Source organism: Bdellovibrio sp. ArHS (genome assembly GCF_000786105.1).
Classification (GTDB): Bacteria; Bdellovibrionota; Bdellovibrionia; order Bdellovibrionales; family Bdellovibrionaceae; genus Bdellovibrio.
The window spans coordinates 1-111,024 of the sequence record NZ_JTEV01000020.1; the positions used below are offsets into that span (position 1 = coordinate 1).

Genomic DNA, 111,024 nt, shown 5'->3' on the forward strand with positions numbered 1-111,024 from the left:
TAACGGGAATAACGGGAATAACGGGAATAACGGGAATAACGGAAACAACGGCCATAAAGGGAACCACGGTACAACCACTTACGGTCCAACTGTAACCACGACGGCAGGCCCTGACACTACGGTCACAACAACAGCCGGTCCTGATACAACTACTTATGGCCCAGACACCACGGTCACCACGACATCGGGTGAACCGACAGTGACGACGACGGCAGGTGATGATACCACCTCCACAACGACGGCGGGCGACGACACAAGTTCGACGACCTCTTCAGCGTCAACAACAGGAACGACCGGTTTTGATGAAGAAGAAGAAAACGAGTTGAAGGCCAAGTTGAAACCTCTTTTCCACTTGAGTTTTGACTATGGTTCTTACATCGTGAACTTGACTCCGCACTTCAGAGATGTGCAGCCGAAATCAATTGTAAAATACGACTATCGCCCTAGCTCAGACACTTTGATCTATGGAGATTACACTGACGGTTTCCAAAAAACAGTCTATGGCTCTATTGAGGTCGGTATTGGTGCGCAAGTACGATTCTGGTTCGACAATGCTTCGGGACTTCGTCAGCACTTCTGGGGTTACGTCGGCGTATTACCTATTGTCGGTAAGCAGACTGAGTCTGTTCGCTATGTCAGCACGCTCGACCGCGCTTATGCAATGGGTGGACGTTGGCAGGTGCCTAAAGAGGCGTCAGATCTTGACGCTTGGGATACGGGCGACAGTATTACGTACCTAGGAAGCGGGGGACTTATCTTCTCTGCAGGTGCAGGATTCGGCCCTGTTGGCGCAGGAGTTGCGAAACTTGCGAGTGGTACTTGGGAAACCTATGTTGAGAAAGTGGACTCGGAAAAAGTTTACGTGAAGATCACTCGCGGTAAATTGAACAGCTTCTCGATGTTTACAAATGTGGCAATCCTGACTTTGAGTGTGAATGACTTCAAGTATTCTGACGACGGATTCTCATTCCTATTCGATATGACGACAGAAACAGGTCGAAAAGCTTACGAAGACGTGATTCGCGGAAACGTGTTGGCGTCAGAAAACTTTGCGACGAATCCGCCGGCGAACTTGGTCGAACGTGCCCCTGTTCTTAAAGTGGAGACATTCAGAACAGTTTCCACAGGACGTGTGGCAAGCAAATCACTTTCTATTCCAATTATCTGGAATAAAACATACAGTGAAGGACGCGTGAACTCATTCACGACTTCAGACTTGCACATTGATCGTAACACCGCTCAAGTTCACTACGGTATCTACTCAGATTCAGAAGATTCTCGTTTCTGGTTCAAACACAAAGAAACAGACTTCATGTTCTATGGTGCTAAATATGCCGTGGAAAACTGGGATACAAAAGAGCGCATGGAAAGCATGTTCGGTACATACTCTTATGCCTTCCGTCATGAAAGTTCTAATGGAGCTCGCTTGCGCAAAGGGATTTACGACCTTGTCAAAAAGACAGGTTTAAATATCCTGATGGTCGGTGTTCCTGATCGTGATCTTGGATATAGTGGTGTTGAATTCAACGTCAACTTCAGTGAAGAGAACACAATGAGATTGATGGCTGCCGCACAAAGTATGACTCAAGATCAATTCATCGATTTATCGACGGATCAGATCTATGACTACTTCCGCACAAACGGCGACCCGTATGACTACTGCATGATTGATGCAAGCGGTCCGGGTTCTTGTGTAACTCGTACTAGCAAACGCACTGCCGGCGCAGCCAGCAAGATGTATTTCGCCTTGAAAGCTATGTCGAAATATATGAACTCGGATGCAAAAGCTTTTGCCGCCGCTTACGGTAAGTTCGGTGAAGGCATGGCGGAAAACTTGTTCACATTCCGTACAGCGATGAAGTTGGCGGGTTCGGGCGCTACCATTGACTACTTGGTTGAAGGTACGCACACCAGCATGTACTTCCGTGAATGGGTTGTGGACGATAAAGGACGTTGGGTTCCAGCGATGGCATCGCCTAAATACAAAGGCCTGCCATTCAGCCCAGCCTCTCGTCACTCACGAGTGCGTGGCATGATCATTGGAAATTCTGATGCGGCAAAACTGCCACATATGACTCCGGTGACATTCTAAAAAACTCACAAAAAAGGCTTGTGAATCTAAGGCCGTTGGTGAAAACCAGCGGCCTTTATTTTTTCTTCTGTGTTATGCTATGGCGATGATCGACTCTTGTGGGCTCTATGTTCAGGCTGATGGAAGTAACGGGGACTCGGCGCATCGGACGGGGCTTGTGTGTTCTTTATTAGCTCTTCTGGGAAGACGGTCTGAGGCCGAGGCTTTAGGTCGCCTCCTCATTCAAAATTTTCAGGTTTTACCCGGGGTCTATCGGCGATCTCCCTATGGTGATCTTTGGGACACCCATCCGCGCTGTTTTAGTCGTGATCAAGCCAGTCGATTGATTTTGGCGTTGGCGCTTTTGGGGTGGAAAAGCGAGATTCGAAAATGGCTTAGGGCCATGGGGCGAAGGGGCTTCTTTCATCAGAACAATCTCGATGAAAAAAAATTACGCTTTAAATTTCCCGATGTGATGGGGTTGGGGGAGTGGTCTAACGTGATTCGCGGGCTGAGCTGGTGGTGGCTTTACCCTTTGTTAGTCATTTTGGATTTGAACTATCTGGGAATGGTCTTTCTAAGAAAGCCCTGGGATGGCGTCAGTCTTTATGTTCCTGATCTTAAATATGCCTTGCAGAAATATTGGACGCCGACCGCGTGGCTGGCCAACAGGCTCAATGAGACGACTCCCTGGTTGGAGGAGGCTTTAAATAATCACTCTTCTCGGAATAACGGTTGCGAGGAACTGTGCGGTTTATTTATCGCCTTGAAGGAGCTGAAATAGGGCTTTCCGCCCTTGGATTCTTTCAAGTCATCCTATTTATTAAGCAAACTTCAAAATTATCGGGTAACTCAGAGGGTCTGTTATTGACGTTTATAGCCAGAAATGGTTCGATTGTCTTTCGCGTGCCCCGGTGGCGAAATTGGTAGACGCACAGGACTTAAAATCCTGGGCTTCCTTTACAGGGGCGTGCCGGTTCAATTCCGGCCCGGGGCACCACTTCCTCTTCTTTTGCTTCAGACAGTCCTCGCTCGGACTACTTCACTTAATTAAGTTAGTTTTTTGGCTCGATGAATTTGTTTTGCCTTCGTGGTGTCTACTGAGGCCTGCGGAACTCGCAAAAGAAGAGGAAGTGGTGCTTGGTGTTTTGGACTTGCTGGCCCCTTTGGGGCTCGCTTTTTAGTGGGATTCGATAGTTAACTTTGGAAGCTCACAAGTGGATAATGATTTATTTCTTTACCGCGTTCGTATCGTTAAGAAACTTGAAGCACCCCGGGGGCGGCTTCTCACGTAACTGTTGATAAGTTCAAAAACCCCCAAAAAGGTTCTCTAATTCGAGGATATGAATTTTAAAAATTTAGGCGATCTTGTTCACTCGCTGCCTTCCTCAGTGATTCAGGTCTCTTTCTACTACCAGCCTTAATTTATCTAAGTTATTCTTATAATAAAGAGGGCCCATGCACAAAAAACTCATTCTACTATCGACAGCGATAATAGTGATGGCATTGCCAGCAATCGGTGATGATTGTTTAGACTGGTTCAAAGGCACTGGAATTAAGCCTGCAAAAGACATTTGCTTAGTTGATTGCTCCATTGCTCCCGTGGACATGGGAGATTTCATGTGCAGAGATAGGTGCGATGAGTTTTGCAAAGTATCTCAGGCAAAAGAAACATTATTTAAATTATCCGATCTTTATCCAGGTTTAACTTCAGCAGAAAGAGCCTTAGCTGCTGAGGATCCTGCTAAGGCACTTGGCGCATATCGCCTTTCATGGAAGGCCGAAGAACTTTGTCATAATTTATACGCTAAAAGTAAAACAAATGATGCAAGTGATGCCTGCCGACATTTCATATGGGCAGGACTTCTTACAAATTCCTATGGAAAAGATTATGCTCTTAAAATCTTAAATGCACATGAACAAGATCTCTTGCAGCCGAAAGAGAGTTTGCCATGGACAACGCCAACAATAGGCTTGGTATATTACGTTCTGAAACTCTCATAAAAAACAAAAACTTCTCCGACGAATCCATTTTAGAATCCTTCAAAGAAGCTTTAAAGAAATCAGAGCTCGCCAAACTAAAGGAGTAAGTGTGAAAAAATATATCTATATACCTTTACTGGTTATGACCTTATGTGGGATCGCTTTTGCCAGCGTAAAGCATTTCTGGCGCGGCGAAACTATGAGCTTAAAACAAGCCGAAAAAAGATGGGGGTCAGAAAGTTTTGATGCCCAAAAGTTTAAATCTTCTGCGACCAATGATCGCTCAAAAATGGTGGTTTCCATAATTAAAACCAAAGCCCTCGTTGGCAAAAACAGATTAGAAATCAGAGAAATGTTGGGCTCGCAGGATGGATATTATTTTACCGATATGTACCCGGCCTACATTGTCTTTGAGGACCCTAAGTCAAATGGCGAAACATGGCAGATCGTGGGACTTCTTGATAAAGATTATAAAGTTAAAGAGGTTATTATTCATAAGAACTGTTGTGATAAGTAGAGCCGTAGTGAGTGTTTTAGCTGGCTTGAATTTGTCCAACATAGTGACTCTCGCAGGTCTACGGAGCTTGCAAAAGAGGACTGGTGCCTGGGTTGGGATCGTGGTTTTTTAGGAGAGTTGTTGTTCCATTTGTTGGAAGTCTTTGGGGAGTGGGCATTCTATTTTTATGGAGATTTTTGTGAATGGGTGGATGAACTCTAGGCTGAGGGCGTGCAGCATCAGTCTGGGGGCGGTGGGGTTTTTTGGGGCGGGGTAGATGTCGTCGCCGAAAATTCCTAAACCTTGTTCGGCCAGGTGGACGCGAATTTGGTGCATTCGTCCTGACTGAGGTTGGGCTTCGATCAAATGGCCTTTTTTGAAGGTCTTGAGTTTGCGAAATAGTGTGTGGGCTTTGTCGCCGCCGGAATGCACGGACTTCATTTTTATTTTCTTTAAGACGGGATCGCGGACTTCCGTGAGATGGTTTTTTATCTCCCACTGATCGGGACATTTTTTGGGAGCAGTCAGGCAGAGGTAGGTCTTCTGAATGAGGTGCTTTTTAAACATCTCGGCCAGGGGTTCGTTGGCGATTTTATTCTTTGTGAAAATCATCACACCGGAAGTGTCGCGGTCTAAACGGTGGTGCAGGCCTAAGTAAAAGTCGGTGCCGCGTTCATCTTTGAGTTGTTTTTTTAAACTTGTGAAGAAGTCGGGGCGGCGTTTATCGACGGTCGGCTGGGACGGCAGCCCGGCTGGTTTTTCAGCTGCGAGGAAGTAGTCGTCCTCGAAGAGAATATTATAGATCATCTTTTATTGATCATACAGAACTCGATATTATCCTGAATGTGCTGGCGTTGCTCATCGAGTTGTTCTTTGGTCAGACGGAAATCTGCAGGCCGACAGCCATAGTTCGTAAAGATTTCGTGAATGGCCTGAACTTCATTGGCATTCATGTTTAATCGCCAAATGAACTTCACGGTCAACCAGTCTTTAATGTACTGGCAGCGGTATTGGAGATTTGGTGGCATGTACCCTTCAGGGCCACGGTCGCCCTTCGACATGTTTTCGCGGGCACCAGCGGGAATCAAATGATTCTGGTAACCCATGTAATTAGCGTACAGGCAGCGCGTTTTATAATCCCATCTATAGGCCCCGGAAACATAGGCGTTCTTTAGAGGAACCATGTGATCAATTTGAATTTGTCGAGAAGACGTGACTTGCTCGCCCGTGTACGGATCATCCCACAGGCCATCTTCTACGACGCAATTTCTTTCGTTTCTATAAGTGACATCCTGAAGGCTGTCGCGAACCAGAACCTTCGCGCGGGTATTCATGCAGGTGTCATCCGTAGGATCGTTGATCCAGCGGCCGAAGTGGAGTTTGCGAATATAACCCTCTTCCGGTGTGGGGCGATCCTCACTGTGCAGAGTCCATTGTAGAAGGCTATAAATGAGCTTTTTTGCCGCCATCATAATGAATTGATGAGGCCCTAACTCTTCAGTCAGTTGAGAGAAGTCCCTTGAATCGTAAGCCGCTTTTGTGCCGCCGCCGAGCTCAGAGGTTTTTTCATTTATTGTGTAGTATTCGCGAAAAACGGCTTGTGGTTTTGTGGCGGAGCTGGAGGCTTGCGCGTAGGGAACCGTGGACTCTGCTTTGGCTGTAAACGCCAAAAACATTGTCAGTAATAATGTTCCCCTAGTGAAATTCATCGGGCCCCCTCCGCGAATCGGATTTATTAAGCCCCAGTTCGCAGACAGATTCAACAAAACAATGTGTTAGGGTTTTGTTGAAATTACACACTGTGCATCAAGTCCCATATAAGAGGAGGATTTGCATCTTTTTCGTGCAAAATTACGGAGATTTTAAGCCTCAAAGCGGCATTTTCATGAAGAATCTATACGGTCGGTGGAGATTTGTTTGTTCTTGTACACACAAAACATTTGGTTCAAGCTTAAGAATGAACAACATAGGAGTACTTCAATGAATCTTAAAATGATCTTGTTATCTTCCGCTGTGGCTATGATGTTGGGCGCTTGCGCTCACACAAAATCTCATCACCACGGAGACTGCGCTTGTGGTCGCAAAGCCGAAGCCAAAAAAGAGTGCGCTGGCTCTGAATGTCCTTTGGATAAAAAGTGTGACGACTGTAAAAAAGGCGAAGCTGCACCTGCTAAATAGGTTTTTGTTCAGTTGAAATCATATAAAAACCCTTGGAATTCCAAGGGTTTTTTGTTTTCACCAGTCTGTCAGTAAAGCCCTTTCAATCATTTGATTAAATCATTTGATTTAAACCGAGGGATTCATTACCTTTAATTTCCATGAATCTCATCAAAGATGTCGCAGCTGACGAGCTGGGTCCTCGTCAAAAAATCATGGAAGCCGCTACGGTGCTCTTCGCTAACGAAGGTTTGCACGGCACCAGCACACGCGACATCGCCCGAGAATCCGGACTTAATTTAAGTTTGATCAGCTATTATTTTGGCGGCAAAGAAGGCCTTTATAAGACGGTGATCCAAGAATTCGTGCAAAAAATTTTCCTGCAAATTGATAGTGTCGTAAACGACTTTGAACAACAGGAAGTTTCCGAAAAAACTTTGCGCAAGGCCATTGTGTCTTTGGTGAATGCCATTATTGATATGCGGGCAGCGAACCCTTTGATGGCAAAAATCATGACGCGTGAAAAGCTTTCGGGAATGCCATTTTCCCGGGAAATTCACGAAAGCATGATGATCAGCTCGGGGGAAAAAATTGAAACCATTATTTTAAAAGGACAAAGAGCGGGGATCGTCAATAAGAAGGTCAATCCGCGTTTCTTCATTGTCTGTCTTGTTGAGGGTATTTTGGGCTATTTTAATATGCTCGATTGCAAGTGCTCGTGGAATGATGGGCTTTACGAAATGCCCGAGCAGCGCCAACAATTTATTGATCAGATTTCGATGATTTTCTTAGAAGGGATTTTTAAATGAAAAAGGGAGCCGTCGTAGGTTTACTGCTGTGTCTGTGGCAACCGCAAACTTTTGCAATGAATCTGCAAGAGTATTTGAAAACAGTCGAGACCAAACACAAAGGTCTGCAATCTTATCAATCCAGCCAAGAGGCGGCCCAAGATCGCCGCGAAGCCGCGGATATGGAATTGGTTCCGCAACTGACTGCTGGCGTCGGATATCTAAGTGACAAGAGTCCGCTAGGTCAGTTCGCGCAATTGGGAGGAACTCAAACAACAGCGAAGGATTTGCGTCTGGGCCTAGGAAAGAAGTTTTCCACGGGAACTTCTGTTGCCATCTCTGCGACCGCCAGTGAAATTGAAAACGAAGGCACGTTGTTGAACCCGATGTTTGGTAAGTTCTCTTATGGCTCGTTGGGAGTGTCCCTTAATCAATCCTTGTGGCGAGATTCCTTCGGACGCGCAACCCGTTTGCGTTGGCAGCGCCAGGATGCCGCTACCGAGGCTGAAGTGGGACGCTATGACTTGCAGAAAAAGGTCCTGCTCGTCGAAGCAGAGGCCGCTTATTGGGATTATATCTATCAGACGGAAAATCTAAAAATCGGCCGGGCTTCTTTGGAGCGGGCTAAGCGCATCGAAAGCTGGACGCGTCGTCGCGTGAATGACGGGATCAGTGATCGTGCGGATCTGCTTTCCACGCAGGCTTTGGTGGCCGCTCGCCAGTTGACGTTGATTTCTGCGGAAGATGACTTGGCGGCAGCCAAAAGAAAAATCCGCGACTTTTTGGAGCTGACGGATGCCGAGGCATTTCCTGAAATTACCGGCGACATTGCGCAAAAACGTTCTTTGAACTCAATGGTGGATGGCAAAGACGGTAAGGTGGTGGCTCTGGACGCATATTTGGCTTCGTTGAATGCCAAAGCTATGTCTTTAGTCGCTCGCGAGACCGAGGACGCCTACAGACCCGATCTTGTGTTGTCGGGTGCATACAATACAAATAATTTTCAGCCGAACAAAGGTATTTCTGATGCCACGGGTAAGTGGACAGACACGGATTTACCGACATGGAAGGCCGGTTTAAATCTGGTTTATCTTTTCGACACGGATGTAAAAACATCGGCGCAGTCGGCGGCTCGCAAAGAGGCTTTAGCAGCCAAGCTGCAAAGTGAAAGAAAGATGCTGGATAGTGAAAGCTCTTGGATCGAATTGAATCGCCGTTATGTTGAGATGACAAAACGCGTGGACTCGGCAACGCAAATTTCTTCATTGCAGATGCAGGCGGCAAAAGCCCAGGCGGATCTTTTCAATAAGGGTCGTTCTATCACCGCGAACGTGATCACGGCCGAGCAAGACGCCGAAGAAGCCGAACTGGCGTTGACGAAATTGAAATCAGAACAAAGAAAAATGGAGGCTCAAGGACGTTTATTTATCGTCGTTGAGGAGAAATAAGAATGAACTTACCTAGTTTATCCATTCGCAGGCCCATCTTTATTTCCTGTATCGTCATCTTGATGCTGATTCTGGGGGCGTTTTCTTTAAAACGCATGCCTGTGGATATGTTTCCGGATGTGACGTTCCCGGTTCTTTTCGTACAAGTAACTTATCCGGGGGCCTCGCCTCTGGATTTGGAAAAGCAAGTTTCGAAATTGATCGAAGATGAGGTGGGGAGTATTTCCGGTCTTAAGACTTTGACTTCGAACAATCTGGACGGTGTGGCCATTGTCGTTCTGGAGTTCCAGTTAGGCACGGATATCAAAGAAGTAGAGCAAGAGGTGAGGAACCGCCTGGGTAATATTCGTCGGGATTTACCTGCGGATATTTATGAGCCGGTAATTCGCCGTTTTGACCCCGCCGATCAGCCGATTGTGGTCTTGGCGGTGACGTCGGATCTTCCTGAAGGTCAGGCTTTCGATTTGGCGAATGAGATTATCAAACCTCAGTTTGAGCGTCTGAAGGACGTAGGACAAGTGGATATCTTCGGTGGTCGGAAGCAGGAAATTCACGTTATCGTGGATAAGAACAAGCTTCAGGAGCGTAAGATTTCCATGCTGCAGGTATCTCAGCGTATCCTAGATACTTCAAAAGACACACCGATCGGAAAAATCGAAAATCCTCAAAGTGAAACAACCCTGAGAACTTCGGGCGAGTTTGACGCTTTAAAACAGATTGCCGAAGTGAACGTGAACTTTATCGGTTCTGACCGCGCAGTGCTGGTTCAGGATATCGGTAAGGTCGTGCGCAGTTTGGAAGACCAAAAAACTATTGGTCGCATCAAAGGCCGTTCAGCGCTTTTGATGAATATCTATAAGCAGCGGGGAGCAAACACCGTCGCTGTTGCCGAAAACGTGAACAAAAATATTGCCAAGATCAATGCGCTCTTAAAAGAACGCAAGATCAGCGGCGAGGTGTCTTTGGTTCGCGACACTTCTCGTCCTATTCAGTTGAATGTGTATGACGTTAAAGAATCGATCATTATTGGTATCATTCTTTGTGTGATCGTTGTGTTCTTCTTCTTGGGGTCCGCGCGCTCCACTTTCATCACGGCGATGGCCTTGCCGAACTCCCTTTTGGGAGGCTTTGTTATCATGTATGCCATGGGCTTTACGATCAACTTGATGACGTTGCTAGCGCTTTCATTGGCGGTGGGATTATTGATTGATGATGCCATCGTGGTCCGGGAAAACATCTTCCGTCACTTGGAAATGGGCAAGAAACCAAAAGACGCCGCTCTGGATGGAACCAAAGAAGTGGCTATGGCCGTGATTGCAACTACACTTGTGGTGATTGCCGTATTCGGTCCGATTTCATTCTTACAAGGGATTGTAGGACAATTTTTTAAGCAGTTCGGTTTGACGGTCGTCTTCACGATGCTGATTTCTCTGTTTGACGCGTTCACCGTGGCGCCGATGCTTTCAGCCTATATGGCGCATCCCAACGAGCATCATAAAGGAACAGGTCTTATTGGACGAATGTTGGCTGGCTTTGACCGCTTTCAAACTCGGCTTGAGGATATCTATGAAAAAGGTCTGAAGTACACGCTGGCGAATCCTAAAAAGATCCTGTTGGCGGGGACGTTGATTTTCTTCGGGTCCCTGGTCTCTATCGCCTTCATTCCTAAAACCTTCCTGCCTTCGCCGGATAACGGCGAGTTTAACGTGAATATCGAGATGCCAGTCGGATCTTCTTTGATGGCGACGAGTGCTTTCACGGAAAAAGTCGAAAAGATTTTTGAGAATGATGCCGCAGTCGATATGGTTTTAACGGTGGTTGGTAATACCAATAATGAATCCAATAAAGCCATGTTGTTTGTGCGTCTGGTAGAGCGAAAAAAGCGTTCTATGTCGACGACGGACTACAAGGAAGAAGTGCGTAAAAAGCTTACGCAGTTTAACAAGGAAGCCATTGTTTCGTTGGGCGATATCGATGCCGTGAACTCGGGGCAAAAGCCTTTGAACGTGAATATTCAAGGGGAAAACCTGGAAGATCTGAATGCTTACGCCGTGAAGTTGGTGGAGCGCATGAAGAAGATCCCGGGCCTTGTGGATGTGGATACAAACTTCCGTTCAGGAAAACCGGAATTCCATGTGGTCTTTGATCGCGCTAAATCTGAAGCTCTGGGTGTGTCGACCGTGACGGCCGGTGCAGAACTTCGTAATCGCACCGAAGGAAATGAACAGGCGATCTTCCGTGAAAACGGTATCGACTATAAAATCCGAGTGCGTTTTGAAGAGGTGTTCCGCGATTTAAGAACGCAGTTTTCGACAACTCTAGTGCCGAATTCGAACTTTAACATGATCCCTCTTTCACGCATCGCTAAGGGTGAAGAGACTTTCGGTTATTCTCAGATTAATCGTCAGAACAAAGGCCGTTACATTCAGATTTCAGGAAACTTGGCCAAGGGCGGGGCTCTGGGGACCATTTCCGCTGAAATCGAAAAAATCATCAAAACCGAACTGCCACCACCTCCGGGCGTTGATTATAAATTCCAAGGACAGGCGGATGACTTTAAAGAGCTGATTGAAAACATGCTTCTGGCAATTTTCTTGGGTGTGACCTTCATCTATCTTGTTCTGGCAAGTTTGTATGAAAGTTTCATCACGCCGTTTTCAATTCTTCTGGCGTTGCCTTTGGCAATGACCGGCGCATTCTTGGCACTTTTGATTTTCGGCAAGACGATCGATATCTTCTCGTTGATTGGTATTGTTCTTCTTTTAGGGGTCGTGGCTAAGAACTCGATCTTGCTAGTCGACTATACGAATCAGTTGATTCACGAAGGTCTTGAGCGTAACACGGCTTTGCTAAAAGCATGTCGCACGCGTCTTCGTCCGATCCTGATGACGTCATTGGCTTTGATTGCCGGGATGATTCCTATCGCGATTGGTCTGAACGAGGCCTCTGCGATGCGAACCTCTATGGGGATTGCGATTATCGGTGGTCTGGTCAGTTCGACGTTGCTGACACTTCTTATTGTGCCAGCGGCTTTCGGATTCATTGAGGATTTCAAAATGTGGTTCCGCCACAAGCTGGCGAAACTGACGGGATATCAAGGTTCGTAGACGCCACGGAAGCTGCGGATATCCTGCAGCTTCTTCGTAAAAGCAGTCCAGTCGTCACTTTCGGCGATGGGCTGCCAGATGGATTCCAACTCATCTATCAACAAAGAACAGGCCTGACTTCCCAAGAAGTAAGGATGCTGTTCTTTTTCAATTGATTCAGTCTCGAAGGCTTCCAGCATTGCTCGCAAGTTTTTAAAAGACTCTTTTTTATAAAGATTTTTGAGCGGTGATCTTGCAAGGCGTTCTTCCGAGCCGCCTGAATGCAAATCAAACAAGGTCTGTTCGAACAAAGCTTTTTCCTGATCCATGAACTGAAATAAATTTGCGACTAGCTCAGAGTTAAGCTCGGCAGCGCCTTGAGGATCTAAAAGAGGATTTTTTAAGTTCAGTCGTCGCAAAAGTCTTTGATGGACATGGAAGTTGAAGACATCCGCATAATCTTCCAAAACATCTTCAATAGGAAGCTCCGGATAGGCCACGCGCAAAGAGCTGCCAAGTTGATACAGGCTCCATAAGACACTTGCGGGTTGACGGCCGTAACAATACAGGCCTGATTGATCGAAATAGGCCGCCGTGAAGGACGGATCATAGTGAGGGAGAAAACGATAAGGACCGTAATCGAAGCTTTCACCTGTGATATTCATGTTGTCCGTGTTTAACACGCCATGAACAAATCCTGCCATCATCCAGGAGGCGCAAGTTTCCGCCAGAGCATGGGAAACGGCTTTTAGAAACGCCGCCGCCAGCTCTGCGCCCGCATGAGATTGTAAATCGGGGTAATAGTGTCGCACGCAGTAGTGCAGCAGTTTGCTGATATTGTCCTTTTGTTGAAGATAGGCCAGTCGCTGAAAAGTTCCAATGCGGATATGGCTGTGGCTCATGCGCACCAAAACTCCGGAACGGGTGGGGGACGGTTCATCTTGTCGGTCTAGGCTTTCACCGGTTTCAAAAACAGAAAAGGTTTTGCTCGTGTTCACGCCATAGGATTCCAGCAATTCGGTGGCCAAGATTTCGCGAAAGGCGCCCTTGAGAGTTAAGCGTCCGTCTCCGTTGCGAGAGTAGGGCGTTTGGCCACTGCCCTTGGTGCCCAAGTCGTAAAGTTTGTTTCCCGCAAAAACCTGCGCAAACAGAAAGCCCCGGCCATCACCCAGTTGAGGATTGTAAACTTGGAATTGATGGCCGTGATAGCGCAAGGCCAGCGGTTTTTTGATATTGTCAGGCAAAGCATCAAAGGACCAAAAATGCTTTTTCCACTGTACATCGTCGAGCTGATCCAAACCCAGAATGCGTGCGGCCTGCTGGTTGCGATATCTTAAAATTCCCTGGGGAAAGGCGGCCGCCTGAACCTCGTCATAAAAATCAGGGCCTAGCTCATAAATCGGGGGAGTTTGCGTCACTGACATGTACCTTCTTCATCTTTCTAAATTGAAATGCCCCGCATGGCAGATCCAGTTGACAGTAACTTGCATTTAGGTCAAAAGTAAATGACCAAAGGCGGTCTGAAGTGGATGAACAAATCACCCTTGATAAATCTATAAAAATTGATTCGTGTTGTGAAGTAGATCACTCTCAGCATGCATCATTTGAAGAAAAAACAGATCGCTGGGATAAGCTGGGAATCTTTCTTTCAAGTCTTTGTGCCCTTCACTGTTTAGTCACACCCTTGTTAGTCCTGTCTTTGCCGGTTTTAGGCGAGTTCTTTCACCAGGAATGGGTGCATTTGGTCATGGCTTTATTTGTCGTGCCTGTTGGTCTTTTTGCTTTTTGGTCTGGTTATAAGCACCACCAGCAAGGCAAGGTCTTTGCTTTGGGGGTTTTGGGGCTTGCGATGGTGGGTGGGGCTTCCTTGGTGCCGCATGAGTGGGTGGAAATCCACGAGCATGATGTGGTGACGATTCTAGGAAGTATCTTTTTGATCACGGCCCATATTCTCAACCGCCGCGCCTGCCTTTGTCATAAGCACTAAAAGTCCATCCTGGATTCTCGAGCCTCCTCGACCTCTGTCAACTGAAGGCGCGACCTTCTTAAGAGTGTGCAACATTATGTGGCGCACGGCGCATAGGTGTTGAAAACCAAATGAAAGCTAATATGATTGGATATTGCAAACCCCAATCGGAGGCAACATGATCGAGAACAAAATGAATCGTCGCGGTTTCTTTTCAACACTTATTAAAGTCACAGGTGTCGCAGTCATTGCACCTACAGTTTTGAATTCTGTTTTCTCTTCTGCAGCTCAGGCTCAGAAAAAACGTGGTGGCGCAGCTCCAGCCGCAGGTGGCGGTATGCCGATGCTAGATCCAAATGATTCTGTCGCTAAGGCAGTTAAATACGTCGAGGACTACAGAAAAGCTCCTGAAGCCAAAGGCAACCACTGTGCGACTTGCTCATTCTATGCGAAAAAAGAAACGAAAAATGGTAAAGAAGCCGGCACTTGCACTATCTTCGCAGGTAAACTTGTTTACGGAGAAGCATGGTGTGCTTCTTGGAATAAAAAAGCTTAGTTTTTAGCTGAAAGATTCCTAAATAAAAAAGGCCGACAATGTCGGCCTTTTTTATTTTTGCAAGAGCTTCTTAGGCTTTCACGGTATCGCGAAGCGCTCGGCGCAGAATTTTGCCGACGTTGGTTTTTGGAAGTTCGGTTCTGAATTCAACCAAACGGGGAGTTTTATAACCGGTCAGGCTTTTGCGAGCATGGGCGATCACTTCCTCTGCGGTAAGATTCGGATCTTTTTTCACGACGACTGCTTTGACGATTTCGCCCGAATGTTCATCAGGAACCCCGATCGCCGCCACTTCCAACACTCCGGGATGTGACGCAATCGCCTCTTCCACTTCATTCGGATAAACGTTGAAGCCGGAAACCAAAATCATGTCTTTCTTGCGGTCGACGATTTTAAAGAAACCTTGCTCATCCACGGTGGCGACATCGCCTGTACGTAGCCAGCCGTCGTTAAGAACTTTTTCAGTCTCTTCAGGTTTGTTCCAATATCCCGCCATCACTTGCGGGCCTTTGCAGCACAGCTCACCAGGTTCGCCCATGGCGACTTCCTGATCGTCATCATTTAAAAGCTTGATGTCCGTGCTAGGGAAGGGAAGACCGATGGTGCCGACCCTGTCTGTGCCGTCAATAGGGTTGCAGCACACAACCGGTGAAGCTTCTGTTAAGCCGTATCCTTCGACAATCACGGACTTGGTCAGTTCCATCCATTTTTCCGCTACGGCTTTTTGTAAAGTCATGGCGCCCGCGACACTGATTTTTACCTTTGAAAAATCAATCGTTGTGAACGCGGGATTATTCATCAAAGCGTTGAACAAGGTGTTAACACCGGCCAAGACGGTGAAAGGACTTTTTTTCATTTCTTTGATGAAGGCCGGGATGTCACGAGGATTTGTGATCAGGATGTTTTCCGCGCCATAACGCAGAAGTCCCAAACAGTTCAGAGTCAAAGCGAAGATGTGATACAGAGGAAGAGCGGCAACGGCGATCTCTTCGCCTTCGCGCAACTTCGGTTTCATCCAGTCACGGATTTGCAGAACGTTGGCAAGTACGTTGCGGTGAAGAAGCATCGCTCCTTTAGCCACACCTGTGGTGCCACCGGTGTACTGAAGGAAAGCGATGTCATCCAATGTTGTCGCGACTCTTTGAGAAGGTTTCATGGCCCCTAGTTCCAGCGCCTGGCGGAAGGTGTAAGCCTGAGGCAGATTGTAAGCGGGCACCATTTTTTTAATATACTTCACAACCGAGTTAACCAGAATTCTTTTGGGCGCCGGAAACATGTCGCCGATCTCGGTCACAACAACACTTTCAATCTGCGTGTCTCTCAGAATCTGTTCAAGTTGGCTTGCGTAGTTTGCAAGAATAACGACCGCCTTCGCCCCAGAGTCCTTGAACTGATGTTGCATTTCTTTTGCTGTGTAGAGAGGGTTTGTATTCACAATGGTAAGACCAGAGCGTAACGCGGCAAAAGCGATGACTGGAAATTGCAGAACATTGGGCATTTGAATGGCGATGCGATCGCCTTTTTTTAACTTCAATTCATTTTGCAGGAATGAAGCGAAAATCTGCACTTGGCGATCGAGTTCGGAAAAGGTGAGGCTGACTCCCATGTTGGTGAAAGCTTTCTTTTGGGAAAACAGGCGAATGGACTCTTCGTAAAGATCGAAAAGAGACGAATACTTCGTCACGTCGACTTCCGTAGAGACTTCTTTAGGGTAGTTTTTAAGCCAGATCTTTTCCATCTTTCCTCCAAGTTGCTAACAAGTCATTTCAAAACATCCAGAGTTTCCGCGGAGGTTTGACTCTGCAGGTTTTGAACTAACTTGTTTAAATGTGATCTTTCAAAGGATAGAGTAAAGATTCGAGATGGGTAAAGTAAATTCTTGTTTTCACTCGGCCTATTTGCAAAACTTAAATCATGCGCCTGGTTCGCTCATTGGCCCTTGGGGTCCTTTTTTTGGGTCTGGTTTCTTGTTTTTCCCGAGAGGAAAAGCCCGTCGCTGTAGTGCCTGCTGTTTCGGCTCCTCCGCAGAGAATGAAACCTACCAAAGTCGAAGAGACGAAGGATAAAAGCGTCCACGTATTTGCGCGTTATTTCGAGCAGGCAGACGCGATTCATCGGGAAGCTTGGTGGGTCCTCAACGATGAGCGCCGCCCGGTTGGTAAGTCGCCCTTTGGAAAGGTTCAAAGGGCTCTCTTGTCCTCACAAAACATCAAACTTTCAAATAAGTCCCTTTTCAGTTGCGACCGTTATTTAGTCCAGCGCGACGTTTTAGGTTTGAATGGTTTTCCCCAGAAGGCCGAAATTTTTGAAAAGTGCAGCGAGAAAGCACCGGCAAAGCGCATCGCCCAATTCTCAGCCCCGCATGACAAAGAGATTCAAGTCACTTTCTATCCGGAAAATCTGCAAGAAATTTTAGGAATTGGCTCGGCCATCTTAAACAAACCTATTCAATGCACCTTGCGTGGCAATGATAAAGAGCAACTGATTTCTTTGCACTGCAAGGAGTGGGCTCAGGATCGCAGCAAAGAGCAAATGGTGCGTCTGGATGTCTATGACTACCAAAAAGAAGGCCGCGATTTGATCAAGCTGCGAGGCAAGGTTTTCGAGAATCTTCGCGATATTCGAAAAATTGTCGCTGATATACCTATGGCAGGTAAGATTGAAGTCACCGAGACCGAGCTCTATGCCCCACCTGTAGAACCCACTCCCGTTCCTACACCGACGCCTTCGCCAGCGAAGACGCCCGTTAAGGCAGAACGTCCTGCCAATGCGCCCCCGCTAGAGCTTCCGCCGGAGGGAGAAGAGCCGGTGCATGTTCAAGAAAATGGCGAGCCCGTGGCGGACCCGCAAGAGCCAGCGGCGTTAACGCCGTTGCCCGGATCGCCAGAGCAACCGGTCTTCGCAGTTCCGGCAGCGCGAGAGGTGGTGGACCCGGACGTCATGATGCAAAGAGAAGTGCATCAACAGGGCGGGCCTGTTATGGATGTAGAACCTCATCCTGAAAACCCGACAGAGTCGGAAAATGTGGAAGGTGTAGAGCCTCAAGGAGTGCCCCATGGCCGCTAAAGTTCAAATGGGAAAAAAAGTTCCCAATTTTAAAATTCCTTCTTCCAACGGAGAAGTACTATCCTTTTCCAGTTTGAAAGGAAAAAAAGTTGTCCTTTATTTTTATCCGAAAGACAGCACACCAGGTTGCACGACTGAGGGCATTGAATTTAATGAACTTTTGCCTCAGTTTAAAAAACAAAATGCCGTTGTTTTTGGTGTTTCCCGCGACAGCTTAAAGTCACATGATAAGTTTATCTGTAAATACGATTTTAAGTTCGATCTTCTTTCTGATGAAAATGAAGAGATCTGTCAGCTTTTTGATGTGATCAAAGAAAAGAACATGTACGGAAAAAAAGTCATGGGAATTGAGCGCAGCACTTTTGTGATCGACGAAGAACAAAAATTGGTCGGTGAATTTCGCAAGATCAAGGCGCAAGGTCACGCGGCTGAAATGTTAAAGTTTATTAAAGAACTGTAAACGGATTCAGCCATAAATACATAAAAAGAGGCGATGGTTTCGCCTCTTTTTTTATTTCTTAATAATGAAAGTTCATTCGGTCCGCCATGGATTGCGGCAGTGGTGGAACTTTTGAACGAGGAATAAAGAAGGTTGTAAGATTGAAGAAGTCGCCGAAGATCTTGTGCTTCGCCGTCGCGTCTGCCAGATATTTATGTCCCGTAGATCCGCCAGTTCCGATTTTTTGTCCCAGCATTCGCATCGCCATTAAAGCGTGACGATAGCGCCAGGTTGTCATGGTCTCGTCAATATCCAACAGGGCCCGAATGATGCGGAAAGGAGTCTGCAGGGCGGGTTGATCGCGATAAATCTGTATCAATAAAGCAGCATGCATTCCTTTGTAGCTCAGGCGGAATTGGCCTTCTTTGCGAAGCTGCTCAAAGGCCGTTTCGTCAAACAAAGCATCAAAGCTTTTGAGCGCGGCTTGCAAGCCTTCCAGATTTTTCTTTTTGTCTTCTTCGCTCAGGCGAGTGTTGTTTTTTACCGTTTCCATGTCTTCCTGAAACATGGTTGCAACCGCTTGTTTATAAGAATCCCAAAAGTTGAAGTTTTCCCCTTGAAGAAAGGGTGTTCTTTCCAGCCATTTTTCGACGGCATCGTATAAAGAAGGTTGGCTTAAAACATTCTGCATTTCGGCCTGTTGCGATTCATTCAAGGATTTGTAAAACGGGGCCTGATTGTAAGAAAGACGGTCGTCCATACGCAGGCCCAGCTTGGTCTCTAAAAGGCGCCATTGGAAGCTTTGAAAGCCTGAAGCCGGGTACAGCATGTCGCGGAAATCCAGAAAATCCAAAGGCGTCATGGTTTCCAGAATGTCGACGTGGCCGATGATCATTTTCAAGATAGCGACGGATCTTTCCAGACGGGCACTCATAAGTCCCATATCGGTTTCAGCGACTTTGGATTTTTTGAAAATTTCCAAGACGGAATCCAATTCAAAAAGCACCTGTTTGAACCACAATTCATAAGCTTGGTGAGTGATGATGAAAAGCATTTCATCGTGTGCGGGCTTCCCGTACTCTTCACTTTTGCGGTGTTGAGAGGACAAAAGAGGATCCAGACCTAAATAGCCATGATAGTGCACCGGTGGGTATTTCATTTCGCAAGCTCCTTTAAAAGTTCTACAAAACCGTCGATATCTTCTTTTTGCGTATCCCAGGACGTCATCCAACGACATTCAAACGTGTTTTCGTCCCACACGTAGAAGAAATACTTTTCGCGCAGGGGTTTGACCCAAGTGCTGGGGATCGTCGCAAAGACCGCATTACTTTGGGGGATCTCGCGCACCCGAACTTGGGGGATGTTACGAACGGACTCGTAGAGATACAAGGCCATATTGTACGAGTGCTCGGCAATATCTTTCCACAAGTTGTCGTTGAGATAAGTCTGAAACTGACAGGCGATGAAGCGTGTCTTTGAGGGCAGTTGCATGCTTTGTTTGCGCAGATACTTGAAGTCTTGCGCTAGATCCTTGTTGAGGAACACGACCGCTTCACCCATCATCAGGCCATTTTTTGTGCCGCCGAAAGAAACCACGTCCACACCTAAATCTGTCGTGAATTCTTTAAAGGATTTATTTAAATAAGCGGCAGCATTGGCAATGCGCGCCCCATCCATATGGACGTAGAGTTTTTTATTTTTTGCCCACGCAATTAAAACTCGCAGTTCATCCAGGCTGTAGGTGGTACCTAATTCCGTAGGCTGAGTAATACTAAGTACCTGCGCTTGCGAAAAATGTTGATCCCCGCGACGAATGAAAGCCTTGTCTAAATTTTCGACTTTCATCTTTCCATTTTCTGTCGGAATCGGAATCAGCTTGGCGCCGGTCAGCAGTTCCGGAGCCCCGCACTCATCCACATTGATGTGCGACACATCGGCACATAAGACAGAGTGATAGGGCCGAGTCAGCGCGCGCAGAGCTGTGACGTTGGCGGCTGTGCCATTGAAAACGAAAAAAACTTGGCTGTCTTTTCCGAAATGCTGACGGAAGCTGTTGTTGGCCTGCTCGGTCCACTCGTCAGTTCCATAAGAAGGGGCGTGCTCGGAATTAGCTTTTATTAAAGATTCAAAAATCCGCGGATGAATGCCGGCGTGGTTATCACTGCCAAAACCGCGTTTCATAAGTTACGCCTTTTGCAGAGTCGCAAAAATAAAATTATGAATTAACAACGCTGCTAGTTTGCTAGTCCGGTTGTCCTGATCCAAAGGGGGAGAGACTTCGTAAATGCCGATGCCACAGACTTGAAACTCGCGGATCAAATAAAGAAAGCTCTCTAAAAAATCTTTCGTGAAAAGCCCTGTGGTCCAAGACTGACTGCATCCCGGCGCTTCATTGGACGTGAAGGCGTCGATGTCGATGCTTAGAAAGACTTTCTTTTTCTCTTTGCCTTTCATAAAGCTTTGCAGAACAGGTTGCAGGCCTTGTTGATTAATTTGGTCCAACGTGAAAACGGCGGCCCCTTTGTCCTGAGCCCAGCGAATGTGTGCCTGGCTGTTGCATTGATTTTGAATGCCGACTTCCGCAAAGTCTACGTGTCCGGAGAACTCAGAAAGTACACGATGAAAAGGGGTGCCAGAGTTGAAGCCTTTATCTGTCGGGCGCACATCCATATGAGCGTCGAAATTAATCAGAACGGCATTGTCTTTATGAGCATCCAGAAAGCCGGCGCCGTCGCAGTAGCCATAGTCGTGACCACCGCCCAACGAAATCCACGGTTTGTTGTTTTCAGCTAAAAAGCGGGTTGTTTGGCGGGCTTTTTCATGGCGTTCGGCCAAGGGTTTTTCCTTGTCGACCAGGTCACCCAAATCGAGAATTTTTGGCAGGCGAGAACTGCTCAGGTGAGGAGTCATTTTATAAAGGTAGGAGCGCACCAGAGTCGGCGCGACCTGCGCCCCTGGACGGCCACCATTTAAAGCAATGCCTTCATCATCCGGATATCCCAGAATGGCAAAATCATAGTCTAATGAGGAAATCTCTTGCAGTGGGCCTTTGGGGAAAAGCTGGACGCATTCGCCAAGACGTGGATCTTCTTTATCATTTTTCGTGAAAAGAAGATGTTTGTCGATGGAATGGAACCAGCTCATTATTTCAGTTTACCCCATTTGGAAAGGCGTAGGGTTTTGACGATATCGCCATTTTCAGAATCATAGATTCTCATCGTCGCATTGTTCTTGTTGAAAAAGATCGTCGCAAACAAGGTGCTGGTGCTATCAGAAAGGAAAAGAACCCACTCTTTCCCATCAGAAGGTGTCAGGCTATAACGGTAAGTGATCGGATCTATCTGAGACAAATCTTTTCCGTTTTGGAAATCCTTCATGTTGATCGGATAAAAGCTGAGCGAATTAAAATCACTGACGGTGATGATGCCTTCTTGAGTGTACCAGTAGCCAAGAAGTTTTTTAAGCCCAACGTAGTCAACGCTTTCAATGCTGGCAATGCAGGTCTCAGTATCAAGCAGACCCGACGCCGTTAAAGTGTCGCCAGTGGAAAGCTTGCGCACGCTCATTGCCGCATCTTCAGATTTAGTTTCAACAGTGAATACCTTGCATTTTTGATCTGTGTTTACAGATAAGTAAACACCCGTGGAATCTCGATAGACAGTTCCACCGATAGGTTGAACTGCAAGAGCCAAAGAGGTGGCAGCAAGGCTGAGGACGAAAAGCAAAAATCTCATGCCCCACCTTGTTTCATGGCTCGAAAACTCGGTCAATAGTATTCCGACTCCAGTTATTGACCAGTTGAGTCAAATGCCTATTTGAAAAGCAATTTTCAGGATTTAGGCGGGCGGAAAACTTGCCCCTATGATCTTAGACACATAAGATAATATTAATGTCTAAAGAAACCACACCTGAGATTCTTAGTTTCCCCTTGCGCGGTGAATGGCCGAAGGACGAAATTCTGTTCATTCGGGATGTGGATGTTGTGGGGGTGGGGGCCGTTCGTCGCCATCAATTAGAGGAATTGCAGAAAGTAAAAAAGCTTATTCTGCAAACTTACGAAAACCGTATCCCTTCCTCTGTTCATTCAATTTATCAAGCTGAACTTTTAAGAACTTTGCAATGGCTTCGTCCGCTGAAAACGGAAGCGGGGACTGCATTTGATTTTCTTAAAGAACAAGAAGCTCTTTTTTCGCGACTGTTCCCCTTAACCAAGCAGAGCCTGGGGATGACAGCGGCTCGGGTGTGCAAGAATTATCTGGAAGAGATGGAGTGGAGCAGTTGGCTGTTGCAGGATCACTGGCGCTATTTTGTCGGCTTCCTGAAACAGAAATTTCCGGAGCAAAAAGAATTGGGCGAGGTCGCGCATTGGGAGTGGGTGCAAGCTTGGATTGAAATTCAGCCCTTCGAGCTGAGTGGCATGGAACCTGGCGTGATTGCGGTGAATCCCAGTCTGCAAACGGTGACGCTGACGCAATTTAATTCCGTCTTACAGCGCGATTCTGGTGTTTATGCTTTTGTCTTTAGCGCGTCGCAGAGTGTGGTGCGTGAAAGGCGCCTTGATATTTATGAGGCTCAGCTTATTGATCTTTTGCACGAGGACCGAAAGTTTTCCCGCGCTCAGCTGGTGCAGATGGCGTCCCTCAGTGCGGTGTCTCCGCCGCTATCGCCCCAAGAATGGGAAACAAAAGTCTCTGCTCTTGCCGATAGCGACGTTATCATACTTTGATAGTCTATAAGCCTCGCAAAATATCATTCAACATCTGCAAGTGTTGAAGCGGATGTTTGCCCACGTGGTCGATCATCAATTTTTTAGCAGCTTCGGCCTTGGGAACGCCTTCAAAAGTGATCAGGCGATCCATGGCATTCGCGGAAGAGACGATGACCGCCAACGGGTCCATCTCTTTTTCGCGCATTCCTTTGGGGCCTGCGCCGTTAATGGTTTCTTCATGTTGCGCGATGATATTAATCACCGTTTGATCGAAGTGCTTCTTGTCCTGAACTTTCTGAGCACCTTCCGTCGGGTGTCGATTCCAAAGATTTTTATCTTCGGCACTCATTTTATCCAAAGGCTGATTCAGGTTCAGAGGCGAGTTGTGATGGCCATAATCATGCAACAAAGCTCCTAAGGTTAGAAGCTGCGTCTTTTTGGGGTCGTTGACGCCTAGCTTTTGTGCCAAAGCAATGGAAAGCGTAGATACCGTCACACCGTGATGGGCAATGTTTTTATCCGTGTTTTCCATGTTCATGATCGTTTGGGTTGCATGGGCATTGCTCATAATGAAATTGACATACTTGCCGGCGGCGTCCTTGGCGTAATTATAAGATTCCACGTTGTCGGGATTTTCAAAAACCTCTTCCGTGTTGCTCTGTTGTGAGCCCTGAATGATCTCCGCCCGGGTTTGAATGTCTTTATTAGAGGAATTGTCATAAGCCATCTCAATATTTTTTTGCAGATAGCTGCGATAAGAGATTTCTTCGTCGGTTAAAATGTACATTTTACGAAGCTTCTTGTCCTTGAGTCGCTGCAGACGGTCCCCTTCGAAGCTGTCACCACGACGAAGGTAGAGAATCATCTTGTCATTGATTTTAACGTAAGCGTTGAAATCGATCTTTTGATCACCGCGCAGGGTGCTTACGCGAATAGAAACATAATCCATTGCCTCTGTATCCTTCGATTGTTATCGTGAGTTGATGTCGATTGATAAAGAAATTGTAGAAGATTTTGTTGGCGAGTCAAAGACCTTGATTGAAGAGTTGTTAGACCTTCTCGAAAGTATTGAAGGTGACTTTTCGCAAGTGACAAAACTGGCCGATTACGGAAACAACGTGGACCGCATCATGGGTGGGGCAAAGAGTTTGGCGATGATGGTACCTTCAGATCATCCGCTGCACATGATTTCTGACTATGCCGCGCTTTGCAAAGCAGTCGGCTATAAGGCTTCGCAAATCACCGACAACGAACAGTTTTTCGATGTCTGCGTGGCGCTGTTGTTGGACGCCACAGAAACTCTGGAAACTCTTCTAGAGAATATTTTTGAAGACGGAAAAACGGTGCGGGAAAAAATCCCACCGGCTTTCATCGAGCGCCTGCGTTGGGTGTCTAATCAGTTCAGCGAAGAATATTCTATGAGCGTAGGCACGGGCATGGCGGAAAAGAAACTAAAACAGACAGAAATCGACGATCTTTTAAAGAAACTAGGTCTTTGATTCGAGGATCACTTCAATCTTCAATTGGAAGTTAAACAACTCAGAGTCCAGGCGGCCAGTTCCCCCAGTTTTTCATGGGCTAAAAGTTCACTCACTTCAGGCTTCAGTTGCGCCAGTTTGCGATTGGCAGCCACGATCAGGGCATTTCTTTTTAAACCAAAAGAACCCGCTCGAGCCAGCGGCGTTCCCAGAAAATCTTTCGTCAGTTTTTTTCCAGAGCTGGTTAAAATATAACGTAAATCCTCAATGAGAGCCTCGGTTTGCGAGGCGTCCAAATTCAAACTGGTTTCGATCTGCAATTCTCCTTTGAAAACCTTTTGATTCCAGGGGCAAACAGTTTGGCAAAGGTCGCAGCCGAAGAACCAGTCGCCGATTTTTTCCCGCAGTTCGGGAGCCGGCACCTGGCGCGACTCGATCGTCAGATAGGAAATGCATTTTCGCGCATCCATCTTGCGCGGCTCAAGAAGAGCCTGAGTGGGGCAGATGTCGATGCAGCGGCGGCATTTGCCACAAAAATCCGGCAAGGGTTCGATGGCGGTTTTTAGGGCGAGAGATGTGTATATTTCCCCGATAAAAAACAAGCTGCCTTTTTTAGGGTGAATCAGGCAGGTATTTTTGCCGACCCAACCCAGGCCCGCTCGTTGGGCTAAATCTCTTTCTAAAACGGGACTGCTGTCGGTGAACGGTAAAAATTCTTCATCAGGAAAAACCTCCTGAAGTTTTTTGCACAGTTCGGCCATGCGGGCCTTGAACCAAAAATGATAATCCATTCCTTGCGCATACAGACTGACCCGAGCTTGGCGCAACGGGAAGTCCGTTTTCTTTTCGGGGTGAGGGTAATAGGGAATGGCAAAGACCAGGGCACTGCGGGCTCGGGGCCATTTCGTGGTGGGGATTTCTTTGATCGGAGCATGATCTTCAAGGTATTTCATGTCGCCATGAAGACCCTCTTTCAGCCATTCCAGATAATAGTCAAAACTTAAAGGTTTGCTTAAAGACGTGAAGCCGAAATGGGAAAATCCCAATTCTTGCAACGTTCCTTCAATTAGCGAGGTCATCTCCTGTGGCGTCACGAACAAACTCTTTCTTTCAAGGGCTTCTTTCCTTTACACTATCCCAATGTCGCAAGTTCAGCTTCAGTTGGAATCTCATCCCCATTGGCCCGCAGTGAATGCAATTTATCACAAGTTGCAGTCGGCTGGCTACAAAGCCTTTTTGGCGGGTGGCTGTGTTCGGGACGCTCTTTTGGGGGTTCCGGCCAATGATTTGGATGTGGCCACGAATGCGACTCCGGATCAAATCGAAGTTCTTTTTGATAAAACCGTGAATGTGGGAAAGGCCTTCGGGGTGATGCGAGTGCTTGTCGCTGGGGCTGACATTGAGGTCGCGACCTTCCGTACTGACGGCGATTACGGGGATGGGCGTCGTCCTGATTATGTGCAATTTTCTTCGCCTCAAGAAGACGCGCAACGCCGGGATTTTACCGTCAACGCACTTTTTTATGATTTAGTAGCCCAGAAAGTTTTGGACTTTGTCGAGGGTGAAAAAGATTTGCGGCTACGAGTGATCCGCACGGTCGGCGATGCGGAAAAACGTTTTCAAGAAGATCATTTAAGATTGCTTCGTGCGGCTCGATTTGTGGCGCAACTGGATTTTTCTTTGGATTCAAAGACCTCAGCGGCCATTGAAAAAATGGCGCCTCTTGTGAAAACTGTCAGTGGTGAGCGTTTGCGGGATGAGATGGGGAAGCTGCTAAAATCCCCAGCCGCCAGCAAGGGATTGCAAATCATGCAAACCACGGGACTCTTGCAAGAACTCTTTCCCTTCAGGTTGCGGGACAACTCTTGGGTGCATAACTACGAAGCCAAAGACGCCTGGCAATTGTTAGCTCTTTTTCTGCGTAAAGCCCCGCGCGAAGATTTAGGCCGAGCTATTCAGCTTTTGCGTCTTTCTGTTAAGGAACAACGAGCTATTCAAAAAGCCTGGGAACTGTGGCAAAGCCCAGAGTTGTTTTTTAAAAGAAGACGAGGTGAGCAGCTGCAATCCTTGGTCGAACCCGGGAATTTATTTGCTTTAAAAGTTTTATTGACCGAGCAGAAGTTGGCCGAAGAAATTCAAAGCCTTTTGAATGATTGGGGGGCTTGGAACTTTACGTTGCCGAAACCCTTTCTTAATGGGGAAGATTTGTTAGGAAAGCTTTCTGGAAAACATATCGGACTGTGTTTGGCCGAAGCTTTTAATGAACAACTTGAGCGCCAGTTGGAGTCCCGTGACAAGGCTTTGCTCTGGCTACAGAACTATTTGCAACGAAACGCTAAAGGATAATCATGGACAGTGTTTATGTGCCAAGTACCATTCGCCGTTTGATCGCGCATGCGATTGATCAAGTCGTGCGGTTGATTTTCTATATTCCCTTTTTAAAGCCGTTCTTTTTATTGATTTTTACCGACGATCAGGTGCCGGTCTCTTTCTTTACTCTGGCTCTTTTGTTTCTTATTCCGGCGATCTATGAATTTATTTTTTTAGTAGTCATGCAGGCGACCCCGGGTAAGTGGTTCATGGGTTTGAAGGTCGTGCCTTTTTCCAATCCGAAAGAAGCTTTGGATTGGCGCCAGTGTGTGCTTCGTCCTTTGACCGAGCGCCTGACATTCTTTTTTTCCTGGGCCCTTTATGCGCTCGCGTTTTTCCGCTACGATCGCACGCATTTGGCGGATTGGGTGGCCGAGACCCGCGTGGTGCAATTTAAGCCCCGCGTGACTCGCGCTCAGATTCGTTGGATAACGGGAAGTCTTTTGGTGTTCCTTTATGTCTATGAGGGGTTGGTGTCCTCTGCCGCCGTTTTGCGCGTGATGGATTGGCAGAATAAGCGGGTAGATCTGCGCGATATCGTCGCTACTGAATACATGGAAGACATGACCGACTATATGCCCGAGCCCGAGGAATAGTTAGCCTTTAAATTTTTTGAAAATCGATGTGGTCATTAATAAATCCAGGTCGCCGTTGCCACTCAGAGCGTTTTCTTTGAGCTGGGCAATTGCCTGGAGTGGAGTCGTCCCCTGGCGATTCTCCAGGAGCGAAGTCATCTCGTGAAAACGATAGGCCAATGCCATCAGTTTTCCGAAGTCTGAAATGTCTTCGGCTTTGAGTTTTTTGGGGAAGCCAGTGCCGGCACTGTTTTCGCGGTGCTGGCCAATAGCCTCTGAAATTTCTTGAGGCAAAGGAACTTTTTTTGCCTTCACCATATTCACCGAACGTTCGGGATAAAAGCGATAGGCTTGAAGTTCTTCGTCAGAGTAGGCTTTCACAGGTTTGTCGCCAACAGTGGGGGGCAGTTGCGACAGGCCGATATTATGCAATAGACCGGCGATGGCGGCGCTTTCTCTTTTTTCCACCGACCAACCCAGCAGTTGAGCGAAATAAGCAGCATAGGCCGATAGGCAGATACAGTCATGATAAAGGGTTCTGTTGTTCCCCGTAAAACGAAAGATTTCGTCGAAGATCGCCGAGGCTTCGAGATCTTTCGTCAGTTCGAAATCCGCGATGATGGCTCGGCATCTTTCAAGAATCATTTTGCCTTCAGAATAATCTGTCGGCGCGCCATTTAAAAATTGCGCCATGATTTCATAAATAGCTCTTTTTGAGCGATGAAACTTTTCTGTCATTGACACTGGAAAGGGGACATTGCGCAAGCTCATGACCGTGCGGGCATATTCAAAGAACGCCTTCATCTGGGTCTTTTTAATATACATTTGCTGTTTTAGAGCTTTGAATTTTTCCAGGTGTTTTTCGTCGACCACATCTCCCGCGCGGCGCATGCAGACAGAGCGATGGTTGGCGGGAAGGTGGACGTAAACGTCGAAATTAATATTCACGTCCGCTTCCATGTCGCGCAAATCCACCGGCATCAAAGAGGTGATGGGGATGTTTTCGCCGTCCATTTCGACCGGGGCTAGGCGCAAAATAACGTCGGAAATAAACTCGCGGTCAAAATTGATGTGCATGATTTCATCGGCGCCATTCTTTTTGACGATATTGAAATCCAAAGGTGCCGCAGATGAATGCAAAACAATCACCTGGCTGTCAGGGTAATTCATTTTTGTGGATTGCACCCACTCATTGGTTTTTGCAGTGCCATCTTGTCCATCGATCAACGCCAAGACGGGTGTGAAGGTGTCGGAGGTGGTCTCTAAGGCTTCATCAATACTGCGAAAGTGTTTGAGCTGGTAAGGGTAGTAACCTTTCAGGATTGTTTTTACTGTTTCCCAGAAGGAGTCGCGGGGACTCCCTATGAGAACATCAACAGTAGAACCTGAATTGGGTTTCATTATTGAACCGTTATCTCCACATAGAATGTAGAGCCGTTGGTGAGGTTAAAAGGAATCACCAGGGTCGCGCCTTTGTCAGCGTGACTGATTTTAAAGTCTCCGGAGATGACCGTCGGAATCGCCATTTCGAAGTTGTATCCCAACTGGTTCAACGTCGTCTTCGCCGATCCATAAATCATGTTCGTCATCTCACCGACAGCGTCAGACACTTCGCCGTTAATCGCCGTGTACTTTTCGCCCAGCATGTTTTCCAGGATGTGGAAGATGCTGTCTTTGCCGTAAGAGATAAGAAGCGTTCCTTTAAGAGGAGGAGCGACCATGCCCACCATACCTGCAATTTCACCTTTCAATACGAACTGGGGTTCGATGAAGGGTTTGCCAGGAGTGGCGTCTGTTTGGGCCATGGTTTTTAGAGTTTTAATAACCCCATCCACAAACGCATTGATAAGACGTTTGTCGAAAAGGGGATTGAGTGTTTCCACTTTGGGTGCTGCCGACATTTAATTCTCCAACTCTTAGGAAGCTTTCGCTTGTGAAGAAGGGTTGTGTTTCGCCCAAACGCGTTCCATCTTGCCTTTAAGAGTCGCTGAGTTGAAAGGTTTTACAACGTAATCAGACACGCCTGCTTTGGCAGCTTCCAGGATGTGCTTTTGTTCAGACTCTGCGGTGACTAGCATGAAGGGGGTCGACTTAAAGCGAGGATCTGCTTTGCAGGCCTTCAAAAGGTCGATGCCTTGCATACCTGGCATATTCCAGTCAGAGATAATGAAGCCATAAGGCTGTCCCGCATCATTTGCGGCCTGGATCATTGGCAGGGCTGTTTTACCATCGTCGGCTTCCTCGACGTTTGTGTAACCTAGCTCATTTAGCACTTTTTTAATGATTTTTCGCATAGTTGCGAAGTCATCGACGACCAAAAACTTTGTATTTGTGGGAAACATAATATCTCCTGAAAAGGTGAAACCCTGTAAAATCACCATACATATCGGTCTAGTTTTTTAAAACTAGAGTCCAAACCTATTGCGAATTCTAAAATTTGTTGTCAGACTTTATTACAGGTGGTCGTGCTACTTTTTGGACATGAGTCCTGGGTAGCGTAAAAGGTTTAGACGGATTTAAAAACAATTTAGCGGGAGGGAGCAAGGATGCTCAGAGATGTCCTCATTCAAAAAGGTCTTTCAAACAGAGAGGCAGAAGTTGCTGAACTTGTTTCAAAGGGCTTGTCCAACAAGGAAGTTGCGAATCAGCTTTTTGTTACTGAAAAAACAGTAAAATTTCACCTCACAAACATTTATAAAAAAATGAATGTTAAGTCTCGTGCACAGTTGATCGTATGGTGCTTACCTCACCTTGGTTTTGTTGAGAGCGAAGTTCGCGCTGAAAGCAATAACCAAAGTGCAGCTGCAGCGACTGCATTCAATAACAATGCAACTCAAACGATCCCAGCAGGATCTGCGACAGTTGCAGGTACTACAACTCTTCCAGGTGGCGGATTGAACCGTGGTGGTAATTCCGACATCGGTATGGGTGGAATCTAATCTTAATTGATTAGGATTTCAAAGAGCGCAGGGGGTAAGGACGTTTGTCTGGACCGACCTGCGCTTTGTTTTTTTTCAGAAGGGAACTTTGCTTTGAAAAATGCCAAACCCGTTTCCGCTTCACAAGTCATCATGACTCAACTCGTTTTACCTCAACATACAAATTCTTTAGGGACTATCTTTGGTGGTACGATCATGTCTTGGATCGACATCGCTGCAGCAATCGCAGCGCAAAGACATTCTAATAAAGAAGTTGTGACCGCCAGTATTGATCGCCTGGATTTTGTTGCGCCCGTCTATAAAGGCTGGGTTGTGAATTTGAAAGCAAGTGTCAACTACACCTCAAGAACCTCTATGGAGGTGGGCGTGCGGGTGGATGCGGAAAATCCCAAAACGGGCGAAACCTTTCACACAGCTTCGGCCTATTGCACTTTCGTGGCGTTGGGTTCAAATGGCAAGCCGACGGAAATTCCGGCTCTGACCTTAGAGACAGACGAAGATCGCCGCCGTTTCGAGGCCGCTCAAAGCCGTCGTGAGTATCGCTTAAAGCAAAAGGTGAACTAATTTTTCGAATTCTTGCAAAGAACGTCAATCCAGCGCAAGGCTTCTTGCGCTGTTTTTGTTTGCGGAGAGCTCTCGGGACGTCCCAGGCTGTCGCCCGTAAGAACGAATTGTCTTTTTAGGTCGCACTCTTTTGCACGTACAGATTTTTTATTGAGCAATTCAAAGGCGGGCTCCAGGGTGCTAAAAAGCAGCGAGACTTCTTTTTCGTCAGTCTTTGCTTCCGCCGGATTTTCCTTTTCGTACTGATCCAGTGAGGCTTGAAAAGAGCTCTGTAAGTTCTTTAAATATTTTTGTTTTTCCGTGAAATTGGCAGCTGCAGTGGCCTTTTTTAGAAGCGCCTCTGACTCGGCATAAAAATCCGCGGTGCTTTTGTTTTTTGCAAAAGCAGAGAATGACAGAGTCCAAGTCAGCAGAAGGATTATTCGACGCATGTGTTGCCTTTCTTGTCATGATTGCTGTAGGGCTCTTCTTTGAGATGGCCTAACAGCTCAAGCATCTTTTCTTCTGTCTGATTGACATAGCCACTGTTTTTTAAAATTTTAGTTTTCACATCTTCGGGATTGGATTTGTCGGAAAGTCGGAAGTTCCTGAGCATTGCCAAAGACTGCGCCGGGCCTCCGGGGCCGTAGGCGACCAAAGTGAAATAGTTCAACAGATCGTTGTTCTTGGCCATCACAGGAGAGCGTTTTTCCATGGCAGGGCGAATGACGTCGTCTCGCATATAAACGTAGTAACCCAGGGCATAGATAAGGTTGCGAGCAAGGCCTTCACCAGGACTGACCCACGTGCAGTAGTTTTTCGGTGAGCCTGGCAACGGTGGCGCCGTTTCATCTTCGTTTTTTAGGATTTCGGCAAACGGGGCGCAGGACGGATTTGAACTATTTAAAACACCTTCAAGAATATGTTTGGCATTTCCTTCGTGCAGAGTTTTGCCTTTTTTCCAGCCGGCGATTTCTTTGACCGGATCAGAAGTGAGTTGACCAATACCCACGCCGCCGCTGTAGGCGACAAAAAAATTGAAGGCCGTTTCATTGTTGATCTTTTTCAGAATAAAGCGGCTGTCGATGGGGTCGCGACCGGTCGACATGCAATTGATGGCTTTATTTAAGGCGAACTGAAGGAAGTTAACCACCTTTTGATTTAAACAAGGAGCTGAGGCGCCGGAGTTTTCGAAAGCTTCTTTTTTTGTTCCATTGCAGGTGTAACCTGTATTGCCGACGTCTCTTTGCAGGGAAGCCTCAATGCAAGAGCGTTTGATCTTTTGCGTCTTGGTGGCTTCCGCCACGACTTGTTGTATCTGATTGGTTAGTGCTTCCACCTGACCAGGTTTGGCGCTGGCGCAACGAGCGCAATAGCCGGCCATACTCGCGTTCGGAAAACCGTTGGTGCTCGCCAGATAGTCTAAAGTGAGAGGGTCCTTGGCCTTTTCAAAGGCGTTATTGATAGTCTGGCTTTGTGCCCCTTTAATTCCTTGTTTATCATTGATGCACGCTTGCTGGGCAAAGGTCTTGCCAGTAAAGAAAATCATCATGAAGAGGAAATAGAAGAAAGGTCTCACCTTGGCCTTATCGGTGAGACTCCCTGAATATTAAGAAAAAAGTGAGGCGACGCAAAGGCTCTTGGTCTAGGCGTTGGCTCTATTTGCTCCGGGAGTTTCTCCGTAAAAAAAAGCCAAGCCTATTTTACCAGGTATTCCTTCCAGCGGTTCAGGAGTGAAGGAGTCAGTTGCGTGTAACAAACCGTTCCCTCGGTTGCGGTCTCTTTACGAGTGATCTGAGCTTCGCGTCCCAAATCAAAGATCTTGTATTCCTCTGAGCGAGGGAAGTACAGCTGCACATCTGTTTGCATCTCGCTGACAGTTTGGGCCATCAATTTTTTCAGTTGTTCAATGCCTTGACCTGTCAGTGCGCTGACGAAAACACGAGGGTAGTGTTTTACTCTAAACTGTCGCTCTAAAGGGGCGACATCGCACTTGTTATAGACGTGGATGATTTTTTTATCTTGCCAGTTGAACTCTTTAACCAGGGCTTCCACGACCTCAATCTGCCTTTCCATGTTTGGCGAAGAAAGATCGATGACGTGAAGTAGAACATCAGCGTCAGAAGACTCTTCAAGTGTTGCTTTAAAAGCCTCAATCAATTGAGTTGGCAGTTTGCGAATAAATCCCACCGTGTCGGTCACAACACCAGGAGGTCCATCCGGCAAAAAGATTTTGCGGGTCGTGGGGTCCAAAGTGGCAAACACCTGATTTTTCGCCATGACCTGCGCACCGGTTAAACGATTTAGCAAAGAGCTTTTGCCAGAGTTCGTGTAACCGATAAGCGCAAAAGAGGGGATCTCATGTCGACGTCGGGATTGTCTGTGTTGGGCACGATTTTTCCGGACGCCTTCCAGTTTCTTCTTGATGATGGCCACACGTTCGCGGATGCGACGGCGGTCGTTTTCCAGAGCCGTTTCACCAGGACCTCGAGTTCCGATACCACCGCCTTGACGTGATAAGGATTCCAACCAGGCGCCGACCATGCGGGGCATCTGATCTAGCAACTGTGCAAGCTCCACTTGAAGTTTTCCTTCGAAGGTTTGCGCACGTTGAGCAAAGATATCCAGAATCAATTGATTGCGATCAATCACCCGGGCCTTCATCACTTGGGCTAAGTTACGCTGTTGCACGCCGGAAAGCTGATGATCCATGACGACGATATTGGCGCGACTGTCGCGCACCATTTCGGCCACTTCCTCGACCTTACCGGAACCGATCAGCGTCGCGGGATTCCATTGTGGCAGGACTTGAATAATAGAACCTACGACTTCACCACCAGCGGCTGAAACCAGTTCCTCAAGTTCCAATAGATTTTCTTTAATTTCACTAAGAGGTTCGGTCTTTAAGCCGACACCGATGACGATAACTCTATCTTGGGCAGAGACATGGGCTTGATTAGTCAATTAAAACAATCCTCCCTGAAGTATGTCACTCCTGTTCCTGGAGTTCCTAGACTTAAGAGTAGCATATTCATCACTGCCGACAAAGTTAAATTTTGCTGAAAAAATAGGATAAAGATCCGCCCAACAAAATAAAAACCGGGCTGGGTATTTTAGTTTTGGTAAGAGCAAGAAAGCCCGCGAAGGCAAGCAGGGTAAGTGAAACACTCGTAAAAACATCTCGACTAAGGACTATCAAGGTGTGAGTGAGAAGGCCCAGCGAACCCACCACAACACCGTTCAGAATCAGGCGTAAAGTGAGGGAAGACTGAAGCTTCGAATAAAAGGGAATGGTTAGTGCGACAAAGAAAAAGGCGGGAAGAAAAATCCCGATTGTCGCCACCACCGCGCCGGAAAAGCCATCCGTCAGATATCCCAGAAAGGTGGCGGTCGTGAAGACCGGGCCCGGAGTAAATTGGCCGACCAGGATTCCATCCAGCAATTGCGTTTCCGTGATCCAGCCGCGTTTTTCGATCAGCTCGGTTTTCAGAAAACTCAGCAAGACGTAGCCGCTGCCAAAAAGAACTGAACCTATTTTTAGAAACACCCAAAAAAGACTGCCAAGTTCATGGCTGTGAAAAGAGGGACGACGAGAGATAAAAAGAGAGATAAGGCCACAATTGAAGAGGATCAGGATTTCCGAGAAACCGCGCGTTCTCATGTACAAAGCGGCAATAAAAATAAAAGCAAGTAGGACGTGATTCTTTTCTTTCCAAAAAGCCGCGGTGAAAAAATCCGTTCCCTTTTCAAGGGCGAAAGTGCTTTTTAAAAAACGCAGAAGTGCCAGAAATATAACAGAAATAACAATGGATTTAGCGCCTAAAAGAAAGCTCTGCAGATCCGGAAGGTTTGAATACTTCTGATAAAGAAACGCCAATGACAGGACGATGAGAAAGGCGGGAAGAATGAAGCAAAAGCCCGCAATAAAGAAACCTTTCCATCCCGCACGAGAATAGCCGATATGAATTGCCATTTCGGTTGAGTTGGGACCCGGAATAAGTTGCGTCAGTCCCAGCAGATCCAAAAAGTTTTCGCGGGTCAGCCATTGGCGACGATGGACGAATTCCTCTTCCATCATCGCAATGTGTGCAGCGGGACCACCAAAGGAGGTGGCCCCTAAGCGCAGGAAAAGCCAGACTAAGCTATTTGCCACGAGTCTTTAGAACTTCTTTGATGAACTGGGCTTCCAAAGCCGTGAAGACCACGGAGTTGACGATGCCATCCACTGTTGTTGTTCTTTGTAATACGTTGGCAGAACGTCGGATGCCCGTCAGGAAAGGTCCAATCACTTCCACTTTGCCCACCTGTTGGATCAACTTGTAAGCGATGTTTGAAGATTCCAAATTCGGGAAGACTAGAACGTTGGCGCCGCCTTTTAAATCAGAGAATGGGAAAAGTCTTTCCATGATCTCGGGATTCACAGCGGTGTCTGCTTGCATGTCCCCATCCACCATGATGCCAGGGCGTAGTTTTTTTACTAAAGCCGCCGCTTGTTTCATCTTGTTCGGCGATCCCGCAGAGCCACTGAAATTCGAGTAGCTTAGCATGGCGACGCGAGGTTCAATACCGAAGTATTCAACGATTTTCGCTGCCTGAATCGCAATCTGTGCACATTGTTCGGCCGTAGGGTCCAGATTTACGGTGGTGTCGGCTAGAACTAAAAACTTATCTTCTAGCAGAATAAAATTCAAGCCCGCTGGGACGCCATTTTGGAAGACACCGATGGTCTGCAAGATCGGACGAACGGCGTCGGCATAATTGATCGACGCTCCGGTGACCATGCCGTCGGCATCACCCATGTGCACCATCATCGCAGCAAAGTAATTAGGTTCCGCCATTAGGCGTTCAGCCTCGCGCAGATTGATGCCTTTACGTTGTCTTAGAGCATAAAGCTTTTCCACATAAGCATAATATTTTGGATAGCTTGAAGGATGAATGACCGGCACGTTTTTCAATGCCGGGATGTCCAAGGCGCTAATCTTTTCTTTCACGCGCTCGGGGTAACCCAAAAGAATCGGTTGGCAGATTTTTTCTTCCACCAGTACTGACAAGGCTTTTAATACTTTTGAGCTTGTGCCCTCAGGGAATACGATTTTTGGAAGCTCTCCTCCCGCGGCCGCTGTATTTTGATGAACGCGGTTGATCGCTGAACGAATGAAAATTTTCGAAGGGCCTTGAAGAGCCTCAAGGGAATTGCGGTATTCATCCCAATCTTCAATGTTTTTCGTTGCGACACCTGTGTCCATCGCTGCTTTTGCCACTTGCGGAGCCACCCACAACAATACCCGCGTATCAAAAGGTTTTGGAATCAGGTATTCACGACCGAATTTGAAGCTCTTACCGCCATAAGTGGCAGAGACATTATCAGGTACATCTTCACGTGCAAGTTTCGCCAGCGCATGGACCGCCGCTAACTTCATAGCCTCATTAATCTGAGTTGAACGTGTATCTAAAGCGCCCCGGAAAATAGAGGGGAAGCCTAAAACGTTATTCACCTGATTAGGATAGTCAGAGCGTCCGGTTGCGATGATCGCATCGGGACGAGCCAAGCGGGCTTTGTCTGGTGTGATTTCGGGCTCTGGATTGGCCATGGCGAAGATAATAGGATCTTTGGCCATGTCTTTGAGCATTTCAGGAGTCAAGGCGCCAGCGACAGAAAGGCCGACAACAACGTCAGCTCCTTTAAGTGCTTCGCTCAGGGTGCGTGCTTCTGTTTCAGAGGCGAAAAATTCTTTATATTTGTTCATGCCATTGGTGCGACCTTTGTAGATCACACCTTGAGAGTCACACATGATGATGTTTTCGCGACGGGCCCCCAGGGCGATAAAGATCTTCGCGCAAGAGTTTGCTGAAGCGCCCGCGCCGTTAACGACGATGCGGATGTCTTGCATTTTCCGACCCGTGATTTCACAGGCATTGAGAAGCGCGGCTCCCGACACAATCGCCGTTCCGTGCTGGTCATCATGGAACACGGGGATTTTCATTTCTTTTTTCAGGCGCTCTTCGATTTCAAAACACTCTGGGGCTTTGATGTCCTCAAGATTGATACCGCCGAAAGTGGGTTCCAAAACGCGAATGGCGTTGCAGAATTCGTTCACATCTTTGGTATTCACTTCGATATCAAAAACATCGATGCCGGCAAATTGTTTAAACAGAATTCCTTTGCCTTCCATGACGGGTTTTCCCGCCAAGGGACCGATGTCCCCAAGACCCAAAACAGCAGTGCCGTTGGAAATCACCGCGACCAGATTTCCTTTCGCGGTGTAGTCGTAAACCTTAGCAGGATCTTTGGCGATGGCTTTACAGGGGGCTGCAACACCCGGAGAGTAGGCCAGGGACAAATCTTTTTCGGTCATGCAGGGTTTTGAAGAAATGACTTCAATTTTACCTGGCTTCCCCATCTGATGATAATGAAGGGCTTCCTGATCCAAGTTGTTGGTGTTGGCCTTTGTTTCTGTTTTTGTATCCAAAGATACTTCCTTTCCTGCCTGTGTATAGCTGTTAAGCAGGAGCTTTCTTTTTCGAAAATTTATCAACCCTTTTCAAGGGTTAGAGAAAGTCCTGCGACAAGTGCCATTACTCTACAGAGGGGGGTGGGAAGGGTCAATGTATCGAGGCTTTGGCGCATGGGGTAATCCCCGCCGCAGAGGCCCGATCTTTTTGGTCCAGATGATCTTTCCTCATCTTTAGAGCTTCAGGTCTATTTCTATTCTCTTTTTCAAGCTGGGTAAGGATTTGCGGATGTGACCGCCTCAAGAAACAGCGCGGCAGGTCCAGACTGCCTCATTTTCTTGCTATTTATATTTGGTGGAACAACCGAAAAGGCATATGATTTTAATGGCTTATACAATTAAGGAGAATTGCATGAAATCACCACGTGATGTGGTTCTTGTCGAAGGTGTTCGTACACCGTTTGCAAAAGCAGGGACAAAACTTAAAAAAGTTCATCCGGCAGAACTTGGAAAAACTGCCCTCAAACAACTTATCGCCAAAACTAATTTGGATGTAAATAGCGTTGACGAGGTGATCATCGGTAACACGGGGAATCCCGCCGATGCGGTGAATATTTCCCGCGTCGTAGCCTTGAATGCCGGCGTTCCATTGAAGACTTCGGCGTACACCGTGCACAGAAACTGTGCCTCTGCCTTAGAGTCGATTTCAAATGGTTATGAAAAAATCAAATCAGGAACAATGGATGTCGTTCTGGCAGGCGGGACTGAAAGCATGTCGCAAATGCCCACTTTGCTGCCAAAAAAATTCCAGGACATCTATGACAGCCTTTTTGCTGCGAAAGGTCCAAAACAGGCGCTGCCGTTGTTGTGGAAGCTTTTCAAAGCCGACATGAATCAAATCAAAGCCTTGTTGCAAGGAAATATGCGTGACGAATACTTCCCACAGATTTCCGTGATGCTGGGACTGACCGATCCTTTTGTTGGCATCAACATGGGACAGACCGCCGAGATCCTTGCCAAAGAGTGGGGTTTGTCGCGTGAAATGCAGGATCAGTACGCTTTGCGGTCTCACTTAAAAGCTTCGCAAGCCATGAAAGAGGGTCGCCTGAAAGAGGAAATCACTCCGGTGTATCTGGCGCCTGAATACAAAGAAGTTGTCGCTGAGGATATCGGACCTCGTGAATCGCAAACGATCGAGGCTTTGGCGAAGCTGAAACCTTTCTTTGATAAAGCGACCGGTTCAATCACCGCGGGGAACTCTTGCCCCATCACAGATGGTGCCGCGATGGTGCTTCTGATGTCGCGTGAACGAGCCGAAGCTCTGGGGTATAAACCGCTGGCGACGATTCGCTCTTACGGTTTTGCCGGTCTAGAGCCTGAGCGCATGGGCTTGGGGCCTGCGTACTCCACGCCGCTAGCTTTGAAACGTGCGGGTCTTTCTTTAAAAGATATCGGACTTGTTGAGTTGAATGAAGCCTTCGCGGCGCAAGTGATGGCCTGCCAAAAGGCTTTGGATTCTGACAAATTTGCTCAAGAAAAATTAGGCTTCACTTCCAAAGTGGGTGAAATTCGTGATGACATCTTGAATGTCAACGGCGGAGCGATTGCCTTCGGTCATCCTGTGGGAGCGACGGGAACGCGAATTGTTTTAACTTTGGCAAAAGAGATGAAGCGCCGAAATGTGCAGTATGGTCTTGCGACACTTTGTATCGGTGGGGGCCAAGGCGGATCAATGATTCTTGAGAACGAGGGGTAGGTTGATCTCGGTGCTTTGCCGCCAGCTCTGTGCTGACCTCTATACTCATTGGCTCGGACAGTCCTCGCGGACGTGCCCTTTGGGCTACTGCTGCGGAACTCGCCACTGAGTACAGAGGTCAGCACAGAGCTGGCGGCAAAGAACGTGTTCATTTCTCGTTTCAAGGATGGGTATTGGTTTCGTGTTTTTTTTGCGCTGATTTTTTGATTTTTTAGTTTTTTGTTTTTTTGCAACTTAGGAGTTTTCAGAATGTCTATTCAAGAGAGTATCAAGATCGTTCCTCAGGGTGAGATTGCGGTCGTTGTTTTTGATTTGGTTGGAGAAAAGGTTAATAAGTTTTCTACGCCGGTTATGATGAGACTTAAGGAAGTTCTTGAAGAGCTTAAGAAGTCTTCTTACAAAGCGGTGATCTTTAAGTCTGCCAAGCCTAAGATTTTTATTGCGGGCGCGGATATTGAAGAAATTAAAAGCATGACGACGAAAGAGCAATTTGAGGCGGCTGTGAAGGGTGGTCAGGACATCATGAATATGGTGGAAGATCTGCCGATGCCGACGATGGCTGCCGTCAACGGTGCTTGCATGGGCGGCGGTTGTGAGTTCATTCTTTCTTGTGATTACCGGATTGCTTCGGAGGACTCTTCAACGAAAATTGGTCTTCCGGAGATTCAACTGGGTATCTTGCCGGGTTTCGGCGGGACTCAGCGTATGCCTCGCGTGATGGGTTTGCAGGCGGCTTTGGATATCATCCTGGCGGGTAAATCTGTGAATTCAAAAAAGGCCTTGAAGTCAGGTCTTGTCGATAAAGTCGTGCATCCAAATCTTTTGGATGAACAGGCGATCAAATGGGCCAAAGAGATTATCGCCGGTGGCGCGAAAAAGCGTCGCAAGAAATTCCAACCACAAGGCGCGGTGAATAAGGTTCTTGAAGGCGCTTTGGGACGCGGTATCGTTTTCAAAAAAGCTCGTGAGGGTGTTTTGAAGGCGACCAAGGGTCACTATCCAGCGCCGCTGAAGGCTTTGGAAGTGATTCAAAAAACTTATGGGATGAGTGATCGGGAAGCCGGAATGCGCATTGAGCGTGAAGGTTTCTGCGAGTTGGGTATCACGGATATTTCTAAAAATCTGATTCATGTTTTCTATTTGACCGAGATGGTTAAAAAACAAAACGGGGTTCCGGGGGTGGATGTTAAGCCTCGCGACGTGAAAAGCATGGGAATTCTGGGCGCGGGAACTATGGGGGGCGGTATCGCCTACGTTGCGGCCGACAAGGGTGTTCAAGTTCGCATGAAAGACTTGAATACGGATGCTTTGGGTAAAGGGCTTAAGCACGCGTCGGATTTGTGGATGAAGCTTTTAAAACGCAAATCCATCGATAAATATCAATATCAACAAAAGATGGACATGGTGTCAGTCACGACCGACTATTCTGGCTTTAAAAATCTGGATGTCGTGGTTGAAGCCATCGTTGAAGACATGGGTATCAAGCAAAAAGTCATCGGCGAATGTGCCGGACAAATGCGTCCTGACGCGATTATCGCCACGAATACAAGTTCGTTGTCGGTGACGGAAATGTCGAAAGGTCATCCTCGGCCCGAGTATTTTGCCGGCATGCACTTCTTCAATCCCGTGAACAAAATGCCTTTAGTGGAAGTTATTCGCGGCGAAAAAACATCTGACGAAACCATCGCCACGATCTTTGAGCTGACGAAGAAAATGGGCAAAATGCCAGTGGTTGTAAAAGACGGCCCTGGCTTCCTGGTGAATCGTCTTCTTCTTCCCTATATGGGCGAAGCGGCGTTCTTGTTGCAAGAAGGCATGAGCATTGAAACGGTGGATAAGGCGTACGTCAAAGAATTTGGTATGCCGATGGGACCTTTTGAACTGATGGACGAAGTGGGTCTTGATGTGTGTATCAAAGTTCTTAAGATCTTTAAGAAGTCTTTCGGAGAGCGCATTGAAATGGCTGCTTGTATGGAAGCGCTGGAAAAATCCGGTCGTTTGGGACGTAAAAACGGTAAAGGTTTTTATCACTATTCTGAAGACGGTAAGCGCGGTGATGTCGATCAAAGTATTTACGGAGCTTTGGGCTTGGGGCAACCCACGAATCCTTATGACTCCAAAGAGTGCATTGAGCGGGGAGTGTTCGCGATGGTGAACGAATGTTCTTTGGCTTTGGTCGAAGATCGCATCGTGGAAACACCTCACGAAGTGGATCTGGCGATGATCATGGGAACAGGCTTCCCGCCGTTCCGCGGTGGCCTATTGAAGTACACAGACACCGTCGGTACTCAATATGTGGCCGACCAATTGGCGATGTACGCGTCGTCGCGCAAGGCAGCTCGTCTGAAGCCATCGACGCCATTGACTAATATGGCGAAGACAAATCGTAAGTTTTATTAATTCTCAAGGGGCCTGGTCTTAGGCGGGCCCCTTTTAAAAAATGGGGTCAATTCGCATCTCATCGAAGTCGCCCCCTTGTCCCACACGCAGGCGAAAGCGCTCATGATCCGCGTCCCAGTGGGCCTGGATATCTATGGGACGACAACATATTTCGCAATCCCAAATGAACTCCTGATCCTCACCCTCTTCGCGGAAAACCTGAATCGAGAATTTTTCTCGGCAATACGGGCACTGAATTTTACATTCCATGGAAACCTCATCTGTAGGTCTATTGTCTTAAGGCCTTTCGGAGCCCTCAAGGTCCGATGCTGAAATACAGAAATGCGGCAGGGAAAGGCGATAGAAAGAGCCTAAAGCGCTTCTGAGAGTCGTCATTCTGTCTATTTTGTCAACATTTCACACTTTTTTTCAGACATCTTTTGATTCGGGGATTTCTTTGGCATAAGGATGTCCTGAATAGTTTTTTGGGGGTTCCACCATGGTTTCGAATCAACGCATTGTGCTTCTCGGTTTGGCTTTTTCAACGCTGCTTCTTTCTGCGTGTACGAAAGAAACAGTGATCGAAAAGCAGGCGCCGAACAACATGCTTGAGTCGTTCACAACAAGCACTGTGGATGCCTGTACCAACAAATCCTGTATCACCATTCAAAAAGCCTCTTTAGGCAAAGTTTTCCTGTTGATTTCGTCTGGAAAAACAGCGGGCTCTACACCGCAGTGGTATGATCTTAAACCACAGGTTGTGACATTCGATAAGTCGGGCGGTCGTATTGCCTTGCTCGCGCAAAACTACAATAGCATCTACAAAGAAATTCAAACGGTGAATCTGCTTCAGACCTTTGAGGTGATCTCTGAAGACGCCACCTCGATCACTTTTGACTGGGGGCAGGGGTTAAAAAGCTTTGTCCAGCAGCGTTCTTACGACACGGATATGCCGCGCGGGAACAGTGATGACTTGACGGAAAGTTCGTTGCCTTCATTGGTGGTCGAAGATTCTTTTGTCCGCGGTATCAAGTTCGATGAAAAGAACATCGAGCTTGAACAAATCATCAAAATCCGTTCGGACTTAGTCAAATCGGGCCCTGATCGCAGTACTTCGACGGTCGAAAATCGGGAAGAAACTGTCGCCATGAATGTGCAAATCCGCGCCTACAATCTGACGCCGGATTTTCGCCCTAAAGAATACGACAAAACCCGTCGCGTGGGATTCTTCGTCACGAAAATTGGTAAAAAGGAACACAGCAAAGATATCATTAATTTGATCACTAAATGGGATCTGTCAGAAAAAAAAGGTCCCATCGTCGTGCGCATTTCTGATGCTGTGCCGGAACAATACCTGGAAGCGGTAAAAGAAGGCGCTCTTTACTGGAATAAAGTTTTTGGGCGCGAAGTGATTGCGGTAAAAGCTCACATAGACCCGCAAGCAGGGCCAGAAGATCGCAGTATCATGATTCGCTGGATTCCCTGGGAGGATTCGGGGGCAGCCTATGCCATGGGCCAATCAGACCCATTGACTGGTGAAGTTTTACGCGCGCAGGTTTTTATGCCTTCGGTATTTACGAAGGTGGGCTCTGCGGATTTGGTGCATTTGAATAATGACACACCGGTGGCTCCCGGTGCGATCGCCTGCGATTTGACTCAAACCTTGGCCGATTTGAATGAGATCGCCAAGGAAGCTAACGACTCACAAAGACTGCGCCTGGCGCAGGACGGTGTGCGCGCGACTGTGGCCCACGAACTGGGTCATGCTCTGGGACTTCGTCATAATTTCGCAGGTTCTTTTTCTGCTAAAGTTTCGGCCAAGGATATTGAGTCCGCCGCGAAAAACTATCTAAAAGATCCCCAGCATCAAGGTCTTGAAACTTCGACCAGTATCATGGACTACGTCAGTGGCATTGACGATGTCTTGATGTCGGCGCGGCTGAAGTATGCACCGCTGTCCTATGATAAGATGGCGATGGATTGGGCTTATTCATTGGATCACTCGGCACTTGACGAAAAGATCTCTCGTTACTGTACGGATGATGATATCGCGTTAGCCGCCAGTCAGTCGTTGCAGATTTATGGTTGCGAACGATTTGATGCCGGAAACAATCCTCTGTTACGCAAGTATCTTGATACGAAGTACGAAAAAGAAAATTTCGTAAAGGTTTTATTTGCCTCCATCATCGGCCGTCTTTATCCCGCCGATCAGCCAACTGTTGTGAATGATCTGGACAGTGTTCTTCAGGATACGGTCAAGTGGGGTAAGGTCAATCTGGAGACCTTGAAGTTTGTCAGCCAGGTTCTTTTTGATCGCACAGTGAACTCTATGCCTGCTGCGGTCTTTGCTTCCATTGAAAGTGTAAAGTCGGGACAAATTCATTATTACAAAGCCGGTATGGATGAGGCTTTGGCGCGAGAACGCAATCGTTCCCTAGTCGAAGCGGGTGGTTACTCTGCGATTTTGAATGATCTTTGGAGAAACAGTGACGCCTCTATTGCCAAAGACTTTATCGAAAGACAGATCGTTGAATTGGCCAGCAGTCCCTATTTTGTCCAAGGAAAAACTTTGGGGGGACGCGAGTACGTTTTGACGACGGAACAACAAAATCGCATTCTGGCCTTCCTTCAGCAGTTGGTGCTTTTAAATAAGAAAACACTGGCGTCGGGTCTTGCGACGATGTTGCCGAAGATCGATGAAAGCGAAACGGATCAAAGGGGAGCGCCTTCTATCGTCAGTCAGATTTTGCCTCGGAATCTGGTGACGGCGCACGATGCGGATGTCCTGGCAACTCTTTACCTTGATCTTACGGCTGTCGACAACGGTGAACAAACACTGCGCGTTGGTGCTGGATTGACGAAAGAATTGAAAGTCCCTCGTGCTTATCTTTCCGCGGAAGAGCGCACGAAGTGGATGAATTTGCTGTCGTCTCGCGGATTGAGATTTGATGTTGAGATGAGAAAGTCTTTGGTGCGCAGTGAGCAATTCAATAAAGTGACAGCGGTACTTAAAGAGGTCGATCCTAATTTAGATCTTCAGACCGTAAAAAAACCGGCCGAACTTGCAGCTCAGCTTCTTAATCAGGGGTTGGTGGATTCTGCCGGTTCTGTTTGGCTTGCCGGCGAAATTAACGTCTTATTGGCGCTGGATAAACTGCGCTAAAGTTTTGTCTAAACTTTAATCACCCGCTCACTCAAAACGTCGCTTTTAAGCAGGGCGTTTCAGGGTGAGACGGGATTCCCCTCTCAAGTCGCATATAACTCAGTCCTGCTGGTCCGCCTCTTGCCTCTCTATCTGGCATGGAGGCTTTTATGAAAACATCTTTCTTTAACAAATCAGTGATGGGAATCTTGGTCCTCGCGGCTTTGTCCTTGTCCGCTTGTGCGAAGAAAGAATCCAGTGCAACTCGCGTTGCAGGTCGCAGCAACACTCCGGCGGTCACTCAGCCTAATGCCGTGAACAACTGTGGCAATGCCTCTATGAATGTCGGAAAGATTTACGACTACTATAACTCTGCAAATTTTGAATCACAGGTGAAGAGTTTTGTATCAGCCACTTTGGATCCACAAACTTTAGGTACGATCAGCGGTAACATCAATGATAAAACGGGCATCGATTTTTTAGGCGCTTTCAAGTTTGACTCCAGCGGTAATTTGATTGCGGGCTCTTCCAGCGTGACTATTAAGATTTTCGACTCTTATGTGGGGCAGTCTTATAACGGACAGGTGATTCAGCCCTATCAGGTTGAGTTCGCCGCGGCGTCTTCAGGAACTATCAACCGCAACACGCGTCAATTCACTGTCAAGTTCAGCGATTCTTATGGTGACATCGTATTCCAAGGTCAGTACGACGGAACTTTAGCGCAGGGGAATGTGACTTATCAAAACCGCACAGCGGTCAATGGATATTCTCCAGCTTCAGGCACTTTGGGGCAGTTCAAAGCCTACACTTGTTCACTGATCCAATAATAAGCGCTGCGTCTTGCTTCACCCCCTGTCGAGTTTAAAGATAGGGGAATGCCTCAACGTTTCATCTTTGATTCTGCCATGCTTAATTCTGTTGTCGGTGGTCATTCAGCCATCGAGATTCCCAGACTCAATATTCATTCTGTCGAGGCCGCCAGTTCTTTTCTGTTAAGCTATGGTTTTGATGTCACCCAAGAAAGTGATCTTGAAAAACTTTGGTATTATCATCGCCGGGCCTTAGTTCTGATGCTGGAAAAATTGGGCTTTGAAGAAAAAGAACTTCCTGAAATTTTCCGGGATCGTCGCCAACTGGGGGATATTCGGCAGCTTCTGATTTACGCAAGTTCGCAGGACCCCCAGAATGTTCAACTGCAGCGCTGGGCCTGTGCGATCATTCGCTGCATGCATGTCTTTGTTCACGCCGAAAATGATTTATTCAGTTCTTTTTCTGAAGAAATTCAGTCGCAGATTCTATCGCCTTTTCAGGAATGCATCCGCTACGATGGCACGACTCACCGAACCTTTCTGCAAAGTTCCTCAGGCTCGGAACAAATTTTGGCTCCGATTGAGCTTTTGGGATTCGAGGTCAAACCTTTCAAGACGTCTTCTAGTACGGTGATCAAACTTTTAGCTAAGCCGGATGCTTTAGCGATGAAAATTTTTGATAAGTTGGGTGTCCGTTTTATCACAAGAAATCTTTTCGACACCTTTCAGGTGGTGCGGTTCCTGGTTAAAGAAAATGTGATCAGCTTTCCGCATATCATGCCGGATCAAAGTTCTAACAATCTTTATCCGGTGAATGCCTTTATGGAAGTCTGCGACGATTTAGCCCACCGTCTGGATACGTTGGATGAACAGAGCATTCAGGCGGCCTTTGATCAAAAGCTTTCTGAACTGGGCGACAATGTTCAATATCTGCGCAAGGAAAATTTCTTTTCCGGCGCGGATTATAAGTTTATTAAATTTATTTCGCGCAAGCTGATTCATATCAAACCGCAAGGAAGTAAAGAGGCTTTCAGCTTCTTCTATCCATTTGAAGTGCAGATCATGGATCAAGCCGCTCATGAGAAAATCTTATCGGGTCCCTCAGAGCATCAAGCGTACAAAGAAAGACAGCGAACAGCGGCAAGAAAACGTTTGTTCCCTGAGATGAGTTAATATGTTTTGGAAGTTGCTTTCATATCCGCGTTCAATCCTAGGCCTTATTTATTTTCCGATTCACACAGCACTGTGTTCGACCGCGTTGATCATTGTGAATTTGACGATGAACAAGAGATCTCTTGAAGATAAAATTGTCGTTCTCTGGACTCGTGGCGCGTGCTGGATGTTCGGTGTGGATGTCGTTGTCAAGGGTCTTGAAAATCAGCCTTCGGGCGGATTTATCTACGTCTTCAATCACACCAGTTTCTTCGATATTTTTGCCATGAATGGTTATTTGGAAAGTTTTCGTTTCGGCGCTAAGATCGAACTTTTCCGCATTCCTGTTTTTGGCCCAGCGATGCGTCGCGCGGGGATCTTGCCGATTGCGCGGGATCGTCGCGAAGAAGTTTTCAAGGTTTATAAAGAAGCCGAAACAAGAATCAAGGCCGGGGAGCGTTTTGCCTTAGCGCCTGAAGGAACCCGTCAGGTTACCGAAACCTTGGGCTCTTTTAAGTCCGGACCTTTCATCTTTGCGATCAATGCCAAGTCGCCGATTGTGCCCGTCGTTGTTAAAGGAGCCGCGGCCATTTTGCCGAAAGGTCATCTTATCCCCAATTGGGGAGTGTGGAAACGCACGGTCACGTTGCACGTGTTGCCACCAGTGGATGCAACTCAATACGCTCTAGAAAACCGCCCGCAACTGCAAGAGAAAGTGCGCCACATGATGGCACCGTACTTTCCCGAGGCGCAATTATAAAATCAACGGAGTGCCCATGAAAAACTTCGCAGAGTTTTGGCCGTTTTATTTACAAGAGCATGCAAAGCCTTTGAATCGTCGACTGCATTTTGTCGGAACTTTTTTTGTGCACATCGTTTTTATTTACGCGATCTTTGCGCAGGCGTGGCTGGCTTTGTGGCTGTTACCAGTGATCGGATACGGTTTTGCCTGGGTGGGGCATTTCGTCGTTGAAAGAAATCGCCCGGCGACCTTTAAGTATCCGCTCTGGTCTTTGCGGGGCGATTTTAAAATGTTCTATTTGATGTGCCGGGGAAAGCTCTGGACGTAGGCTGTTCAGTTTTTAATGACGTCCCAATGAAGGTTGCCGATAGAGCTGCGCAGTTTTACCTGGCTGCTGCCAGTATCCACGTGAATTTGCACTTTCGAATTCGGTAACGGCTCAATTTGCGTTAAACGTAAAATCTTGGGATTGCGGTGATAAGCCGCTTCGATAGCTTCGGCAATGTTGTCCCAGCGAATGAAAGGCTCAAAACTTTTTCCCTGATTCGTGCTTTTAAATGCGCCCACAAACCAGGTGCCGTCAGGATGAATGCTGACCGGGTAAGTTTGTTTGCCAAATTGGGGAATCAGCGTCCAGGTCAGACCGTCTTCAGTGCGATAAACTCCCTCTGAAGAAACCAGGCCACGCACGGAATTTTTATTTTCAAAGGCGATCGAGTAAATTTCTCTTTTCATCAAAGCATCTGTCGAAATCGTCAGTGATGAAGGACTTTCTTTTTCTTCGACCAACAGATTTTTTCTTTTCCACCAAACTTCGCCGTGGCCATCTAATTTACTGATGCCCCAGATGTGCGCTTCCGGTTTTAAAATCTCAACCCGTGCGCGCAGTGGCGGCCCGTAAGACGACGACTCGGGACGAATCACGATGCCACGATGAGAGTTCGTCACGTAGCCGAGGATTTCCTTTAAAGGCACCGTTTCGCCTTTTTGCGAGATCAGCACATCGTTATTGCGATAAAGGGCGGCCATCCAGTTTTTCTTCGGATGATAGGCTAAATTGGCAAAATCCGCTCGGGAAACAAAGTGAGTGATATCGACGTAGCCGACATTGCTTGCATACTGAATCTTAAGAAAGCTTTTACTGATCTCGACAGGAACGATGCGCTGAAGGCGGGGAAGTGTCGTGATCACGCGGCCATTGCTGCTGGCTTCTTTGCGCACATAAGTGTCTATCAGGTTCACGTAAACGCCCAGATCGTCATGGCGGGCCTGTAAAAGGTGCAAAGGTAAATAACCCATGACGGTCCCGGATCTTTCTTTCACCTTTGCCCAGTAATCGTCGGTCGAAAGAATCTCGAGGGCTGTTTTGGCTGAAACCGTTTTCACCGCAGGGGCGTCGCTGCGATCCGCACTTAAAAGAACGGCCGAAGATTTGGTGTCTGCGTAGCGCGAAACATGGATGTCGCGAAGGATTTGACCTGCCTGAAGAACGTATTCTTTTTTATCCCAAGTAGTGCGATAGGCGATTTCAGTTTCCGTGCGCAAGAGTTTCCCGTCGAGGGTGTTTCGACTCACCTGGCCAGAGGGAAAAAGACTGTTTTTACTGCGAAAGAACGAAATTGCCGCATTCGCATCGGTCGCCAGAGCAGCCCATGAGTTCGAGGATAGAAATAGAAACGCCAATGTCTTTGATACTACGGACCGCATCTCTCTATTTTGCGGCTTTAGGCTCTGCGCTCAAGACCAGAACTTTTGACCTCCAGACCAAAGTGAAGTACTGGTAAACAGTTCGATTTTCAACAGTATTTTAACGCGGAGTGATAAATGGATATCAAAACAATTGGCGTCGTCGGCGCTGGGCAAATGGGGAATGGGATTGCACAGGTGGCAGCGAATTTTGGATTCAATGTCATCATGATGGACGTAAGTGGTGCGGCCTTGGAAAAAGGGATCGCAACAATTTCTGGTTCTTGTGATCGCATCATCAAAAAAGGCGCAATGACTGAGGCGGACAAAGCGACGTTGTTGGGTCGTATTAAAACAGCGCAAGAAGCGGCGGCTTTGCAAGATTGTGATATCGTCATTGAAGCGGCGACAGAAAATATTGATTTGAAGTTGAAGATCTTTAAAGACCTGGACGCGGCTGTGAAGCCAGAGGCTTTGTTGGTTTCCAACACGTCCTCGATCTCGATCACTAAAATTGCGGCGGTGACAAAACGTCCGACCAAAGTTGCGGGAATGCATTTTATGAATCCCGTTCCATTGATGAAACTTGTCGAAGGCATTCGCGGTCTGCAAACTTCCGATGAAACTTTTGCGACAGTGAAAGCGTTGGCCGAAAAAATGGACAAAGTTTTTGTTGAATCCGTCAAAGATATGCCCGGCTTTATTGTGAATCGCATTTTGATGCCAATGATCAATGAGGCGGTTTACACGCTTCACGAGGGCATTGCCTCTGTGGAATCTATCGATGCGGCGATGAAATTGGGAACAAATCAACCGATGGGTCCGTTGACTTTGGCCGACTTCATTGGCCTTGATACCTGCCTGGCTATTATGAACGTACTGCATGATGGTTTGGGAGACTCTAAATACCGTCCTTGTCCGCTTCTTGTAAAGTATGTCGAAGCTGGTTGGTTGGGACGTAAATCAGGTCGTGGTTTCTACGACTATTCAGCGAAATAGGTTTAAGACAATGGCAAGTTTCACATATAAAACAATTCTGGTTGAACAAAAACCTCATGGCGTGTGGGTGATGACCATCAATCGTCCCGAGTCTTTGAATGCTTTAAATTCCATGGTGCTGAACGAGATGGGCGAAGCTCTTCGTCAGATCGGTGAAATGCACTATGACGACGCGCGCGCCCTGATCATTACCGGAGCCGGTGAAAAAGCTTTCGTGGCCGGAGCAGACATCAAAGAAATTCACGAATTGGATCAGGAAAAAGCCTTAAGTTTTGCGCAACGTGGACAAAGTATTTTCCACGAACTCACTCTTTTAAAAATCCCTGTGATCGCGGCGGTGAACGGCTTTGCTTTAGGTGGCGGCTGTGAATTGGCGTTGGGTTGCGATTTTATCTACGCTTCTGAAAACGCTAAGTTCGGTCTTCCTGAAGTCAGTCTGGGACTTATTCCCGGTTTTGGCGGCACAGTTCGCATGGCGCGAGCTATCGGTCAACGTCGGGCGCGCGAACTGACTTACACAGGTGGCATGCTCACGGCGGCGGAAGCTCACGTTATGGGTCTGGTGAACAAAGTCGTTCCTCAAGCCGAACTCATGAATACCGTGATGAAAACGGTGGACGCTATTTTAGCGAAAGCTCCGATTGCCGTTGGTTCTGCGAAGAAATCCATCAACCAAGCTTGGGATATGGATGTGGAAGAAGCGCAAAGAAACGAAGCGAAGATCTTCGCGGATCTTTTCGACTCTGAAGATGTGAAAGAGGGAACAGCTGCTTTCATCGAAAAACGTAAGGCGAACTTTAAAGGTCAATAGTCCAAATGGCATATACACTTAAGAATCCTATTCGTATCGTAACGGCCGCCGCACTTTTCGACGGCCATGACGCCAGCATCAACATCATGCGCCGTATTCTTCAAGATATGGGCGCTGAGGTCATACACTTGGGTCACAACCGCTCGGTCAGTGATGTGGTGAAAGCCGTTTTGCAAGAAGGGGCGCAAGGGGTCTGCATCAGCTCTTACCAGGGCGGTCACATGGAGTACTTCAAGTACATGAAGGATCTTCTGGACGAAGCCGGCGCGGGTTACGTACGAATTTATGGCGGGGGCGGAGGCGTGATTGTTCACGAAGAAAAGCGTGAACTTGAAGCCTATGGAATTGCCCAGATCTTCCATCCTGAGGACGGTCGTAAGTTGGGTCTTGAAGGTATGATCGAACAAGTCATTCGTGGCTGCGATTTCGACATTCTTGAAAAACAAAAAGAATATAAAACTAAAAAGAATATCTTTGCTGGCGACACGATTCCTTCTGTGGAACTCGGTGTGGCTTTGACCGCGATCGAAAACGGTTACAAAGACTCTTCCTTGGAAAACTTTGGCTTGCAGTCTTTCAAAGCCAAAGACGGCGACCCGTTGGTTTTAGGTATCACGGGAACGGGTGGCGCAGGGAAATCGTCATTAATCGATGAACTTGTGCAAAGATTTCTGAATGCTTATCCAAATAAAAAAATCGGCGTGGTCTGCGTGGACCCTTCGAAGCGCAAAACGGGAGGCTCTTTATTGGGCGACCGTATTCGCATGAATTCACTGTCACGCAGTCATGTCTTTATGCGCTCGGTGGCGTCACGAGGCTCAGGGCGGGAAATCGCCTCCTCTTTGCCGGATATCTTGAAATTCATTCGTCAGTTGGATTTTGATTTTATCATCGCGGAAACTTCTGGCATCGGGCAGGGCAACATGGCGATCACAGAAGTCAGTGATCTATCGATGTACGTGATGACTTCTGATTTCGGTGCTCAGTCGCAGCTTGAAAAAATCGACATGATTGATTTTGCAGATTTGATTGCCGTAAATAAGGCGGATCGTCGCGGGGCTTTAGACGCTCTTCGCGATGTGACGAAGCAATACAAACGCTCACGTAAAATCTTTGATGAAAAGGTGCAGGTTCCTGTGTTTCTGACTCAGGCCTCACAATTCAATGATGGTGGCGTGAATAAGCTTTTCTTCCAGATTGCCGACCTTTTAGAGTCCCGTCAGGGTGGTCGTTGGCAGGTGGACCCTAAGTTTAAAGCCAATATTCTTTCGGCCGAAGAGCATGTGATTATTCCGGCGGATCGACAAAACTATCTTGCCGAAATCGTCGGCACGGTTCACAAGTATAAAAAACGCACCGAGACCTTGGCTGAAAAAGCATCCCAGTTGGGCGGCCTTAAAAAGGTGGCCCCCCTTTTGGGAGCCAATCCGGAAACGGTCAAAAAGGTCGAAGCTGAACTTTCTTCCGACTTCACTCAAGAGGAAATCGAACAACTTCAAGGTTATGAAAATCTGATTGAAACCTATTCGGGCGACGAGTTGATTTTCAAAGTTCGCGATAAAGAGATCCGTCAGCCCTTAGTGCGAGAATCACTTTCGGGCACGAAGATCCGCCGTGTGGTGGTTCCCAAATTCAAAGATTGGGGCGATCGCTTCAGATATTTGAAGCTGGAAAATGTTCCTGGTGAATTTCCTTACACGGCCGGTGTCTTCCAGTTAAAACGTGCGGATGAAGATCCAAAGCGCATGTTTGCGGGGGAAGGAACTCCGGAACGAACCAATCGTCGTTTCCATTATCTAACCAAGGGCGAAACAGCGCACCGCTTGTCGACGGCCTTTGACTCTGTCACCTTGTACGGTCAGGACCCTGATCAGCGTCCTGATATTTTCGGAAAAGTCGGCGAGTCCGGCGTCAGCATTTGTACTTTGGCGGATATGAAAAAGCTCTATGCAGGCTTTGACCTTATCAACCCCAATACGTCCGTGAGCATGACCATCAACGGCCCGGCCCCGATGATTTTGGCCTTCTATTTCAACACCGCGATTGATCAGCAGGTTGAAAAGAAAGAAAGTGAATTGGGTCGTAAACTCACGCCGGAAGAGTGGAGTGACGTTGCTAACTGGACATTGCAGCAAGTGCGCGGCACCGTTCAAGCTGACATTCTGAAGGAAGATCAAGGTCAGAATACCTGTATTTTCTCTATCAACTTCGCTTTGAAGATGATGGGCGATATTCAAGAGTACTTTGTTAAGAGCAAGATCAGAAACTTCTATTCTGTCAGTATTTCGGGTTATCACATTGCGGAAGCGGGTGCGAATCCGATTTCTCAGTTGGCCTTCACACTTTCTAATGGCTTTACCTTTGTTGAATACTATTTGGCTCGCGGTCTGAAAGTCGACGACTTCGCACCGAACTTGAGCTTTTTCTTTAGCAATGGTCTAGATCCTGAGTACTCCGTTCTTGGCCGAGTGGCGCGCCGTATTTGGGCGGTGGCGATGCGCGACCTTTACAAAGGCAACGATCGTTCGCAAAAACTGAAGTATCATATTCAAACTTCGGGTCGTTCTTTGCACGCGCAGGAAATCGACTTTAATGACATTCGCACCACGCTGCAGGCCTTGATCGCTCTTTATGATAACTGCAACAGCTTGCACACGAACGCCTACGACGAAGCGATCACAACGCCCACCGAAGAATCTGTTCGCCGGGCCATGGCGATTCAGCTTATCATCAACCGCGAATTTGGCATGACGAAGAATGAGAATCCGATGCAGGGTTCTTACTTCATCGAAGAGCTGACGGATCTGGTGGAAGAAGCGGTTCTCAATGAGTTTAAAAAGATCAACGAACGTGGCGGTGTTTTAGGTGCGATGGAGACTCAATACCAGCGCTCTAAGATCCAAGAAGAGTCTTTATACTATGAAAGACTTAAACACGACGGCACTTTACCGATAATTGGGGTGAACACGTTCATCGATCCTAAAACCATGGCGGCGGACTATGTGCCGCCGAAGATCGAGCTGGCTCGCGCCTCTTACGACGAAAAGAATGCGCAGCTAAGTAATGTGCAGAAGTACCAAAAGGATCATCAGACCGAAGGTGAACGTCAGTTGCAAAACTTGAAAGACACGGTTCTGAATGGCGGTAATATCTTTGCGGCTTTAATGACAGCGGCTAGACATTGCAGCTTGTATCAAATGACTCAAGCACTTTATGAAGTGGGTGGTCAGTACAGAAGAAATCTGTAGGTTCTTCAGTTTAGAGCGTTCGATAGAATGAGATTAACCTGAGTGGCGCTGGCAAGACCGGCGCACAAAAAAGGCACCTTGAAAGAAGTGCCTTTTTTTATTTAAGACGTTGCAGACGTCAGTGCGAAAACACCCTCGCTTGTTTGCTCTTGATCTATCTTTTGACCAAAAGACGCGCGAAGAACAACACAATCATCGCGCCGACCACGGACGCTAGAAAGCCCGCTTGTTCACCAACTTCGTACCATCCCAAGGCGCTTCCCAAGTAAGTTCCAACCACCGCGCCCACGACACCCAGAATTGTGGTCATGATAAAACCCAGCTTATCTTTTCCGGGCATTAAGAATCGGGCAATCAGGCCCGCGACAAAACCAATGACAATGGTTCCGATAATACCCATAAAGTCTCCTTCGTCTGGTTGGGATTCATTTTAATAAGAATGCAGTGGCAAGCACGGAAGTTTCCGCTCGCGTGTTGAAATGCAATCAGAAAAGATGTCTGACAAAGACTCCAGAGCCATTAACGCTATTGAAAGTTGACCGCCACGGTGGCGGCAAGCAGTCGCGTTATCTTCTGCCTATTTAGAGAGGGTCTCTTGGCGCGAGACTTGGGTGCAAGTGCGAATTTAAAAAAAGAACCATTACAGTAAAAAAACGGCCCTGCCTTGGGGAGCAGGGCCGAAATCAACAAACCAGAAGGTCTGCCGATTTTTTAATTAAAACGTTTTATTCACGATAAATTGCACCCGAGTCGGCAAGTGCTGCGCACTTTCACGTCGTACCACCAAGTCCATGTAAAGCTTGATGCTCGAAGAGGGATTCAAGCCGATGTCCTTTAAGGCAATGCCCAAATTTCCATCCAGGCGTTGAATCGCTTCGCGCGGGAAGTTCTTTTCGCCCAGCCATTCGATCTTGCCGTTTGAAAGCTTCTTCCAAACCACAAGTTTGTAAGTCGACTGAACTTCATCCACATGCGGAGTATTATCACGAACAGTCACCACGCGCTCTGCGCCCGCGCCCTCCATGCCGGTGATCACCACTTGTTTGGAGTCGCTGAGCAGGCTGATTTCCTCTTCTGCAAGACCTTTTTTCTCATAAAGGGCCGTCTGGGCGAATTGGATGACGCCGCCAGTGACGTTTTGACCTCGACGCTCGACTTGCAAACTGAGAGTGTATTTTCCTTCGCGTGCCAATCCCGGAGTTGCGATTTCAACGACTTTTGCTTGCGTATTCTCAATACGGCTAGCAAAAACCAAGGCCTGACTTTGTTCATCCCGGATTTCCACAAGATAAGTCGTTTGCAAACGAGCTCCGGCGACGGTTTCCACGAAGGAAATCTTTCCTTCTCCTTTGCTGAAGGCCAACTTGAAACCTTGAATAGTTGTGGTTCCAGCATTTTCAACTGTCCATTTCGGAGTCACGGCCAGAACAAAAACTTTTTCGCGGCCTTCTTGGCGAGTTTCCGCAACGGTGTACGCGAACACATCCGATGTGACCGAGACGGTAACATCGGGAGCAGACTCGGTTCCTGAAAATACGAACTTCACAGATTCTGTTTCATTTGCCAAAAGTTCTGAACCGACAGGGAAAATGACAGAAGCAGGTTGTGTGAATTGGTGATCAAAGACATCTTTATAGCGAGTCACACAACAACGCGTTTCTTCACGATATCTTGTGACCGTGCGAGTGCGTTCTTCCTTACGATATTTTGTCACTGTGCGTGTGCGTTGCTCTTGACGGTACTTGGTAACCGTACGAGTGCGCTGCTCAGGACGATAGTGTGTTTCTTCGCGATAGCGAGTGACCGGGCGGGTTTTACGAACACGTTCGTAACCACATTCGCGGTCGCTGTAAGGCACTTGACGGCATTGGCGAATATCGCGGCATTCGCGGGGGCCGTCTTCACAGACCTTGCGGGTTTTACAAATGCGTTGGCCATGGGCGTTGGTGCCGCACTCTTCAACATTGCGGCAGATATTACGACCGGGTTCACAGACTCTTTCGCTGGAACATTCTTCGCGATATCTTGTGACGTTTCGACAGACATACTCATTGTCATAGTATTCTTCGTAGTCAGTGTAAGGAACACGTTCTGTGTAGGGGACATTTTCCCAATACGTTTCCTGTTCATAATAAGGAACGTTTTCGTAGTAGGTCTCGGTTGTTTGATAGGGCACATCGACGTAATAGGTCTCTTCAGCCTGATAGGGCACGCGCTCTGTGTAGGTGTCCTGATAAGGTTCAGAGCGCATGACATTCAGTGAAAGTTCAGTGCGAACAGAAAGTTCGCCATTCGCGGTCCGGGTGATGATATCTTGTTTTTTCTCTTGAGGAGTTGCCGCCAAAGACGAAGCACCCAAGAAAAGAGTCAGAATGACTCCGATAAGTGGTTTTGTAGACATGTTTTCTCCTCCCAAAGATACATTGAGGAGAAATTGCAAGGTCTAGGCCAAAAAATGTCGGTGGAAAAATGAAACCACCTCTAAAGTTGTTCGATGATTTTTTCTGCGATGCGTATGCCGTCGCAGGCGGCTGAGGTGATGCCACCCGCATAACCCGCACCTTCACCCGCGGGATATAAACCTTGATGCGAAATACTTTCTAGACTTTCATTGTCGCGGGTGATTCGCACGGGGCAGCTGGTACGCGACTCGACACCATAGACTTGGGCGTCCTCTGTTAAAAAGCCTTTCATGTTACCTTGGAACTTCTCAAAGCCTTCGCGCAAACGATCGCGCATACTTTTCGGCAGAAGTTCATCCAAGCGAACAGCGATGGCGCCCGAAGGTGAAGAACCGGCCCGCAAAGCGCGAGGCCCTGTCTTTGTGTTTGTGCCATATAAAAAGTCCAAAAGGTTTTGCGCTGGAAGTTCCCGAGTACCCCCGGCATTTAAGACGGATTGATAGGCGCGGGTTTCTAAATCACGACGCATTTTCATTCCACCAAAAACGTCGTTCCCGAAATTTTTGTCGTGGTCGATACTGACGACGATGGCGGCATTGGCAAAAGGCGAGTTGCGGTTGTAGTTGCTCATCCCATTGCAGACGATGCCGTCGGCCTCGGTCCCAGATGACAGGACATAGCCCCCCGGGCACATACAAAAGGAATAAACACCGATGCCGGTTTTGTCATTGTGATGCGCCAGCTTGTAGTTCGCCGCTCCCAGTTTGGGATGTTCGGAAAACTGACGATACTGAATCTTATTGATCGAGGCTTGAGAGTGCTCCACGCGTAAACCCATGGCGAAAGACTTCCCATCCAGATGCACGCCGATGTCGCGCAAATGATTGATCATGTCTTCGGCCGAGTGACCTGTTGCCAGCACCACATGCGGGGAGCGGAATTCAGTGCCATGCTCAGTGCGCACACCCACCACTTGCGTGCCTTCAAGAAGAATTTCGGTGACCTGGGTGTTGAAATGTATTTCACAGCCGTTGGCTTTTAAGAATTCGCGCATCTTGGGAATGACCCGACGGATGCGATCTGATCCCACATGAGGGTTTGAAAGCCACTGGATTTCCTCCGGAGCGCCGAATTTCACCAGGCGATTCATCACGTAAGGAATATGCGGCGACTTAATTCGAGTGATCAGTTTGCCGTCGGAATAAAGACCAGCGCCGCCTTCGCCGAAGCAGACATTGTTGCGGGGGTCGAGTTTGCCATAGCGCCAGTATTGGTTGATGCCCTTGATGCGTTCGCCACTGTCAGAGCCTCGCTCAAAAAGCACACAAGGAACGCCTCTTTCGACGAAGCGCAAAGCCGCAAAAAGTCCCGCGGGCCCGGTGCCGACGATGAGTGGTTTTTCTTTGGCATTGGCCACTTTTTCTAATTCAAATTGTGGAATCTGAAGAGTTTCGCCTTTTTCCGCCACTTCGATTGAGTAAACAAAATGCGGGGAATGAGAGCGTCTGGCATCGACGCTTTGACGAAGAATGCGATAAGGACCGTGGTCAGGGACCAACCATTGCAACTTTTCTTCTAAATCGGCATCAATAGGAATTTCGATATTTTGAAATATCTTCGACACGGCTCGGCTCCTGGGACGCTTGTTAAGCATCAAAAAGGTTTCCCACATCTTAGCGGAATGCTCTTAAGGTGACAAACGGCTGCGAGTCAGATATAAATATTTTATGTCTGCAATTACAAGAATACTTCCAAAACGTCGTTTAAGCCGCTGGATCGGTCATCTTATGCATTGGGAAGGCCCGCAGTGGCTTATGCACCTAAGCATTAAGGCTTTTGCCCGCTTTTATAACATCAATTTGGAAGAGGCAGAAATGCCTTACACCTCTTATAAATCCATCGGGGACTTCTTTGTTCGCCGCCTCAAACCGAATCTGCGTCCTATTGCCAGCACCTGGGCTGTGCACCCGGCAGACAGCCGAATCACTCAAGCTTATCCGATCGATGGGGGAACCTTGATTCAAGCCAAGGGACTTTCCTACAAACTGGATGAGTTCACTCAAGATCCTGAATGCCAAAAGAAATGGGCCGGGGGCTTTTTCCTGACTTATTATCTTTGCCCTACGGACTATCACCGCGTGCATTCTCCTGTTGAAGGGAATATCACCAATGTTCGTTACATGCCTGGACAGCTATGGCCAGTGAACGAATGGAGCACCACGAATATTCCGAATCTTTTTTCGGTGAATGAACGAGTTCTTGTCGAAATTGAAACGGATCTGGGCCCAGTCGGGGTTGTTTTCGTCGGTGCCACCAATGTGGGACACATCGTTTTAAGTTTTGATGATAAAGTGCGCGGCAATCAAAAAGGGCCGCATATTTTCACTCACAAAAACTACAGTCCCGAGATCCCGGTGCATAAAGGCTCAGAGCTAGGAATGTTTCGCATGGGTTCGACGGTGGTCATGCTTTACCCACCCGGCTTCCGTCAGAAGTTTGAAGGGCATTTAGATCTAGGCCCGGCTGTGAAGGTCAATGCGCCGTTGATTGTTTAGCGGCACACAGAAAAGTTCCGACATTCTCGGGAAGAGTGATCCAAAACCTCTTCCTGAGTCAAAAGGCGTTCGCGATTCTTCAGATGATAAGAAACTGTTTTATCCAAAACCGCGCGTCGGTACTGAAAGAAATAAGACTCGGGGGTCGGATAACCGCGCGCGTCCCAGATCAGCTTTGCATAGGGACTTCCAGAGTCTTTTTCAACCCGCATATAAGCGGGAAGCTGGGACTGATTTGCGACCATGGCCGCGTGCCACTGAAACATTCTTTCCGGGTCCCAAAAATCCACCACGATATGTTTTTCCGACGGCTTGGCCCACGCGCGATCTTTACCACGCAAAAAACCGATGCTTCCTATTCGGGCTCTCCGTTCAGAGTTGCTTAGAAGTTCTAAGGGGATGTACAGACGTCGTTGCCAATACTCGTCGATTTCCGGGGGAAATAAATCCAATATTTGCAGAAAACTCACCGCAAAGGCAGAGCAACCAGCGCCCTCTCCTTGCAAAGGTAAAGAACGCAATCCGCCGTATAAGTTTTGCAGCTCGAGGCTTTCATACATCTTAAGATAACGTTCGGCCCGAGCACATTGGGACTCATTCAAGAGAATTTTAAAACTCCGGACATAACCGCGGGCTTTCAGGCGCGGCAGCCAGTCTAAGATTTCTTCTTTCGTGTAGAAGCGTCCTTTGACGTTAATCAAGAGTGTGTCCAAGGATTTTCCCTCAACCAGGAAGTCCCACAAATAAGAGACGTTGGATTTTTTCGAAGTCATGCCTCGGTATACGGAGGGTTTGTCTGCGCATTGCAGGCGGACGTTGACATGCGAAATGCCGTGCGGATAGGTCTTGCCAGCGACTTTTGCATTCAGATTTTTAAAAGTGCTGCGAACTAAGTTTCCCGGCGAAGTCCAATTCAACGGGGAGGGAGCTCGGTAAAAGAGCAGTTCCAATTCGTTTGCTGCAACGGTCGGAACCGCCAAGAAGAATAAAGCCGCTAAGAGGCACTTCGAAAATCCACGCATGAACCGAGTATTGACGAGGGCCTCGGTCCGCGAAAGGCTGTCTGTTAAAGATCAACCCGAGCTTACGTTCTTTTAAGCAGGGTAAGAGCACTCGGTCGAAGGGGTCTCTAAAATAGAAACGCGCGTTAACAGGGGTAAAGAGGGGAGTGCGCGGTCATAAACCCATTTTGCTAAAAGTTCCGAAGTGGGATTTTCCAAACCTTCGACTTCATTCAGTACGCGATGATCTATTTTTTCTAAAAGAGGTTTCATACGTGATTGAATGTCGTTGTAGTCAATCACCCAGCCAATTTTAGGATCGAGAGAGCCCACCAGTGTAAGAATGATTTTAAAGCTGTGCCCATGCAGGCGCGAACAAGGATGTTCGGCAGGAAGGTGAGGTAAGAAACGGGCGGATTCAATTTGAAAATGCTGCTTCAGTTCGAATTTCATGTTATTGATATAAGCACTTTGAGGTGAACATGTCCACGACCACATTGCATTTGGCGAAGCAGAATTTCAAATTTTCAGCGGCCCACTTCCTCATTTTCGATGAAACTCATGCGGAACGTCTGCATGGTCACAATTATCAGGTTCGTGTCGATATCAAAACGCCCGCCGAAGCCGAACTGCATGCGGAAGGTTATTTTCTCGATTTCAATGTCTTCAAAAAGTATATCAAAGCGCGCCTGGATCAGTGGGACGAAATTGTTCTGTTGCCCCAAAAGCATCCGGATATGAAATTTAAGCAAGTCGGCCCTTCCTTGGAAGTGACCTTTCGCGACCGCTTCTATGTATTTCCATCTAATGAAGTGATTCTTTTGCCGGTGACAAACACCAGTGTCGAACAGCTGTCCCGTCTTCTTGCCGAGGATTTCTATTCTGAGTTCAAACAATACGGCGTTAGCAAAGTGCGCGTTTACGTGGAAGAAACGCGCGGGCAAGGGGCAGCTACGGTCGTCCCTGGGCCGGCGTAAGTTTTCCGCTGCGGACCTCTTCATAAGTCAGCTCGCGCACAATACGATAGCGCCAAAAGCAAATGCGGCCCCCTTCATTGAGCTTTGACATCAAACGCTCTTCCGTCAGGTCGGGGCTGCCATCACAATCGATATGGGCAAAGTCCGCGAAAGCATCCACTCTGTTTACGGACCACGAATAAGGAGCTTTGTCTTTGCCATAAAAGGCACGGTTGAAGCCGCCGTGCCCAAGTTCGATACCGGCCACCAGGATTTTTTCAAGCGAGGGATTTTGAATCTGTTCACGTGCGGTTTTAATTTGTGACTGGTCGGTAAAACCCACCACGAAGGCTTCGTCGGCGCGGGCGTCTTTTGTCGATACCAAGAAATAGGTCTGTTGCGGCGGGGGCTCCAAAATGACCGGCGTCAGGCTGACGGACGGACTGGATTTTTCAGTGCCGTTGGCATCATAAAGAAGCAAAGAGTGAAGGCGTTCGGCAGCTTTGATTTCGATGCGCACCACGGGTTGAGAAAAGCTCCACTTGAAGCTTTCCGTATCATAATAGTTTTCAAATAGAAGGGACTTTTCGTCGACCAAAGTTCCCGCTTTATTAAAAGCCTTAAGTTGAACTGAATTGGACCTCAAGAAAAGGTTTAACAAATGCATTTTCACGGATTTAGTGTTGGCCGGCAAATAATGCGTTGCTAGCGGTGAGACTGTGGAAGTTAAAGGAATGCTTGGACTGCCTTCACAGGACGAGGTCACTTGCAGGCTTTTAGAAAAATACTTAAAAGAAGCGGCCATTTTAGTAGGCAGAAATTCACTTCCACGAATTTTAATTTGAGAACGCGCTTCAACATCATAGTGAAGCTCTTGGATTTCTTGTTCGAATCGTGTCTGAGCCCATAGTCTTTCAGGCTCGAAGGACTTATTGGTGACAAAAACAGTGAGGCGTTCGGGCTCACAGTAAGCCGGAAGGTAAACCACTTCCGAGGCGTGGGCAGAAAGGCCAAAAACTAAGATCCAAGCGCTGAGAGTCAATGAAGTCTTAATACCTAAATCCATATAGACTTCAGATCGGTCTTGCTCCCGGGAACTTAACCTTTGGTCCTAAAATCAGGACCATGGTAGGGCTCACATTTCCTCTTCCTAGGGTGGGGGAAATGATCTTGGTTCTCATTTTGTTTTCAGTTGCCTGTCACACACCTAAAGAACTTCCTTTTGTCTGAGGGAGCCCTTAACTAAGAAGCTGACTGATTCAGGGAAACTCTATGAACTTACTCGATAAATCATTAAGGCCGGGCCAGAAGGTGGAAATCACGGGGTTTGCGGCAGACAATGTCTTTCGTGAACGTCTGCATGAAATGGGACTAAGGGTCGGAATGCTAGTGACCATTCTCGGTCGCGCTCCTTTTGGGGGGCCGCTTTTGATCCGCTTTAACACGAGTTTTCTGGCTTTGCGAAATGAGGAAGCGGCATGCGCGCGAGTGAAACTGAACTAGCAATCGAACAAAAGTCCATCGCGCTGGTGGGCGCCCCAAATTCTGGTAAAACTACCCTATACAACTGGTTGACGGGATCGCGCTTTAAAACCGTGAACTATCCCGGCGCGACGGTTGAGTTTTCTTTAGGTCATTTGGCGTCGCATTTGGGCGAGTCCCACATGATGGTCATGGATACTCCCGGCACTTACAGTCTGCACCCGAAAAGTGCCGACGAGTGGGTGACATTAAAATCTATTTATGAAAATCCGAAAGTTAAAAGGATCGATGGGATTATTGTCGTCGTCGATGGGACGCAGATTTCTCGCCACCTGCAACTGGTGATGCAGTTGCGCGAAACGGGATTTCCGATGATGGTGGTTATCACAATGTCGGATTTGCTGCGCAAAGAAGGTATCGAGATTGATCTTCCTTATCTGCAAAAGACCCTGGGTTGTTCCGTTTTGCAATTTGATGGTTTGTTAGCTGGCGGCCTTAAAGAAATCGTCGCCGAAGCCAAGAATCTTCATTGGAACAAAGAGCCTTCGCGCCCGGTTCCGTGGAGTTTTGAAATCCAGGAAACAAAACTGGCGCAATGTGAGCAGATTGCCAAAGAGGCTTTGACCCACAAGACGGATCACGCGCAAGAGCGTCTGAACCGCATCGTCGCCACGACTGAAAAGATCGATCGCATCCTTCTACACCCGGTTCTGGGGTTTGCCCTGTTTATCGTGATCATGGGGGCGTTGTTTTCGAGCGTTTACTGGATGGCGACGCCTTTCATGGATCTGATTGATGGATGGTTCACGATGGCCAACGAGTGGGTGACGGCCTTGGCTCCGGGCGCTCTTTGGACGGACTTTTTGGCAAATGGAGTCATCACAAGCTTTGCGGCCTTCATGGTTTTCGTGCCACAGATTTTTATTTTATTTCTGGGAATTGGAATCTTGGAAAGCACGGGGTATTTAGCCCGGGCAGCGACTTTGATTGACCGACCTTTTTCCGCGTTAGGAATGAGCGGTCGTTCCTTTGTGCCTCTTCTTTCCGGCTTTGCCTGTGCCGTTCCGGCGATTATCGCCACTCGCAATATTCCTTCCACGAAGGATCGTTTAATCACGGCTTTTGTCATTCCCTTGATGAGCTGTTCCGCGCGTCTGCCGGTTTATGCTTTATGTATCGCCTTTTTGTTTCACGGCGAATCTTCAATGAAAGCGGGCTTTGCCTTGGCGGCTCTTTACATCGGTTCGATGTTCTTGGGAGCCTTGGCGGCAGGGGTGGTCAGTAAATTCATTCCTCGTTCGGAACCTTCATTGTTTATGATGGAGCTTCCTATCTATCGTCGACCCAAAATCCGCGTTCTTGTTCGTCATGCATGGACCCGAACTCTGTCTTATGTGAAGCGCGCCGGGCCTTTGATTTTTGCTTTTGCTGTGGTGATTTGGGTGGGGTCGACCTTTCCGAACTACAAGACGGAAGATGCGCATCAGAAGTTGGAAGAAAGTTACGTGGGTCAGATGGGGAAATTCATTGAACCCGTAGTGGCTCCGATGGGTGTTGATTGGCGCGTGGGCGTAGGACTTATTTCGGCTTTTGCCGCCCGTGAAGTTTTTGTGTCCTCGATGGCAGTGACATTTAATATCACAGACACCGATGAAGACTCCCAGCAGGAGGCGCTGTTGACGCAAATGAGTCAGGCGACGAACTCGCAAGGGGAAAAGATCTTCACGGTCAGTTCCGTGATAGGCCTGATGGTGTTCTTCCTTATTGCCTTGCAGTGTATGTCGACGGTGGGTGTGCAGATTCGCGAAAGCGGCTCCTGGAAGTTTGCGGTAACGCAACTTGTTGCCTTTAACGTCTTTGCCTATGTTCTTGTAGTCTTGATAGTTCAAGGCTTAAGATTCATAGGCATTCCATGAGAATATATTTTGATGTTAGCACCCTGAATCCGCAAAAAGTGACTGGAGTTGGAGTTTATATGCTTCAACTCCTAGAGCATTTTGCGAAGGAAAAGGACCTTGAAGTCCGGCCTGTTGTTAAAATCTCTCGCGCTAAAAACAAAAAAAACATCGAGGCCATTCTGCCTGGAAAATCGGCAGAAACCTTCTGGCCTTTGCAGTGGGCTAAAAACAGTCTTTATCATGGACCCGATTTTAAATTGAACCTGAAGGGCTTTTTGCCGCGTATTGTGACCATTCACGATATGATCGTCTTCGAAGAAAAGTACAATCGACCCGAGTTTTTTCTTAAGGGCATTCGGGACATGACCCGTGTTTTGAATTCGTCTGTGGATGCGGTGATTGTAAATTCTCAATTTACCAAAAGCCAGGTTCTGAAGCATTTTCCCCAGTTAGAGGACCGCTTGCATCTGACCTACCTGGGATGCAATCGCTCGAAGATGACGGGCGCAGGGGCGCCGCTGGGCCTTCCTGATAAGTATATTCTTTTTCTTGCCACCCTGGAAAAACGCAAGAATGTTTTGGGTGTCGTGAAAGCCTTTGAGATCCTGAAAGGTCAAGGCTTTGAAGAAAAGTTAGTTCTGGCCGGCGCATGGGGTTTTGGTTGCGAAGAGATTCAAAGAGCCATTGCCAGTTCGCCCTACAAGCAGGATATCATTCATCTGAGCTACGTACCCACTCACAATCTGTCGGAGCTTTATCAGAAAGCACGCGTTTTCTTTTTTCCTTCATGGTATGAAGGTTTCGGTATTCCAGTGTTAGAAGCGATGGCTTTGGGCACACCGGTTGTGACAAGCTCGGGCGGGGTGCTGGAAGAAATCAGTGCGGATGCTGCCTCTTTGGTCGATCCGGGAAGTCCCCAGGCCATGGCTGCGGCTTTAGTGCGGGTCTTGACCGATCAGGTGTATCGCGAGGCTTTGATTGAAAAGGGACGCAGACAGGCTGCGAAGTTCACCTGGGAAAAGTGCGCGCAAGACACCCTGGAAGTGTATAGAAAAATATTGGGGAGATCATGATTTACGACTGCTTTGCTTTTTTCAATGAAATGGATCTTTTGGAGATTCGCCTGAACACCCTTAATGAGGTGGTGGATCGTTTTGTCTTAGTCGAGGCCACGCGAACCTTCCAGAAAAAAGAAAAGCCTTTGTACTTCGAGCAGAATAAAGAAAGATTCAAACCTTTTCTGCATAAAATTGAACACGTCGTCGTGGATCACTATCCCAACTTTTTTTCCAAGTGGCGCGTGCCGAAAACTTGGGACTATGACGATCACCAAAAAGAACAGATTCTGGCGGGTTTGAAAAACGCCAAACCCGATGACGTGATCATTGTTTCTGACGTGGATGAGATACCTCGTCCTGAACTGGTGAAACAGTACGCGCACCAGCCGGGCATCAAAGTTTTCCAGCAAAAGCTTTACTACTACTATTTGAACTGCTTCGTAAAAAAGTATCCAGAGCCGATTCCATTGGTGAATGGTTACATGCCTTGGTACGGCACCGTGATGTTGAACTACAAGGACATCAAGACGATCAAAAAAACCCGTCTTTATCGCGAAACCCGCCAAAGCACCCCAGAGATCACAGTCATTCCTAATGGTGGCTGGCACTTCAGCTACTTAGGCGGCGCTAAAAAAGTGATCGAGAAAATCGAAGCCTATGCGCATAAAGAACATAATAAAGAGACCTTCAAAGACCCGAAAAAGGTCGAAGAAATCATTCGCAAAGGCGGCAGTCTTTACGGACAACAGATTGAGTCTGAGTTCGTTGCCGTGGATTCAGAATTTCCTCGCTATGTGCAGACGCATCAGGCTCAGTTGGCGGAATTGATTTTAGATCCGGAAGGTCCCAAAGAGTCATAAAGCCTTAAGAAGGCCTCTTGAGTCGTCGGCCAGCTGTGCTGGCTCAGGGACCATTCCTGAGCTTTGCGACCTTGAGTCTGAATATCGGTCGGGTGTTTTAAATAATGACGAAAAGCGTGGGAAAGAGATTCCGCATTTTGCGGCTCGGCCAAAACACCGCGCTCGTTATGAAGACCCACTTGTTCCGGGGTTCCACCCGCATTTGTTCCGATCACGGGTTTTCCCATCATCATGGCATCCAGCACACTCAGTGAATAAGTTTCGTTATAGGAAGCCAGTGCAAAGACGTCCAGAGCATCAATGTAGGACACATAGTCTTTCTGAAAAGGAATACGCACGATGTGCTCACGGTAGCGCGGATTTTCCATGCGTTCGGCGATCCAGCGACTGAGTTCTTCTGAAGGTCCTTCAAAAAGGGGAGTGCCATCAGGATTTTTTCCGATGATGGTGGGATCACCGACAATCCAGAGCTGGATTTTTTCCAACTCGTGATCGTTAAGATATTCCAAAGCTTGAACCAACTCTCGAACACCTTTGCCCGGGTCAATACGACAAAGAGTTCCGAACACGATGTGCTCGGGGCGCGCCCCATAATGCTCGCGCAAAGCCTGGCGTTTGTGGGGATCGTGTTGAAAGCTTTCCGTTTTTCTTCCATAACGAACAAGGTGCAGCTTCTCGGGGGCGATGGGAAAGTTCTTTTTAACATCATCAAGAATGTTTTCCGAAGAACTGCACAAAGCATCCACTTTCGCAAAAAGCCACTTATGAACAAAGTCCCTTTTAGGAGTCGCATTCATATAAAGATTATAAATATGTTGGATCTCCGGCTTACGCCATTTCGCTAAAGCACAAGCCCACATGTCCAGACGGGTGTGGGAATGTAAGTGGGTGATACCATGTTCCTGAATGATTTTCTTTATCAGACGGGCGGTCTTCAGTTTGGAAAGCTTCTTTTCCGGGAAGGGCAGAACCTCCACGCCGGATTTTTTTAGTTCTTCAGTCACTCGAGAATGCGCGGAACATAATACTTTTTGCGCAAGGCCTTTTTCCGCCAGCTTCTGGATCAGCTCGACGGTGTAAATTTCCAGGCCTCCCCAGGAAAGAGAGTGAATGCAGTGAAGAACTTTTACTTCGCCCATAAAGCTTTATAGTGATTGATGGTGCGTAAAAGACCTTCTTCTTCAAATTTCACCGTTGGGCTCCAGTTCAATTCCTTTTGCGCTTTTGTGAAGTTGATCGCATAGCGGAAATCATGTCCCTTACGATCCTGAACGAAGTTGAGTAAAGACTCAGGCTTGCCCAGATGTTTAAGAATTAATTTTGCGACATCAATATTCTGTCTTTCCGAGTTGCCACCCAGATTATAAACTTCGCCAGCGCGGCCCGCTGTAAAGACCTTCCAAACGCCTTCATTGTGATCATCCACATAGATCCAATCGCGAATATTCATGCCAGTGCCATAGATCGGAAGTGGTTGATCGGCCAAAGCTCGTTTGATCATCAAAGGAATGAATTTTTCCTCTACTTGCAGAGGCCCGTAATTGTTGGAGCAACGGGTGATCATCACGGGAAGCTTGTAAGTCTCAAAGAACGAACGACATAAGAGATCGGCACTGGCCTTGGAGGCGCTATAAGGACTGTTCGGAGAAAGCGGAGTGTTTTCTGTAAACGCAGGATCTGTTAACTGCAGAGTTCCATAAACTTCGTCCGTGCTGATCTGCAGATAGCGGAACTGCGGATTTTTTTCGAAAAGGGCCAGACTTTCTTTGAGAAGATTCAAAGTCCCTAAAACATTGGTTTCAACAAAAATATTGGGACTTTCAATCGAGCGATCCACGTGGGATTCCGCCGCAAAATTGATGACGCCGCTGAAGTTGTACTTTTTAAACAGCTCGTCCATTTTGTGGGAATCGCGAATATCCAGATGGTAGAATTTTAAATGCGGATGCGTGTCCAACTCTTTTTGAATATTGGCTAAATTACCGGCATAGGTGAGGGCATCCACGATCACAAAATCATAGTGGGCCTTGATATCCGCCCGGCAGGCGATGGTCTTTACAAAGTTAGATCCGATAAAGCCAGCACAGCCGGTCAATAAAACGGTGGGTCTCATAATTCCTCAGAGATGATTTTTTCTAAGTAAGAGCGATAGGAACACTTGGGAAGTTCCGAAGTGATCTTTTGCAACTGCTCCAGATTAATAAATTTCATGCGATAGGCGATTTCTTCCAGGCAGGCGACCTTCATGCCCTGACGCTCTTCGATCGCGCCGATAAAAGCGGCCGCATCAAGTAAGGAGCGTGGTGTCCCGGTGTCCAGCCACGCCAGTCCTCGGTACATCATTTCCACACCCAGTTTGTCTTCGTTGTGATAGGAAAGAATCAAGTCCACGATTTCTGTTTCGCCGCGAGGAGAGGGCTGCAAGGCCTTCGCTCGTTTTGAAACCGTGTTGTCGAAAAGATAAAGACCCGGAATCGCGTAATTCGACTTCGGCTGCTTGGGCTTTTCTTCGATGGATTTTACTTTTTTTGTGGCTTTGTCGAATTCGACGACACCATAAGCTGTGGGGTCCGCAACATAGTAGGCAAAGACACGTCCATGAAGATCGGACTTTAAAGCCTTTTGTTCTTCAATGGCACGACGGAAGAAATCCAAATCCCCATAGAAAAGATTGTCGCCCAAAATCAAACAGACATGATCGTTGCCGATGAAGTCCTCACCCAAAACGAAAGCCTCAGGAAGGCCATTGGGTTTTTCCTGAATTTTGTAAGTCAGTTTCACGCCGAATTGGGAACCATCGCCTAAAAGTTTTTTGAATAAAGGCTGATCGTCTGGTGTCGTGATCAGAAGAATGTCTTTGATCCCGCCCAACATAAGAATGCTCAGAGGATAATAGATCATCGGTTTATCGTAAACAGATTGCAGCTGCTTGGTCATGACTCGGGTCATGGGATAAAGACGTGATCCCGCACCGCCAGCTAAGATAATGCCCTTCATGCTTGCCCCTTAAAGAAAGAATGAATTTTTTCAAGAACCAGGGCCGCATCGGCACTTGGTAAATCCGCCCACATCGGCAGGCGAAGAAGGCGATTGGAAAGATCGTCGGTCACCTTCATAGAGCCTGAAACCCGGCCATACTTCACACCCGCCGGAGCAGAATGCAGAGCCACGTAGTGTGTTGTCGATTGGATGCCGGCCTCTTTGAGATAGCTCCATAAAGCGGCCCGCACTTCCGCAGAATTTAGCAGGAGGTAATAGATATGGGCATTGGCTTGGCAGTCCCCAGGGACCGTCATCCGCTGTAAATGACCATTTTTTTCCAGATCGGCAAGACCCTGATGGTATTGGTTCCAAAGAGCCAGACGTTTTGCCGTGATTTCTTTTCCTTCTTCAAGTTGGGAAAGAAGGAACGCGGCCGCAAGTTCAGACAGCAGATAGGAAGACCCTTTGTCTTGCCAAGTGTATTTATCCACCTGGCCATTTAAAAACTGCTGACGGTTTGTCCCTTTGTCGCGAACGATTTCTGCGCGGGCGACCAGGCGTGGATCATTGATAGTTAAAGCGCCACCTTCACCGCAAACGATATTTTTCGTTTCATGAAAACTGAACGCCGCCATGTGCCCCCAGGTGCCCAAAGCTTTTCCCTTGTAAGAAGCAAAAATGCCTTGCGCGGCATCTTCCACAACCCAGATATTATGGCGTTGCGCCAGCGTCATGATCTCGTCCATTTTACAACCCACGCCCGCGTAGTGCACCGGCATGATCACTTTCGTGCGCGGAGTGATGGCTTTTTCAATAGCCGCAGGATCAATGTTCATGGTCAAAGGGTCAACGTCGACAAAGACGGGAACAGAGCCATACAGCGCGACCACGTTGGCGGTCGAAGTGAAAGTGAAAGAGGGCAGAATAACTTCGTCTCCCGGACCGATATCGGCAAGCACCATCGCCATTTCCAGGGCCGAGGTGCAAGAGGGGGTAATAACCGTCATCAGGGTGGGAAGATTTTTGTTAAACCATTCAACGCATTTTTTATTGAAAGAGCCCTCGCCGCTGAGTTTTTTATTGGCGATGGCCTGAGAAATATATTTCTCTTCGTTAGAGCTTTTCGGTGGAATATTAAACGGGATTTTCATACTCCCTCATCGTAGCCTAAGCACCATGAGGGAGCAATGGATTAAAAGCCGTCAGTGGTGCCGACTTTGCGTGCCGGACCGTCATCGTCGAAAGGGATGACGCTCGACGCAGCCTGTGACTTTTTCTCCACGGGACGTGCGACTTTTTCGGGCGATTTTTTATCTTCTTTTTTATCTTGGTTTTTATCCTGGAAAGGCAAAATTTTGGCTTCTTTTTTCGCCGGCTTTTGGCTGACTACAGGGGCCTTCATAGGGCCCTCTGCGGCACCCAGAATGACAGCGTTGAGGTCGCCGACCATTTTCTTCATATTCAACGCCTGAGCATTGATTTCTTCGGCAGAGGCGGCCACTTCCTCAGAGGACGCGGCATTGGACTGCGCGCTTTGATCCAGTTGATTCATAGCCTTGCTGATTTGTTGAATACCTGTCGTCTGTTCGCTGCTTGCTGCGGAAATCTCGTTGTTCAGATCCGACACTTTTTTCACTGAGTTCACGATATTAGAAAGAACCTCGCCAGAGCGGTCGGCGATGGACGAGCCTTTTTCAACTTTCTCGACACTTTCTTTGATTAGACCGTTAATATCTTTCGCGGCCACTGCGGAGCGTTGCGCAAGAGTGCGAACCGCCTCAGCAACAACAGCAAAGCCTTTGCCATGTTCTCCGGCGCGAGCGGCTTCAACCGACGCATTCAAAGCCAGTAAGTTTGTTTGGAAGGCGATATCATCGATCACACTGATGATCTCTTCGATCTTTTTAGAGGACGAGGAAATATCACGCATGGATTCGATGAGGTGTTGAATCTCCTGTTGTCCCGTCTCTGCAGCATCCTTTGATGATTGAGAAAGAGCCGCCGCTTGTTTGGCGTTATCTGAATTCATTTTTACCATGGAAGACATTTCTTCCAAAGACGCCACGGTTTCTTCGAGCGATGCCGCCGCTTCCGTTGAGGACTGGGAAAGAGTTTGTCCCGCTGCGGAAAGTTGAGTGATAGCCGAAGCCACTTGCGATCCAGATTCATCCAGACCTGCTGCGATACCGCTGACCGTGTTAGACACCCGGTAGGCGATCCACATCAAGATACCAAATAAAGATGTCGCACAGAATGCGGCGATCAAGAGAAGCAACTGAGTTTCGAAAGCACGCTTTTCTTGTTGCAGTTTATTACTTTCCAACGAACGTTTGTTATAAAGCTCCATGTTGGAAGCGATGGCGGCTTGTGTGTGCAAAGCCAAGACATGCCAGTCTCCGCCATTCATCGCCTTATGTACTTTTGCATCATCCTCGGGCGTATTTTTCTCAAGACCTGCGATCATACTTTCCGTCAAAGCGTAGAATTGATCTTTGATCTCGCGCGCTTTGGCGTAGTTTTTTTGTTCTTCTTCATCCAAGCGCGTGGACTCGTAGTAAGCTTGACCTTCTTTAAAATCAGCAAAAGCTTCTTTGGCTTTCTTGATGAAATTGTCGCGGGATTTTTGATCGTGCTGATTGGCAAGTGAAGCCCAAATGAAATAGCCAATGCGCGCGCGCTGCATGCCGATGCGACCTAAGCCATCCATATTGGGAATGACGTCGGTATAAGCATCCGTAAGCATGTCGCCCAGGTTGTTCATGGATTTTAAAGAGATGCCTGTTAGCACAGCGAAGGCCATTACTGGCAGCATTGCGGATAAGAAGAGCTTTCCGCGCAATCCTTTAAACCATGAACGCCAATTTCCTGATTTCATCAAATGACTCCCCGTAAATGAAAATTGATAGGTATTCCAAAGGTCTTCTCGACGGGAAAATTGCGAAACTTTAAACATTTTTGAAAATATGAGGATATCAACCCGACCTAGGTGCGGTGCGAAATGTTAAAGTTATTTAATTGAACCTGGCCATACTAGGTTGTTACGATTTTCGTACGTCTAGACTCAAGGAGGGGAAAGTCATGACAAAATCAACGCTTACGCGTGTAACAGCTGCTGTTGCACTGATCGCGACACTGGGCTTCACGCATAAAACCACGGACACCACATCGGTCTGCCACGGATTCGTACCTGAAAATGACATGAAGATTCCAGTAGGCTTGTTCACTACTGGGGGGATTACAGAAAAACAATTCAATGATGTTTTGGATCGTTTGGAAAGAATCTACAAGGCGGATGTTGAAAGAATGGGCGACACTTTGAAAGTAAATCGTCTATGGAAAGATGCGACGGTCAACGCCTCTGCGCAAAGATCAGGGAAAACTCAAGTTTTGAATATGTACGGTGGTTTGGCTCGTCACCAAGCGACAAATGTTGAAGGTTTTGCCTTAGTGGCTTGCCATGAGTTCGGTCATCATAACGGGGGCGCTCCGAAGATTTCCGGCTGGATGGGCTCGTGGGCGACGAACGAAGGTGGCGCTGACTACTTTGCAACTTTGAAATGTCTTCGCCGTTTCTTCGCGGAAGACGACAATGCGGCGATCTTGAAAGATCTTGATTTGGATCCGTACGCAGTGGCCGGTTGTGAAGCACAGTTTTCAGACGAAAAAGATCGTTTGATCTGTCTAAGAACTTCCCTAGCAGGTCAATCCGTTGCAAATCTTTTCCAATCCTTGCGTAAAGAAACAACGGCTCCTAACTTTGGAACTCCTGATCGCCGTGAAGTGTCTCGTACAAACGATCAGCATCCAGAAACACAGTGTCGTTTGGACACTTATTTCCAAGGTATGTTGTGCGTAGCTAAGGAAAGTGAAACGGTTAGCAACACGGACTACAAACAAGGCTCTTGTTATGCGCCTCGTGATACGGCGGGCATTCGTCCTCGCTGCTGGTTCTTCCCAGGTCGCTAAGAATTTTTAGATAAATTGGATATGAAGAAGCCGATGTTGTTAAGACATCGGCTTTTTTTTTACATATTTACTCACGCGCAAAACTGACGCTATCGTTAGCCATGTCAAAAAAGAAAATCATCCCGGTCTTTGTTATCGTTGTGATTCTTATTTTGGCCTATGTGGCTAAGATTTTTCTATTTCAGTCTGAGTTTTCCTATGCAGGCACGGTCGAAGTGACCAAGGTGGATATTCCCGCACGGGTCTCTTCGGTGATTGCCGAGTTTCCGGTTCGAGAAGGGCAGGTTGTTGAAAAAGGCCAGGCGCTTGTGAAACTCGCTTGCGAAGATGTCCGCATTGCCTATTCTTTGATAAAAAGCAGTTATGAGCGGGCGCACAGTCTGTTCCGCAGTGGTGGAATTTCCCGCGAGATCTACGATCAGACCAAAAACAAGATGGAGGACGTCGCGCTTCGTCGCGGCTGGTGTGATGTTTCATCCCCCTTACACGGGAGGGTGCTGACGACTTATTTTGAGCCCGGCGAAATGGTCGGACCCGGGGCTAAACTTCTGACCATCGGCAATCTAGAAGAAGTTTTTGCCTATTTTTATTTACCGCATGACCAGATTTCCCAACTCAAACTAGAGCAGAAGGTGAAGGCCCGGGTGTCAGAACTTAAAAACAAAGAGTTCGACGGGGTCATTTCTTATATCAACCCCGAAGCCGAGTTCACTCCGAAAAATGTCCAGACCCGCGATGAAAGAACCCGCTTGGTTTATGCGGTGAAGGTCTATTTCAACAATCCCGAAGAAGTTCTGAAACCCGGAATGACCCTGGAGTGGGTGGCGGACAATTTATGACGGGCCTTTCTTTGCAGATTAAAAATCTGACTAAGAAGATGAAGAAGAACGCGGCTCTTCAAGGGCTTTCGATGAATTTCCAGGCTCGGCAAATTCATGGCATCATCGGTCCTGAGGGGGCCGGGAAGACCACTTTTCTTCGTCATATCATGGGACTTTTAAAATCTGACGAGGGCGAAATCATCTTTTTTCGTGATAGGGTGCCCGTGGCCTTTTCTGAAATTCGTGACGGGGTGGCATACATGCCGCAGACGCAAAGTCTTTATCCCGAATTAAGTATTCATGAGCATCTGGAATTTTTTCGCACACTCTATCAACTGCCAGCGGCTGAATATCAAGTGCGTCGACAAAAGCTCTTGCAGATGGCGCGATTGGAGGACGTCACAGATCGCCTGGCGGCACAGCTTTCCGGGGGGATGTATAAAAAATTAGGTCTAATTTGTGCGCTGTTGTCTTCGCCGCAAGTGCTTTTGCTGGATGAGCCCACAAACGGAGTTGATCCTTTAAGTCGTCGCGATTTTTGGGAACTTCTTTATGAATTAAAACAGCAGGAAGAAATTCTAATTCTTATCACCACCTCGTACATGGACGAGGCCTTAAAGTGTGAACAGGTGCACCTTCTGTTTGATGGCAAAGCCTTGATGGAAGGTCCCCCGCGCGCGATCCTTCAACAGCAAAATTGCAAAAGCTTTGATGACGTCTTTTTGCAATACGATTCGGCGTTGGCGTCCTTATGAAGGCCGTCACGGTGAAAGAGCTCTCGGTCAAATTTGGTGACGTCTATGCCGTGGATAATATTTCTTTCGCCGTCGAGCAAGGGGAAATCTTTGGATTTCTCGGGGCGAATGGGGCTGGGAAAACCACCACCATTCGCGTGCTGTGTGGCTTGTTATTACCCACCCACGGAGAGGTTTTGGTCAGTGGTCAGGATGTTTTAAAGGATTCGTTTTCGGTTAAGCACCGGGTCGGATACATGTCCCAGAAGTTCACCTTGTATGATGATTTAAGTGTTGCCGAGAATCTGTCTTTTACGGCGGCTTTACGAAAAATTAAGGATAAAGAATTTCGGCAACAAAAAGAAAAACTTTTAAGTTTTATAAGGTTTAAAGAATCTGAAAAGTCTTTGGTTCGTGATCTTCCCGGAGGCGTGAAACAGCAAGTGAGTCTGGTCGCCTCGATGCTTCACGACCCTGAAGTGATTTTTCTGGATGAACCCACCGCCGGAGTGAGTCCTGCTTATCGACGACGCTTTTGGGCTCTCATTCGAGATCTTTCGGCACAAGGCAAGACTGTTTTTGTGACGACTCATTACATGGACGAGGCTGAACAGTGTGATCGCATCGCTCTGATGCGCGCCGGGGAATTGATTGCTTTGGATTCACCTTCAGGACTGAAACATAAGAGTTTTCCGAAAAAGAACCCCGAGGATGTCAGTCTGGAGGAGGTTTTTATTTATCAGGTGGAGGGGCGATGAAGGGGGCTTCTATTATCGCCATAGCGAAGAAAGAGGTCTTTCACATTATCCGTGATCCCTTCACTTTGGCACTGGCCTTAGGCATGCCGGTGGTGATGGTTTTGTTCTTCGGTTATGCGATTGAATTTAATATGGACCGCATCGAGCTTGCGATTTACGATGGCAGCCAGACTCAGACATCGTGGAATATGGCCAAAGCCTTTACCAGTTCCGGATATTTTATCTCGCAAACTGTGCACAGTCCTGCCGAAGCCGTGCAGGCTTTGGATGAAGGCCGCGTTCATGCGGCGCTGGTGATACCTCGTACTTTGGCACAGGATTTAAAGCCGTTCTCTTTATCCTCTGTGCAAATTCTGGTCGATGGCTCAGACAATTCTTCGGCGGGTTCCATTGTTGGCTACCTCGGCGGAATCCAGCACAGAATTCTTGAAAAAGAGTTCGGAAAAATCACCGAGCCCTTGCAAGTGAAAACGCGTTTTCTTTTTAATCCAGAGCTGAACAGTCGCTGGTTTGTCGTGCCGGGCCTGGCCGCTGCTATTGTGGCAATTCTTTCTATTCTATTGACGGCCTTGACGGTGGCCCGCGAGTGGGAAAATGGCTCTATGGAGTTATTGCTTTCTACGCCAGTTCGACCAATTGAAATTATTTTAGGTAAGCTTCTGCCTTATTCGGTGATGGGAGTGCTTGCCGTGTTCTTCGTCTTTGTTCTGTCGCAGTTGATCTTTGCTGTGCCCTTTAAAGGGCACTTCCTGATTTACCTGCTGGCCAGTCTGATTTTTCTAAGCACTTATTTGGCGCAAGGTCTGCTGATTTCTGTGATCACTCGCAAGCAGCAACTCAGTATGCAGTTTGCAATGCTTTCCGGGTTACTGCCGACAATTCTTTTATCCGGATTTATTTTTCCCAATGAGCATATGCCGTCGTTTTTTTATTATCTGACCATGTTGTTGCCGGCCCGCTGGTTTATTCAGATCAGTCGGCAGTTGTTTTTGCAAGGCTCAGGCTTCGGGGATCTCTGGCCTTCGTTTGTGGCTTTAGGCATTTTATTTGTTTTGATGATTTTTCTAGCCACAAAAAAATTTAAAAAGGATGTCGAACCATGAAGACGCTCTGGGGATTTATCCGAAAAGAGTTTTTGCAGACCTTGCGGGACCCACGGATGCGCATGCTTTTATTTTTGGCTCCCGGTGTGCAACTGACTATTTTTGGGGTGGCTCTTTCCACCGAGGCTAAAAACATCAAGCTTGGTGTTGTTGGTGCACCGAATGACTTTTCTTTGCATGAACTTCATCGTAAGGCCTTGGCTTCAGGATGGTTTGTTCCGGCAAAAAGTTCGTCTGAAGATCCTTTTGCGCAAATCAATAAAGGGGAGGCCGATGCCGTTCTGATTGCGCCGCCGGCGGGTTTGGATAGAAGTTTGGGGCGAAATGAGGGGCAGGTGCAGCTTCTGGTCAATGCCATCAACGTGACCCGTGCGCAAAGTATAGAACGATATTTTTTGAGTGTGGTGCAGTCCCTTTACGGGCAAGCGCTGCCGTTTCATTTTGATGTGCGTGTTTTGTACAACCCGGCAATGCAGACCGCTCTTTTCCTGGTGCCCGGGGTGATGAGTCTTTTGGTGTGTTTGATCACGATTTTATTAACGAGTATGTCGATCACGAAGGAAAAAGAAATGGGCACTTTCGAGACTTTGATTTCAGCGCCGGTAAAACCTGAAGAGGTGATCTTTGGTAAGACCGTGCCCTTTGTTCTTCTGGGGATGAGCAATATTCCGTTGATTGTCGGAGTCGCCGTGACTCTTTTTGGAATGCCTTTGCGTGGCAGTCTTGGGATTCTTCTGTTATCCTCTTTTGTTTTCGTCTGCTGCACCGTCGGAATCGGTCTCTTTATCTCGACGGTCGCAAAAAATCAGCAGCAGTCAATGATGGGAGGATTTCTTTATCTCTTTCCTTCAGTGCTCTTGTCGGGATTGGTTTTTCCGATCGAAAACATGCCTTGGGTTTTACGGATCTTTGCCTATATCAACCCTCTGACTTATTTCATCGAACTTCTTCGCAATATCATGCTCAAAGGCGGAGATGCGCGGCTGATTTTATTTAATGTTTTGATACTTTCCGCCATGGCTGTCTTTATCATTACAGCCAGTTGGCGACGCTTTAAGGTCGTACTCGGGTGAGCCGCAGGGGTCTCCTCCTTCTTCGATTTCCGGAAGGGCGGGAAGAGGTTCAGAAGTTTTGGATGTTCTCTCTAAGTCGATCTCAAAAATATCTAAAGTTTTCAGCGTGTCGGAACGACGATGCATCGATAGGTGATAGAGGTCGCCCGAAACCTTGCGCATAATAATCACTTCGCCATAACCGTATTGATCATTGGAAAAAGAAGCGTAGTAGTCGCCTTTTTCGGTGTATTTTCCTTGCGGCAATTGGCCCATGTTTTTGGGAAGTCCGAAAGAGCGCACGGCCTGTTCTCCGTTTGTCCATTGGGAAAAATAAATCGATGTCCCATAGGTTTCAGGATGAATGGTGACTTGTTTGTTATTGCAAAGCTTTGCATCTCCGGCAGAAGGGTTGGCCGATTCGTTTTTACAGCTCAGGATTTTGTAAGTGCCGCGAACATTTTCAAAAGTGGAGGCTTGCGCCTGAAGACTTAAAAGAAATAGGACCGCAAAGATCAGGTTGAGTTTCATAGTGACTCCTTCAGAATCTTTTAGCGGATTCTAAAGGGGAGTCATGTTTCTTTCCGTTAACCTACCTGGGGCCGCAGTAATACAAAGGTTTGTTACTTCGGCACGGTGAGGGACGGGGGTTGCGAGGTTTCTTGCGGAATGTGGTTCCTATGACCCCAAATATAGCCCACAAAATAGGCAGCGCAGCCTATAAGAGCAAAAATCATCCATTTTTTGATGCGACTATACAGTAAAGCTTTCATTTTTTTGATTTTTACCCGTTGACAACGAAGCCTGGCAACTGTAATTTTGGTTTCTCTTCGAGCGCGGGAGTAGCTCAGTTGATAGAGCGATGCCTTGCCAAGGCATAGGTCGCGGGTTTGAGCCCCGTCTCCCGCTCCAAATAAAAACCGCCCTTCAGGCGGTTTTTTTATTTGTGCTGTCTGCACTTCGGCTTCGCCGAAGTAGTTTCTGAAGTTTCCCGCCTTGGTCGTATTTTTGGGATGTCGTTTTCTGCCGCCGGCAGAAAACTCCGCGGCGTTACCAGTAATAGTGATTTCTGGTCATCGGATAAATTCATCAAGCAAGCATTCAGAACTCAGGGAATATAACTAACCTTTTTTCCCGCATTTAAATATTTATTATTCGAGTATTTTATCCACTATCTCGAAAATGAATTATTTGACGGTGTTTTTGAGTTAAATAAATCAAATAATTAAATCGAATTTCGCGAATTGAATTATTGGGGTTTAAATAGGGAATTCAATATTTAATTAATTCGAATAAATCGAAATAATGCGCAATTTAAATAAAAATAATTCGAATAAATGATTGGACTTGCAAGATTCTGAAAGTCTGGCAACGTATTTATATCTCTTCCTCCAGAAAATCCATTTGCCAATTAAGGCATAGAAAGATTCAAGGAGGAATCTTAATGAAAAATAAGTTAAAATTATTAGTTACGCTAGAGCTAGTGCGGTCACTGGTCTCGGTATGGGTAGTTACGATATTTAACAGCTTTCTAGAACTTTTAATTCAAGTTACGGTCTTTCTTATGAAAGAATCCGAATAGCTGACATCTAGCTTATTAGCTTCGAGGCGAAGTAATCCGCCCTCTTGCATTTGCTTGAGGGCGGAGGTTCTTTATGAAATCTGTGTTTGCTTTTGTTCCGTTGCTATCTACTCAATCGTTCGCTCAAAGCTTTTCTTACTTTCCGACAGAGTATGAATTTGGGCGCGATCCGCTCCCTCAATGTCCTATCCGTTACTGTGCTATGGGTAATCATGGTATGTCACTTTGACCAGCCGGAAGTTTCTGAAGTTTCCCGCCTTGGTTAAGGAATCATGTTACCACTTGGATCAAACTTTAATACTGCGGAAAGACCCAGTTGAAATTCGGCCTGGCTTGTGACCTAGATGTTACCGTCTTCGTCTAAATCCGTAAAAGCTCATTCGAATTAGCCCTCTATTTTAATACGATCTTGAAAACTGTCGAACTTATATATAAACCCAGTTGAATGAAGGGTACTTCGGCAGGGCTTAACGGCACGCGACGTGAAGATCAATCAAAGGCAAACCCGTGACCTTGTCGGGCAAGCCGATCCAGAAGCAGTGAAATGCGACGCTCAAAAATAAATTCGAACTTTCGGCAGCATTGTGACGTCTAAAGAATGTGGTATAGGCTGACGTCTCGTTTTAGGGCTTTTCCATATTCTGTCAGCAGTTTTTTTCTAGGATTTACAGGGTTGACTGTGTGACATCGCAGAGATGCAATAGAACTATGAGGTTTACAGTGAAAAAACTCGTCTTTATAGTCACCCTCCTTTTTATGCCCTCTGTGTATGGGGCCTCGTATTCATTTCAGGACTGCCTTAATATCGTCGATAAAAACAATGCGGAACTGCTGGCGGCCAAAGAAAATCTGGAAGCGGCGAAATCTCTTTTGAGTGGGACTTACGGATCTTTTTTGCCGGATATCACGGCGAATTTAAAATACAGTCGCGGACAAACAGATCTAACAAGTTCTGAAGGCTACAATGCCAATTTGACCGCAACAGAAAATATATTTAACGGATTTGCGGATGTGGCTTCCATTTCAGATGCGGAAGGAAAGGTGCAGGTTGCCGAGGCCAACTTGCGCACCGTCAAAGCAAAGATCAGTGCCGATCTCAAGTCGGCCTTTGCTTCTGTGGTCTATGCGCAGGATTCGATCAAACTTTCTAAAAGCATCTTAAAAAGACGTACTGACAACTTTAATATTGTAAAGCTGCGTTTCCAAAGTGGTCGCGAAAATAAAGGATCTGTGTTGCTTTCAGAGGCCTACCAAAAGCAGGCGCAGTTAGATGTCTTGAAGGCAGAACACGCTTTACAAACAGCGAAAAGGGATTTGGGACGAGTGCTGGGGCTTGCTCCGGAAGCTTCCTTGGAAATCATCGGTCAGGTTCCTGAGCTAACTGTGCCCGGTGTGTCGCCTGACTTTTTGGCGTTGGCAGAAAAAACTCCGAGTCGGCAACAATCTCAAGGGCAATTAAAAAGTGCGGACGCCAATCTTCAAGGGGCTCGTTCGAAATTCTATCCCACTCTGAATCTGCAAGGCAGTGTGGGGCGAACGGGCGAGGATTTTTTTCCTGACAATAATCAGTGGTCGGCCGGTGCGACCTTAAGCTGGTCTTTGTTCAATGGTGGCACGGACTATTTTACGCAAAAAAGTTCCTTTGCCCAAAAAATGGTGGCGGAACATAATTTGCGAAATCTTTATTTGGAAACGATCACTCAGCTTCGTGAAACCTATGCTGCTTTTGTCGAGGCCGTGGAAGAAGTTAAGGTGAGCGCCGCGTTTTCAGAGGCGGCCAGTACGCGGGCTGAAATTGCGCGAAGTAAGTACAACAATGGTCTGAGTTCTTTTGATGACTGGGATGTGATTGAAAACGATTTGATCAACCGTCAGAAGGACTTAACGACCAAGAAAAGGGCGCGGGTTGTCGCCGAAGCCAATTGGGAAAAAACACAAGGTGTGGGAGTGCTGCCATGATGAAACTTTTAAAAAAACCTGTGGTTATTGTCATTTTAGGTTTAGTTCTGGGCGGCGTCGGTTTTTTCTTTTGGAAACAAAAAGAAAATCCGCAGGTGAGCTACACCGAAGTGTCATTGCGGAAAGAGGATCTAAATATCTCAGTTCTGGCAACCGGAACTGTGCAGCCCAAAAATCGTCTGGAAATCAAAGCTCCCGTCGCGGGACGAATTGAGCAGATTTTAGTCAAAGAGGGACAGAACCTTCGCAAAGGGCAAATTCTTGCGTGGATGAGCTCGACTGAAAGGGCCGCCATGTTGGATGCCGCTCGTGCCCAGGGTCCGGAAGAATATAAAAAATGGTCTGAGCTATATCTGGCAACGCCCGTGATGGCGCCCATTTCCGGGACGCTGATTCTTAAGAATGTCGAGCCGGGGCAAACCTTCACAAGCACCGATGCTATTTTTGTTATGTCAGATCATTTAACTGTCAAAGCGCAGGTGGATGAAACGGATATCGCACAAATCAAAATTAAATCCAATGCAGAGATCGCCTTGGATGCATATCCCGCAAATATTTTAAAGGCCCATGTGGATCAAATCGCCTTTGATGCGACGACTGTGAATAATGTCACGACTTATATCGTTGATGTGATTCCAGAGAAAACACCAGAGTTCATGCGCAGTGGAATGACCGCCAACGTCACTTTCTATGTGCAAGAAAAAAATCAGGTCTTGGTTGTTCCCAATGAGGCTTTAAAAATCAGCAATGGCAGAACCACGGTGTTACTAAAAACTCCGGGAAGTCGAGAAGGGGTTCCGGTGGAAATTCGTACGGGAATTTCCGACGGAAAGAATACCGAAGTTCTGGACGGTCTGAAGGAAGGCGATATCGTCTTGGTCGCGCAATTTAAATTGGGCAGTGGATCGACGAATTCAGGTTCAAGTCCTTTTGGCATGCCGAAGATGCCTCGTCGCCGTTAGGATTAAAAATGATCGAAATAAAAGATATTCGCAAATCCTACAAAATGGGCTCAGAAACGGTTCATGTTCTTAACGGCATTGACCTGAAAATTGAGCGCGGTGACTTTGTGGCAATCATGGGACCGTCCGGTTCAGGAAAGTCCACGCTAATGCATATCTTGGGATTGCTGGATGCGCCGACTTCGGGAACATATCAACTGCAAGGACGGGAAGTCTCTAGCCTTACCGAAGACGAATTGGCTTTGGTTCGTCGTGAAGAAGTCGGATTTATTTTTCAACAATTCAATCTTCTGCCGCGAATTGAAGCTTGGCAGAATGTGTCTCTGCCTTTGATTTACAGTGAAAACGGCTATAATTTTGAAAAAGCCAAGAAGCTGATCGAGCAAGTCGGACTGACTGACAGAATTCATCATAAGTCGAATGAACTTTCCGGAGGGCAACAGCAACGCATCGCCATTGCCCGGTCGTTAGTTAATAATCCAGATATTGTTTTCGCCGATGAACCCACTGGAAATCTTGATTCCAAGAGTGAAAAAGAGATCATGAAGATCTTAAAAGATCTCAATGAGCAGGGGATCACCGTTATTATCGTCACCCATGAAGAGGAGATCGGACAACAAACCAAGCGTTTGATTCGGTTGCGCGATGGTGTTTTGCAATCGGACGAAAGGTTGAAGCCTTTGGGGGCGGTAGCATCCATCGGTAAAAGCTTCAATCCAAAGACCAAGAAGTTTCCATTACAGGAAATGATTGAGCATCTTCATCAAGGATTTAGAACTTTGGCGGCGAACAAAGTGCGCTCCGGTCTTTCTATGTTAGGTATCCTGATTGGTGTCGCCGCTGTTGTGGGGATGTTGGCTTTGGGAAAAGGCGCGCAAAAGGATATTGAAAAACAGTTATCAAGTCTCGGCTCCAATCTCTTGGTGCTTCGCGCGGGCAATGTTCGGGTGGGCGGTGTGATGCAGGAATCCGGCGCCCGCATTCGGATCACTCTGGAGGATGTCACGGCCATTCGTTCTGAAGTCGACGGAGTAAAAGAGGTTTCACCCACGTCATCAGGACGCGGACAGGTGACTTTCCTGAATAAGAATTGGAACACTCAAGTGCAAGGGGTTTCTCCGTCGTATGCGGCCATTCGCACCAGCGAACCGACCTTTGGTCGATTTTTTAGTAATGAAGAAGTGCAAAGACGCGCCCTTGTGGCTGTTGTTGGTGTCACGGTTGCCAGAGAACTCTTTGGTGAAAAGTCCCCGATCGGTGAAATGATTAAAATCAATCGCATCAATTTTCAGGTTATCGGCGTTTTACCGGAAAAGGGCGCTGCAGGTCCGCAGGATCAGGACGATAAGATTTTAGTTCCTATTAATACGGCCATGTATCGTCTTTTTGGGAAGAACTATGTCGATTCGGTGGATATTGAAGTCACGCGAGCCGAAGATATTCCTTCAGTTCAAGACGATGTTATGACTTTGATGAATAAACGCCATCGCGTCGCAAAGTCGGCCCAGGAAGATGCATTTAACATATTCAATATGGCCGATATCCAACAGGCCTTAAATGCGACAGGAAAAACAATGTCGATGCTTCTGGCCTCGATCGCCGCCATTTCTCTTGTAGTTGGTGGTATAGGGATTATGAATATCATGTTGGTCTCTGTGACTGAAAGAACCAAAGAGATCGGTCTGCGCAAAGCCATCGGCGCTCGTCGCCGAGACATTCTGCTGCAGTTTCTTGCTGAATCCATTGTCGTCAGCGTTTGCGGTGGAGTTTTAGGAATTATTTTGGGGCTCGGGTTCTCGGTGATTATTTCGACTCTTTTAGGGTGGTCCACAGTGGTGTCGGTCACTTCCGTCTTGATGTCGTTTTCTTTCTCGGCATTGATTGGCATCATCTTTGGAAGCTATCCCGCCTCCAAAGCATCTAAGTTACATCCTATCGAAGCCCTTCGCTATGAATAAGTTGATACGAAGAAATCTTCTTGAGCGCCCAGTCGATCAGGGCGCTGACTTTTTGCGTGTCGGTCTGTTGGTTGTTGGTGAAGCGAATTTCAATGCGGTCATAGGTTTCACCGATGACTTTGTCAGTGGTGCAGACGCGCAGTATAGGCTCAGTGTCGGTCTGGCATTGCAAAGATCCTATTTGCATTTTTAATTTTGTCAGATAGCTGAAAGAGTTCTTTAATAGTCGAAGAACAGTTTCTTTTTTGAACTCTAGATTCCGGTTTCTTTCTTCCCGCAGTCTTTTTAAAGAGCTTTTTTCAAGAACGTTGTTTTCCAGAAGGGGAGCTTCTTCTTTCAAGTATGCGATGTCCAACAAATGGGTTTCAATTTCGTCCAATCTAAGGAAGTCGGAATACACCTCACTTGTGCTCTGTGTGGACATCAAAGTAAAGCTTGCTAGCGTGTCTTTTCCTTCTAACAGTTGGCGATGCTCCAAAGCATGACGAAGCTCGTGTTGGAGTGTGTCCCCCAAGCCTCCCGTTCTATAGGAAAGTGCTGTCACACTGAAATACAACGAGTTCGTGGCTGGTTCAAAGAAGCCCTGAATAGGGCCGCTCCATAAAGGCAGGAACGGATCAAAGGTCAGTTGCAGATCTGAAAACCTGTCGTCATTCAAGGTTTGAAAGAAGAACAGGCCATTCATTTCAGTGGGCTCTAGGGCCTCGGTCGGAATAAAAAGGCGATAAGACATCTTGTCGATGTAGCTTCCCTGAAACTCTAGATTTTCTCGTTTCACCACTTGCGTTTTGTATTGAACGCCGATCGATGCAAAATAGGCTTGGGTCGCACTTTCTATTTTGGCAATCCATGGTTGCAGAGCTTTACCGGGGATAAGGCGACCGTTATAGCGAAGAACAAAATCGTAAAAGTCCGCCGTTAAATTACTAAAGGCTTTCACTTTTTCCAACGGATTGACCTCCAGTGACTCTATGGGCGGGGGAGGTGTCTTTTTATTCTTTGCATAGATTTTAGACAAACCTGTAAAGAAGACAAAGCTGAAGCCCAAGATGAAATAGAGAAGCGTTGAAAGATACTTTTTCATGAGCCTTGGGAATTGCAAAACAGGGACCTACTGAAGCCCGCAAAGCTCCCGCAGTTTGGCGATTTTTTTTGCTTGTTCGGGCGACTGTTGCTTTTCTAAAAGAGCCAGCCAAGGTTTGGCTTCATGGCACTGCAATCCATCCACTAAAGAAAACGCCATGGCATATTGATAGCGGGATTCCTCTTGCAAAGGCGAGTGATAGGCCAGCGGACTTAAGATCGCGATCTGGGAATAGTTCTTCAAATCAAGCCATAAATTGATTTTAAAACGCAGGTTCTCTAACGGATTTTGAATTCTTAAACCCCAATACTGCGCTTGAACTTTCTGGTCGTTTTGCCGGAAGAACTCAGCCGTATTATAGCAGTAGCCCGAATTTGTGCTGCACAGTCCACGCAAGGCCTCGAAAGAAGTCTGCGGACCGTAGGCAACGCTGGCTTCCACCCAAAGCTGCTGAGAGATTTCATCATATGGACGAAGTATCTTAAAAAGGGAAGTCCAGTGTTTGTAGGTGGAAGCGGATTTTGTTTTTATCGCAGATAAAGTTTCAAGGAGTTCATAGCTATCAATCGTCGGATTTAAAAGAAGCTTCTGCAGGGTGGCTTGAGCCTCTTGGTAAAGGCCTTTTTCCGACAAAAAATGAAACATGCGAGCAGTTCTTTTTTCCGGCAGGATTTTTCTAAGTTCGCGGTAGGCTTCTGGCGTTTTTTTATTGGTGTAAAAAACCTCAAAACGCATTTCCTGAATTCGTGGACTTAGATTGCGAATCTGCGAAAGAACGCGGAATGCAGAGTCGGCCTGTCCTGATTTTAAAAGGGACCAAAGGCGATAGTAGTCGCGCGACTCTGCAGGGAAAGACTCTGGTTTTTCATCCAGCAATTTCAGCACAACACTATAGCGTTGATCCTGTGCTAAGGCTTGCAACCACGCGTCCCCTTCCAGCTCATCGTATTTTTTTTCAAAAGCCACTTCCTGCCACCCCGTTTGTGCCAGGCAGGCCGAGCAGATAAAGTGTAAAGCTAGTAAGAATATATACTTAAACATCACTGCTCCAGACGAAATCTGATCTTTTGGGTGATAAAGGCCGAAATGGTGGTGCCACCTTGAATGGCAGGTTTGAAACTCCACTTTTGAATCGCCTCCAAGGCACTGCGCTCAAAGACTCCTTTGGGTTCGCTTTGAATAATCTGTGTATCAACAAGTTCGCCTTTGGGACCAATACGCAGTTTTAATACGACCAGTCCTTCAAGGCCTGAGCTTCTAGCGGCAGCAGGGTATTCCGGTTCTACCCGGCGCAGGACTTTGGCGGGAATCTGTTGAATTCCATTGTTGCCGGAAGAATTCTTTCCTAAGCCACTCACCGCGGGACCAGAGCCTTCGAAAGAAGAGCCAAATCCCATATCAGTCAAGGTGTCTTGATTCTGTTCTGATTCAGGTGTCAGGTCTTCCGTCAGCGCAGGCGGTGGTTCGGGCTGGGCGTCGGGAGCCAAGGCCACTTGCACGGGAATTGCGGGAAGGTCTTCGGCGATGTCTTCCCAGGACAACATCGCAAAGGGGCGCGCCAGTATGAAGATCAAGACCGAGAAAACGGCGACGACTAAAAACACCCGCATATTATTCCCTGATAAAAAGACCGAACAAACCAATGACTATCGCAAATACAAAACCTAGAAAGACCATGGGCAATGCATGGGCCCAACGATCAATCCAGCTGGCGTGCAGCTTAAGCTCTTTGCTGTTTTGTAAACTATTAAAGTAAATGAACCCTTTTTCCCCCTGAAGATCTTTGGTCGTGAGTTTAACCTCAGGCAGATTTTCCTTAGAAGCACCCAAAATCATCGTTGTTGTTGTCTCGGCTGTTTCAGCACCAATCAGGCCGTAACGACGAAGAGTTCCTTCTTTTAAAATCCCCTGGTCAAGGTAGCTGCCGCGCAATTGATAAACGGCAGTCGAGCTTTCAAGCGCTTCAAAGGCCTGATCCAGCAGCATAAGGCGATTGTTGAAATCGTCCATATTCAAACTTTGCGTGCCAAAATCCTCTGCGCTGAAATACTGAAGCTTGCGAATGTCAAAGACCTCCTTCTGAAAAAGATCCCAGGATTTTTTCGTTTGTTCAGAACTTTTAGAGTGATGAAGCAAAGCCTCCTTCAACTCTTCCGCTTGTTCCTGTAAATCCTTATTGGAAATTTGCAGTGCGGACTGCTCGCTCTGAAGTTTAAGAATTTCTTTTTCATAGTTGGCCAGGCGCCGTTTCGATTGGGCCTTAAGCTGAGGTTGCAAAGCCTCCAGAGACTGCTTTTGTTTTTGCAGAAATTGTTTTTCCTGCTGCAAAGCCGTTTCAAAGTCCTGAGCCCACAAAAGCGAAGAGAGGATAAAGATGAATTTAGCGACGAACATAGGACTTGTCCTTATTTTCTTCTAGCTGAGGAAAGGGTGAAAGAGGAATAAATTGCAAACTGCGCTTTTTATGATCGGCGAAGATTCTTTCCAAGGCCTCTCTCTGCGAGTCAGTAGTTAAAGCCAACCAGCCCTTATCGGCGGAAAAAACGTAAGCGCTGTCTTGGTTCTTGGCAAAACTGATCAGATATCCCAGGTTCAAAACTTCAAAAGTCTTACCTGCGGCATGGGGAAGCGTCTGAAAACTCTTGCGAACTTGGGTGGACTCCTGCAGACGTCTTTCCATAAATTGAATCAGTTTAATCTGGTAAAGGTTCAATTGACCTTCGCGAAGAAGGTCTTCTAACTTCTGCAAATCTTGTTTCCAGGCCGTGGTGGAGCTCACTCTTTTCTCAAGAGGCTGGATTCTTCTTAAGAAGTTTTGTTGTAGCTCCTGGGCTTGTTTCAGATTCAAATCGCCAGGCTGAGACCTTTGTGCTTTGCGTTTGGTCTGGTACTGCGCAATTTGTTGTTCCAACTGAATTCTTTTAAGTTTTTCTCGAAGGATCTGATTTTTCAAATCCTGGTATTTTCCGCTATAGATCGCTTCCTCTTGTTTCAGAGTCGCTTTGAGTTCTTCCGTCTCGGTCGCCAGGATCTCCACATCTTCGCGAAGGCGGCTGATCTCTTCGATGTCCGCTTTAGCTCTGCCGGGTTGAAGAAGCAGAAGTAGGGTGAGTGTTAAGAATAAATATTTCATCGGTGTCCTCCTACCGAGAGGGAAAGTTTTTGAACGCCCTGGCTTTGAATCCAATCCAGAACCTGCACCGCCTCCCCATAGGGGATGGTTTCGTCGGCGACTAAAACCCCTGACAGATCGGGATTGTCTTGCAAAGAATCGCGGATGATCTCTTTCAGTCTTAGTTCGGTGACTTCTTCGCCGTCCAGATACATGCTACCATTTTGGGTTAAAATCACTTTCAGATTTTTAACTTCTTCCGCTTTTGATCCGGCGGCCGAGGGAAGTTGCACTTTCATCTGTTCATTTTGTTGGTGCGCCTGGCTTGTCACCATAAAGATGATAAGAACCACCAGAATGATGTCGACCAAGGGAACTATATTGATGTCTGATACCAAGTCATCTTCTTGCGAGGTCTTAGCGGCCATGGTGTTCCCCCAAGAGAATCTTTTGCACGCCCATCATTTCCTTGGTCTGTTGCAAGAGCGCACTCATCTTCTTCAGCTTCTTTTGAAAGAAGTTAAAAGCCAGAACCGAAGGAATGGCGACCAAAAGACCCGCAGCCGTGGCCACCAAGGCACCAGAGATCCCCGCCATTACCGAATTTGCAGAGCCATCAGTGGCCTGTGACATGTCGTGAAAGGCCTTCATAATACCTAACACAGTTCCAAAAAGACCGATGTAGGGGCCATTGGACCCTACAGTTGCTAAAAACGCCAAAGAGGATTCAAATCGGCCTAGGTAGCGTGTTTTTAAAGTATCGAAAGTTTCTTCAAAGCCGAAGCGCCCTTGAGTTTTCAGGTGATTCGAGGACGTCTCTAAAAGATCTTTAAGATCTGATTTTTGGATTTCTTCAGGCCACTGTCCTTCCCATTTTGCTTGAAGCATTTCAGTTAAAACGCCATCTAAGACTTTCTGTACTTTGACCGCGCGGGTAAACTGCAGAATTTTTAAAACGATCAAGACCGTAGAAATAGCAGCAAGCACTAAAAGCAGATACAGGACACCGCGGTCGGCATAGTGAGCAAGTTTAAAAAGAGATTCATTCATAGGTGGCTCCTCGTTTAATCAGTTCTTCCTCGACTTTTTTGTTATTCATCTTTTTGGCTAAAGCCAAAGGTTTTTCCAAAAAACGATTGGCGAAATTCACATCCAGGTCGCTTGCTAGAAAAAGGGCTCTCAGTGCCAGGGCTTTGTTCTTTTTCAACGACTCGGTCAAAGGGCTTTCGCCATTGCTAAGATGTTGATTGACGTTGAACCCCTCATCGATGCGTTTTTTCAAATCCTTGTAGTTATTCGCTGCGATCAGCCCCAGAACCTCATCGGCTTCAAGGGTAAGGTCTACCAGCAGGGCGCGTTTAAGCGTCTCTTTTTCGGGCGGAAGGTTTAAGGCCCAGGCCGTCGCATTTTGTCCTTCGATTTGCACAAGATCTAACTTCGCACCTTGAGCGCGCAGCAGGCGAATGGCTTTGATGCGTTGATATTGAATGGCGATATTGAGGGGACGCAAAGAAGAGGTGAGCTCTGCATCCCATCCCAGGCGTGCTCCCAGTCTTAAAATCGCCGCAAGGTTTTCATCCTTAAGGGCCAACTCATACAGTTTAAGCTCGTCACTTTCTTCTTTGATGACCGTCGACTGCCTGGCATTTTCATAAGGGGATATTGTTAAGTCATGACGAGCGCAATTCACTGTTAGAATTAACAGGATCGCGAGCACACTAAATCGTCGCTGTATAACTGACATAGATGTCGGCCCCTTGTTTGTATTCTAATGTGGTTTTGTCGTCCATCTTAAGAGTTCTTTGGGCATCCAGAATATTGCGCCACTTAAAACCCCACTTGCCATTGTTATCGGGAGCCCAGCTTGCATTGAAATCCACCTGATGGAAGGGCTGTTCATACACATCGGGACGCTGGTCGGTGCCGACGGCAAAGATGCGAGGGCCATTGACGTTGTACGAAAGACTAAGAAGCCAGCCCTTTGGATCGCGTTGATAGAACACTTCGCTATTGAACAGCCACGGGCTTTGTCCCTGCATAGGGCGAGTGTCATTGGTTAAGTTTCCAGACTGGGCCGGGTCTAATTCAACCGAGCTTTGCATAAGGGCCCCGTTAAAAGAAATGCTGATAAAACGCAGTTCACGCATCCAACGGCGGGCAGCTAAGCGGATCTCAGCTTCAAGTCCTAGAAGGTGGCCCTTCTTTGCGTTTTGGGGGGCCTTTAATAGTGAGCCCGCTACCGGAATAAACACGTCTTCAATCGGTCGCGTAAATTCTTTTTGAAAGACGCCAAGTGAAAGGACTTCTTCCTCGTGGGGATAGTATTCCCAGCGGATGTCTTGGCTATGAATCAGCGTGCTTTGTAAACGCGAATTTCCGCGGGCCTCATAACCACTTTCATCGTCGAAATAGCGAACGGGGCTGAGTTCCCGGAAATCAGGATAAGCCAAGGTCTCAGAGGTGCTGAGGTAAACTTTGTGCTGGGCAACGGGTGTCCAAGTGAGCGTCAAAGCGGGAAGTCCATCTAAACTTTCTAAGCGGCTTCCCGAGTCGGGCGTAGCGCTGCCGAAAGCATAGTTATCAACACGCAGATCATTTTTTTCCAGGTGATAGCCTGCCAAGGTTTGCACCTGCTCATTCCATTCCGTTTTGATCTCTGTATAAAGAGTTTGTTTCTGTTGTTGTCCCAGGTAGCGATCCGCTGCCTGGGTCTGATTGACCAGAATCCAGTCTTGGCTTTTTTCAAAAATCTGGTCTGGGGGCAGGGTTAAATCGGGAGTCTGTCCGGCCAGATAGTCTTTCACGTATTGCAGACGATAGGTTTTAGATTCTCGTTGTCTTTGTAGATTCTGAAACCCTAAAGACCATTTGTTCTGGAGTTGCAGGATTGCAAAGGAACGGGAAATTTCCGTCTGCAGTTCCAGATCCTGCTCGTTTAACGAGCCCCAAGAGCGCGAGTTGCCAGAGACTTCGGGGTCCAGCTCTAAAGGATCGGTCGACTGCTTTTGTCGATAAGTATAATCCCGTTGATCCGGGGTTTGTTTCGTGACGGTGGTGAAGGCCAGGCCATTTTTTATTTCATAATTCTCTGGTTTAAAAGTCGAGTGAATCTGTGTGCCCAGCAGGTCGCGCTGAGAAAACTCAAGGCGGGTGATTTTGCGTAAATGATCATTGACGCCAGGGCCTTCATTGTCTTTGCGATAGACTTCGTCGGAACTATTTCTTAGCGCCAATAAATCAATTTTCAAATCGTGAATAGGGCCCCACTTAAAAAGTGAAGAATGGGTCAGGCTGATATTGGTCTCTGTCGTATATCTTTCAATTTTATTGTCTTCTGCTAATTCAAGTTGTGTCCCGGAAGACAGATTGTAAGTTCTTTGTGCAGCTTCATAAGACCCTAGGTCTTGCGCGTACGAAAATGTTTCCGTGTGGAAGTACTTCGCGCCGAAAAGAGCGTGCTGATGACTGGCAAGTAATTGCAGACGTGGCAGAGGTGTCGTCGCATCGTTGAAAGTGTTGTAGTTTTTAGGTAGAAGTCTGCCAAATTCTTCCAGTTCGGCATCTGTAAAGCCATTATCGACTCCGGGAGATTTGCGAATAAGGGGACGGCCAGCATCAAGAATGCCTTTGATTTTTGCTGGCAAAGCTCGGGTCCCATCGTCCTCGCCGATAAGATCCCGCGAACCTTTGTGATAAGAGAGAGCGCTGGAATCGCCGTTAAGATGAAAACCTACTTGCAAGCGAAAGCCTTCAAAACCTAAATAGTCGCGACTGCGAAGGGTGACTAAACCTCCACCGAATTCCGCAGGCAAGTCCGCGGTATAGGTTTTATCTACTTGGATGGCTGAAAGAGCTCCCGTGGGAAAGAGATCCAGTGCGACTTGTTTTTTTGTCGACTCTAAAGGAGGTAAAAAGAAGGAGTTGTAACGAGCCAGGCTATAGCGCTCGCCCAGTCCGCGAATGATGACATATTTGCCGTCTTTGATCGTGACACCGGTCACACGTTTTAAAGCAGACGCCGCATTGCCATCTCCCTGCCGAGACATCTGTTCGGCGGAAGAGCCATCGACGACTTTTGCGGAATTTTTTTTAACCGACAAAAGGTCGGCTTTGTTACGGACTGAAGAAGGGGCTAGAATAACCATCTCTTCTTCTTCAGATGAAGAGGTTTCAGAGTTCACCGCTTTCAGCGAAAGGGTGCTCACCCCCGGGTTGTCACCGGGGCTTGTGGCAAAGCCTTTTCTTGCGAAAAGGCTTGCGAAGATCAAAATGCTGGTCAGAAGAATCAGTCTCAATTTATGAGTCCTTCTTAGTTGATAGAGTCGACAATCCAACCTTGAGTCCAGTCGTCAGAACCGAAGGCACCGATGTAATCAACCGGCTCGAAGAAGAAGTCTTCAAGCATAGTTCCGTTACCCAAAGCCGGGCTGTTTGTTTCTGGCATCCAGCCAGTTAACAGTGGATTTGTAACTAGGTTGCCTGCTTGCGCCGCATACCAGTCTTGAGTTGCGAAAAGATCCCCGTTTTCATTCTCGAAAGGTTTATTGCAGCTCAAGATCGAGTGTTGCATAGTCAGACCTGTTGCTTGCAGAACACCATTCTGATTAATGGCAGCGTTTTTGAAAGTTTCGGCGTCGTCGATATCAATGCAGGCTTTGCTGAATCCTGAAACAATCACATTGGAAAGTTGCGCGCCGGTGCCACGACGAAGAAGCATTCCGTAAGAACTTTGAGCCGAGCCCAAAAGTGTCATATTGCTGATGATTGGATTTGAACGAGGTGTCGCATTCATCGGTGAAGCCAAGTTGTCCGCTTCAATACCGTTATCGACCTTGTCTGAACCTTGATTGATCAGAACGAATTGCATTTTTCCGTTCCAGCCAAAATCCCAGTCCATAGAGTCATCTTCGTTGCCGCTCAAGACCACGTGTTTTGCATTCACGGTGCCGCCGAAAAACTCAATGCCGTCATCAGAGCTCATGTGAACCTGGATGTAGTCCACTTCTGTGTCTGAACCCACGCCATTAAAAGTGATTCCGTTAAGTTCATTGTCGGGAGCGATGGGATAACCCACGTATTCAACGATCACGTATTTAAGAATGCCGCTATTGTCTTGAGGATTTGCGCCACCAAACTTCACTTCCCGCTCTTTGATTCCTTCGGACATAGCTTCACAAACAGAAGAACCGGTGATTTTACAGGCATTAATAGGAGCGTTGCCGTTCAGAACCAATCCGCCCCATTCGCCACGTTTGCGGCCTGTTTCTTTAATGGATGTAAAACGGATGGGCTGATCTGCGGTTCCTACCGCTTCGATTTTTGAACCACGCATAATAGAAATGAATGATCCCGGCAAACCGCGAACCACGACTCCGGGTTCGATCACAAGTTTTGATGAATTACTGTTGTCGTCGCCGATGAAAACACCACCATTAATAATGTATTCATATTGAGATGTCAGACGTACTGTGGAAGAAAGGTAAGTGCCTTTCAATTCACAACGTTCAACACCATTGTGTTCGCCTAGCGAGGTCAGACCATTAGGGCAAGCGACTGCGGAAGATGCAGCCAAAAGCAAAGAAGCTGCGAAAAGCTTTTTCATGAAGAACTCCTCATTGGGTTGTTTGTGGCGCCGAACCTACTAAGAAGCGAGACGTTCTTCAAATCAGGATACTTACGGGAATGTGTTGGGAAACTTTAAGGTTTTGTTGGGAAATGATTCAGATGCCCTGCATCCGCGAGCGTCGCGGATGCGAGTCGGGTAGTGGTTAATCGTGATGAAACGTGACTTCAAAGAAGCTGGTGGAAAGCGCAAATAAAGAGTCTTTGTTATCCGAGTCTTGCAACTCCTGCATGATTTCCAGACGGAAGTTGCGGATTTTTTTTGCAATCTCTTTGGTTTTATCACGGTTGGTGGGAACCAAGGTGCAACCCATGTCCCAGCGTTTACCACTTTGTGGTGTCATAGCCTCTGACGCTTTCGTCTGCATCTGCTGAAAGAAGGTGCGGGCGGCTTCGGAAGAGGCGCCATAGCTTGACGAATACTTGTTTGAACTCGGCATCCAGGTGCCTTCATTGGATTTTGTAACCAGACCGACATTTTCCAGACGTTCCAAAGCTTTTTCGGTCGTATCTAAAGTCAGGCCCAAGCGTTGTGAAATGTTTTCGGGGGTGGCGGTGAATTGATCCAGATGCATCAGCTCGGCGATGGCCGTGTGATACCAATCAGAGATGACTGCAAATTGATCTTCACCAATTTTTTCGAAAGCTTCTTCGCGCGCCTGCACGCGTTTTAAGGCCATCTCGCGAAGCACGGCGCTACGGGCGTGTTCTGACAAAGCCAGATCAATAAAAAAATCTTTTTCCGAAGGAGCCAGGTTCAGTTTTACCGCAAGATTCATGGCGCGGGATTCAGACAGACCCACTTTGCCGTTAAGAATTTCACTGAGACGAGAACAGGGGACCTCTAAGTCGCGCGCATAGGCACGAAGAGAGTAGGACGGATTTTTCTTTTGTCGGCGTTCAAGTTCTTTAAGAAGATAGTCGCGATAGTGGTGTTTTGCCATGGCCGAGGATTTAGACGGGAATTTTACGAGTGTCACTCACAGACTCAAAAACGCCGCGGATTTACCTTGAAAGTGTTCCGGGTGTTTACGTCAGAATGAAAAACCTTCATGAAATGAACGATTTACGATGTTCCGTAAGCGTCTCTTTAAGTCAGTTTATTCAAAACCTCATGCAGGGCCTTGCGTTCTTTCGCGGGAAGGGGGGAAAGAAATTCTTCCGTCACACGGCTGTGCAATTCAAGAATCTTCTTCAGCCCGTCACTTCCTTTTGGTGTGATCTCAACCAATTTGATACGGCGATCGATCTTGTCAGGAAGGCGGCGCACCCATTTCATTTTCTCTAAGCCATCAATAAACTTCACCATCGACGCTTTGTCGATTCCCATATCTTGTCCCAATCCGATCTGGCTTGCGGGGCCAAACAGATTTAAAAGTTTTAATATCCCGATATGCGCAGTCACAAGTTTATGTTTCTCAAGTTCCTGTGAGAGCATGGAGCGGTATTTCATGGCCGCTTTGATAAAAGAATAGCCAAAAGAGGTTTTTAAAGCTGGATGAACGCCGCCATAGCACGTCGGAATTGAGCCGGCTTCATTTTTTTTCAAAGTGACCTCCTATGAAATCAAAAGGTGTGGTTTTTTATACTCAATCGATAGTACCACAAATCGTTTGCGAAGCAAACGGTTCGATGTTAAAACTATCGCATAATTAGGTGGCTTATGAATTCACTCAAGTTGCTTCTGTCTGTGCTTGTATGCTTCGTCTCTTTTAAATCCTTCGCGGAAGGTCTTAAGCTGAATGAGGCCGTCAACACCGCCTTATCCCAGTCGCCGAAAGTGCAGAAGTCGGAATCTCAATATAAAGAAAGCCAGTGGAAATCGACAGAGTCCTATGCGGGCTTCTTGCCGACGTTGTCGGCAAACGCCAGCTATCTGTTTGATAAAAAATATGCATTGGTGGACGTCAATATGAACAATACGCCGCTGACGATTCCACAAGTGGTGCCGACAACGAATCTTTATCTGACGGCACAGTGGTCGATCTTTGATGGGTTTGCCAGCACCCATCGTTATCTCAGTGCCGGGGCCTTTGCAGATTCTGCTAAGAACGACTTTGATTGGACGCGTTTTCAGGTGGAACGTGAAGTGATTGTTCTGTTCTATAAGGCCTTAGCCGCCAAAGAACTCAAGACCGTGGCCGAACAAAATGTGCGGGCCTTAAATGATCATCTGAAGGACGTGCGACTTTTCAAAAAGGTCGGGACATCAACAAATTACGATGTCTTGCGCGTCGAAGTGCAAATGAGTGAAGCGCAGTCTGAGCTTTTAAATGCGACAGACAATGTAGAAGTGACACGAGCTCGTCTTAGTGAAGCCCTGGGACAGGACGAGGATGTCTCTGAAGTTGAAGGCGCGTTACCTCGCCTGAAGCCGGAGCTTGTCGCGAAACTAAGTGCGTTCAGTCCTGAAGAGCGCAAAGATTTACAGGCCTTGCGACAAAAGGCTGAAGGTTTTCGTCATCAGGAAGACTCCGCAGAAAAGTACTGGGTTCCTCGTCTGGCTTTGGTGGGGCAGTATCAATACTATAATAATCGCAATGATCGCTTCGATGACTATGAAAATGGCTTTCGCGATGCCTGGCAATACGGGATCAGTCTGACCTGGAATATCTTTGATGGCATGACGTCGATTTCACGTTCTAAACAAAGTATTGAACAAAAATATCAAGCTGAAAAAACTCTTCGTCAAGCCGAGCTCAAAGCCAAACGTGATTTCGATTTTTGGAAAAGAAAATATCTCTATTACTGTGCGGTCTACGAGGCTCGTCAGAACGACATCGCAAAATCAGAAGAAAGTGTTCGTCTGTCTCGCGAGGGTCAGAAAGTCGGTGCGCGCACAAATACGGATGTTCTTGATGCTGAGGCCGAACTTTACCGGGCCAAAGCCGGTTCTGTGAATGCGCAAATGGGTGCGCTCGAAGCCCTGGTGAATCTAGAGCTTAGCACCGGTCAAAAATTGGTTGATTTTAATTGAGGTTGAAAAATGGATAAGAAGAAAAAGATTTTGTCAGGAATCGGGGCTCTTGCTGCCGTCGGTTGTCTTTATTTTATTTATGAGCACTTTATGTATGTCACGACGGACAATGCTCAAGTGGAAGCTCACTCGGTGATGATCGCTGCAAAAGTCGGCGGGTACGTCAAGGCCGTGCATGTGTCCGAGGGTGTGCGCGTAAAACAAGGCGATCTTCTGGTTGAACTGGATGAACGCGATTATCAAAACACTCTTCGGCAGATTCGCGGGGAACTTTCTTCCGTCGAGGCGCGCAAGCGGGATCTTGAAAAAAATCAAAGACGACTTTCTGAGCTTCTATCAAAAGGTGTGGTGTCGCAGCAGCAGTATGACGGTGCTTCCACGGCATTTGCGGAAGCCAAAGCGAAATTTGAAGCTCTGTCAGCACAGGTCGCGCAAGCAGAACTTAATTTTGAAAACACCAAAATCAAAGCGCCTTCAGATGGTTTTATTGCAAAAAAATCTGTCGAAGTGGGGCAGTTGGCGGCGCCAGGCGTTCCACTGATCGGATTTGTGGATTCTGGCGAACGCTGGGTGACGGCCAACTTCAAAGAGACCGAAATTGAGGGTGTGCAACCGGGTAAGCGCGTGAATATCGACGTCGACGCCATTTCAGGAAAAAGTTTTGTCGGCGTGGTTGAATCAATCAGTTCAGCGACAGGGGCGACGTTTACTTTGCTACCGCCAGATAATGCGACAGGGAACTTCACGAAGGTTGTTCAGCGTGTTCCCGTAAAAATTAAATTTGAAAATGTCACGGCAGAAGAAGTGGAAGCTTTGAAAGCGGGCTTGTCTGCATTTGTTAAAGTGCATAAGCACTAAGGTCGCTGTATGAAAAAAGAATCCGTACTGATTATTGTCGTGGCGGTGATGGCTTCTCTTTTGGAAATCGTCGATGCTTCGATTGTCAACGTGGCGCTACCCTCTATGATGGGGAATCTGGGTGCGACTTTAGAAGATATCAGTATGGTGATCACCGGATACGCTATTGCCAACGCGATTGTTTTGCCGGTCTCTGCTTGGTTGGGAGAGCGCATTGGGCGCAGAACCTATTACCTTGGATGTATTTTGCTCTTTACCGGGACTTCGGTGGCGTGCGGTCTGGCGCCTAATCTTGAAACGCTGACGGTCTTTCGTATTTTACAAGGACTGGCTGGCGGGGCCCTTCTGCCCACGTCACAAACTTTGATCTATGAGCAGTTCCCTAAAGAAAAAGCGGGGATCGCCGGTGCGATCTTCGGGATGAGCGTGATGATTGGGCCCACCTTGGGGCCGACTTTAGGCGGATATCTTACCGATAACTTTGGTTGGCGATCGATCTTTAATGTTAACTTGCCCTTGGGGTTGTTAGCCTTTTTCGTTGGCGCGGCGGTGATTTTCAATCGTCCTAAAGAAGAATCCACCCATCAGGAAAAACATGAGCTGGATATCTGGGGTCTGACTTTTCTGGTTTTGGGAATCGGCTGTTTGCAGTTCGTTCTTGAAAGAGGAGAAGCAGAAGACTGGTTTGCTTCACGGATGATTTTAGTGAACACCATCATCGCCACAGTCAGCCTGCCTCTTTTTGTGTGGTGGGAGTTACGAGTTAAAAATCCTATCATCAATGTGCGCCTTTTCTTAAAGCCGCTTGTCAGTAACGGCGTAGCACTCATGGCGATGGTCGGTTTTTTTCTTTACGGCGTGGTCTTCATTCTGCCGATTTTCGTGGGACGCACTTTGCATTTGGATGCCACTCAGACGGGGATGCTTTTTATTCCCGGCTCTCTTCTGACGGCGGCAGTCATGCCCTTCGTGGGACGGCAAATGTTCAAGGGAACGAATCCGAAGGTTTTGATCTTTGTCGGTTTGGTGTCGCTGGAAGTCTGTCTATTTTTGATGACGCGATTGTCACCTCTTTCCTCAGAACGTGATGTGCTGAACATGATGTTTGTGCGCGGATTTGGGATGGCGTTTTTATTTGTGCCGATCAACTCTTCCATTTTAAGTCAGTTCAAGGGTGTCGAGATGGGGCAGGTTTCAGGACTTTTGAACTTGGCTCGGCAAATTGGTGGCAGTGTCGGGATTGCGTTGATTGGAACTCTGTTAACAAAAAACAGTCATCAGAATTACCTGGATCTTTCTGCTAAAGTATCGCTATTAAATCCCCAGACTCAAAATGCCTACTATTCATCGTCCACGGGGCTTGCGGGAAAAATGAGCGAAGGTTTGGGTATGGCAACGGGCTCTGAAGCGGCGTTAAGAAGCTTGTACGGTCGGATTCAAAACCAAGTTTTTATGTTGAGTTTTACGCAACTGATGTTTTTGATGATGTTGATTTTTTCTTTATCATTCGTCCCTCTTTATTTCTTAAGATTTAAAGAGAAGACGAATAAAGTCGTGGATGCGCATTAACGAAGAATAGAACTGAAAGAAGAACTTGCGAAGTAAACAGGCTTTTGCGTTTTCGCCGATGCGATCTTCAAATAGCTCGATAGCAGAAGAGCTAAAAAAATGAAGAACCAGTTGCTAGGTGAAAAATGCAAAAGCATAAATGCCCACTACGCCTTGCGGCTTTTTAGATATCCTAAATAGTATTCAATACCGCTGGTTATACTCAAAATGACGCTGATCCACAAGACGCCGTAACCAATTTTGTCCAAATAAGGCAGATAGGGCTCTAAATTTCCAATAATTACAATGGGGATGGCCACCATCTGCATGGCCGTTTTCCACTTTCCGGCCGGTTTGGCGGCAATAATGATTTGATCTGCCGCAGCAACGGAGCGAATGCCGCCAATAAAATTGTCGCGGGCCAGAATAATAATCACCATCCAGGCATCGATCTTTCCCTGCGCCAAAAGCATCGCTAAGACACTGGTGACAAGAATTTTGTCGGCGATCGGGTCCATGAATTTCCCGAAATTGCTCACGGCATTGTATTTACGGGCGTAATAACCGTCATAGTAGTCCGTGATCGAAGCCAGAATGAAAAACACCGCAGCAGCGATGTTCCAGGGCAGTGTGTTCGGCCACATCATTGCCACAATTACAGGCACCGCAAAGATACGACTCAGAGTGATTTGCATGGGAAGATTTTTTTGAAATTCAGTGGCTGTCATATCGTCCTTTATTGAGGCTGCTTCGTTCTTTGCCAAGGGCACTTTGCTTTACGGCCCCGCAGCCGGTTGACTAAAACTAACCGTTTAGACTAGAAATAATCAATGTTTATTCATCGTCACAAAGTGCAGTTTTACGAAACCGACCTCATGGGGATTGTTCACCACAGCAATTACCTTCGTTTTTACGAAGAGGCAAGGGTGGGGTGGGCGCACGCCAAAGGACTCTTGGACTATCAAAAGCCGGGATCGGCAAGTCAGTTTGCTGTTTATGAAACTCATGTGCGGCATCTGAAACCAACTTTTTTTGGCGATGACTTAGAAATCGAAGTGCAGGGGCGAACGGAGGGAAACCGCATCGTTTTGCAGTATCGTTTGCGCGGACGTAATAAAGAAATATGTTCGCTTGCGAAGACCGTGCATGTAGCATTAGGACCTGATTTAAAATTACAAAGATTGTCGGCTGAAATGAAAGCCGCAGCGGAGAGTGACGCATGGACAGAAACCTGGCTTTAGAATTCGTACGTGTAACAGAAGCAGCCGCTCTGGCATCTGCAACCTGGGTGGGTCGCGGAGAAGAAAAAACGGCCGACAAAGCCGCTGTCGATGCGATGAGACGCGCGTTTGATCATATCCGCATGAACGGAACTGTCGTGATCGGTGAAGGGGAACGTGATGAAGCGCCAATGTTGTATATTGGCGAAAAAGTCGGTCATAAAACCGAGGAATCTCCCGCTTTGGATATTGCTTTGGATCCTTTAGAGGGAACCACAATTTGCGCAACCGGGGGACCAGGATCTATTTCGGTCATTGCCGTGGCAGAGCAAGGGAAGTTTTTGCACGCGCCCGACACCTACATGGATAAGATCGCCTGTGGTCCTGCGGCGAAAGGTCATATCGACATCGATAAATCCGCAACTGAAAATGTGCAAGCCGTGGCAAAAGCTTCGGGAAAATCCGTAAGTGAAATGACTGTGGTGATTTTAGATCGTCCACGTCACGAAAAATTGATTGCGGAAGTTCGCGCCACGGGCGCACGCATCAATCTTATTGGTGATGGTGATGTTTCTGCGGCGGTTTCAACCGGTTGGAATGATACCGGGATTGATTTGCTTTTAGGAATTGGCGGAGCTCCGGAAGGTGTCATTTCCGCGGCGGCCATGCAGTGTTTAGGTGGAGATTTCCAAGGGCGTTTGAAATTCAGAAATGAAGAAGAAAAAGAACGCGCCACGCGTATGGGCATCAAGAACCTGGATAAGAAATTCACGATTGATGAGTTGGCTTCAGGACCCGTGATGTTTATCGCGACAGGTGTGACGGATGGATCTCTTCTAAAAGGGGTGCGTTTTATGCCTGGAGGACTGGCGAAAACTCATTCCATCGTGATGCGTTCGGCGACGGGCACCATCCGCAACGTGGAAGCACATCACGTTTTGAACAAGAAGCCGCAATAATGGAAAGTAAGTTGTTCTGTTTTAATTGCAACAAAGAGATGGCTTTTACCGGAGTCATCGGTCGCCGCGAAGAGTGTCCCAACTGTCGTGCCGATGTGCATGTCTGCAAAAACTGCGAACACTATGATCCCAAAGTCTACAATGAATGCCGCGAACCCCAAGCTGATGTGGTTCGCGAAAAAGATCGCGCCAACTTCTGCGACTACTTCACGCCACGCAAAGGCAGTGGCGGAGGTGTCGATAAAGCAGCGGCATTACGAGCGGCGGCAGAGGCTCTTTTTAAAAAATCCAGCTCTTAAGATAGTGCAACATAATACATATTGAGGGCGCGGGTCCAGACCTGCGTTGACTCAGTGTTAGCAAAAAGCCACACTTAGCTTATGGCAAAAGCATCAACCACCGAAGTTTTTAATTGTACTCCCGAACAGTTTTATAAAATCATCGCCGACTATGAAAAATATCACGAGTTTTTACCAGAGGTAAAACAGTGCAAAGTTTTAAAGTCCGAAGGCCATCGCAAGCTTGTTGAATACAACGTGCAAGTGATGAAGTCTTTTAAGTACAGTCTGTGGATGACGGAAAACGCGTCTCAGAGCATTACGTGGGAATTTGCCTCTGGGGACATTTTTAAGACCTCTGTTGGCTCCTGGAAGTTGGAAAATGAAGCTGGGAAAACCCGTGCGACCTACTCTGTAGAGGCCACCTTCAGTATGTTTGTTCCCGGTCCTATTGCAAACGCCTTGGTCAGTGTGAATCTTCCCAATATGATTAGTAGTTATCACAAGCGGGTAAAACAACTTTATGGCGTCTGATGATTCAAACCGGAAAGATGAAAAGGACTCAAACTCAGGAGATCTGAAAGGTCTTCTGGGGGACACGGTAAAAAAAGTTTTTACGGCCGGAGTCAGTGCGGCTTTTATGACCGAGGAAAGTCTGCGCGCCTATGTTTCGGAATTAAAGCTTCCAAAAGAGGCTTTGAATCTTCTAATTCAAGGAGCGAATAAATCCAAAGAAGAAGTCACCAATCGTGTGACGAAGGAAATTCTGGGGATTATCCAAAAAATCGATTTTGTGAAAGAAGCATCTAAATTCGCCGAAACTCACAAATTTAAAATCACGGCTGAAATCGATATCATCAAAAAGGAAAACACTCCCAAAGACACCGAATAAAACTCGACCAAGGTAGATCTCAAGTTGAGACAGTTTCCTGCCGAAGAAGTCAGCATGGAAAATGAAATTCTCAGCGTCGTCTCCGTGGTTCTTTTTTGTCTGTGTTGTCATCAGTTCATTCGCACTGTCGTCAGACCTATTCCTCTGTTGGCGTCCGAAAGACCTTATGCGCGGGCCGCCATGCAGCTTGGCAAGTTCTATAAGTCGGTGGCTTGGGGCTCGATGACGGGGGCATTTTTAATGGGGCTCGTTTATTCATTCACGCAAGTATTTACAACTCTTTAGTTCTCCTAAAATGGAAAATTCTGTGGCAGCCTTTCGGATGGAGGTCTGCCATGAATGCATTTTCCACGGTGAATCCCGCCACGGGAGCAACCCTTAATACCTATCAACACACATCTTGGGAAGAGGCGAAAAAAGCCATTGAGGCTGCCAGTGAAGATTTTAAAAGCTGGCGCCAAACCTCCTTCGAACAGCGCGCAGATGTCTTGCGCAAGTTGGCGCAAAGCCTGCGTCAGTACAAAACGGAACTGGCGCAAATGATGAACCAAGAAATGGGAAAACTTCTGGCGGAGGGAAAGGCCGAAGTCGAAAAATGTGCGATGACTTGCGAGTACTACGCGCAAGAAGCTGCCGAGATGCTGCAGAGTCAACCCGCGCCCTCATCTCCTTATAAAAAAGCAAAAGTCAGCTTTCAACCTTTAGGAGTTGTTTTTAGTATCATGCCTTGGAATTTTCCGCTGTGGCAGACGATTCGTTTCGCAGCTCCGGCATTGATGGCCGGGAATGTGATTCTATTAAAGCACGCTGATTTAACCGCTGGGACGGCGGCTTTGATCGGTCAGATATTTTCTGATCTTACGAAAAACTACAAACTTTTACGAAATATTCAGGTCAATCACGACGTGGCCGCGCAGGTTATTGCGGATAACCACATTCGTGGAGTCACCTTCACGGGAAGTTCTCAAGGGGGAAGATCTGTCGCCATCGAGGCTGCCAAAAACTTGAAAAAAGTTGTTCTGGAGTTGGGTGGCAGCGATGCTTATCTGGTTCTGGAGGACGCCGATGTCGAGATGGCCGCAAAAACTTGTGTCAAAGCTCGTCTGGTGAATTGCGGACAGAGCTGTGTGGCGGGAAAAAGATTTATCGTGCACGAAAAAGTTGCGAAGGATTTTATCCATCATTTTGTGAATGAAATGAAAGGGACCGAGATCGCGCCGTTGGCGAGTAAAAAGTTTCAAAAAACGATTATTGAACAGGTGGAAAAGTTGAAATCCTGGGGTGGTAAAGTCGTTCTAGGGGGCACAGCTCCGCAAGGTGAAGGCGCATATTATCCGGCGACCGTGGTGGTTTTTGAAAAGAATCATCCCAAACTGCACGCCGAAGAAGTGTTCGGTCCGGTAGCATCCATTCTGATTGCTAAAAACACTCAGGAAGCTTTGGATTTTGCGAACTCCTCGCCTTATGGTTTGGGTGGCGGTGTCTTTACTGGTGACGTAAAAAAAGGCGAAGAGCTTGTTGAAAAAGAGTTGCAGGCGGGATTTGTCGTGGTGAATGATTATGTGAAGTCAGATCCGCGGATTCCTTTTGGCGGAGTGAAGGAATCAGGTTACGGCCGAGAATTAGGTCACTTCGGAATTCTGGAGTTCGTCAATATCAAAACCGTGGCGGTGGCCGGGGAGTAAATGTGAAGTTAAAAAGAGCCAAGCAAGATTTAGATCATCACGTGTGGAAACTTTTAAAAACACACTCTCTGAATACCAAAAAGATTTTGGTGGCTCTTTCTGGCGGCACAGATTCGGTGGCGCTTTTGCGTGTGCTTTCAAAAATTCATAAAAAAGATCTTCTGGGGGCCTGCTATTTTCATCACGGCGAAGATGTGAATCAAGAATATCGCAAGGAGGCCCAAGTATTTTGTGAAAAGCTTTGCGCGAAGTTAGGGGTTGAATTTTTCCCTCTGAAATCTTCGTCTTTGGCTAAATCAGAAGCGGAATATCGGGAGCTTCGCTATGAAGCGTTAGAGCGTTTGATGCGCGAGCAAGAGTTTCAAATTCTCGCGACCGGGCATCATCGCGATGATCTGTTGGAGACTCGACTTTTACGTTTGATTCGCGGTACGGGAGCCCAGGGGTTTCAAGCGATGCACGTCCTAAAAGATGCGAAGTTTCGTCCCTTTTTGGAAGTCACAAAACGAGACCTCAAAAAATATTTACGTGAAGAAAAATTGCGCATTTTTGAGGACCCGAGCAATGACTCCCTGGACCCTCTGCGTAACTGGATTCGTGAGGAGTGGCTGAAGGCTCTTGAAAAACGCTCTCGTGGAGCTTCGGCGGCCTTAGCTCGCTCTTTAGAAACCATTGCTTTAGAGATTGAAAACCGTCCTTGGGGAGATCTTTTGAGTCAAAATGAGGCTTATAAGACACAGGGTTTGTCTCGAGGTTTTTATCTCACATTAAGTCCTTTCGAACAAAAACGACTTCTAGCGCAATACTTATTTGCCTTAGAAAAGAAAGATTTTTCGCAGTCACATCTCGAAGAAATACAAAAGCGTCTGGACAAGTCACAAAAAGTGATCACATTCAAAGTCGGCGGATGTCATTGGGAAGTTAACGCACAGCAAATTAAGGTCCAGTCCTGATTTGACAGGTGTTTGTGACCCCTAAATCATGTTACCCTTGAGGGTGACTTAGACCTCGTTTGAAAGGAACTGAAATGCGATCTACTCAAAAAACGTTAGCGCTGTGGTTCTTCCTCATCATTATGGCTGTCTTTCTGTTTCAGGCCTATGAGAGTAAGCACCAAAAAGCGATTGCTGACTTTAACTTCTCGAAATTTACCGAGGCTGTAAAAGCCGGGGAAGTTGCCACTGTTACTTTTCGTCAGGACACCAGTGAAATTATCGGTGAGATGAAACCTGAGTTTGAAAAGAAATATAATGGAACTCACTTTGCTATCATCGGTAACACTCAAGATGAGGGTTATAAATTTCTTCAAGCCAACGGCATTACACCAAACTACGAACGCGCCGACAATGGCGGTTTCTTTCAGTCTTTGATTGTGAACTGGTTGCCATTGATTCTGATCGTGGCGATGTTTTTGTTCATCATGCGCCAAATCCAGGTTGGTGGCGGTAAAGCCATGTCATTTGGCAAAAGCCGCGCGCGCCTTCTAACGGAACATAAAAATCGTGTGACGTTCAAAGAAGTGGCGGGTGTGGACGAAGCTAAGGAAGACTTGCAAGAAATCGTCAGCTTCTTAAAAGATCCAAAAAAATACACAAAATTGGGTGGACGTATTCCCAAAGGCGTTCTGCTTGTGGGTCCTCCGGGAACAGGTAAAACTTTGCTTGCACGCGCTGTGGCTGGTGAAGCGGGTGTTCCTTTCTTCACGATCTCGGGTTCTGATTTCGTCGAGATGTTCGTCGGGGTGGGGGCAAGCCGTGTTCGTGATCTTTTTGAACAAGGTAAAAAGAATGCCCCTTGCTTGATCTTTATTGATGAGATCGATGCGGTAGGACGTCATCGTGGTGCTGGTATGGGTGGTGGTCACGACGAACGTGAGCAAACTCTGAATCAGCTTCTCGTTGAAATGGATGGTTTTGAATCTTCTGAAGGTGTCATCTTGATCGCAGCGACGAACCGTCCTGACGTTCTTGATCCCGCACTTCTTCGTCCAGGTCGTTTCGACCGTCGTGTGGTGGTGAACAAGCCTGACCTTAAAGGTCGTGAACAGATTCTGGCTGTGCATATGCGTAAGACCCCATTGGGTCCTGATGTCGAGCCTTCAAAAATCGCGCGTGGAACTCCGGGGTTCTCAGGTGCTGACCTGGAAAACCTTGTGAATGAGGCGGCTTTGATCGCCGCTCGTACTGATAAAAAATATTTGGATATGGAAGACTTTGAAAAAGCAAAAGACAAAGTCATCATGGGTTCTGAAAGAAGATCTATGGTTATTTCCGACGAAGATAAGCGTGTAACGGCTTATCACGAAGCGGGACACACTCTTGTTGGTAAAAAGCTGACAGGTCTGGATCCGATCCATAAGGTGACAATCATTCCTCGTGGCATGGCTTTGGGTGTGACGCAAACATTGCCTGAAAAAGAAAGCGTGTCCTTGTCGAAGCAAAAAGCCGAAAACATGATCGCATTCTTGTTCGGCGGTCGCGCCGCGGAAGAAGTGATCTTCGAAGACATCACAACTGGTGCTGGAAACGACATTGAGCGTGCGACAGACTTGGCTCGTCATATGGTGTGCCAATGGGGTATGAGTAAATTGGGTCCTTTGGCCTTTGAAAAACGCGAAGGTCCTGTGTTCTTGGGAATGCAGTACGGACACACTCATAAGGATTACTCTGAATCCAAGGCGCAAGAAATCGACGCGGAAGTTTCTAAAATCATCAATGAAGGTTATGCAAAAGCCGTGCGCATTCTGACGGATTACAAGGATGCTTTGGAAAGACTGGCGTTAGCCCTTCTTGAGTACGAAACTATCGACGGTCACGAAGTTGAAATGCTCGTGAACGGGGCTGCTGTTGGCGAGATCGAAAAATATCGCAGCAACAAAAGAGATGGTGGCGGTTTAGGCGCGGTGGTGACAGCGGGTAAAAAAGATTCTTCGGGATCTGACCCTGTTGGCAACACGGGTCCCGTGACTGTCTAGTATTCGCGCCGGGTTTTTAGAACGTTTTAATATTTTAGAGGCATCTTGATGTTGCAACAGTTTGTCGACAACTTGATATTTATCGTCCAGCATCTGCGCGTGCAAGATGCTGTCGATATGCTTCTGGTGTGGATGGTGGTTTACCGGATTCTGGTTCTGATCAAAAGAACCGGCACCATCCAGATGCTTTCTGGGCTTGGAGTTCTAGCCATCGGGTACATCCTCAGTATTTGGCTGGAACTTTTTACGTTTAATTGGATCTTAGAAAAATTCTTCTCAAATCTTTTTGTGATTGTGGTTGTCCTGTTCCAGGGCGAGATTCGTCGTGCCTTGGCTCACATCGGAAGCAATCCCTTCTTTAACGACGCTTCGACAATTCAGGAAACTCAGATTATCGAAGAGATCGCGAAAGGCGTCATCCTGACGGCGCAAAAAGGCTTCGGGGCTTTGGTGGTGGTTGAACGCGAAATCGTGATCGACTATCACATCGAATTCGGTACCGAGATGGACTCGAAGGTTTCTGCGGAGCTGGTGGCTTCCATCTTCCATCCGGAAAGCCCCATGCATGATGGGGCTGTGTTGATTCGTAACGGAAAAATTCACTCTGCGGGCTGTTTCTTGCCTTTAAGTAAAAACCCGGCGTTGGACAAAAATTTGGGTACTCGTCATCGTGCCGCGATCGGCCTGACTGAAGAGACCGACGCGCTGGTGTTTGTGGTCTCTGAAGAAAATAAATCCATCGGTATCGTGCAAGGGGGACATCTAAGCCCGAATGTCGAGCTAGGTGATATTCGTAAAGCCCTGTATGAAACTTTTGGCCTTAAATACAAAGCCTTCTCTCAGCAAGGAGAGGTTCTGTGAAACGCCGTTGGTCCAATGTTATCACTGAAAATTTCAGCTACAAAATTGTGGCTTTGTTTATCTCGTTGATCTTGTGGTTGACGATTTTGGGGCGACGCGATTTTGTGTTAAGTAAAAACATTGATGTTGATTTGATCACGGCTCCGGGAACGCAGGTGGTGGCGCAGACGACAGACCATATCAAAGTAAAAGTTTCTGGTCCGCGTTCTTCCTTAAAAAAATTCTTGGAGAGCTCTCTTTCTCAGGCTATCACACTTGATATTTCACAAAAGGGCGAAGGGGTGGTTTATGTAGACATCCCTTTGAATAAGATAGAGGTCCCATTGGGAGTAAGAATTCTGGGGGTGCGCCCCAATCAGATTCAAGCCGAAGTGGTTCCGGTAAGAGGTCAGACAAATGACGAACAAAAAGGTCAGTAAAGTGGAAAAAAAGGTGAAGCTTTTTGGTACCGATGGCATTCGCGGTACAGCAAATCAGTGGCCGATGACACCGGATATGGTTGTCAAAATCGGCCAGGCTATTGGTTATCTCTTACAAAAGGAAACGCACGGTTTACCGGTCACGTCTCCGCGTAAAGTGGTGATCGGAAAAGACACGCGTCTTTCCGGGTATATGATTGAACAGGCTTTAGCCAGTGGTTTGAACTCCATGGGAGTATTCGTTCAGTTGGTAGGACCGCTACCGACACCGGGAATTGGCTATTTGACTCGAACGATGAGAGCGGCAGCTGGTATTGTGATCTCTGCGTCTCATAATCCCTTCCATGATAACGGTATTAAAGTTTTTGGTCCGGATGGTTTTAAAATTTCAGATGTGATGGAAAAGGAAATTGAACGTCTGGTGCTTGAAGAAGACCTGACGGAATTTCTGCCTCCTAGTAAAGAGATCGGCCGCACCAAGCGTATTGATGACTCTCAAGGTCGTTACATCGTTTATGTGAAGAGCACGTTCCCTCTTGAATACACACTGGATGGAATGCGTATCGTCTTGGATACGGCCAATGGAGCTTCTTATAAAGTGGCGCCTTCTGTGTTTCAGGAGTTGGGAGCTGAAGTTATTCAGTTGGGCGATGATCCAAATGGAACCAATATCAACGACAAAGTCGGCGCCCTGTATCCACAAAAACTTTCCGAAGCGGTGATTCAATATCGTGCGGACGTGGGAATCAGTCTGGATGGCGATGCCGACCGCGTGATCATGGTGGATGAAAAAGGTGATATCGTGAATGGCGACCGTATCCTGGCGATCTGTGCTTTGCATATGAAAGAGCGCGGACTTCTTAAAGGAAACACTCTTGTTGCTACTCAGATGTCCAATTTCGGCTTGGAAAAGCGCATGAACGAAGCTGGCATCAAGCTGGTTAAGACCGGTGTCGGTGATAAGTACGTTGTCGATGAGATGAGAAAAAATGGCTACAATCTGGGCGGCGAGCAGTCCGGTCATATTATATTCTTGGATCATACAACAACGGGTGATGGTTGTATTGCCGCTTTAAGTGTTCTTGCGGTGATGAAACAAACCGGTAAGAAAATGAGCGAGCTGAACCATGTTTTTGAAGACATGCCTCAGGTTTTAATCAACTGTCGCGTTAAACGCCGTATGGAGCTTCATGAGATTGCCGGCTATGACAATCTGATTGCTAGCATCGAAAAGAAACTCGGCGGCGAGGGACGCGTTTTTGTTCGTTTCTCGGGAACTGAGCCGGTGATTCGGGTTCTTGTCGAAGGTTCAAATAAAACGCAGATCAGTCAATTTGCTGAAGAGATCGCATCGTTCTTAGAAAAAGAGTTATCATAATATGAAACATAAAATTCGTTTGGGTGTGAATGTAGATCACGTGGCAACGCTTCGCCAAGTGAGAGGCGGAACTACGCCTTATCCTAGTCTTTTAGATGCCGTTAAAGCTTCCGTTAAAGGAGGCGCCGAACAAATCACCATTCATTTGCGTGAGGACCGTCGTCATATTCAGTTGGAAGATCTTAAAGTTCTTTCTAAGGTGTGCCCTGTGCCTCTGAATTTAGAGATGGCTGCCACTGCGCAAATGGTGAAGTTTGCGAAGAAGTATCGTCCTGACTGGGTTTGTTTTGTTCCGGAAAAAAGAGCCGAGCTGACAACCGAAGGTGGATTGGACGTAAAGAAGGGCTTTAAGAAAATGGCCCCCATGGTTGAAAAGCTGGGACGTATCGGAATTGAAATTTCGATGTTCATTGAACCTTCCATTGAACAAGTGGAAGCCTCTTATGAGATCGGTGCCGACGCTGTAGAGCTGCACACGGGAAAATGGGTTCTACTGACGGGTGCAAAAAAAGAAAAAGAATGGAAGCGCCTTGTAGACGCTGCTGAATGGGCCCACTACTTGGGAATGAACGTTCATGCGGGACACGGTCTTGATTATCAGCATGCAAAGCTGATAAATAAACTTCCTCATCTTCAGGAAGTGAATATTGGTCATTCGTTGATTTGTTATGCTTTGGAAGACGGTCTTCAAGCTTCCGTCAGTAAGATGAGAAAGATCTTAAAGTAATGTCTGACGTTTTGAACTCGGAAAGAACAGTGAGAAATCTCAGTGAACTTAAAGAGTTCTGGAAAGAACTTTTACCGGCCCTTAAAGATCGCACCATCCTCTTAATGAGTGGTGATGTGGGGGCTGGTAAAACAACTTCGGTGCAGTTGATTGCCGAACTCCTAGGCATGCGCGACGTTCAGTCGCCGTCCTTTGCCATCCATCTACGCTACGAAAATGCCGAAGGTCAGTCCCTAGACCATTTAGACCTCTATCGTCTCAAAGACGACGACGACCTAGAAAGTTCCGGCTTCTGGGATCTTTTCAGCCAACAAAAATCTCTAATAATCATCGAATGGGCAAACCGCCTCAACTACGAATTCCTACCCCTCAACTGGCAAAAAATAGAAATCCAATTCCAAAAACTATCAGAAACCACCCGCAAAATAAAAACCCAAAAGGTGCCAGGGGACTTTTCCTAACTGGCCTGCGTTGAACGCGCCAGGGTTAGGAAAAG

At 47.2% G+C, this 111,024-nt stretch carries 105 protein-coding genes and 2 tRNA genes; 62 read left to right on the plus strand and 45 right to left on the minus strand.

Annotation, left to right across the window (positions count from 1 at the left end; genetic code table 11):
• The 5 genes from OM95_RS11430 to OM95_RS11450 form a co-directional block, all read left to right on the plus strand.
• Positions 1–2,092, plus strand: a 2,092-nt coding sequence (locus OM95_RS11430) for a hypothetical protein (protein WP_041873916.1), incomplete at its 5' end; no start/stop codon positions are given.
• An 85-nt stretch (positions 2,093–2,177) separates the two neighbouring features.
• The gene (locus OM95_RS11435; RefSeq protein WP_291516204.1) at positions 2,178–2,855 is read left to right on the plus strand and encodes a hypothetical protein; all 678 of its coding nucleotides are present in this window, start codon (positions 2,178–2,180) and stop codon (positions 2,853–2,855) included.
• A gap of 124 nt (positions 2,856–2,979) precedes the next feature.
• Positions 2,980–3,071: transfer RNA gene (locus OM95_RS11440), tRNA-Leu, on the plus strand.
• A 458-nt stretch (positions 3,072–3,529) separates the two neighbouring features.
• Positions 3,530–4,075, plus strand: coding sequence for a hypothetical protein (locus tag OM95_RS11445; RefSeq protein WP_041873922.1), 546 nt, complete (start codon positions 3,530–3,532; stop codon positions 4,073–4,075).
• An 88-nt stretch (positions 4,076–4,163) separates the two neighbouring features.
• Positions 4,164–4,571, plus strand: a complete 408-nt coding sequence (locus tag OM95_RS11450) for a hypothetical protein (RefSeq protein WP_041873924.1) — start codon at positions 4,164–4,166, stop codon at positions 4,569–4,571.
• Positions 4,572–4,679: 108 nt separating this feature from the next.
• Here OM95_RS11450 and OM95_RS11455 read toward each other — a convergent pair whose 3' ends face one another.
• On the minus strand, positions 4,680–5,357 hold the full coding sequence (locus OM95_RS11455; RefSeq protein WP_041873927.1) for an RluA family pseudouridine synthase: 678 nt from the start codon (positions 5,355–5,357) through the stop codon (positions 4,680–4,682).
• Entirely contained in the window at positions 5,354–6,259 is a 906-nt protein-coding gene (locus OM95_RS11460) for an HNH endonuclease family protein (RefSeq protein WP_291516205.1), read from the minus strand. Before OM95_RS11460 ends, OM95_RS11455 begins: the two co-directional genes overlap by 4 nt.
• Positions 6,260–6,530: 271 nt before the next feature.
• On the opposite strand from OM95_RS11460, the gene OM95_RS11465 reads away from it, so the two are divergent.
• The 4 genes from OM95_RS11465 (at position 6,531) to OM95_RS11480 (ending at position 12,050) form a co-directional block, all read left to right on the plus strand.
• Positions 6,531–6,728 carry a hypothetical protein gene (locus OM95_RS11465; protein WP_041873930.1) on the plus strand — a complete coding sequence of 66 codons (198 nt, stop codon included), beginning with the start codon at positions 6,531–6,533 and terminating at the stop codon, positions 6,726–6,728.
• A 140-nt stretch (positions 6,729–6,868) separates the two neighbouring features.
• Positions 6,869–7,516, plus strand: a complete 648-nt coding sequence (locus tag OM95_RS11470) for a TetR family transcriptional regulator (RefSeq protein WP_041873932.1) — start codon at positions 6,869–6,871, stop codon at positions 7,514–7,516.
• Positions 7,513–8,943: a TolC family protein gene (locus tag OM95_RS11475; protein WP_041873935.1), complete on the plus strand. Its 1,431-nt coding sequence runs from the start codon at positions 7,513–7,515 to the stop codon at positions 8,941–8,943. The genes OM95_RS11470 and OM95_RS11475 overlap by 4 nt, the downstream gene beginning before the upstream one ends.
• Positions 8,944–8,945: 2 nt before the next feature.
• Entirely contained in the window at positions 8,946–12,050 is a 3,105-nt protein-coding gene (locus OM95_RS11480; protein WP_041873937.1) for an efflux RND transporter permease subunit, read from the plus strand.
• Here the strand turns inward: OM95_RS11480 and OM95_RS11485 are convergent.
• Positions 12,038–13,453, minus strand: coding sequence for a protein adenylyltransferase SelO family protein (locus OM95_RS11485; protein ID WP_041873940.1), 1,416 nt, complete (start codon positions 13,451–13,453; stop codon positions 12,038–12,040). The two genes, OM95_RS11480 and OM95_RS11485, sit on opposite strands and share 13 nt — an antisense overlap.
• A gap of 101 nt (positions 13,454–13,554) precedes the next feature.
• Between OM95_RS11485 and OM95_RS11490 the strand changes: the two genes are divergently transcribed.
• The gene (locus OM95_RS11490) at positions 13,555–14,016 is read left to right on the plus strand and encodes a MerC domain-containing protein (RefSeq protein WP_291516207.1); all 462 of its coding nucleotides are present in this window, start codon (positions 13,555–13,557) and stop codon (positions 14,014–14,016) included.
• A gap of 157 nt (positions 14,017–14,173) precedes the next feature.
• Entirely contained in the window at positions 14,174–14,551 is a 378-nt protein-coding gene (locus tag OM95_RS11495; RefSeq protein ID WP_291516209.1) for a high-potential iron-sulfur protein, read from the plus strand.
• 70 nt (positions 14,552–14,621) lie between these two features.
• On the opposite strand, the gene OM95_RS11500 is transcribed toward OM95_RS11495, so the two are convergent.
• Positions 14,622–16,289, minus strand: coding sequence for an AMP-binding protein (locus tag OM95_RS11500; RefSeq protein WP_041873943.1), 1,668 nt, complete (start codon positions 16,287–16,289; stop codon positions 14,622–14,624).
• A 176-nt stretch (positions 16,290–16,465) separates the two neighbouring features.
• Here OM95_RS11500 and OM95_RS11505 point away from each other — a divergent pair, with 176 nt between their 5' ends.
• Positions 16,466–17,617 (plus strand): hypothetical protein, encoded by a 1,152-nt coding sequence (locus OM95_RS11505; RefSeq protein ID WP_291516211.1) that lies wholly within the window; start codon positions 16,466–16,468, stop codon positions 17,615–17,617.
• A complete protein-coding gene (locus tag OM95_RS11510; protein WP_041873945.1) occupies positions 17,607–18,077 on the plus strand; it encodes a peroxiredoxin in 471 nt (156 codons plus the stop codon). Before OM95_RS11505 ends, OM95_RS11510 begins: the two co-directional genes overlap by 11 nt.
• Before the next feature lie 58 nt (positions 18,078–18,135).
• Here OM95_RS11510 and OM95_RS11515 read toward each other — a convergent pair whose 3' ends face one another.
• Genes OM95_RS11515 through OM95_RS11530 form a run of 4 tightly spaced genes read right to left on the minus strand, consistent with a single transcriptional unit; the run spans position 18,136 to position 21,790 of the window.
• Positions 18,136–19,215: a tryptophan 2,3-dioxygenase family protein gene (locus OM95_RS11515; protein ID WP_041873947.1), complete on the minus strand. Its 1,080-nt coding sequence runs from the start codon at positions 19,213–19,215 to the stop codon at positions 18,136–18,138.
• Complete coding sequence (locus tag OM95_RS11520; RefSeq protein ID WP_041873949.1) at positions 19,212–20,237, minus strand: low specificity L-threonine aldolase; 1,026 nt, start codon at positions 20,235–20,237, stop codon at positions 19,212–19,214. Before OM95_RS11520 ends, OM95_RS11515 begins: the two co-directional genes overlap by 4 nt.
• Before the next feature lie 3 nt (positions 20,238–20,240).
• Entirely contained in the window at positions 20,241–21,200 is a 960-nt protein-coding gene (locus tag OM95_RS11525; RefSeq protein WP_041873952.1) for a formimidoylglutamase, read from the minus strand.
• The gene (locus OM95_RS11530) at positions 21,200–21,790 is read right to left on the minus strand and encodes a hypothetical protein (protein WP_291516213.1); all 591 of its coding nucleotides are present in this window, start codon (positions 21,788–21,790) and stop codon (positions 21,200–21,202) included. The genes OM95_RS11525 and OM95_RS11530 overlap by 1 nt, the downstream gene beginning before the upstream one ends.
• Positions 21,791–21,945: 155 nt before the next feature.
• Here OM95_RS11530 and OM95_RS11535 point away from each other — a divergent pair, with 155 nt between their 5' ends.
• Positions 21,946–22,782 carry a hypothetical protein gene (locus tag OM95_RS11535; RefSeq protein ID WP_291516215.1) on the plus strand — a complete coding sequence of 279 codons (837 nt, stop codon included), beginning with the start codon at positions 21,946–21,948 and terminating at the stop codon, positions 22,780–22,782.
• A 4-nt stretch (positions 22,783–22,786) separates the two neighbouring features.
• On the opposite strand, the gene OM95_RS11540 is transcribed toward OM95_RS11535, so the two are convergent.
• Entirely contained in the window at positions 22,787–23,713 is a 927-nt protein-coding gene (locus tag OM95_RS11540) for an HD domain-containing phosphohydrolase (protein WP_041873955.1), read from the minus strand.
• Positions 23,714–23,747: 34 nt separating this feature from the next.
• Here OM95_RS11540 and OM95_RS11545 point away from each other — a divergent pair, with 34 nt between their 5' ends.
• Positions 23,748–24,263 carry a hypothetical protein gene (locus OM95_RS11545; RefSeq protein ID WP_041873956.1) on the plus strand — a complete coding sequence of 172 codons (516 nt, stop codon included), beginning with the start codon at positions 23,748–23,750 and terminating at the stop codon, positions 24,261–24,263.
• 20 nt (positions 24,264–24,283) lie between these two features.
• Here the strand turns inward: OM95_RS11545 and queG are convergent, their stop codons facing one another.
• The gene (queG, locus tag OM95_RS11550; RefSeq protein ID WP_041874130.1) at positions 24,284–25,336 is read right to left on the minus strand and encodes a tRNA epoxyqueuosine(34) reductase QueG; all 1,053 of its coding nucleotides are present in this window, start codon (positions 25,334–25,336) and stop codon (positions 24,284–24,286) included.
• 46 nt (positions 25,337–25,382) lie between these two features.
• On the opposite strand from queG, the gene OM95_RS11555 reads away from it, so the two are divergent.
• Positions 25,383–26,588, plus strand: coding sequence for a CCA tRNA nucleotidyltransferase (locus OM95_RS11555; RefSeq protein WP_041873958.1), 1,206 nt, complete (start codon positions 25,383–25,385; stop codon positions 26,586–26,588).
• Between the two features lie 2 nt (positions 26,589–26,590).
• A complete protein-coding gene (locus OM95_RS11560) occupies positions 26,591–27,208 on the plus strand; it encodes an RDD family protein (RefSeq protein WP_291516217.1) in 618 nt (205 codons plus the stop codon).
• Here the strand turns inward: OM95_RS11560 and OM95_RS11565 are convergent, their stop codons facing one another.
• From OM95_RS11565 to OM95_RS11575, 3 genes are read right to left on the minus strand one after another with little or no spacing between them, the layout of a single operon-like run.
• Positions 27,209–28,588 carry an HD domain-containing phosphohydrolase gene (locus tag OM95_RS11565; protein WP_041873960.1) on the minus strand — a complete coding sequence of 460 codons (1,380 nt, stop codon included), beginning with the start codon at positions 28,586–28,588 and terminating at the stop codon, positions 27,209–27,211. It abuts the gene before it with no gap.
• The gene (locus tag OM95_RS11570) at positions 28,588–29,088 is read right to left on the minus strand and encodes a chemotaxis protein CheX (RefSeq protein ID WP_041873962.1); all 501 of its coding nucleotides are present in this window, start codon (positions 29,086–29,088) and stop codon (positions 28,588–28,590) included. The genes OM95_RS11565 and OM95_RS11570 overlap by 1 nt, the downstream gene beginning before the upstream one ends.
• Before the next feature lie 15 nt (positions 29,089–29,103).
• The gene (locus OM95_RS11575) at positions 29,104–29,529 is read right to left on the minus strand and encodes a response regulator (protein WP_041873964.1); all 426 of its coding nucleotides are present in this window, start codon (positions 29,527–29,529) and stop codon (positions 29,104–29,106) included.
• Positions 29,530–29,733: 204 nt separating this feature from the next.
• Here OM95_RS11575 and OM95_RS11580 point away from each other — a divergent pair, with 204 nt between their 5' ends.
• Together OM95_RS11580 and OM95_RS11585 are read left to right on the plus strand one after the other, a co-directional pair.
• Complete coding sequence (locus OM95_RS11580) at positions 29,734–30,126, plus strand: helix-turn-helix transcriptional regulator (protein WP_041873967.1); 393 nt, start codon at positions 29,734–29,736, stop codon at positions 30,124–30,126.
• A gap of 132 nt (positions 30,127–30,258) precedes the next feature.
• Positions 30,259–30,690 (plus strand): acyl-CoA thioesterase, encoded by a 432-nt coding sequence (locus OM95_RS11585; protein WP_363228121.1) that lies wholly within the window; start codon positions 30,259–30,261, stop codon positions 30,688–30,690.
• On the opposite strand, the gene OM95_RS11590 is transcribed toward OM95_RS11585, so the two are convergent.
• The 5 genes from OM95_RS11590 to OM95_RS11610 form a co-directional block, all read right to left on the minus strand.
• Positions 30,687–31,121 (minus strand): hypothetical protein, encoded by a 435-nt coding sequence (locus OM95_RS11590; protein WP_041873971.1) that lies wholly within the window; start codon positions 31,119–31,121, stop codon positions 30,687–30,689. The genes OM95_RS11585 and OM95_RS11590 overlap by 4 nt on opposite strands.
• A complete protein-coding gene (locus tag OM95_RS11595) occupies positions 31,109–32,221 on the minus strand; it encodes a hypothetical protein (RefSeq protein WP_291516219.1) in 1,113 nt (370 codons plus the stop codon). Before OM95_RS11595 ends, OM95_RS11590 begins: the two co-directional genes overlap by 13 nt.
• 146 nt (positions 32,222–32,367) lie before the next feature.
• Positions 32,368–33,633 (minus strand): GTPase HflX, encoded by a 1,266-nt coding sequence (gene hflX / locus OM95_RS11600; protein WP_041873974.1) that lies wholly within the window; start codon positions 33,631–33,633, stop codon positions 32,368–32,370.
• 85 nt (positions 33,634–33,718) lie between these two features.
• Positions 33,719–34,822: a chromate efflux transporter gene (chrA, locus tag OM95_RS11605; RefSeq protein ID WP_041873977.1), complete on the minus strand. Its 1,104-nt coding sequence runs from the start codon at positions 34,820–34,822 to the stop codon at positions 33,719–33,721.
• Positions 34,812–37,139, minus strand: a complete 2,328-nt coding sequence (locus tag OM95_RS11610; protein WP_291516220.1) for an NADP-dependent malic enzyme — start codon at positions 37,137–37,139, stop codon at positions 34,812–34,814. Before OM95_RS11610 ends, chrA begins: the two co-directional genes overlap by 11 nt.
• 394 nt (positions 37,140–37,533) lie before the next feature.
• On the opposite strand from OM95_RS11610, the gene OM95_RS11615 reads away from it, so the two are divergent.
• Positions 37,534–38,877, plus strand: a complete 1,344-nt coding sequence (locus OM95_RS11615; RefSeq protein ID WP_041873980.1) for a thiolase family protein — start codon at positions 37,534–37,536, stop codon at positions 38,875–38,877.
• A 249-nt stretch (positions 38,878–39,126) separates the two neighbouring features.
• Positions 39,127–41,277: a 3-hydroxyacyl-CoA dehydrogenase NAD-binding domain-containing protein gene (locus tag OM95_RS11620; RefSeq protein WP_041873982.1), complete on the plus strand. Its 2,151-nt coding sequence runs from the start codon at positions 39,127–39,129 to the stop codon at positions 41,275–41,277.
• 33 nt (positions 41,278–41,310) lie between these two features.
• On the opposite strand, the gene OM95_RS11625 is transcribed toward OM95_RS11620, so the two are convergent.
• Positions 41,311–41,526, minus strand: a complete 216-nt coding sequence (locus tag OM95_RS11625) for a CPXCG motif-containing cysteine-rich protein (protein ID WP_041873984.1) — start codon at positions 41,524–41,526, stop codon at positions 41,311–41,313.
• A 229-nt stretch (positions 41,527–41,755) separates the two neighbouring features.
• Here OM95_RS11625 and OM95_RS11630 point away from each other — a divergent pair, with 229 nt between their 5' ends.
• From OM95_RS11630 to OM95_RS11650, 5 genes are all read left to right on the plus strand, one after another.
• Positions 41,756–44,419, plus strand: coding sequence for a zinc-dependent metalloprotease (locus OM95_RS11630; protein WP_041873986.1), 2,664 nt, complete (start codon positions 41,756–41,758; stop codon positions 44,417–44,419).
• 149 nt (positions 44,420–44,568) lie between these two features.
• Entirely contained in the window at positions 44,569–45,225 is a 657-nt protein-coding gene (locus tag OM95_RS11635) for a hypothetical protein (RefSeq protein WP_041873988.1), read from the plus strand.
• A 48-nt stretch (positions 45,226–45,273) separates the two neighbouring features.
• Positions 45,274–46,380: a TIGR04552 family protein gene (locus OM95_RS11640; RefSeq protein ID WP_041873991.1), complete on the plus strand. Its 1,107-nt coding sequence runs from the start codon at positions 45,274–45,276 to the stop codon at positions 46,378–46,380.
• Positions 46,381–46,486: 106 nt separating this feature from the next.
• On the plus strand, positions 46,487–47,119 hold the full coding sequence (locus tag OM95_RS11645) for a lysophospholipid acyltransferase family protein (RefSeq protein ID WP_291516221.1): 633 nt from the start codon (positions 46,487–46,489) through the stop codon (positions 47,117–47,119).
• Positions 47,120–47,135: 16 nt separating this feature from the next.
• Positions 47,136–47,429: a DUF962 domain-containing protein gene (locus OM95_RS11650; protein WP_041873997.1), complete on the plus strand. Its 294-nt coding sequence runs from the start codon at positions 47,136–47,138 to the stop codon at positions 47,427–47,429.
• Between the two features lie 5 nt (positions 47,430–47,434).
• Here OM95_RS11650 and OM95_RS11655 read toward each other — a convergent pair whose 3' ends face one another.
• Positions 47,435–48,808: a hypothetical protein gene (locus tag OM95_RS11655; RefSeq protein ID WP_291516223.1), complete on the minus strand. Its 1,374-nt coding sequence runs from the start codon at positions 48,806–48,808 to the stop codon at positions 47,435–47,437.
• Between the two features lie 117 nt (positions 48,809–48,925).
• On the opposite strand from OM95_RS11655, the gene OM95_RS11660 reads away from it, so the two are divergent.
• The 3 genes from OM95_RS11660 to icmF are packed head-to-tail and all read left to right on the plus strand — an operon-like array spanning position 48,926 to position 53,845.
• Positions 48,926–49,786, plus strand: coding sequence for a 3-hydroxybutyryl-CoA dehydrogenase (locus tag OM95_RS11660; RefSeq protein WP_041873999.1), 861 nt, complete (start codon positions 48,926–48,928; stop codon positions 49,784–49,786).
• A gap of 10 nt (positions 49,787–49,796) precedes the next feature.
• Positions 49,797–50,597 (plus strand): enoyl-CoA hydratase-related protein, encoded by an 801-nt coding sequence (locus OM95_RS11665; RefSeq protein ID WP_041874001.1) that lies wholly within the window; start codon positions 49,797–49,799, stop codon positions 50,595–50,597.
• 5 nt (positions 50,598–50,602) lie between these two features.
• The gene (gene icmF / locus OM95_RS11670; RefSeq protein ID WP_041874004.1) at positions 50,603–53,845 is read left to right on the plus strand and encodes a fused isobutyryl-CoA mutase/GTPase IcmF; all 3,243 of its coding nucleotides are present in this window, start codon (positions 50,603–50,605) and stop codon (positions 53,843–53,845) included.
• A 154-nt stretch (positions 53,846–53,999) separates the two neighbouring features.
• Here icmF and OM95_RS11675 read toward each other — a convergent pair whose 3' ends face one another.
• From OM95_RS11675 to OM95_RS11685, 3 genes are all read right to left on the minus strand, one after another.
• Positions 54,000–54,245 carry a GlsB/YeaQ/YmgE family stress response membrane protein gene (locus OM95_RS11675; protein WP_041874006.1) on the minus strand — a complete coding sequence of 82 codons (246 nt, stop codon included), beginning with the start codon at positions 54,243–54,245 and terminating at the stop codon, positions 54,000–54,002.
• A 315-nt stretch (positions 54,246–54,560) separates the two neighbouring features.
• Positions 54,561–56,246 (minus strand): hypothetical protein, encoded by a 1,686-nt coding sequence (locus OM95_RS11680; RefSeq protein WP_041874009.1) that lies wholly within the window; start codon positions 56,244–56,246, stop codon positions 54,561–54,563.
• Between the two features lie 80 nt (positions 56,247–56,326).
• Positions 56,327–57,871, minus strand: a complete 1,545-nt coding sequence (locus OM95_RS11685) for an FAD-dependent oxidoreductase (protein WP_041874011.1) — start codon at positions 57,869–57,871, stop codon at positions 56,327–56,329.
• A gap of 103 nt (positions 57,872–57,974) precedes the next feature.
• On the opposite strand from OM95_RS11685, the gene asd reads away from it, so the two are divergent.
• Positions 57,975–58,802 carry an archaetidylserine decarboxylase gene (asd, locus tag OM95_RS11690; RefSeq protein WP_041874014.1) on the plus strand — a complete coding sequence of 276 codons (828 nt, stop codon included), beginning with the start codon at positions 57,975–57,977 and terminating at the stop codon, positions 58,800–58,802.
• Here the strand turns inward: asd and OM95_RS11695 are convergent.
• Together OM95_RS11695 and queD are read right to left on the minus strand one after the other, a co-directional pair.
• On the minus strand, positions 58,799–59,824 hold the full coding sequence (locus OM95_RS11695; RefSeq protein WP_041874016.1) for a hypothetical protein: 1,026 nt from the start codon (positions 59,822–59,824) through the stop codon (positions 58,799–58,801). The two genes, asd and OM95_RS11695, sit on opposite strands and share 4 nt — an antisense overlap.
• Before the next feature lie 72 nt (positions 59,825–59,896).
• Positions 59,897–60,256, minus strand: a complete 360-nt coding sequence (gene queD / locus OM95_RS11700) for a 6-carboxytetrahydropterin synthase QueD (RefSeq protein WP_041874019.1) — start codon at positions 60,254–60,256, stop codon at positions 59,897–59,899.
• A gap of 29 nt (positions 60,257–60,285) precedes the next feature.
• Here queD and OM95_RS11705 point away from each other — a divergent pair, with 29 nt between their 5' ends.
• Complete coding sequence (locus OM95_RS11705; RefSeq protein WP_041874022.1) at positions 60,286–60,780, plus strand: 6-carboxytetrahydropterin synthase; 495 nt, start codon at positions 60,286–60,288, stop codon at positions 60,778–60,780.
• Here the strand turns inward: OM95_RS11705 and OM95_RS11710 are convergent.
• Positions 60,755–61,825 (minus strand): hypothetical protein, encoded by a 1,071-nt coding sequence (locus tag OM95_RS11710; RefSeq protein ID WP_041874025.1) that lies wholly within the window; start codon positions 61,823–61,825, stop codon positions 60,755–60,757. The genes OM95_RS11705 and OM95_RS11710 overlap by 26 nt on opposite strands.
• 206 nt (positions 61,826–62,031) lie before the next feature.
• On the opposite strand from OM95_RS11710, the gene OM95_RS11715 reads away from it, so the two are divergent.
• The 4 genes from OM95_RS11715 to OM95_RS11730 are packed head-to-tail and all read left to right on the plus strand — an operon-like array spanning position 62,032 to position 66,057.
• Positions 62,032–62,262 carry a FeoA family protein gene (locus OM95_RS11715; RefSeq protein WP_041874027.1) on the plus strand — a complete coding sequence of 77 codons (231 nt, stop codon included), beginning with the start codon at positions 62,032–62,034 and terminating at the stop codon, positions 62,260–62,262.
• The gene (feoB, locus tag OM95_RS11720; RefSeq protein WP_291516225.1) at positions 62,238–64,157 is read left to right on the plus strand and encodes a ferrous iron transport protein B; all 1,920 of its coding nucleotides are present in this window, start codon (positions 62,238–62,240) and stop codon (positions 64,155–64,157) included. Before OM95_RS11715 ends, feoB begins: the two co-directional genes overlap by 25 nt.
• 59 nt (positions 64,158–64,216) lie before the next feature.
• Positions 64,217–65,212 (plus strand): glycosyltransferase family 1 protein, encoded by a 996-nt coding sequence (locus tag OM95_RS11725; RefSeq protein ID WP_291516227.1) that lies wholly within the window; start codon positions 64,217–64,219, stop codon positions 65,210–65,212.
• Positions 65,209–66,057, plus strand: coding sequence for a hypothetical protein (locus OM95_RS11730; RefSeq protein WP_041874031.1), 849 nt, complete (start codon positions 65,209–65,211; stop codon positions 66,055–66,057). Before OM95_RS11725 ends, OM95_RS11730 begins: the two co-directional genes overlap by 4 nt.
• Here OM95_RS11730 and OM95_RS11735 read toward each other — a convergent pair.
• The 5 genes from OM95_RS11735 to OM95_RS11755 are packed head-to-tail and all read right to left on the minus strand — an operon-like array spanning position 66,009 to position 71,914.
• A complete protein-coding gene (locus OM95_RS11735) occupies positions 66,009–67,196 on the minus strand; it encodes a glycosyltransferase family 4 protein (protein ID WP_291516229.1) in 1,188 nt (395 codons plus the stop codon). The two genes, OM95_RS11730 and OM95_RS11735, sit on opposite strands and share 49 nt — an antisense overlap.
• Positions 67,184–68,170: a dTDP-glucose 4,6-dehydratase gene (gene rfbB / locus OM95_RS11740; RefSeq protein ID WP_041874034.1), complete on the minus strand. Its 987-nt coding sequence runs from the start codon at positions 68,168–68,170 to the stop codon at positions 67,184–67,186. Before rfbB ends, OM95_RS11735 begins: the two co-directional genes overlap by 13 nt.
• A complete protein-coding gene (rfbA, locus tag OM95_RS11745; protein ID WP_041874037.1) occupies positions 68,167–69,054 on the minus strand; it encodes a glucose-1-phosphate thymidylyltransferase RfbA in 888 nt (295 codons plus the stop codon). The genes rfbB and rfbA overlap by 4 nt, the downstream gene beginning before the upstream one ends.
• Positions 69,051–70,190, minus strand: coding sequence for a dTDP-4-amino-4,6-dideoxygalactose transaminase (rffA, locus tag OM95_RS11750; RefSeq protein WP_041874039.1), 1,140 nt, complete (start codon positions 70,188–70,190; stop codon positions 69,051–69,053). Before rffA ends, rfbA begins: the two co-directional genes overlap by 4 nt.
• 41 nt (positions 70,191–70,231) lie before the next feature.
• Entirely contained in the window at positions 70,232–71,914 is a 1,683-nt protein-coding gene (locus OM95_RS11755; RefSeq protein ID WP_041874041.1) for a methyl-accepting chemotaxis protein, read from the minus strand.
• Positions 71,915–72,117: 203 nt separating this feature from the next.
• Here OM95_RS11755 and OM95_RS11760 point away from each other — a divergent pair, with 203 nt between their 5' ends.
• The 6 genes from OM95_RS11760 (at position 72,118) to OM95_RS11785 (ending at position 77,494) form a co-directional block, all read left to right on the plus strand.
• A complete protein-coding gene (locus OM95_RS11760) occupies positions 72,118–73,005 on the plus strand; it encodes a hypothetical protein (RefSeq protein ID WP_291516231.1) in 888 nt (295 codons plus the stop codon).
• 101 nt (positions 73,006–73,106) lie between these two features.
• A complete protein-coding gene (locus OM95_RS11765; protein WP_041874043.1) occupies positions 73,107–73,844 on the plus strand; it encodes an efflux RND transporter periplasmic adaptor subunit in 738 nt (245 codons plus the stop codon).
• A complete protein-coding gene (locus OM95_RS11770; RefSeq protein WP_041874046.1) occupies positions 73,841–74,581 on the plus strand; it encodes an ABC transporter ATP-binding protein in 741 nt (246 codons plus the stop codon). Before OM95_RS11765 ends, OM95_RS11770 begins: the two co-directional genes overlap by 4 nt.
• Positions 74,578–75,318: an ABC transporter ATP-binding protein gene (locus OM95_RS11775; RefSeq protein ID WP_041874048.1), complete on the plus strand. Its 741-nt coding sequence runs from the start codon at positions 74,578–74,580 to the stop codon at positions 75,316–75,318. The genes OM95_RS11770 and OM95_RS11775 overlap by 4 nt, the downstream gene beginning before the upstream one ends.
• Complete coding sequence (locus tag OM95_RS11780) at positions 75,315–76,421, plus strand: ABC transporter permease (protein ID WP_041874050.1); 1,107 nt, start codon at positions 75,315–75,317, stop codon at positions 76,419–76,421. The genes OM95_RS11775 and OM95_RS11780 overlap by 4 nt, the downstream gene beginning before the upstream one ends.
• Positions 76,418–77,494 (plus strand): ABC transporter permease, encoded by a 1,077-nt coding sequence (locus OM95_RS11785; protein ID WP_041874052.1) that lies wholly within the window; start codon positions 76,418–76,420, stop codon positions 77,492–77,494. The genes OM95_RS11780 and OM95_RS11785 overlap by 4 nt, the downstream gene beginning before the upstream one ends.
• Here the strand turns inward: OM95_RS11785 and OM95_RS11790 are convergent.
• Complete coding sequence (locus tag OM95_RS11790) at positions 77,411–78,004, minus strand: hypothetical protein (protein WP_291516233.1); 594 nt, start codon at positions 78,002–78,004, stop codon at positions 77,411–77,413. The two genes, OM95_RS11785 and OM95_RS11790, sit on opposite strands and share 84 nt — an antisense overlap.
• A 305-nt stretch (positions 78,005–78,309) precedes the next feature.
• On the opposite strand from OM95_RS11790, the gene OM95_RS11800 reads away from it, so the two are divergent.
• The 4 genes from OM95_RS11800 (at position 78,310) to OM95_RS11815 (ending at position 83,934) form a co-directional block, all read left to right on the plus strand.
• A tRNA-Gly gene (locus tag OM95_RS11800) sits at positions 78,310–78,385 on the plus strand.
• Between the two features lie 1,390 nt (positions 78,386–79,775).
• Entirely contained in the window at positions 79,776–81,014 is a 1,239-nt protein-coding gene (locus OM95_RS11805; RefSeq protein ID WP_041874057.1) for a TolC family protein, read from the plus strand.
• Positions 81,011–81,976, plus strand: a complete 966-nt coding sequence (locus tag OM95_RS11810; protein ID WP_291516235.1) for an efflux RND transporter periplasmic adaptor subunit — start codon at positions 81,011–81,013, stop codon at positions 81,974–81,976. The genes OM95_RS11805 and OM95_RS11810 overlap by 4 nt, the downstream gene beginning before the upstream one ends.
• Before the next feature lie 8 nt (positions 81,977–81,984).
• Positions 81,985–83,934: a MacB family efflux pump subunit gene (locus tag OM95_RS11815; protein WP_041874059.1), complete on the plus strand. Its 1,950-nt coding sequence runs from the start codon at positions 81,985–81,987 to the stop codon at positions 83,932–83,934.
• Here the strand turns inward: OM95_RS11815 and OM95_RS11820 are convergent.
• The 12 genes from OM95_RS11820 to OM95_RS11875 form a co-directional block, all read right to left on the minus strand.
• Positions 83,909–85,018: a hypothetical protein gene (locus OM95_RS11820; RefSeq protein WP_041874060.1), complete on the minus strand. Its 1,110-nt coding sequence runs from the start codon at positions 85,016–85,018 to the stop codon at positions 83,909–83,911. The genes OM95_RS11815 and OM95_RS11820 overlap by 26 nt on opposite strands.
• A gap of 27 nt (positions 85,019–85,045) precedes the next feature.
• Positions 85,046–86,059, minus strand: coding sequence for a hypothetical protein (locus OM95_RS11825; protein ID WP_041874063.1), 1,014 nt, complete (start codon positions 86,057–86,059; stop codon positions 85,046–85,048).
• On the minus strand, positions 86,059–86,628 hold the full coding sequence (locus OM95_RS17310) for an energy transducer TonB (protein ID WP_291516237.1): 570 nt from the start codon (positions 86,626–86,628) through the stop codon (positions 86,059–86,061). The genes OM95_RS11825 and OM95_RS17310 overlap by 1 nt, the downstream gene beginning before the upstream one ends.
• Before the next feature lies 1 nt (position 86,629).
• Positions 86,630–87,412, minus strand: a complete 783-nt coding sequence (locus OM95_RS11835; protein ID WP_041874066.1) for a hypothetical protein — start codon at positions 87,410–87,412, stop codon at positions 86,630–86,632.
• Positions 87,399–88,151 carry a hypothetical protein gene (locus OM95_RS11840; RefSeq protein ID WP_041874069.1) on the minus strand — a complete coding sequence of 251 codons (753 nt, stop codon included), beginning with the start codon at positions 88,149–88,151 and terminating at the stop codon, positions 87,399–87,401. The genes OM95_RS11835 and OM95_RS11840 overlap by 14 nt, the downstream gene beginning before the upstream one ends.
• Positions 88,148–88,558 carry a biopolymer transporter ExbD gene (locus OM95_RS11845; protein WP_041874072.1) on the minus strand — a complete coding sequence of 137 codons (411 nt, stop codon included), beginning with the start codon at positions 88,556–88,558 and terminating at the stop codon, positions 88,148–88,150. The genes OM95_RS11840 and OM95_RS11845 overlap by 4 nt, the downstream gene beginning before the upstream one ends.
• Complete coding sequence (locus OM95_RS17315; protein WP_291516239.1) at positions 88,548–89,180, minus strand: MotA/TolQ/ExbB proton channel family protein; 633 nt, start codon at positions 89,178–89,180, stop codon at positions 88,548–88,550. The genes OM95_RS11845 and OM95_RS17315 overlap by 11 nt, the downstream gene beginning before the upstream one ends.
• Positions 89,173–89,874 (minus strand): hypothetical protein, encoded by a 702-nt coding sequence (locus OM95_RS11855; protein WP_291516241.1) that lies wholly within the window; start codon positions 89,872–89,874, stop codon positions 89,173–89,175. The genes OM95_RS17315 and OM95_RS11855 overlap by 8 nt, the downstream gene beginning before the upstream one ends.
• The gene (locus OM95_RS11860; RefSeq protein ID WP_041874076.1) at positions 89,849–92,425 is read right to left on the minus strand and encodes a TonB-dependent receptor plug domain-containing protein; all 2,577 of its coding nucleotides are present in this window, start codon (positions 92,423–92,425) and stop codon (positions 89,849–89,851) included. The genes OM95_RS11855 and OM95_RS11860 overlap by 26 nt, the downstream gene beginning before the upstream one ends.
• A 14-nt stretch (positions 92,426–92,439) precedes the next feature.
• Positions 92,440–93,732 carry a hypothetical protein gene (locus OM95_RS11865; protein ID WP_291516243.1) on the minus strand — a complete coding sequence of 431 codons (1,293 nt, stop codon included), beginning with the start codon at positions 93,730–93,732 and terminating at the stop codon, positions 92,440–92,442.
• Positions 93,733–93,898: 166 nt separating this feature from the next.
• Positions 93,899–94,732 (minus strand): TIGR02147 family protein, encoded by an 834-nt coding sequence (locus OM95_RS11870; RefSeq protein ID WP_291516245.1) that lies wholly within the window; start codon positions 94,730–94,732, stop codon positions 93,899–93,901.
• 110 nt (positions 94,733–94,842) lie between these two features.
• Positions 94,843–95,301: a MarR family transcriptional regulator gene (locus OM95_RS11875; protein ID WP_041874081.1), complete on the minus strand. Its 459-nt coding sequence runs from the start codon at positions 95,299–95,301 to the stop codon at positions 94,843–94,845.
• 114 nt (positions 95,302–95,415) lie between these two features.
• Here OM95_RS11875 and OM95_RS11880 point away from each other — a divergent pair, with 114 nt between their 5' ends.
• From OM95_RS11880 to OM95_RS11890, 3 genes are read left to right on the plus strand one after another with little or no spacing between them, the layout of a single operon-like run.
• Positions 95,416–96,729, plus strand: coding sequence for a TolC family protein (locus OM95_RS11880; protein ID WP_041874083.1), 1,314 nt, complete (start codon positions 95,416–95,418; stop codon positions 96,727–96,729).
• A gap of 9 nt (positions 96,730–96,738) precedes the next feature.
• Positions 96,739–97,587, plus strand: coding sequence for an HlyD family secretion protein (locus OM95_RS11885; RefSeq protein WP_291516247.1), 849 nt, complete (start codon positions 96,739–96,741; stop codon positions 97,585–97,587).
• Between the two features lie 9 nt (positions 97,588–97,596).
• Positions 97,597–99,156 carry a DHA2 family efflux MFS transporter permease subunit gene (locus tag OM95_RS11890; RefSeq protein WP_041874085.1) on the plus strand — a complete coding sequence of 520 codons (1,560 nt, stop codon included), beginning with the start codon at positions 97,597–97,599 and terminating at the stop codon, positions 99,154–99,156.
• A 146-nt stretch (positions 99,157–99,302) separates the two neighbouring features.
• Here the strand turns inward: OM95_RS11890 and pgsA are convergent, their stop codons facing one another.
• Complete coding sequence (pgsA, locus tag OM95_RS11895) at positions 99,303–99,830, minus strand: CDP-diacylglycerol--glycerol-3-phosphate 3-phosphatidyltransferase (protein ID WP_291516248.1); 528 nt, start codon at positions 99,828–99,830, stop codon at positions 99,303–99,305.
• Positions 99,831–99,965: 135 nt separating this feature from the next.
• Between pgsA and OM95_RS11900 the strand changes: the two genes are divergently transcribed.
• From OM95_RS11900 to tsaE, 14 genes are all read left to right on the plus strand, one after another.
• Positions 99,966–100,376, plus strand: a complete 411-nt coding sequence (locus tag OM95_RS11900) for a thioesterase family protein (protein WP_041874091.1) — start codon at positions 99,966–99,968, stop codon at positions 100,374–100,376.
• Entirely contained in the window at positions 100,355–101,314 is a 960-nt protein-coding gene (gene glpX, locus OM95_RS11905) for a class II fructose-bisphosphatase (protein ID WP_041874093.1), read from the plus strand. Before OM95_RS11900 ends, glpX begins: the two co-directional genes overlap by 22 nt.
• Positions 101,314–101,613, plus strand: coding sequence for a hypothetical protein (locus OM95_RS11910; RefSeq protein WP_041874095.1), 300 nt, complete (start codon positions 101,314–101,316; stop codon positions 101,611–101,613). Before glpX ends, OM95_RS11910 begins: the two co-directional genes overlap by 1 nt.
• A gap of 81 nt (positions 101,614–101,694) precedes the next feature.
• Complete coding sequence (locus tag OM95_RS11915; RefSeq protein ID WP_041874097.1) at positions 101,695–102,126, plus strand: SRPBCC family protein; 432 nt, start codon at positions 101,695–101,697, stop codon at positions 102,124–102,126.
• Positions 102,116–102,484: a hypothetical protein gene (locus tag OM95_RS11920; RefSeq protein WP_041874100.1), complete on the plus strand. Its 369-nt coding sequence runs from the start codon at positions 102,116–102,118 to the stop codon at positions 102,482–102,484. Before OM95_RS11915 ends, OM95_RS11920 begins: the two co-directional genes overlap by 11 nt.
• Before the next feature lie 54 nt (positions 102,485–102,538).
• A complete protein-coding gene (locus tag OM95_RS11925) occupies positions 102,539–102,769 on the plus strand; it encodes a hypothetical protein (RefSeq protein ID WP_291516250.1) in 231 nt (76 codons plus the stop codon).
• Between the two features lie 50 nt (positions 102,770–102,819).
• Complete coding sequence (locus OM95_RS11930; protein WP_041874105.1) at positions 102,820–104,169, plus strand: NAD-dependent succinate-semialdehyde dehydrogenase; 1,350 nt, start codon at positions 102,820–102,822, stop codon at positions 104,167–104,169.
• Between the two features lie 2 nt (positions 104,170–104,171).
• Positions 104,172–105,122: a tRNA lysidine(34) synthetase TilS gene (gene tilS / locus OM95_RS11935; RefSeq protein WP_041874107.1), complete on the plus strand. Its 951-nt coding sequence runs from the start codon at positions 104,172–104,174 to the stop codon at positions 105,120–105,122.
• Between the two features lie 74 nt (positions 105,123–105,196).
• Positions 105,197–107,143 carry an ATP-dependent zinc metalloprotease FtsH gene (gene ftsH / locus OM95_RS11940; protein WP_041874109.1) on the plus strand — a complete coding sequence of 649 codons (1,947 nt, stop codon included), beginning with the start codon at positions 105,197–105,199 and terminating at the stop codon, positions 107,141–107,143.
• A 48-nt stretch (positions 107,144–107,191) separates the two neighbouring features.
• Positions 107,192–108,004 carry a diadenylate cyclase CdaA gene (gene cdaA, locus OM95_RS11945; RefSeq protein WP_041874111.1) on the plus strand — a complete coding sequence of 271 codons (813 nt, stop codon included), beginning with the start codon at positions 107,192–107,194 and terminating at the stop codon, positions 108,002–108,004.
• Positions 108,001–108,423, plus strand: a complete 423-nt coding sequence (locus OM95_RS11950) for a hypothetical protein (RefSeq protein WP_041874113.1) — start codon at positions 108,001–108,003, stop codon at positions 108,421–108,423. The genes cdaA and OM95_RS11950 overlap by 4 nt, the downstream gene beginning before the upstream one ends.
• A gap of 1 nt (position 108,424) precedes the next feature.
• Positions 108,425–109,801, plus strand: coding sequence for a phosphoglucosamine mutase (gene glmM / locus OM95_RS11955; RefSeq protein ID WP_041874161.1), 1,377 nt, complete (start codon positions 108,425–108,427; stop codon positions 109,799–109,801).
• 1 nt (position 109,802) lies between these two features.
• Positions 109,803–110,528: a pyridoxine 5'-phosphate synthase gene (locus OM95_RS11960; RefSeq protein ID WP_041874116.1), complete on the plus strand. Its 726-nt coding sequence runs from the start codon at positions 109,803–109,805 to the stop codon at positions 110,526–110,528.
• On the plus strand, positions 110,528–110,989 hold the full coding sequence (gene tsaE / locus OM95_RS11965) for a tRNA (adenosine(37)-N6)-threonylcarbamoyltransferase complex ATPase subunit type 1 TsaE (protein WP_041874118.1): 462 nt from the start codon (positions 110,528–110,530) through the stop codon (positions 110,987–110,989). The genes OM95_RS11960 and tsaE overlap by 1 nt, the downstream gene beginning before the upstream one ends.
• Positions 110,990–111,024 lie beyond the last annotated feature (35 nt).

Coding starts and splice junctions, on each gene's coding strand:
- OM95_RS11435 (WP_291516204.1), top strand. CDS start 2,178: ATGATCGACTCTTGTGGGCTCTATGTTCAGGCTGATGGAAGTAACGGG.
- OM95_RS11445 (WP_041873922.1), top strand. CDS start 3,530: ATGCACAAAAAACTCATTCTACTATCGACAGCGATAATAGTGATGGCA.
- OM95_RS11455 (WP_041873927.1), bottom strand. CDS start 5,357: ATGATCTATAATATTCTCTTCGAGGACGACTACTTCCTCGCAGCTGAA.
- OM95_RS11460 (WP_291516205.1), bottom strand. CDS start 6,259: ATGAATTTCACTAGGGGAACATTATTACTGACAATGTTTTTGGCGTTT.
- OM95_RS11465 (WP_041873930.1), top strand. CDS start 6,531: ATGAATCTTAAAATGATCTTGTTATCTTCCGCTGTGGCTATGATGTTG.
- OM95_RS11470 (WP_041873932.1), top strand. CDS start 6,869: ATGAATCTCATCAAAGATGTCGCAGCTGACGAGCTGGGTCCTCGTCAA.
- OM95_RS11475 (WP_041873935.1), top strand. CDS start 7,513: ATGAAAAAGGGAGCCGTCGTAGGTTTACTGCTGTGTCTGTGGCAACCG.
- OM95_RS11480 (WP_041873937.1), top strand. CDS start 8,946: ATGAACTTACCTAGTTTATCCATTCGCAGGCCCATCTTTATTTCCTGT.
- OM95_RS11485 (WP_041873940.1), bottom strand. CDS start 13,453: ATGTCAGTGACGCAAACTCCCCCGATTTATGAGCTAGGCCCTGATTTT.
- OM95_RS11495 (WP_291516209.1), top strand. CDS start 14,174: ATGATCGAGAACAAAATGAATCGTCGCGGTTTCTTTTCAACACTTATT.
- OM95_RS11500 (WP_041873943.1), bottom strand. CDS start 16,289: ATGGAAAAGATCTGGCTTAAAAACTACCCTAAAGAAGTCTCTACGGAA.
- OM95_RS11505 (WP_291516211.1), top strand. CDS start 16,466: ATGCGCCTGGTTCGCTCATTGGCCCTTGGGGTCCTTTTTTTGGGTCTG.
- OM95_RS11510 (WP_041873945.1), top strand. CDS start 17,607: ATGGCCGCTAAAGTTCAAATGGGAAAAAAAGTTCCCAATTTTAAAATT.
- OM95_RS11515 (WP_041873947.1), bottom strand. CDS start 19,215: ATGAAATACCCACCGGTGCACTATCATGGCTATTTAGGTCTGGATCCT.
- OM95_RS11520 (WP_041873949.1), bottom strand. CDS start 20,237: ATGAAACGCGGTTTTGGCAGTGATAACCACGCCGGCATTCATCCGCGG.
- OM95_RS11525 (WP_041873952.1), bottom strand. CDS start 21,200: ATGAGCTGGTTCCATTCCATCGACAAACATCTTCTTTTCACGAAAAAT.
- OM95_RS11530 (WP_291516213.1), bottom strand. CDS start 21,790: ATGAGATTTTTGCTTTTCGTCCTCAGCCTTGCTGCCACCTCTTTGGCT.
- OM95_RS11535 (WP_291516215.1), top strand. CDS start 21,946: ATGTCTAAAGAAACCACACCTGAGATTCTTAGTTTCCCCTTGCGCGGT.
- OM95_RS11540 (WP_041873955.1), bottom strand. CDS start 23,713: ATGGATTATGTTTCTATTCGCGTAAGCACCCTGCGCGGTGATCAAAAG.
- OM95_RS11545 (WP_041873956.1), top strand. CDS start 23,748: ATGTCGATTGATAAAGAAATTGTAGAAGATTTTGTTGGCGAGTCAAAG.
- OM95_RS11555 (WP_041873958.1), top strand. CDS start 25,383: ATGTCGCAAGTTCAGCTTCAGTTGGAATCTCATCCCCATTGGCCCGCA.
- OM95_RS11560 (WP_291516217.1), top strand. CDS start 26,591: ATGGACAGTGTTTATGTGCCAAGTACCATTCGCCGTTTGATCGCGCAT.
- OM95_RS11565 (WP_041873960.1), bottom strand. CDS start 28,588: ATGAAACCCAATTCAGGTTCTACTGTTGATGTTCTCATAGGGAGTCCC.
- OM95_RS11570 (WP_041873962.1), bottom strand. CDS start 29,088: ATGTCGGCAGCACCCAAAGTGGAAACACTCAATCCCCTTTTCGACAAA.
- OM95_RS11575 (WP_041873964.1), bottom strand. CDS start 29,529: ATGTTTCCCACAAATACAAAGTTTTTGGTCGTCGATGACTTCGCAACT.
- OM95_RS11580 (WP_041873967.1), top strand. CDS start 29,734: ATGCTCAGAGATGTCCTCATTCAAAAAGGTCTTTCAAACAGAGAGGCA.
- OM95_RS11585 (WP_363228121.1), top strand. CDS start 30,259: ATGACTCAACTCGTTTTACCTCAACATACAAATTCTTTAGGGACTATC.
- OM95_RS11590 (WP_041873971.1), bottom strand. CDS start 31,121: ATGCGTCGAATAATCCTTCTGCTGACTTGGACTCTGTCATTCTCTGCT.
- OM95_RS11595 (WP_291516219.1), bottom strand. CDS start 32,221: ATGATGATTTTCTTTACTGGCAAGACCTTTGCCCAGCAAGCGTGCATC.
- OM95_RS11615 (WP_041873980.1), top strand. CDS start 37,534: ATGAAATCACCACGTGATGTGGTTCTTGTCGAAGGTGTTCGTACACCG.
- OM95_RS11620 (WP_041873982.1), top strand. CDS start 39,127: ATGTCTATTCAAGAGAGTATCAAGATCGTTCCTCAGGGTGAGATTGCG.
- OM95_RS11625 (WP_041873984.1), bottom strand. CDS start 41,526: ATGGAATGTAAAATTCAGTGCCCGTATTGCCGAGAAAAATTCTCGATT.
- OM95_RS11630 (WP_041873986.1), top strand. CDS start 41,756: ATGGTTTCGAATCAACGCATTGTGCTTCTCGGTTTGGCTTTTTCAACG.
- OM95_RS11635 (WP_041873988.1), top strand. CDS start 44,569: ATGAAAACATCTTTCTTTAACAAATCAGTGATGGGAATCTTGGTCCTC.
- OM95_RS11640 (WP_041873991.1), top strand. CDS start 45,274: ATGCCTCAACGTTTCATCTTTGATTCTGCCATGCTTAATTCTGTTGTC.
- OM95_RS11645 (WP_291516221.1), top strand. CDS start 46,487: ATGAACAAGAGATCTCTTGAAGATAAAATTGTCGTTCTCTGGACTCGT.
- OM95_RS11650 (WP_041873997.1), top strand. CDS start 47,136: ATGAAAAACTTCGCAGAGTTTTGGCCGTTTTATTTACAAGAGCATGCA.
- OM95_RS11655 (WP_291516223.1), bottom strand. CDS start 48,808: ATGCGGTCCGTAGTATCAAAGACATTGGCGTTTCTATTTCTATCCTCG.
- OM95_RS11660 (WP_041873999.1), top strand. CDS start 48,926: ATGGATATCAAAACAATTGGCGTCGTCGGCGCTGGGCAAATGGGGAAT.
- OM95_RS11665 (WP_041874001.1), top strand. CDS start 49,797: ATGGCAAGTTTCACATATAAAACAATTCTGGTTGAACAAAAACCTCAT.
- icmF (WP_041874004.1), top strand. CDS start 50,603: ATGGCATATACACTTAAGAATCCTATTCGTATCGTAACGGCCGCCGCA.
- OM95_RS11675 (WP_041874006.1), bottom strand. CDS start 54,245: ATGGGTATTATCGGAACCATTGTCATTGGTTTTGTCGCGGGCCTGATT.
- OM95_RS11680 (WP_041874009.1), bottom strand. CDS start 56,246: ATGTCTACAAAACCACTTATCGGAGTCATTCTGACTCTTTTCTTGGGT.
- asd (WP_041874014.1), top strand. CDS start 57,975: ATGTCTGCAATTACAAGAATACTTCCAAAACGTCGTTTAAGCCGCTGG.
- OM95_RS11695 (WP_041874016.1), bottom strand. CDS start 59,824: ATGCGTGGATTTTCGAAGTGCCTCTTAGCGGCTTTATTCTTCTTGGCG.
- queD (WP_041874019.1), bottom strand. CDS start 60,256: ATGAAATTCGAACTGAAGCAGCATTTTCAAATTGAATCCGCCCGTTTC.
- OM95_RS11705 (WP_041874022.1), top strand. CDS start 60,286: ATGTCCACGACCACATTGCATTTGGCGAAGCAGAATTTCAAATTTTCA.
- OM95_RS11710 (WP_041874025.1), bottom strand. CDS start 61,825: ATGGATTTAGGTATTAAGACTTCATTGACTCTCAGCGCTTGGATCTTA.
- OM95_RS11715 (WP_041874027.1), top strand. CDS start 62,032: ATGAACTTACTCGATAAATCATTAAGGCCGGGCCAGAAGGTGGAAATC.
- feoB (WP_291516225.1), top strand. CDS start 62,238: ATGCGCGCGAGTGAAACTGAACTAGCAATCGAACAAAAGTCCATCGCG.
- OM95_RS11725 (WP_291516227.1), top strand. CDS start 64,217: ATGCTTCAACTCCTAGAGCATTTTGCGAAGGAAAAGGACCTTGAAGTC.
- OM95_RS11730 (WP_041874031.1), top strand. CDS start 65,209: ATGATTTACGACTGCTTTGCTTTTTTCAATGAAATGGATCTTTTGGAG.
- OM95_RS11735 (WP_291516229.1), bottom strand. CDS start 67,196: ATGGGCGAAGTAAAAGTTCTTCACTGCATTCACTCTCTTTCCTGGGGA.
- rfbB (WP_041874034.1), bottom strand. CDS start 68,170: ATGAGACCCACCGTTTTATTGACCGGCTGTGCTGGCTTTATCGGATCT.
- rfbA (WP_041874037.1), bottom strand. CDS start 69,054: ATGAAGGGCATTATCTTAGCTGGCGGTGCGGGATCACGTCTTTATCCC.
- rffA (WP_041874039.1), bottom strand. CDS start 70,190: ATGAAAATCCCGTTTAATATTCCACCGAAAAGCTCTAACGAAGAGAAA.
- OM95_RS11755 (WP_041874041.1), bottom strand. CDS start 71,914: ATGAAATCAGGAAATTGGCGTTCATGGTTTAAAGGATTGCGCGGAAAG.
- OM95_RS11760 (WP_291516231.1), top strand. CDS start 72,118: ATGACAAAATCAACGCTTACGCGTGTAACAGCTGCTGTTGCACTGATC.
- OM95_RS11765 (WP_041874043.1), top strand. CDS start 73,107: ATGTCAAAAAAGAAAATCATCCCGGTCTTTGTTATCGTTGTGATTCTT.
- OM95_RS11770 (WP_041874046.1), top strand. CDS start 73,841: ATGACGGGCCTTTCTTTGCAGATTAAAAATCTGACTAAGAAGATGAAG.
- OM95_RS11775 (WP_041874048.1), top strand. CDS start 74,578: ATGAAGGCCGTCACGGTGAAAGAGCTCTCGGTCAAATTTGGTGACGTC.
- OM95_RS11780 (WP_041874050.1), top strand. CDS start 75,315: ATGAAGGGGGCTTCTATTATCGCCATAGCGAAGAAAGAGGTCTTTCAC.
- OM95_RS11785 (WP_041874052.1), top strand. CDS start 76,418: ATGAAGACGCTCTGGGGATTTATCCGAAAAGAGTTTTTGCAGACCTTG.
- OM95_RS11790 (WP_291516233.1), bottom strand. CDS start 78,004: ATGAAACTCAACCTGATCTTTGCGGTCCTATTTCTTTTAAGTCTTCAG.
- OM95_RS11810 (WP_291516235.1), top strand. CDS start 81,011: ATGATGAAACTTTTAAAAAAACCTGTGGTTATTGTCATTTTAGGTTTA.
- OM95_RS11815 (WP_041874059.1), top strand. CDS start 81,985: ATGATCGAAATAAAAGATATTCGCAAATCCTACAAAATGGGCTCAGAA.
- OM95_RS11820 (WP_041874060.1), bottom strand. CDS start 85,018: ATGAAAAAGTATCTTTCAACGCTTCTCTATTTCATCTTGGGCTTCAGC.
- OM95_RS11825 (WP_041874063.1), bottom strand. CDS start 86,059: ATGTTTAAGTATATATTCTTACTAGCTTTACACTTTATCTGCTCGGCC.
- OM95_RS17310 (WP_291516237.1), bottom strand. CDS start 86,628: ATGCGGGTGTTTTTAGTCGTCGCCGTTTTCTCGGTCTTGATCTTCATA.
- OM95_RS11835 (WP_041874066.1), bottom strand. CDS start 87,412: ATGTTCGTCGCTAAATTCATCTTTATCCTCTCTTCGCTTTTGTGGGCT.
- OM95_RS11840 (WP_041874069.1), bottom strand. CDS start 88,151: ATGAAATATTTATTCTTAACACTCACCCTACTTCTGCTTCTTCAACCC.
- OM95_RS11845 (WP_041874072.1), bottom strand. CDS start 88,558: ATGGCCGCTAAGACCTCGCAAGAAGATGACTTGGTATCAGACATCAAT.
- OM95_RS17315 (WP_291516239.1), bottom strand. CDS start 89,180: ATGAATGAATCTCTTTTTAAACTTGCTCACTATGCCGACCGCGGTGTC.
- OM95_RS11855 (WP_291516241.1), bottom strand. CDS start 89,874: ATGTCAGTTATACAGCGACGATTTAGTGTGCTCGCGATCCTGTTAATT.
- OM95_RS11865 (WP_291516243.1), bottom strand. CDS start 93,732: ATGAAAAAGCTTTTCGCAGCTTCTTTGCTTTTGGCTGCATCTTCCGCA.
- OM95_RS11880 (WP_041874083.1), top strand. CDS start 95,416: ATGAATTCACTCAAGTTGCTTCTGTCTGTGCTTGTATGCTTCGTCTCT.
- OM95_RS11885 (WP_291516247.1), top strand. CDS start 96,739: ATGGATAAGAAGAAAAAGATTTTGTCAGGAATCGGGGCTCTTGCTGCC.
- OM95_RS11890 (WP_041874085.1), top strand. CDS start 97,597: ATGAAAAAAGAATCCGTACTGATTATTGTCGTGGCGGTGATGGCTTCT.
- pgsA (WP_291516248.1), bottom strand. CDS start 99,830: ATGCAAATCACTCTGAGTCGTATCTTTGCGGTGCCTGTAATTGTGGCA.
- OM95_RS11900 (WP_041874091.1), top strand. CDS start 99,966: ATGTTTATTCATCGTCACAAAGTGCAGTTTTACGAAACCGACCTCATG.
- glpX (WP_041874093.1), top strand. CDS start 100,355: ATGGACAGAAACCTGGCTTTAGAATTCGTACGTGTAACAGAAGCAGCC.
- OM95_RS11910 (WP_041874095.1), top strand. CDS start 101,314: ATGGAAAGTAAGTTGTTCTGTTTTAATTGCAACAAAGAGATGGCTTTT.
- OM95_RS11915 (WP_041874097.1), top strand. CDS start 101,695: ATGGCAAAAGCATCAACCACCGAAGTTTTTAATTGTACTCCCGAACAG.
- OM95_RS11920 (WP_041874100.1), top strand. CDS start 102,116: ATGGCGTCTGATGATTCAAACCGGAAAGATGAAAAGGACTCAAACTCA.
- OM95_RS11925 (WP_291516250.1), top strand. CDS start 102,539: ATGGAAAATGAAATTCTCAGCGTCGTCTCCGTGGTTCTTTTTTGTCTG.
- OM95_RS11930 (WP_041874105.1), top strand. CDS start 102,820: ATGAATGCATTTTCCACGGTGAATCCCGCCACGGGAGCAACCCTTAAT.
- ftsH (WP_041874109.1), top strand. CDS start 105,197: ATGCGATCTACTCAAAAAACGTTAGCGCTGTGGTTCTTCCTCATCATT.
- cdaA (WP_041874111.1), top strand. CDS start 107,192: ATGTTGCAACAGTTTGTCGACAACTTGATATTTATCGTCCAGCATCTG.
- OM95_RS11960 (WP_041874116.1), top strand. CDS start 109,803: ATGAAACATAAAATTCGTTTGGGTGTGAATGTAGATCACGTGGCAACG.
- tsaE (WP_041874118.1), top strand. CDS start 110,528: ATGTCTGACGTTTTGAACTCGGAAAGAACAGTGAGAAATCTCAGTGAA.